Below are 113,520 nucleotides of genomic sequence, written 5' to 3'. Positions count from 1 at the left end.
CTTCGAGCCCTTCCTCGACGCGCTTCCTGAGGACATTGCCCACAAGGTGGCGCGGGATAACTTCCTGGCCATCCTGCCTAAAGCGCCTCGCGATTTGCCTCCTCGTTGATATCGCGTTTTGGTCTTACGCAATCGGGCGAGGACGCCGATAACGTTCAGGAGACCGGCTGCAGGTGGATGCAGCGCTTCTGGAAGGAACCTACGTAATGAATGTTCGCAGTTTGAATATCGCCCCGCGCGCCGGCTTGGGCTTTGGCGTATTGGCATTGATGGTGTTTGCCCTGGGCGGCTTTGCCCTGTTGCAGATGGCCAATATGCGCCAGCAATCGGATCAGGTGGAGAACAACTGGCTGCCCAGCGTGATGGCGGTGGGGGAGATGAGCCAGGACCTGCTGCGGGTGCGCGCGCTGACCTTGCGCTTGCTGCTTAACCGCGAGCCCGAGGCGTTGGCGCAGAACGAGCGCAAGCTCAATGACCTCAAGAGTGGCTTGCATCACGCGCAGACCCTGTACGAAGCGCTGATCGTGCTGCCCGAGGAGCGCACGCTGTTTGACCGCTTCAAGGTCCAGGAACAGCAATACCTGCAACGCCAGGAACAGGTGATGGGGTTTTCCAGGGCCAATCAGCTGGAGGACGCCGTCAAGGTGGTCAACGGCGAGATGAATCAACTCGCCGATGAAATGGCTGCGACCCTGCGCGACCTGGTCAATCTGAATAAGACCAACGCCAACCTGGCGGCAAGCCTGGCGCAGAGTGTGTTCAGCCAGTCGCGCAGTTGGGTGATCGGCATGATCGTGCTCACGGCGTTGATTACCATCGGGCTGGCGGTATGGCTGACGCGCAGCATTGTGTTGCCACTGGCGCAGTCGTTGAAGGTCGCCCAGGGCGTCGCCAGTGGCGATCTGACCGGCGACATAAGCGTTACCGGAAACGACGAGCCGGCGCGCCTGCAGCAGGCGCTCAAGGGCATGCAGGAGAACCTGCGCGACACCATCCGGCGTATTTCCGAGTCGTCGAACCAGCTGGCGTCGGCTTCCGAGGAACTCAGTTGTGTCACCGAGGACGCCACGCGCGGCCTGCATCAGCAAAACCAGGAAATCGAACAGGCGGCCACGGCGGTCAACCAAATGACGGCAGCGGTGGAGGAAGTGGCGAGCAACGCAGTGGCCACCTCCCAGGCCTCGCGCGAGTCCGACCGCATTGCCCAGCAAGGGCGTGAGCAAGTGCACCAGACAGTGGTGTCCATCGAGGCGCTGGCCACTGACGTAACCGACAACGTGACGCAGGTCGAGGACCTGGCGCAAAAGGTCTATGGCATCAGCAAGGTGCTGGACGTGATCCGCTCGATTGCCGAGCAGACCAACCTGCTCGCACTGAATGCGGCCATCGAGGCGGCGCGGGCCGGGGATGCCGGGCGCGGGTTTGCGGTGGTGGCCGATGAAGTGCGCGCCCTGGCCCACCGTACCCAGCAATCGACCCAGGAAATCGAGCAGATGATCAGCGGCATTCAGCAGGGCACCGATCAGGCGGTCAGTTCGATGCAACAGAGCAACAGTCGCGCGCGTTCCACCCTGGATATCGCCAAGTCGGCGGGGATGGCACTGGAGGAAATTGCCTCGGCGTTTACCTTGATCAACGAGCGCAACCTGGTGATCGCCAGTGCGTCCGAGCAACAGGCGGCCGTGGCGCGGGAGGTGGATCGCAATTTGATGAACATTCGCGACTTGGCGCACCAGACATCGACCGGGGCGAACCAGACCAGCGCGGCGAGCCAGGAGTTGTCGCGGCTGGCGGTGGACCTGAATTCGATGGTGGCGCGGTTTTCGGTGTAGGGCAGCAGCTCGAGCTGGCGCCATCGCAGGCAAGCCAGCTCCTACATTTGGCTGTATTCACACTTCAAAATGCGGGAGCTGGCTTGCCTGCGATAGAGGCGCCGCGGTCTCACCTGTAATCACCCACAAAAAAGCCCCGAACCAGTCGGGGCTTTTTATTGGGTCGAGCTACAGGTCTTACTTACCCTGCCAGCGTTTCAGTACCAGGGTGGCGTTGGTGCCACCGAAGCCGAAGCTGTTGCTCATCACGGTGTCGATCTTGGCGTTTTCGACGGTCTTGGTCAGGATCGGCATATCGGCGACGACCGGGTCGATCTCGTCGATGTTGGCCGAACCGGCCATGAAGTTGCCTTCCATCATCAGCAGGCAGTAGATCGCTTCGTGAACGCCGGCGGCGCCCAGGGAGTGACCGGACAGGCTCTTGGTGGAGCTGATGGCTGGCGCCTTGTCGCCGAATACCGCACGCACACCTTCCATTTCCTTGGCGTCACCGACCGGAGTCGACGTGCCGTGGGTGTTCAGGTAGTCGATTGGGGTATCCACGGTGGACATGGCCATCTGCATGCAACGGATGGCGCCTTCACCGCTTGGCGCAACCATGTCGTAGCCGTCGGAGGTCGCGCCGTAGCCGACGATTTCCGCGTAGATCTTGGCGCCACGGGCGAGGGCGTGTTCCAGCTCCTCGACCACCACCATGCCGCCACCGCCGGCGATGACGAAACCGTCACGCTTGGCGTCGTAGGCGCGGGAGGCCTTCTCCGGAGTTTCGTTGTACTGGGTGGACAGTGCGCCCATGGCGTCGAACAGGAACGACTGGCTCCAATGTTCTTCTTCACCGCCGCCGGCGAACACGATGTCCTGCTTGCCCAGCTGGATCTGCTCAACGGCAGTCCCGATGCAGTGGGCGCTGGTGGCGCAGGCGGAGGAAATCGAGTAGTTCACGCCCTTGATCTGGAATGGCGTGGCCAGGCAGGCGGAAACGGTGCTGCCCATGGTCCGCGTGACGCGGTAAGGGCCTACACGCTTGACGCCTTTTTCGCGCAGGATGTCCAGCGCTTCCATCTGGTTCAGGGTGGATGCGCCGCCCGAACCGGCAATCAGGCCGGTGCGTACGTTCGAAACCTGGTCTTCGCTCAGGCCGGAGTCGGCAATCGCGTCTTTCATGGCCAGGTAGGCATAGGCGGCAGCGTGGCCGACGAAGCGATAGATCTTGCGATCGATCAGTTCTTCGAGGGGCAGGTCGATGGAGCCGGAAACCTGGCTACGCAGACCCATTTCGGCATATTCCGGGTTGAAGCGGATGCCAGGGCGACTTGCACGCAGGTTAGCGGTGACGGTCTCTTTGTCATTGCCCAGGCAAGAAACGATGCCCAGACCAGTGATAACGACGCGGCGCATGCGGATAACCCTTAAAAGTTGTCAGTGGAAGTGAATACGCCGACCCGAAGGCCTTCGGCAGTATAGATCTCGCGACCGTCGACGCTCACCGAACCATCGGCGATGGCGAGGTTCAGCTTGCCCTTGAGGACGCGCTTGATCTGAATGTTGTAGGTGACTTTCTTGGCGGTCGGCAGGACCTGGCCAAAGAACTTCACTTCGCCCGAACCCAGAGCACGGCCGCGGCCCGGCAGGCCCTGCCAGCCGAGGAAGAAACCGACCAGCTGCCACATGGCGTCGAGGCCCAGGCAGCCCGGCATCACAGGGTCGCCTTCGAAATGGCAGGCGAAGAACCACAGGTCCGGGGTGATATCCAGCTCGGCGACCAATTCACCTTTGCCGTACTTGCCACCCTCTTCGCTGATATGGGTGATGCGATCCACCATCAGCATGTTCGGGGCGGGCAGTTGCGCGTTACCTGGGCCGAACAGCTCACCGCGACTGCAGCGCAGCAGGTCTTCCCGAGTAAAGGCGTTTTGTTTGGTCATGCGAGCTCCTCAATAATCCCATGCGGCAGGGTAGGGCAAATCTTCCCGAACCGAATGAAGCGTTCATGCCTCATGTCGGCAGCCTACACATAGACTATTGCGTTGTAGTGAAAGTCACAGCGGCAAGGTACTGAATGTACACTTGTTCACTGAAATTTTAAACCGGGCCTGTTTATCGGCCCGTTTGGGTGCCTAAGACTGCCGCACTTTCGTCTTTCACGCCAGTCGGAAGTGGCTGATGGCGCGGCGCTATTGCACCCAACGCTGCAGTATTTGCTGCAAATCCGTGCGTTTGAACGGCTTGGCCAGGTAATCGTTCATTCCCGCTGCGAGACACGCCTCACGGTCGCCCTGCAGGGCGTTCGCGGTGAGGGCGATAATCGGCAGGTCGGCGCAGCCCGGCAACTGGCGAATCTGGCGGGTCGCTTCATAGCCGTCGATCAGCGGCAGCCGGCAATCCATCAGGATCGCAGTGAAAATCAGGCTCTCGGCGCTGCGGATCGCCTCGGCGCCGTCGGTGGCCAGACTGACCTGGAAGCCCAGGCTGCGCAGCATGGCTTCGACCACCGTGCGGTTCACCGGATTGTCCTCCACCAGCAACACATGGCGACCCTCTCCGGCGCTGGTCTTGCCTTCGGCGTTGGCGGCAATCGCCGGCACGCTGTGCTGGTCGGTAGCCAGCGGGATTTCCAGGGTAAACACCGAGCCACGGCCTTCTTCGCTCTGGGCGCGCAAGGTGCCACCCATGCGTTCGGCCAGGGTACGGGCGATGGGCAGGCCGAGGCCGGTGCCGCCGTAACGTCTTGAAATGGAACTGTCAGCCTGCTGGAACGCATCGAACATCAATTCCAGGCGTTCGGCGGAAATCCCGATGCCGCTGTCGCGCACGGTGCAGGTGAACCACACCAGCTCATGGTCCAGGGTCTGCCAATGGGGCTCGACGCTGACGGTGCCGTGCTCGGTGAACTTCAGCGCATTGCCGATCAGGTTCACCAGGATCTGGCGGATACGCGTCGGATCGCCCTGCACCCGCAGGGTGTCCATGCCGGGCGGGATCGGCAGCTGCAGCGCCAACCCGCGCTGCTGGGCGCTGTGCTGGAAGGCCTGGGCGCAGCTGTTGATCAGGTCCGCCAGGTTGAACGGAATGTGCTCCAGCTCGAGGGCGGCGCGCTCGATGCGCGAGAAGTCGAGGATGTCATTGATGACCTTGAGCAGGTGCTCGGTGGACTCGGAGGCCAGCGCCGCGTATTCGGTCTGCTCCTCGGTCATCTCGGTGGTTTCCAGCAACTGCAGCATGCCCAGCACGCCGTTCATCGGCGTGCGCAGCTCATGGCTCATCATCGCCAGGAAGTCTGACTTGGCGTTGTTGGCGCGCTCAGCCTCCTCGCGGGTCTGGATCAACTGCGCCATGGCCTGTTGCTGTTCGCGACTGGCCTGGTTGAGGCCTTCGGCGAGGTTGTTGATATGCCGCGACAGGTCGCCCAGTTCCGAGTCATCGACAATCGGCAGCGGCGTCTTGTAGTCGCCTTGCTGGATGGCTTTCACGGCGTGGCCCATGGCGCTGATCGGCTGCGACAGGCTGGCGGCCAGGCGCCGTGCGAGCAGGAAGGTAAACAGCAGGGCGAACAGCGCGAGGATCCCGGCCTTGAACAGGATTTCCTGCTGGCGCTGGCTGAACGCGTCGTTGGACATGCCGACAATCACCCGGCCCAGGTAGTCCGCGCGGGGTGCCTTGGGTTCGTTGAGATTGTCCTGGAAAAAGTCGTTGCCCAGCTGGATATGCTGCAGGCGGATCGGCGCCTGGAAGACTTTCACCGACAGCGAGCGGTCATGTTTTTCCGAGGGCTGCTCGACGTAGACGAGGATGTTCTCGCTGCTGTCCTGGATCTCCAGGAAGCGCACGTGGGGCGTGGCCAGCGTGGCGCGCAGCAAGCTGTCGAGCACGTCGTTGTTGCCGGAAATCACCCCGTATTCAGTGGCCGGCGCCAGTTGGTTGGCGATCAGTTGGCCGGTGTGGTCGAGTTCCTGGCGCAGGTCCTGGATACGCACGAAGGTGAAGAAGCTGATCAACAGCAACGTCAGCAACAGCGCCGGGCCCAGGGTGATGAGCTGGGTGCGGGTGTTGATGTCCCAACGACGACGCAAGGTCATGGGTGTTTTTCTCCTTCGGCCAATCGGGCGGCGACGCTGGCGTCGTCCACCTGTTCGATGCCCAGTGAGCGCGCAACTTGCGGGTTGCCGACGACTTTGAAGTGTCTTGGGTACAGCGCACGCGGCCAGGTGGCGGGCGGTTGCTCAAGCAAATGGTCGAGCACGGTCAGCCAGTCGGCCTGGTCGCTGTAGGTGCTGGCCAGGCTGCCGGCCCGCACGAACCCGGCGTTCGGCCCCACCAACGGCAATTGTTGGGCGTAGCTGCTGAGCAACAGGTTCTTCGCGGTTTTCGGGTTGTAGAGTTGTGGATCGTCGAGGCCGAGCAGCACGTCGCTGTTTCTGAACAGCGATTGCAGCGGGCGGCTGTCGTTAATGTTGTCCCAGCGCTGTGGCACGATTTCCAGGCCCAGCAGCGTGGCCTGCTGGCGTAACTCGGGCAGCAGGAATTCACTGTCGGCGCTGTAGAGCACGCCAATGCGCTGCGCTTGCGGCAGGATATTGTTGATCAGGCGCAGCTGGCGCTCCAGCGGCGGGTCGCTCCACAGCAGGGTAATGCGTGGATGCTGGGTGCTGCCCGGCCGTTCATGGGCTTGCAGGCGGCTGATGCGCAGCACCAGGGTCGGCGGGCCCTGGGCGTCCTGCAGGCGCCAGTCGAGGCCGGGCAGGTCGAGCAGGATCAGGCGGGTCGTGGCCGGCAGGTGGCTGGGGGCCGGCAGGTCCTTGAGGGGCGTGAAGGTGACGTGGTCCTGCGGTCGTTGCTCGGCCAGGGCCTTGGTAAAGGCCTGCACGCCGGCACCGTCCTCGGCGGCGGTCAACAGGATCTCGGCACTCCAGGCCGGTGTGGCCAGCAACAGACAGGCCAGCAGCACGCTGCGCCGGCAGAGTGTGTAGAGGTCAATAAAGAAGAAGGTCATCCGTGACGAGTCGCCCATATCAGAACTCTAACTCCGCGCTGAAGTAGAGTACGTGACGGTGGTCGTAATTGTTATCGGCCCATGTCGTGGGCTGGTTATCGAGGCGTTGTTGCAGCATGCCGGCCAGCTCCACGTTGGCTTTGCCCAGGGCAATACGCTTGGCCACGCGCAGGTCGACCCGTTCGAAGCGATATTGGTTGAGTGCGTCGTCGCCATAGTAGAACAGCGCGCTGGACCAGCCGTGGCCCCATTCGCGCAACCAGCCGGCCGAGCCACTGTTACGCGCGGTCTGCGCTTTGTCCAGCGGATTGCTGGAGCTGGCATCCACATAAGCATAGGTGAGCCGCAGGCGGTCGGCGTTGCTCATGCGCCAGTCGAATTGCGATTCGGCACCGCTGAACCGTGCGCTGTTGGCGTTGCTGGCAATGTACTGGTTGTTGCGCAGCGGCGAGCTGATCATGTCGGTGATTTCGTCGTAGAACAGCTTGACGTCCATGTTCAGCCCGATATCGGCAAAGAAACCGTTGTAGCCCAGTTCCCGCGAGCGCATCAGTTCTTTGTCGAGGTTGCCCGGGCCGCGCGTCTTCACGAAGTACTGGCCGCTGGTCTGGCCATAGGCCGGGGAGCTGAGGTTGGTGACGCGATAGCTCCAGTTGACATTGTTTTCGAACATGTCCGGCGAGCGGATTGCCTCGGAGTACACCGCGCGCAGGCCGTGGCGCGGGTTGATCAGGTAGTTGACCGCCACCCGTGGCGTCAGCGAGTTGCCGCTCAGGTGCGTGTCTTCATACATCGCGCCGCCCTGCAGCAGCCAATGTTCGCTGGCGCGCCATTCCAGTTGGCCGAACAGGCGCCAGGTAGTGTCGTCCAGGGTGCCGTTGAAGTAGGTGTCGGAATCGGCCCGGTCGTAGCGATAATTCATACCACTGACCAGGCGCAGGCTGTCGGACAGGCTGAGGGTGTCCTGGACCTCGATGTCGTAGCGGCTTTCGCGGGTGCTCTGGTCGATATCGCCGCACACGCTCTGGTTGTTGCCGTCGCGCCACTGGTCCAGCACCCGGTTGGCCAGCGCTTGCTCGGCGGCGCTGCCGGGTGGTGCGCTGCCCTGGCTGTAGGTGTCCATGTGGCGGGCGAGCAGCTCGGCGTAGTTGGGGTTCATCTGCCACAACTGGGTCAGTTCCGGACTGAACGAGACCTTGGCGTCGCAGGCCTTCCAGACTTGCTGGCGGTCCCACTGTTGCGCAGAGCCCTGGATGTACAGGCTGTGGTCGGGGTTGAAGTCGAAATTCCAGCGCAGGGAGCCGGCATAGTCCTTGGACTTGACGTCGGAATTGTTACCGCCTTCGGTAATCCCGGCGAAGACCGGGGTGTAGGTATAAGGCCGTTGATTGGTGCCTTCCTTGGCATCCAGTTGCCAGTCGATACTCTGCTGCGCATTCAACGTCTGGCTCACCGCCAGGCTGAAGCGGTTGAGGCGGCGGCTGTCACGGCGATCGGCGCCGCTGGCGTCAGTGTCGAAACCGTCGTCCTGCTGGCCGGACAGCGACAAGCGCAGATCGCCGGTTTCCCAGCCCACGCCCTGGCTGGCATAGAAGTCATTGATGCCCCGTTCGCCGCGCACCACCTTGACCCTTGAGCCATGGCTGTTGGCCGGCGAGCGCGTGAGGATATTGACCACCGCCATCAATGCATTGGCGCCGTAACTGACGGTGTTGGGCCCGCGAAAAACCTCGATGCGCTCGATGTCTTCCATGGCCACCGGGATATCGCTCCAGTCCACCGTGGCCAGGCCGGCGCGGTACACCGAGCGGCCGTCGATCAGCACCTGCATGCGCCGCGCATCGCTGGCGCTGGTGCCGTGGTAGTTCACTGCCGCCTGGTTGCCGGTGGTGTAGCCAACCATCATCCCCGGTACCAGGCGCAGCAGTTCGCTGATGTCGCGTGCGCCGCTGGCCTTGATCAGTTCGCTGTCGATCACGGTCATGCTGCCGGGCACCGCGGCGGCCGATTGCTTCAGGCGCGTGGCGGTCAACACTTGCGGCAGCGGCTGGCTGTCGAGGAACAGGTCGTCGGCCAATACCGGTGCACTGCACAACAGCATCAGCCACAGAGATGAACGGGGAGGAGGGCCCAAATACACGGCACGGCCTTGATAATTACGGATAGCCGCCCATGTTAACTGAGGTAGGGTCTTTTGCCAGTCGTCGGACTTGCAATTACTTCACCCGCGCGCGGCATTTTCCGACAAGCGTACGAATTCATACGGGGGCTGGCCGCAAGCGGGTCGCTCCGTATAATGCCGCCATCGCCACTGGTATGGATTAACGGATTGCATATGACTGAACAGCGCCCTATTGCGGTCCTGGGAGGCGGAAGTTTTGGTACCGCCGTGGCTAACCTGCTGGCCGAGAACGGCCATCCGGTACGGCAGTGGATGCGTGATCCCGAGCAGGCCGAGGCCATTCGGGTGCACCGCGAAAATCCGCGTTACCTCAAGGGCATCAAGATTCTTCCCGGGGTCGAGCCGGTCACAGACCTGCTGGCCACCCTGAGCGAGTGCGACCTGTGCTTCGTCGCCCTGCCTTCCAGCGCCTTGCGCTCGGTGCTGGCGCCGCACGCCGACCGGTTGGCGGGCAAGCTCCTGGTCAGCCTGACCAAGGGCATCGAGGCGCAGACCTTCAAGCTGATGAGCGAGATCCTCGAAGAGATCGCCCCGCAGGCGCGCATCGGCGTGCTCTCCGGGCCGAACCTGGCGCGGGAAGTGGCCGAGCACGCGCTGACCGCCACCGTGATCGCCAGCGAAGATGAAGCGCTGTGCGAGCGCGTGCAGGCGGTGCTGCATGGCCGCACCTTCCGCGTCTACGCCAGCAGTGACCGCTTTGGCGTCGAGCTGGGCGGCGCGTTGAAGAACGTCTACGCGATCATCGCCGGCATGGCCGTGGCGCTGGGCATGGGCGAAAACACCAAGAGCATGCTGATCACCCGCGCCCTGGCAGAAATGACCCGCTTTGCGGTGAACCAGGGCGCCAACCCGATGACCTTCCTCGGGCTGGCGGGCGTGGGCGACTTGATCGTCACCTGCTCGTCGCCGAAAAGCCGCAACTACCAGGTAGGGTTCGCCCTCGGCCAGGGCCTGAGCCTGGACGACGCGGTGACGCGGCTCGGCGAAGTGGCCGAAGGGGTCAACACCCTCAAGGTGCTCAAGGCCAAGTCCCAGGAGGTCGGCGTGTACATGCCGCTGGTCGCCGGGCTGCACGCGATCCTGTTCGAAGGGCGCACCTTGAACCAGGTCATCGAGCTGTTGATGCGGGCCGAGCCTAAAACCGATGTCGATTTTATTTCCACCAGTGGTTTCAACTGAGGAACGCGTCATGAACGATCCCAAAGCAGCCCCCAAGTACGAGTCGATTGCCCTGCGCATCCTGTGGATGCTGGTGTTTGCCCTGGTGTGGCAAGTCGCGCAGTTCCTGCTCGGCGCGTTGGTGGTGGTGCAACTGATCTACCGCCTGGTCTACGGCGCCCCGAACCTGGGCCTGATGAACTTCGGCGACAGCCTCAGCCAGTTCCTCGCGCAGATCGGCCGTTTCGGCAGCTTCCATACCGAGCAGAAGCCCTGGCCTTTCGCCGATTGGCCAACCCCACGTGCACCAGAGGGCGAGGCCGCCCACAGCGTGCCGTCGGCACCGCACCCGGTACGCGATGAAGAGCCGAAACTGTGAAGCTCTGGGTCTTGCGCCACGGCGAGGCCGAAGGGCATGCACGGTCGGACGCCGAGCGTAACCTCACCGAGCATGGCCGCGCCGAAGTGTTGCGCAGTGCTGCGCACCTGATCGGGCAGCCGCTCAGCGCCATCCTCGCCAGCCCCTATGTGCGGGCGCAACAGACCGCGCACCTGGTGCGCGAGGCCTTGGGCTTCCAACCCGAGATTCGCACGGTGCCGTGGCTGACCCCCGACGGCAACCCGCAGCAGGTGCTGGAAAAACTCGATACCGATGACAACGTGCTGCTGGTCAGCCATCAGCCGCTGGTCGGCAGCCTGATCAGCTTTCTGCAGCATGGCCATCTGCGCCAGCCGCAGCCGATGTATACCGCCAGCCTGGCGGAACTGGAAGGCGACTTCCCGCTGGCGGGGCTGATGAGCCTGGTCAGCGTGAACAATCCGTAGGCGTTATCGCGGCTTTGTGTGTGCTATATAGTCAACCGAGCAAGTGCTTGGTTGGCTATCGTCGGACCACAAAGGAGCGCGTCCCATGCCCGTCGCTTTTCGTTTGCCGTTGCAGGTCTTCTTCGAACGTGAAGCGCGTCATCCGCGCAAGACTTTGCTGGTGCAGCCCATTGGCGGGGGAGTTGTACACTCCCTCACCTGGGGCGAAGTCGGCCACCAGGCCCGTTGCGCCGCGCACTGGCTGCGCGCGCGCGAGCTGCCTGCTGGTTCGCACATTGCCCTGATCTCGAAAAACTGTGCCCACTGGATCATCGCCGACCTGGCAATCTGGATGGCCGGGCATGTCTCGGTGCCGCTGTACCCCAACCTGACTGCCGACTCCGTCGCCCATGTGCTGACCCATTCCGAGGCGGCCCTGGTGTTTATCGGCAAACTCGACGACTGGCCCGCCATGGCTCCCGGGGTCCCCGCAGGCGTGCCGACGGTGAGCCTGCCGCTATGCCCGGCGGGCGCATTCGACTTCAGCTGGGACGACCTGCAAGCCTGTCCGCCGATCGAGGATGAGCCGCTGCCCGCCGCGTCGGACCTGGCCACCATCATCTACACCTCAGGAACCACCGGCCTGCCCAAAGGCGTGATGCACAGCTTTGGCGCCCTGGGTTTTGCGGCCACGCGCGGCACCGCGTTGTTCGGTTTGGGCGAGGACGACCGCCTGCTGTCCTACCTGCCGCTGTGCCACGTGGCCGAGCGGATGTTTGTGGAAATGGCGGCGATCTATACCGGGCAAACCGTGTTTTTCGCCGAAAGCCTCGACACCTTCCTGGCTGATCTGCGCAGGGCCAGGCCGACCGCGCTATTCGGGGTGCCGCGGATCTGGACCAAATTCCAGCTGGGCGTCTACGCCAAGATCCCGCAAAAACGCCTCGACACCTTGCTGCGCCTGCCGTTTATCGGCAAGCGCGTGGGCCACAAAGTGCTCGCAGGCTTGGGCCTGGATGCATTGCGCATTGCGCTGTCCGGCGCAGCGCCGGTGCCCGAGGCGTTGTTGCGCTGGTACCAGCGCCTGGGCCTGGATGTGCTTGAGGTGTATGGCATGACCGAAAGCTGTGGCTACTCCCACGTCTGCCGCCCCGGCCAGCAGACCCTCGGCTGGATCGGCCTGCCGTGCCCGGAGGTCGAGGTGCGTATCGACCCAACCGGCGAAGTGCAGGTGCGCAGCGGTGCGACCATGCTCGGCTATTTCAAGGACCCGGATAAGACCGCCGAAACCGTCACTGCCGACGGTTTCCTGCGCACCGGTGACAAGGGCGAGCAGGACGCCGACGGCCGCCTGCGCCTGACCGGGCGACTCAAGGAAATCTTCAAGACCAGCAAAGGCAAGTACGTGGCCCCGGCGCCGATTGAAAACCGCCTGGCCGAGCACGCGCGCATCGAGCAGGTGTGTGTGGTCGGCGATGGCCTGACGGCGCCGATGGGCTTGTGCGTGCTGTCGGCCCCGGGCCAGGACCGGCACGCGTTGCAGGCCAGCCTGGAGCGCTGGCTGGAACAGGTCAACGCGGTGCTGGACAAGCATGAGCGCTTGCGCCAGCTGGTGGTGGTCAAGGACAACTGGGCCGTGGAGAACGGCTTCCTGACCCCGACCTTGAAGATCAAGCGCAACGTGATCGAGTCGACTTACGGCGCACAGTTCCCCGACTGGAGCGCGCGCACCGAGGCGATTGTGTGGCAGGATTAGGGGCGTAATAAAACCAATAAGGACACTGTGTATGAGCTTGTGGCGCACCCAACCGAATATCGAGCAACTCAATGCGATTCAGAAAAACACCATCGGTGAACTGCTGGATATCCGCTTTGAACGTTTTGACGATGAGTCCCTGACCGCCAGCATGGTGGTCGATCACCGCACCCATCAGCCTTATGGCCTGCTGCATGGCGGTGCGTCGGTGGTGCTGGCCGAGAGCGTCGGCTCCATGGCTGCCTACCTGTGTATCGACCCGAGCAAGTTCTATTGCGTCGGCCTTGAGGTCAACGCCAACCACCTGCGCGGTGTGCGCAGCGGGCGCGTGACGGCGGTGGCCAGGGCCATCCATATCGGGCGCACCACCCAGGTGTGGGACATTCGCCTGACCAGCGACGACGGCAAGGCCAGTTGCGTATCGCGCCTGACCATGGCCGTGGTGCCGCTGGGCGAGAACCCGCCGACGCGATAGGCGTGGCGTGAGTGTCATCATTCCTGGCGGTTACAGTCATTGCTGTGGGGCGCCGGCGTGGTGACAATCAATCTCTGTATTTGTCGATGGGTCCGCTATGTCGCAGCACGTGTTTTTCGCCCATGCCAATGGGTTTCCTTCGGCCACCTACGGCAAGCTGTTCGCCGCCCTGGCCCCGGAATACGCGGTGGCTCACCTGCCGCAGCACGGTCACGACCCCCGGTTTCCGGTGGACGATAACTGGCAGAACCTGGTGGATGAGTTGATCCACCATCTTGAGCAGCAACCGGCACCGGTGTGGGGCGTGGGCCATTCCCTCGGTGGCGTGCTGCATTTGCACGCGGCCATGCGCTGCCCGCAGCTGTACCGCGGGGTGGTGATGCTGGATTCGCCGGTGCTGACCCGTGCCGACCGCTGGGTGATTCGCGCCGCCAAGCGCTTTGGCTTTATCGACCGCCTGACCCCGGCCGGACGCACCTTGGGTCGGCGTGAAGAGTTTTCCGACCTGGACGCCGCGCGCAGCTACTTTGCCGGCAAGACGCTGTTTCGCGGCTTCGACCCCGAATGCTTTGACGCTTACCTGCAACATGGCCTGCAGCAGGTCGGCGATCGCCTGCGCCTGCGCTTCGACCCGGCCACCGAAATCAGCATCTACCGAGGCGTGCCCCACACCAGCCCGGGCCAGGTGCGTCAATTGAAAGTGCCGTTGGCGGTGGTGCGCGGCCGGCAGAGCAGGGTGGTGATGCGTCACCATGCCAGCGGCGTCGGGCGCCTGCCCATGGGCGAAATGCTCACCATGCCCGGCGGCCACATGTTCCCCCTCGAGCGCCCACAGGACACCGCGGCCCTGATCAAGAATCTGTTTGCCCGCTGGCAAGCCCGTGAGCGCAGTTGCGCATGAGTACGCCCGTCGAAGAAGTGCGCCTGAGCCTGCCGCATATCGAGTTGGCCGCCCATCTGTTCGGCCCCGAGGACGGCGTGCCGGTGATCGCCCTGCATGGCTGGCTGGATAACGCCAACAGCTTCGCGCGCCTGGCGCCGAAGCTTGCCGGCTTGCGCATTATCGCCCTCGACATGGCCGGGCATGGACACTCGGCGCATCGTCCTGCAGGCGCCGGGTATGCCTTGTGGGATTACGTGTTTGACGTGCTGCAAGTGGCCGAACAGTTGGGCTGGAAACGTTTTGCATTACTTGGCCACTCCCTTGGCGCCATCGTCTCGCTGGTGCTGGCCGGAGCCTTGCCCGAGCGTATTACGCACCTGGGATTGATCGACGGCGTGGTCCCGCCCACCGCCAGCGGCGAGACTGCCGCCGAGCGGCTGGGCATGGCCTTGCAGGCGCAATTGAACCTGCAGGACAAGCGCAAGCCGGTCTACGGCACCCTGGATCGGGCGGTTGAAGCGCGCATGAAAGGCGTGGTGGCCGTCAGCCGGGAAGCTGCCGAACTGCTGGCCCAGCGCGGTTTGATGCCGGTGCCAGGGGGGTATACCTGGCGCACGGACAGCCGCCTGACGCTGGCATCGCCGATGCGTCTGACGGATGAGCAGGCGATGGCTTTCGTGCGGCGTGTGGCGTGCCCGACACAGTTGGTGGTCGCCGCCGACGGCATGCTGGCGAAACATTCCGAATTGCTTTCTCAGCTGCCTTTCTCGGTCACCACGCTGCCGGGCGGCCATCATTTACACTTGAATGATGAGCCCGGCGCAGCTCTTGTTGCAGACTGTTTCAATCGGTTCTTCTCCACGCCTTGACTTGGCGCGGTCAACTGCCGAGGCTGGGCGGATTGAAAGGGAGTCAACCATGTACGATCTCAACACCGCTGCGACCTCCAATGGCCAGGGCTCACCGATCCGATGAGCCTGGGTAAAGGATGTATCCGCTTCCTCGGGCTGTGTGCTTTCAGCCCTCTGGTATTCGCCGCCGACGTACCGGGCAGTCAGGACCTGCCCAGCGTAGCTCGCCAGGTCGACGCACAAATCGTGGATTACCGCCCCGCTGAAGAAAAGGAACGCATCTACCCCATGGGCGCGATCCGCAAGATCAGCGGCCAGTTGCGTTACGAGGGCCAGGCCACCGCCCGTGGGCAAGCCACGGCGATCACCTATGAACTGCCCGCCGAGCACACCTCCAGCGCCGCGTTCACCGCGACGCGCGAAGCGTTGCAGGCCAAGGGGGCGCAACTGTTGTTCTGGTGCCAGGCCCGCGATTGCGGCGAGAGCAGCCTGTGGGCCAACGAAGTGTTCGGCAATGCCAAGCTGATGGGCGCCGATGGCCAGCAGGAATACCTGCTCTTGCGTCTCGCAGCCCCGCAGGATAATTCGCTGGTGGCGCTGTACGGCATCACCCGCGGCAATCGCCGCGCCTATCTGCATGTGGAACAACTGGACGCCAACGCGCCACTGGGCGACCTGCTGCCCACCTCGGCGACCCTGTTGCGCGAGTTGAAAAGCACTGGCGAGCTGGATTTCCCCACGTTGGGTGGCGAGCCTGACGACACCTGGCTGACCCTGATCTCCCGCGGCTTGAACCTGGACGCCACGTTGCGCGTCAGCCTGACCGGCGCCAGTGCCGAAGCCTGGCGCCAGGCCCTGGTCGACAAAGGTGTGCGCGCCGCGCGCATGGAAACCGGCACCGCTGAAGCCAAAGGCCTGCACCTGCATCTGATACGCTGACCGTTACAAGGCGGACGGACCCGTGCCGTTCGCCTAAGCTCTCTTCCTACAGCCTTTTTCTAGAGATACCCCATGCTCAATAACGATCGCCTGCTGGTGCAAATCCTGCTGCTGGTGCTGTTCGGTGCCAGCTTCTGGGTCATGGCGCCGTTCTGGTCGGCGCTGTTCTGGGGCGCGGTGCTGGCGTTTGCCAGTTGGCCGGTGATGCGCTTGCTCACGCGCGCGCTGGGCGGCCGTGAATCCCTGGCGGCCGGGATCCTGACCCTGGTCTGGATGCTGCTGGTGGCGGTACCGCTGGTGTGGCTGGGCTTCAACCTGGCGGATCATGTGCGTGATGCGGTGGCGTTGATCAAGGATATTCAGGTCGACGGCTTGCCCGAAGCCCCCGCGTGGCTGGGCTCGATCCCGGTGGTTGGCGAGCGGCTGGTGGCGATGTGGGACAGCATCGACCAGCAGGGCGCGGCGCTGATGGTCAGCATCAAGCCGTACCTGGGGCAGGTCGGTAACTGGTTGCTGGCGCGCAGTGCACAGATCGGCGGCGGCATCCTCGAACTGACCCTGAGCCTGGTGTTCGTGTTCTTCTTCTACCGTGACGGGCCGCGCCTGGCCGTATTCGTACACCGTCTGCTGGAGCGGTTGATCGGCGAGCGTGCCGGTTACTACATCGAACTGGTGGCCGGCACGGTACAACGGGTGGTCAACGGTGTGATCGGTACGGCGGCTGCCCAGGCCTTGCTGGCGCTGATCGGCTTCCTGATCGCCGGTGTCCCGGGCGCGCTGGTGCTGGGCATCGTCACCTTCCTGCTCAGCCTGATCCCGATGGGCCCGCCGCTGGTGTGGATCCCGGCCACGGCCTGGCTGGCGTGGAAGGGCGACTACACCTACGCGGTGTTCCTGGGGGTGTGGGGCACGTTCATCATCAGCGGCGTGGACAACGTGCTCAAGCCTTACCTGATCAGCCGTGGCGGCAACCTGCCGCTGGTGATCGTGCTGCTCGGGGTGTTTGGCGGGTTGATTGCCTTTGGCTTTATCGGCCTGTTCATCGGCCCGACCTTGCTGGCGGTAGCGTACAGCCTGCTGATGGATTGGAGTGCAACCCAGGCGCAAGGGCGGCGCGAAGACACCCGTTCATAACCCGTAGGAGCCGGCTTGCCGGCGCCTGCGTTCAGGCGCGGGGCAGCCACATCACGGCGGTCAAGCCGCCGCCCGGGGTCTCCTCCAGGGTCAGGCTGCCGCCCAGGCGCTCGGCGGCTTCCTTGGAAATCGTCATGCCCAGGCCGACGCCGCCGGAATTGCGATTGCGTGAACCTTCCAGCCGATAGAACGGTTCGAACACGGCCTCACGCTTATCGGCGGCAATGCCCGGGCCATGGTCGATCACGCGGATGACCAGCGCATCGCGGCTATCCGACAACTCGACGCGCGCCGTGCCGGCATAGCGCAGGGCATTGTCGATCAGGTTGTTGAGGCACGAACGCAAGGCCATCGGTTGCACCTGCAAGGGCGCGCAGGTGCCGGCAAATTGCACATCGGAGCCCTGATCCTGGGCGTTCTCGCTCAACGACTCCACCAGCGCCTGCACATCCAGCCAATGCCGGGTTTCGCTGGTGCGTTGTTCGTGCAGGTAGCTCAACGTGGCGTCGAGCATGCCGATCATGTCATTCAGGTCCTGGCGCATCTGGCCTTGCAGCTTGACGTCGTCGATCTGCTCCAGGCGCAGCTTGAGCCGCGACAGCGGGGTGCGCAGGTCGTGGGAAACGGCACCGAGCATGCGTGCGCGTTGGCTGACCTGCTCGCGGATGCGCCGCTGCATCAGGTTGAAGGTCGATGCTGCCTGTTTGGCCTCTCGCGGCCCCAGTTCGTCGAGGGGCGGGCTGTCGAGGTCCAGGCTCAGGCGCTCGGCGGCTTCACTCAGGCGCTGGATCGGCCGGCTCAGCAACTTGGCGCCATACCAGGCGGCGATGATCAGCGAGATGAACTGGAACGTCAGTGGCACTGCCGGGCCGTTGAACCAGGAGCGCTTATGCTTGGGCAACAGCTTCATCGTGCCGTCCGGCTGCTCGACGAAAGTGCCCTGCGGCGGTGGCGGCGGTGGACCGTAATGGTGAAACCAGAAGAACCCCAGCAGGTGGGCCAGCACAATTGCCACCAGCAACACGCCGAACAGCCGCCCGAACAGCGTGTTGAAGGGGGCCCGCATCAGCCGATATCCCGGGCGTCGAACAGGTAGCCTTCGCCACGCACGGTCTTGATCAGTTGCGGGGCCTTCGGGTCATCCCCGAGTTTTTGCCGCAGGCGCGACACCAGCAGATCGATGCTGCGATCAAAGGCTTCGATCGAACGGCCACGGGCGGCATCCAGCAATTGCTCACGGCTCAATACCCGACGCGGGCGCTCGATAAACACCCACAGCAGGCGGAATTCGGCATTGGACAGCGGCACGACCAGGCCATCGTCGGCCACCAGTTGACGCAACACACTGTTGAGCCGCCAGTTATCGAAGCGAATATTCGCGCGCTGCTCGGTGCGGTCATCCCGCACTCGGCGCAGGATGGTCTGGATGCGCGCCACCAACTCGCGCGGCTCGAACGGCTTGGACATATAGTCGTCGGCCCCCAGTTCCAGGCCGATAATGCGGTCGGTGGGCTCGCAGCGGGCGGTGAGCATCAGGATCGGGATGTCCGATTCGGCGCGCAACCAGCGGCACAGCGACAGCCCATCCTCACCCGGCAGCATCAGGTCGAGCACCACCACATCAAAGGTTTCGGCTTGCATGGCCTGGCGCATCGCTGCGCCGTCGGTCACGCCGGTCGCGAGAATATTGAAGCGCGCGAGGTAGTCGATCAGCAGTTCGCGGATCGGCACATCGTCGTCAACGATCAGCGCGCGGGTGTTCCAGCGCTTGTCATCGGCGATCGCCGCGCCTTTTTGCTCGTCATTTACAGGGACGGAAGGGGTATGCATAGTGCGATCATCTGCCTGGTTGTTGCGGTCAGCATAGGCGCCCAGCCCCATGGCTGGAAGTGCTGGTCGGTGGGTCGTGCGGGCGAGGCTAGCCCTGGGGCGTGTTGGGCGCATGTCGTGAATGTATCAATTTTGAAATAATTCCCGGAAATGCCCGACTGACGGCGGTTGGTCAGTATTTACCGATCATCGGATCCCGCAACGGCGCCGCTTGCGCTACAATCCGCGCCGATTTCGACTTGCCTGAGAGCCCATTCCAATGTCCGCCTGCCAGACTCCTATCATCGTCGCCCTGGATTACCCCACTCGTGACGCCGCACTGAAGCTGGCTGACCAGTTGGACCCCACGCTTTGCCGGGTCAAGGTCGGCAAGGAACTGTTCACCAGTTGCGCCGCGGAAATCGTCGGCACCCTGCGTGACAAAGGTTTCGAGGTGTTCCTCGACCTGAAATTCCACGACATCCCCAACACCACCGCGATGGCGGTCAAGGCCGCCGCCGAGATGGGCGTGTGGATGGTCAATGTGCACTGCTCCGGCGGCCTGCGCATGATGAGTGCCTGCCGGGAAGTGCTGGAACAGCGCAGCGGCCCGAAGCCCTTGCTGATCGGCGTGACCGTGCTTACCAGCATGGAGCGCGAAGACCTGGCCGGCATCGGCCTGGATATCGAGCCTCAGGAGCAGGTCCTGCGCCTGGCCGCCCTGGCGCAGAAAGCCGGCCTCGATGGCCTGGTGTGCTCGGCACTGGAAGCCCAGGCCCTGAAAGCTGCGCATCCGTCGCTGCAACTGGTGACCCCAGGTATTCGCCCGGCCGGCAGCGCCCAGGATGACCAGCGCCGCATCCTCACGCCACGCCAGGCACTGGATGCAGGTTCCGACTACCTGGTGATCGGTCGCCCGATCAGCCAGGCGGCGGACCCGGCCAAGGCGCTGGCGGCGGTGGTTGCCGAGATCATGTAAGCACTGACCGCAGCGCCTCGGTGTCGCTCAAACACCGAGGCGCCTGCATCGCGGGCAAGCCCGGCTCCCATATAACAGTGGCGACCGGACTGCCTGTGGTATGTCAGCTGACCTTGAGCACCAACTTCCCAAAGTTCTCGCCGTTGAACAGCTTCATCAACGTTTCCGGGAACGTCTCCAGCCCTTCCACGATATCTTCCTTGCTCTTGAGCTTGCCCTGCGCCATCCAGCCGCCCATTTCCTGGCCGGCTGCGGCGAAGTTGGCGGCGTGGTCCATCACCACGAAACCTTCCATGCGCGCGCGATTGACCAGCAGTGACAGATAGTTGGCCGGACCCTTCACGGCTTCCTTGTTGTTGTATTGGCTGATGGCACCGCAGATCACCACGCGGGCCTTCAGTGCCAGGCGGCTGAGCACGGCGTCGAGAATGTCACCGCCGACGTTATCGAAATACACATCGACCCCTTTGGGGCACTCGCGCTTGAGGGCAGCAGGCACGTCTTCGCTTTTGTAGTCGATGGCGGCGTCGAAGCCCAGTTCATCGACGAGGAACTTGCACTTGTCGGCGCCGCCGGCAATGCCGACCACGCGGCAGCCTTTGATCTTGGCGATCTGCCCGGCAATGCTGCCCACCGCGCCGGCGGCACCGGAGATCACCACGGTCTCACCGGCCTTGGGCGCCCCGGTGTCGAGCAGGGCGAAGTAGGCGGTCATGCCCGTCATGCCCAAGGCCGACAGGTAGCGCGGCAGCGGGGCAAGCGTCGGGTCGACCTTGTAGAACCCGCGCGGCTCGCCGAGGAAGTAATCCTGCACCCCCAGCGCGCCATTCACGTAATCGCCTACGGCAAATTTCGGGTTGTTGGAGGCAATCACCTTGCCCACGCCCAGCGCGCGCATGACTTCACCAATGCCCACCGGCGGAATGTAGGACTTGCCTTCATTCATCCAGCCACGCATGGCCGGGTCGAGGGACAGGTATTCATTGCGTACCAGCACTTGCCCGTCCTGGGGCGTGCCAACCGGCACTTCCTGGTAGGTGAAGGTATCCCGGGTGGCTGCGCCGACCGGGCGCTTGGCGAGCAGGAATTGACGGTTGGTCTGGGCGGTCATGGCAGCGACTCTTCTGGAAATGAACCTCAAGTGATAGACCTTGAACGCGCGCGGGGCAAGGTTGACCGAAGGCGCGAATGCCCGCCGATAGGCCTTGCTGATAGTCATGCAGTGGGCCTTATCACTGCGATTCATGCAGCCCCAACCGGCCTTCTGATAGTGCTGACGCGCCCAGCGCGGCGTTGGCTAGACTCGACCCACGGCTATTTTTCCCACAGGACATCCCCCATGAGCATGACGTTTTCCGGCCAGGTCGCCCTGGTCACTGGCGCCGCCGCCGGTATTGGCCGCGCCACCGCGCTGGCCTTCGCTGGCGAAGGCTTGAAAGTGGTGGTCGCCGACCTGGATGTGGCCGGCGGTGAAGGCACCGTCGCTTTGATCCAACAGGCCGGAGGTGAGGCGCTGTTCGTGCGTTGCAATGTCACCCTTGAGGCGGACGTGCAACAACTGATGGCGCAGACCGTTGCTGCTTATGGCCGCCTGGATTACGCCTTCAATAATGCCGGGATCGAGATCGAGAAGGGCAAGTTGGCGGACGGCAGCCTGGATGAGTTCGACGCCATCATGGGTGTCAACGTCAAGGGGGTGTGGCTGTGCATGAAACACCAGCTACCGCTGCTGCTGGCCCAGGGCGGCGGGGCGATCGTCAACACGGCGTCTGTGGCGGGGTTGGGGGCCGCGCCGAAAATGAGCATTTACGCCGCCTCCAAGCATGCCGTGATCGGCCTGACCAAATCGGCGGCCATCGAGTATGCGAAGAAGAAAATCCGCGTCAATGCCGTCTGCCCGGCGGTGATCGACACCGATATGTTCCGGCGAGCCTATGAAGCCGACCCGCGCAAAGCCGAATTTGCCGCGGCCATGCACCCGGTCGGGCGCATCGGCAAGGTCGAGGAAATTGCCAGTGCGGTGCTCTACCTCTGTAGCGATGGCGCTGCATTCACCACTGGCCAGGCACTGGCGGTGGACGGTGGCGCAACGGCAATCTAGGACCTCGCGCGGCGCCCCAATCGAAAAGGGATTGGGGGGCTGTGGGGTATTTCCAAAGCTGGCAAAGTGCCGCGCCCGAATGTGTATCACCAGGTAAATAACCTAATAAAATCAATAATTTAATAAATCTTAGCAGCCGGTCATGACGGCCTTCTGTGCTTAACTCTTTGGGGTTGAATAACAGACAGTTGAAGTGAGTGGCTCATGGATTTAGGGATCGATCGACAAGCCCTTGTACCGGTGGTGCAGCAAATCGTCAGCGCCGTGGCGGAGTGGATTCGCAGGGACGGGGTAAGCCCCGGCACGCGCCTGCCGTCCGTGCGGCAGTTGGCCCTCGATAACCTGCTCAGCCAGTCCAGCGTGATCGAGGCATTCGAACGGATGGTCGCCCAGGGCGTGTTGGCTGCCAGGCCGGGCTCAGGCTTTGTGGTGGCCCCGCCGACCGCGCTGACCGAGGGGCACTGGTATGAAGGCGCGGAGCGGGAGTGGGGCGCCTTTGCCGATAATCCGCTGGGAGAGCTGAAGCTCGGCTGTGGCTGGTTGCCGGATGCCTGGCGCGAAAGCGATGACATCAGTTACGCGATTCGCGAAGTCACCCGTACCGACACGGGCGGCCTGTTCAACTACAGCACGCCCCTGGGACTGGCATCGCTGCGCGAGCAACTGCTCAAGCGCCTGTCCCGCATGCATATAGTCACCAGCCTCGACCGTATCCTTACCACTGGCGGCGCCAGCCACGCCCAGGACCTGCTTATTCGCACGTTGCTCAGGCCCGGTGACAGTGTGGTGGTTGAAACCCCCGGTTACGGCAACCTTTATCGGCAACTGGCGTTTCACGGAGTGCGGTTGCTGGAAGTGCCGCGTACCCGCGCAGGCCCGGACATCCCGGCGCTGGAAGCCCTGTTGCAGCGCCATCGGCCCAGGTGCCTGTTCATCCACAGCCTGTATCACAACCCCACCGGCACCAGCCTGAACCGCGCAGTGGCCGAGCGTCTGCTGGAGTTGGCGGGCAGCAAAGACTTCCTGATCATCGAAGAAGATGTCTACGGCGACTTGCAGCACGCCGGTTGCACGCGACTTTCGGCGTTGCCCCATGATGATCGGGTGATCTATGTGGCGAGTTTTTCCAAGTGCTTGAGCAGTGCCTTGAGAGTCGGCTACCTCAGTGCCAGTACGACGCTCATCGAGCAACTGGCCAGCCTCAAGACCCTGACCGGTTTCGGCACCTCGCGATTTGCCGAGGCGGTGGTGGCCACGCTGCTGGCCAATGGCACGTACCGCAAATGGGTGCAGCGCTTGCGCAAGCGGTTGAGTATTGAGATGGCCGCGACCCTGCAAGTCCTGGAGGATGAGGAGTGGGAGGTGTTCGCGGTGCCGGCCGGCGGCATGTTCGTGTGGGCGCGGCCAGGCGGCGGCGATCGTTCGCGGTTGCAGGCCTGTGCGCGGCGGCTCGGGGTGTTGCTGGCGCCTGGCGCGTTGTTCAATCCAGGCGGTGAACCCAGCGATTGGCTGCGCATCAACGTGGCCTACGCGGCTGACCAGCGTGCCCAGGCGTTTTTCCGGGCCTTGGGGCCTGCCAGATCGACCTCGACCATTCTGAAAACGACGAGCAAGTAGCTTTTTGCCATTATTCAGGCGCCAACGTCTTGTGCTCAGTGCCTTGGGGTTGCCAATCTCGCTTCTGGTCAACCGGGCTTGATGGCATCTGCCATTGCGAGAGGATGCAAGTGCAATGATTTCGGGCGTGCAACGACGTTTCGCCAACCTCGGTATGGCGAAAAAGCTGGGCTTGGGGTTCACCTTGGTACTGCTGCTGACGGCCGTGGTCGCGGCCATTGGCGTGTGGTCCCTGCAGACCGTTGGGCAACGCTTCGAAGGCCTCACGGCGATGTCATCGCTCAACAGCGGGTTGCTCAAGGTGCGCCTGATCGAACAGGACTACGCGCTGCACGCCGACCCCAAGGCGGTCGATGCCCTGCACGCCAGTGTCGACGCCTTGGCCGCCCAGGCGGCGAGCCTCAAGGCGCAGTCCGCCGCGAATGGGCCGGTGATGAGCGATGTCGAACAGGCCCTGGCCGCCTACCGCAAGGCCTTCGATGAATTCGTCGAACTGACCCAGACCAAGGACCTGGCGCTGGAAATGGCCAGTTGGTCGGTGTCCAGCGTGGCCAATAACCTCGACGTGTTGCAGGCCGGGCTGGCGGATGACGGCGCGTATGGCTTGAAGGAAAGCCAGGGCAAGGAGGGCGCCGAATTCATTGAGCAGGCCGGGCAGGTCAGCCAGGTCTCGCGCCTGATGCTGCAGGCGATGAACGAAGCCCATGTGCGCCTGGACCAGAGCCGCAAGGTGGATGCGGACGACGCCGAACAGGGCAAGATCGAGCAGGCGGACCAGGCCCTGGCCCAGGTCGAACAACTGAAAACCTCGGTCAAGGACCCCGGTTATCAAACGGTGCTCAACGAGGTCTCTGGGCACATTGCCGCGTTCAGCGAGAAACTCGCTGAATACACCGGCCTGCTGGCACAGGAAAAAGGCGTCTACAAGCAGCTGCGCGATCGCGCCGAGCAAGTGGTCAGCCGCGTCAACCAGGCGTATGACGCCGAAGACCAGTCGATGCAGGCGCAGCTGAAGAAAAGCGCGCTGCTGATCATTGGCTCGTCGGCCCTGGCCCTGCTGGTGGGCTTGATTGCGGCCTGGGTGATTACCCGCCTGATCGTCGCGCCGCTGCGCAGTGTGATTGCCGTGGCCCAGCAGATTGCCGCCGGCGATCTGAGCGGGCGCATGGAGGTCACTCGCCGTGATGAAATCGGCCAGCTGATGCAGGCGATGCAGCAGATGGGCAATGGCCTGAGCCAGATGGTCAGCGGCCTGCAGGCGGGTATCGAGCAACTCGCCAGCTCGGCGCATTCGCTCTCCAGCGTCACCGAGCAGACCAATGTCGAGGTCAGCAGCCAGAAGGAAGAAACCGAGCAGGTGGCCACGGCCATGAACCAGATGACAGCCACCGTGCATGACGTGGCGCGCAATGCCGAAGAGGCCGCGCAAGCCGCGCAGACCGCGGACGACAAAGTCGACTGCGGCCAGCAGGTGGTGCGCCAGAGTCTGCAGCGCATCGAGCTGCTCGCCACCTCAAGCACCCATGCCAGCGCCAGCATCGAGAGCCTGAGTGCCGAGATCCAGAACATCGGCACGGTGTTGGGTGTGATCAAGAGCGTCGCCGAGCAGACCAACTTGCTGGCCCTCAACGCGGCTATCGAAGCCGCCCGCGCGGGTGAGCAGGGGCGTGGGTTCGCCGTGGTGGCCGATGAGGTGCGGGCGTTGGCCAAGCGCACTCAGCAATCCACCGAAGAAATCGAACGGCTGGTCAGCACCTTGCGCAACGCGGCGCAGTCTTCGGTGCAGCAGATCCAGCAAAGCGGCGAGCTGGTGAAACTGGCCGTCAGCGACGCGCTGGAAACCGAAAGTGCGCTGGGCAGCATCGCGGTGGCGGTGTCACTGATCCAGCAGATGAACCAGCAGATTGCTGCCGCCGCCGAGGAGCAAAGCTCGGTGGCCGAAGAGATCAACCGCAGTGTCACCAGCATTCGTGCCAGTGCCGATCAATCGGCGTTGAGCATGCAGGGCAACGCTGCGTCGAGTATCCAACTGGCGCAGCTGGGTGCGGAGCTGAAGGGGATGGTCGGGCATTTCCGGCTTTGATCGGCGTCTGGTTACCGCGATCAAAACGCCGGAATCAGGTGTGGCTGGCCAGGAAAGTCAGCAACGCGCCATTCACGAACTCCGGATTTTCGCGGCTGGAAATATGCCCGGCACCTGGAATCAGCACCAGTGGGCAGCCAATCGACTCGGCCATCTCCCGAGCCTCGGCCGGAGGTCGCGGCTGGTCATCTTCCCCACACATCACCAGCGTTGTAGCGGGGCTGAGCTTGTGCAACTGATCGAGGATATCGCTGCGACCGAAGGTGACGCGGCCCAGTGGCACGATGCTGTCACGCAGCTGCTCTGCGGAGAAGCCTGTCAGAGTGTGGCGGAAACCCTTGTACAAGGTCGATTCACGATCGATTCCCGGCCGAAAGAAAATCGGCGCGACGATATCCAGCAAATGCTCCGGGAAGTGGCCTGCGTCTTCGATCATCTTCAATAGCGAGAAGTAGTAGTCGCGGGTTGCCTGAGGTTCTGCGCCCAGATACGTGTCCATCAGCACCAGGCTATTGATCCGGCCGGGCTCCTTCAACGCCAGGCGTGCCCCCCACATGCCGCCGACCGAAAGGCCGACCAGATTGACCTTGTCGATCTGCAGGTGATCCAGTAGACGCAGTGCCTGGTCGGCCAGGTCGTCCAGGGACTCAGTGGTCTCGGGCATCTGGCCCGATTGGCCATGGCCCCATAACTCAGGGGCGATCACTCGATAATATTTCGCCAGGGCGTTGATCTGCGGCGCCCACATGTCGCTGTTCCACAGGTAACTGGAACCCAGCAGTACGACCGGGCCGGTGCCTTGGTCGACGTAGTGCAGCGGTTGTCCATCGATAACGGCGACAGGCATAGCGGGCCTCTGACTTTACGGAGTTAGGGGCACGTTTTTACCCTAGTCGGGGGCGGCTGGATAGATGCACATTGATGGCATTTTGTGGCAAGCCGCGTGTTGTGGGGGAGGGTTTGATGGGGTGGGTGGGGGGGTGTTGTGGATGAGGGGTTATTGGGGGAGTGGGTTGTTGTGTAAGAGGGTTTGTTGGGATGAATGGGGTTGTTGTGGATGAGGGTTGTTGAGGTGAATGGAAGTGTTGTGGATGAGGGGCTGTTGTGGCGAGCGGGCTTGCCCCGCGTTGGGCTGCGAAGCGGCCCCAAGATCAGGCAGAGAGGGGGGAACTGAAACACCGCGTTTTGCTGTGATGGGGCTGCTTCGCAGCCCAACGCGGGGCAAGCCCGCTCGCCACAACAAGCCCGCTCTTCACAACAAGCTCGTTCGCCACAACAAGCGGGCTCGCCTCAACGCGCGGGCCCGCAGGACGGCCACTCAGTCGTAGATGACTTTCTTTTTCCACTCGGCGTCGGCGTCGACCACTTTGAGGCCTTCGGTCAGCTCGTTGACTTCGTCTTCGGCCGGCTTGCTGTTGGTCAGCACTGTCGAGTTGGCCTTGGCCAGTTGCGCTTCCAGCTGTTGCAGCTGCGCGCTGTAGATCACCGGTTCCGGCTGTTTGCGCAAGTACTGCACGCCACGCTCGAACGCCAGGCGGGCCTGGCCCGGTTGGCCTTGTTGCAGGGCATGCTGGCCAAGGTTGTTGAAGAACTCGATGTGCAGCAGCACCAGAATATGGCGAATTTCCTTGATCCAGTGCTTGGCTTCGTTGGTCGGCAGGAAGCCGTCCTGGGCGGCGCGGGTGACTTGGCCGTGCAGGGCTTCGAGCAGGAAACGCACGTCCTTGGCCTTGGCTTCGGTCTGGATCGGGGCGGGCGGGTTGGCCACCGGGATCGACTCGCCCTGGGCCACCAATGCATTCAACTCGGTGATCCGGGCCTTGATCGGTGCGCTGGTCTTGTTGAGATTCAACAGGCGCTGGTTGACGTTGAGTTCCAGGCGGGTCAGCAACAATTTGAGCGCCGGCGTCATCAACTGGCCGGGGAAGGTCTCGGTGATTTCACCGCAACGGCGCAGGCGATCATTGAGCTCGATCTCGGTGCGCTTCTTTTCCAGCTTGTTGTTTTCCACCACGTGGTTCATGTAGCCAATGGCGATCAGTATTACGATCCCGGCTATTACCAGCAGGGTGATCATGAGTGGTGTCACCGGTGTGACCTCTTTATAGGGTTTGCTGTGGAGTGTAGAGACTGAGGCATCCGCCGGATAGGACTGAGCGACCAGTTGCCCGGGTAGTTTCTTCTATATAGGTAAGGCGTTCCCTGCATGGATGCACATTGCCATCATTTGCTGGAGCGAACTATAGCGCCTTGTGGTGCGCCAGAATATAGGCGTCAAAGCCCTAACGGGCAGAATGCCCGCCGGGGCCCGCAAAGCAGGGCGAAGTCATTGATTTAAATAAATTTATCCTTGGGGGTTGACGACCTTTCAATCCATCCATAGAATGCGCGCCACTTACAGCGTAAAGCACACAGCGAAACGCGGTAGGGAGTGAATGTTGTACGTGTGTCCCCTTCGTCTAGTGGCCTAGGACACCGCCCTTTCACGGCGGTAACAGGGGTTCGAGTCCCCTAGGGGACGCCAATATGCGGGAATAGCTCAGTTGGTAGAGCACGACCTTGCCAAGGTCGGGGTCGCGAGTTCGAGTCTCGTTTCCCGCTCCAAATTTAAGCAGTGTTGCTCTCGGGCGGCACTGAGTGAAACCAGGGCATAATCTTCGGATTTAATCTCTGGACACTGAAATACACACCATGTGTTTCAGTTGTGTGTCCCCTTCGTCTAGTGGCCTAGGACACCGCCCTTTCACGGCGGTAACAGGGGTTCGAGTCCCCTAGGGGACGCCATTTGCGGGAATAGCTCAGTTGGTAGAGCACGACCTTGCCAAGGTCGGGGTCGCGAGTTCGAGTCTCGTTTCCCGCTCCATATTCAATGAAAACGCCGATCAGCAATGATCGGCGTTTTTGTTTGTGCGCGTTTTATCGCAAGTTCGCCGCGTGGGCCAAACGCACTGTAGCCTCGCGGATTTCTGCCTGATTGAGTGCTGCAAAGCCCAGGCGCAGTGCATTTTCCGGCTGGTCCAGCGGCGAAAACTGCCGGCCACTGCGTACGACCAGCCCGTGATCCAGCGCCGCGCTGACCATCTGTTCGACGTTGATTTCATCGTCGAAGCGTACCCACAGCGCCAGGCCACCTTCCGGCTCCCGTACCTTGATTCGATCCCCGAACGCCTCATGCAGGCAGCTCTGCAAGGTTTCGCGGCGGACGCGGTATTCCTTCGACACCCGGCGCAAATGCTTCTTCAGCTCCCCATCATTGATCAGATCGGCGAGCATTTTCTGCGCGACCGCATCGGCATCCCCCATCATCAGCGCGGCATTGCTATGCAGGGCTTGGATCACATCCGTGGGTGCCACCACATAACTGCAGCGAAACGTCGAGCCAAGGGCTTTGGATAACGAACCGACATAGATTACATGGCGCTGCGAGCGGTCGCTGGCGAGGGGCAGGTAGGGCCGCCCGTTGAAGTGGTATTCGTGGTCGTAGTCTTCTTCGATGATGCAGAAATCGTGCAGTGCCGCCAACGCCAACAGCTGCTGGCGTCGCGCCGCGTGCAGGCTCACGGTGGTGGGGAACTGGTGGTGTGGGGTGAGATAGATCATCCGCACCTTGTGTTCGCGGCAGAGGCGGTCGATCTGGTCCGTGCGACAGCCTTCTTCGTCCATCTCCACGGTGACCAGTTGCGCGCCGAGTTTGCGGAAAATCTCCCACGCGGGTGGGTAACTCAGGCGTTCCACCAGCACCACGTCTCCGGGTTTGAGCAGCAGGCTCGCGGTCAGGTACAGCGACACCTGGGTGCCTTGGGTGAGGCAGATATTCTCGGCGCTGACCGTCAACCCGCGGTTGTTGCGCAACATCTCGGCCAGGGCGCAGCGCAAATGGTAGCCCGTGCCCTCGCTGCCGTAGCGCACGGTGTTGGAGCTGAAGCTGTTGCGCAATGCATTGCGGTAGTACCGATGCAGGACGGCCTGGGGCAGCAAGCGGTGATCGCTGGTGCCGTTATCGAAAAACAGCGCGCCATGCCGATGCTGCAGTGCCGTCACCTGGGCGTTCTGGGCGAAATACGGGGCGACCGCCTGCGCGAGGATGGGCGGAGCGAAGGACTGTTGCGCGCGACTCGGCAACTGCTTGGGCGTCAGTTGCGCGTTGACGAAGGTCCCACGGCGTGGCTCGCTGACGAGCCAGCCTTTGGTCAACGCTTCTTCGTAGGCGAGGATCACGGTCTTGCGGTTGACGTCGAGCAACTGCGCCATTTCCCGCGTGCCCGGCAGCAATGTGCCGGGCGGCAATCGCCCTTCAACGATCGCGGTCACCAGGCCTTCGGCGATTTTGCGGTAGGACGCCTGGCCGTCACCCTCGTCCAGCTTGAGCAGCGGACGCCATTTACGCATCTGGACCATCTGAAGTATCCAAAACTGGAGGTTTTAATGGGCCTAGTCTAGCGCAACAATCAAGCCTCACTTACCCCGAGGTTGTTATGAATACACGTCATGTCATTGAACTGTCCCCCTCGGGGAAAACCTTTGAGGCCGGTGATGAGCTGTTGTTGGATGCGATGCTCGCCCACGGCCTGTCCGTGCCATTTTCCTGCCGCCGCGGTGCTTGTGGGTCGTGCAAGGTGGTGGTCGCAGAAGGTCAGTACCGGGCCAAACAGCTCGCGCCGGATGCACCGGCGCCGTGCTATCCGCTGGCAGCCAATGAGATGTTGTTGTGCCAGAGCCACGCCTGCGGCGACATGCGCCTGGAAATTCCCGGCTGGTCGCTGGACTCGCCCGCGTTGGTCGTCGAGGCAACCATGCTGAGCAAACGCGCACTCAGCCCCGACATCATCGAGTTGGTGGTGATGCCGGATACGCCCTTGGCGGTGCGGGCGGGCCAGTACCTCAAGATCCAACTGGTCGACGGCGACTCGCGCTGTTTCTCGATCGCCAACCTGCCGGCCGAAGACGAGGGGCGGCTGGTCTTCCAGATTCGCCAGGTCAGCGGCGGGCTGTTTTCCGAAACCCTGCTGGGGGGCCTGGAAGCCGGCGACCTGTTGCAACTGGAAGGGCCGTTTGGTGCCTGTACCTGGCAGGACCATGACGATACGCCCGTAGTCTTATTCGCCACGGGCACCGGCTACGCCGGCATCAAGCCGATCCTGCTGAGCGCCTTGAAGCGCGATGTCGAGGTGACGTTGTACTGGGGCGGTGCGCAGCCGGCCGATTTTTATGACCGCGTGTTCCTGGACGCAGCGGTGATCGAGCACCCGCGTTTTCACTGGCACCCGGTGCTGGCCTCGCAGGGCCGGGTGGAGGAAGTGGCGCTCAGCCATGGGCATCACTGGGAAGTGGCCCACGTGTACGCGTGCGGTAGCGGCGCAATGATCACCCAGGTGCGTACCGAGTGCCTGGAAGCGGGCCTGCCGGGCCATCGGTTTGTCGCGGAAGCCTTTGTGCCCAGCGGCCGGTCGAGTGCGGGCACGGCATCGAAGCCGCTGCATCCTGTGTGGGAAAAAGTTGGTCCGCGCTACTCCCTGGACGGCATGCTGGCGGCGCGCGACCAGTCCATACGCGCCCTGGCGGCAATTGCCAGCCGCCTGCAGGTGGGCATGACCACCGGCGAAGCCCTTGATATGGCCGCCGAACAACTGCAGGCCATGGGCGCGTCCCACACCTGGCATCCGACTTATATTCGTTTTGGCGACGATACCGTTCGCCCACCCCGCGAAGGTATTGATCGTCAACGCAGGCTACGCGCCACCGATATCGTCGTGGTCGACCTGGGCCCGGTGTGGGATGGCTACGAGGGCGATTATGGCGATACCTTTGTATTCGGTGAATCGCCGTTGCACCTGGCATGCAGGACGGCCCTGCACGAAGTGTTCGATGCGACCCGCGACGCTTGGCTAGGGGGCCTCACCGGTCGCGAACTGTATGACTTTGCCGAGCAGAGTGCGGTGTCAAAAGGCTGGAGGTTGGCGCGCAATCTCGCGGGGCATCGCCTCGCGGATTTCCCCCACGCGTTGTTCGAGTGCAAGGACCTGGCGGACCTGGAAATCCCGCCGAGTGAAATGGCCTGGGTGCTGGAGATCCAGCTGTGCCATCCCACGGAGCCGGTCGGTGGTTTTTTCGAGGATATGTTGATGCTGCAAGCCTGAAGAGCCCGCCATTGCGGCGGGCTCCTTTGGATCAGAGCTTCGGCAGCTGGCCGATACGGCTCATCATTTCGGTGACGATCTGCAGGTCCAGCAGGAACTGGTCGACGGTCTTGAACTCGTTGTCGGTGTGCCCGGTGTACTTCACTTCCGGGCGCGCCAGGCCGAATTGCACGCCATTGGGCAGTTCGTGTACCGATGTCGCGCCGGCCGAGGTGCCGAACTTGTGCTCCATGCCCAGGTTTTCGCTGGCGACGGCCAACAAAGCCTTGACCCATTCACCTTCCGGGTTGCGGTACATCGGTTCGGCGACCGAGTAGGTGAAGTCCACCTTGACCTTGGATTGCTTGTCCCAGGCATTCAGCTTGTCGGCAATCTCGGCCTTGAGTTTCTCCGGCGACTTGCCCTTCGGCACGCGCAGGTTCACCGCCAGCTTGAAGGCTTTGTCATCCAGGCCGACAAAGGTCAGCGAGGTGGTCAACGGGCCCATGAAATCATCGGAGAAGCCCACGCCCAATTTGCCGCCGAGGTAATCCAGGCCCCAGTTGTCGGACGCATAACGCGCCGCGTCGGTGATGTGGTTGTGCTTGAGGGCAATCTTGCCGTCGACGCTGTGGATCAGCTCCAGCATGCGCGCGACCGGGTTGACCCCGGACTCGGGTTCGGAGGAGTGAGCGGACACGCCGGTGACGGTCAGCTTGACGTTTTTGCCGTCGACCTTGGCGGCCACTGCAAAATCACCGCCGTTGCGCTTGGCGTATTCAGTCCCGGCCTTTTGCAGGCTGGCGGCCAGCTCGGCCGGTTTGTCGCTGACGAAGGTCGCGACCGAGGCCGAAGGGATCTGGTTGGTCGCCATGCCGCCGGTCATCGAGATGATTTCCGCGCCTTTGCCTTCACCCTTGCGACGCGGGAAGGTGGCCATGACCGTGCCGTAGCCTTTCTCGGCAATCACCACCGGGTAGCCGCCGTCCAGCGCCAGGTTGTACTGCGGCGTCGGGTTGTGCTCGAAGTAATAGGGGATCGCGTCGCCGGAGGTTTCTTCGGTGGTGTCCACCAGCAGCTTGAAATTGCGCGCCAGCGGCAGCTTTTCTTCCTTGATGACCTTCATGGCGTACAGGGCCACCACGATGCCGTTCTTGTCATCCTCGGTGCCACGGCCGTACATGCGATCGCCGATCAGCGTGACCTTGAACGGATCTAGCTTGGTGCCATCCTTGAGCACCCAGTTCTCTGGCGTCACCGGCACCACATCGGCGTGGGCGTGGATACCGACCACTTCATCACCGCTGCCTTCGAGGGAAATCTCGTAGACGCGATTGTCGATGTTGCGGAAGTTCAGGTTGAAGTCTTTCGCCAGGGCCTGGATCTTGCCGGCGATCTTGATGAATTCCGGGTTCTTGTACTGCGGCACACCGTCGACGTTGAAGGTCGGGATTTCCACCAGCTCACGCAGGGTTTCGGTGGCGGCCTTGCCGTACTTCACGCGAGTGTAGATACCGAGCAGGCGATTGATTTCGTTCTGCTGGTCGGCGCTCAGGGTTTTGTTATCCAGGAAGGCACTGATTGCCGGGCCGACGTCGCTGGTTTTACCCAACTCGCCCTTGGCCAGTGCGCCGAGGAAACCACGGAAATCGGTGACGGACGTTTCGTTGAAACTCTTGAGAATCGCCGTGCTTTGGTCGGGTGTGATGTTGGCGAAGGCAGGTGTGGCGATGGCCGAAAGGCTGGCCGCGAACACGGTGGCAGCCGCTAGTTGCTTGAGTGGAAAGTGCATTGAGAGACGCATTCCTTTGCAGGTAGTGAGTAGGAAGTTTCTGATCGATATGTCAGAAACATTTCCACACACTACCACCTCTTTTTTCCACGGGCGAGGGTCTACGCAAAGGGTCCCGCAGGAGCCGGCTTGCCGACGATGAAGCGCATTGCCAGGCGGATCACAGTGCCGGGACTATTTTCGTCGGCAAGCCAGCGCCTGCAGGTGGCCTGAGTCACGGCTGGCCAGGGTGGGGCTCGGGGTACGTCTCGGTTACGTTCAACGCCTTGGCGTAGGGCCCATCCCACAATTGCTCATGGAGTTGCCCGACACGCTTGGCCATCGCTTCGCTGCGCATCACTACTTCCAGGTTGCGCGAATTATCCAGATACCCACCCAGCCAGTTGCTGGTGCCGATCCAGGCGACCTCGCCGTCGATCTCCATGGTCTTGCTGTGGATCACCCGCGCATAAGGGATAAACCCTTGCCTGGCTTGCGGCAGGGTGACGATCTTGACCTGGACGTTGGGCAGGACCGCCAGGCTTTTCAGGTAGGGCAGTTCCAGTTTGTCGGTGTTCCAGTTGGACACCATCAGCTTGATTGACACCCCACGCGCCGCCGCTGCGCGCACGGCATTGTCGATCACCGCGTAGTAAGGGCGGGTTTTATCCGGCCCGTAGGACAGCGGCGCATAGTCGAGCAGTTGCACGCGCACCTCTTTTTTGGCTTCACCGAGCAGGCGCGGCAACTCCAGTTGTGAATCGCCGACACCCGGCGGGTTGTAGCGCTGCGGGCTGGCGACCAGATAGTTGCCAGTGCGCGCAGGGGGTTCGCTGGCTGCGGGCAGGGGCACCGGGGTGTGCTCGGTCAGCGCTGCCTGGGCGCGCCAATCCTGTTCGAAGATCGCCTGGACCTGGCTCACCACGGTGGCGTCGCTGATGCGCAGGCCGGTTTCGTGGATATGTTCCAGAGAGCGCCAGTCGAAGTTCTGGCTGCCGACAAATGCCTGCTTGCCATCCACCACCATGTATTTGGCGTGGATGATCCCGCCGCTCAGTTGCCCATAGGGCAGCACACGGAAGGTCAGGTTGGGGATCGCACGCAAACGTTCCAGCGTGGAAGCTTCTGACAACTTGATGCCTTTTTCTTCCAGCAAGAAGCGAATCTTCACACCGCGTTTGCCGGCGGCCTCAAGGTGTTCGATCACCGTGTCCATCACCGAGCCAGGATGGTCGGCGGCATAGAACTGGCCGATATCGATGCGGCTTTTGGCGCCATCGAACAACGCGATCCACACCGGCCCCGGCTGGCGCAAATCGTCGGTGTCCAGCGTGGTATCCACCGGCACGGTGTGCACCAGTTCAAACCCCGGAATCGAAAAGTCCGCCTGAACCAGCGGACTCATGAGCAAGCCGGCCAGGCCTGCGATACGCAATTTCAAGGAGGCAGACATAGGGACCTCTATCAACGAAGAAAGCGGGCGCATTGCGCGCCCGCTGTAACCATCACGCCGTGCGGCTGTGCAACGGCGTCGGCACCAGGTGCGGCACTTCACTCTGTACCCGGGCGCCGGTGGCGGCGCGGATCAGCAGGATTTTCAACTGGTCGTTGATGCGCTCCAGGCTGTCCTGGAAGAAGTTGTGGAACACCACGCAGAACAGCGCGATGGCGATCCCCAGGCCAGTGGCGAACAGCGCCGTGCCGATGCCACCGGAAATCTGCCCTGGGTCGGACACCCCGGCACTCGCCAGCGCCTTGAAGGTGTCGATGATGCCGAGGATGGTACCCAGCAAGCCCAACAGCGGCGCGGCCGTGGTGATGGTCTCGATGATCCACAGGCTGCGGGCCAGTGGCGCGCGAGTGGTCAGGTACTGGGTTTCGATCACGTCATCCAGGTCCTTGCGTGAACCGTGCGAGGCTTTCTGTGCCAGCACCGGCAACACCATGCTCAAGGGCAGGCTGTCACGTTGGGTCAAGCCCTGCGGCAAGTCGCGTTCGCTGTGTACGTTGGCGTCCAGCACCGCCGTGAGCGCGCGAGCCTGGCGACGCACGTAGGCGAAGTAGATACCGCGCTCGATGGTGATGAAGATGGCGATGGCCATCGCGGCATACATCACATAGAAGGTGATGTCGTGGAGCAGGTTCATGTCCATGTTCGCTTACCTCGCAATTAGAAATTGGCTTCCAGGGAAACCGTCACAGTGCGTTCCAGGCCGACGATGTACGCCGGGTCGCCGTCGCGGAAACCGCCGTAGGTCGCGGCGTTGGTCTTGGTGGTGTACACGCCGTCCAGGTATTTCTTGTCGAACAGGTTGTCGACGTTCAGGCGCAGGGTGGCGTCCTTGACCACTTTCTTGTCCACCGGCAGGTAGATACCCGCGCCGGCGTTGAACACGGTGCGCCCGGAAATGGCTTCATCGTTGGTCAGGTCGCCGTAGAGCTTGCTCGTGTACTTGCCGCCGAAGGTGCCGTAGAAGCGACCGTCGTCATAACCGATGTTGGCGGCCAGCATGTTCTTCGGCACGTTGGCAAATTGCTTGCCGCTGGTGGGCAGCACGATGGCTTTGCCGGCGTTGTACACGGTCAGGTCGTCTTGCTGCTCGGCCTTGGTGTAGGTGTAGGAGGTGTAGTAGTTGAAGTGGTTGGGCAGCAGGCCGCTCCACTCCAGCTCCAGGCCGCTGTTGTTGACCGCGCCCGCGTTGATGTCGGCGAAGTCGCCGTTGATGTCTTTGGACGAGACCTGGCGATCCTTGAACTGCATGTAGAACAAGGTCGCCGCCACGGTCATGTCGTCACCGGTGAAGCGCCAGCCCAACTCGTGGTTCCAGCTGGTTTCGGGCTTGGAGTTGATCGAGTCCAGGCCCTTGTCGTACAGCACATAGTTCTGCGGGATCCGCATGTTGCGCGACAGGCTGTAGAACAACTGGTCGCGCTCATCCAGCTGGTACTTGAGGCCGACGTTGGGCAGCAGTTTGTTGTAGGTCTGGTTACGTTTTTCCGCCTGTTCGGTGAGGCTGCCGTGGTTGGTGCCGTCACGCTTGACGTTCATGTAGGCGAGGCCTGCCACCAGCGTCCAGTCCGGGTCGATGTACCAGGTGTCCTGGGCCCAGACCTTCTGGGCGGGGGTGATGGTGAAGCGGTCGCGACCCTGGATGGTGTTGCCATTGGCATCGACCACGGCGTCGTTGGAGTCGGGCCAGGTGTCGACCGGTTTGCCGCTGGACTTGAGCGGAATGAACGGTTGGGTCTGGCTCTGGCGCGCGCGTTCGTACCAGTAGCCAAATTGCACGCTGTGATCACCCAGGTCCCAGTTCAGTTTGGTGGTGATCCCCGGACGCCAGGTCTGCGTGCGTGAAGGGCGGTAGTACACGCCGCTGTTCGGCGTGCCATCGGCGTTGTACTGCGCGCCGGTAGGCAGGTTGCCCAGGTCGAACACACCGCCCTGGTTCGAGCCGCTGTTCAGCGCATAGCTGGATGAGCCGACGCCACTGCCGTTGCCCCAGTAGTAGTACGGAATCACCGACAGCGCGAGGTTGTCAGCCAGTTTGAGCTGGGTGTTGAGCACGGCGGTGAAGGTCTGGAACGGGTTCTGCGCCAGCGCGTAATAGCTGTTGTACTTGCCATTGGCACCCACGGTCGGCGTTGCCGGGTAGGGGTCGTACTTGCGGCCGTTCTGTTGGAACTGCGCCTTGGTCAGCTGGCTGTAACTGTTGTTGTCCTGCTCGTGGTACTTGAGGATCAGGTTGGCGGTGTTGCCGTCGCCCGCATCGAAGAAGCTGTTCCACTCGACCTTGTCCGCCCGCACTGCACCCGAGCCGCGCCACATCTGGCCTTCGGTGTGGGACGCCGACAGCCAGTTGCTGAGGCCGTTGACTTCACCGGTGTTCAGCCGCGCGAAGGTCTTGCGGGTGGCGTTGCTGCCCATCACCTGTTTGACGAACGCGCCGGTTTCCTTGGTCGGGCGAATCGTCACGATGCCGATGTTGCCGCCGCTGGAGCCGATGTGCGGGCCGTCGGCTTCCGAGGAGCCCTGGGTGACGAAGATCTGGTCGATGTTTTCCGGGTCGCCCAGCAGGTTGGAATACAGCGCGTAGTTGCCCGAGTCGTTGATCGGCATGCCGTCCACCGACATCCCCACCTGGTCGGAGTTGAGCCCGCGCATGGTGAAGCGAAAGCCCGACAGGCCGGTGTTGTCTTCGCTGGAAATGTTCAGGCCCGGGGTGTACTTGAGCTTGTCGATGGCGTTGCCGGTGGCGGTCTGTTTATCCAGCGCCTCCTTGGTCACCGTGGAGCGGCCCTTGATGCTTTCTTCCTGCACCATGTAGCCGCCACCCGCAGTGGCCTTGCCCTGGACGCCGATGGTGCCGACGTCGCTGTTGCCGGTGTCGGCCATGGCCATGCCCTGGCCCATGCTTGCGGCAACAAGTGCCAGATGAATACGTGTGAACCTCATCACTGTCGTCCTGGTGTCGGGTGCTTATTGCACGCTGTAGTTGAAGGTGGCGGTGAAGCGCTGCTCATTGCGCCCCCCGAAGGCTTGCTCGGGGAACGGCTTGACTTGCTTGATGCGACGCAAGCTGTTGGTGGCGGCCCGGTTGAGCAACATGCTCGAGGCCTGGGTTTGCAGGCCGGAGTCCAGAACGCGACCCTGGCGGTCTACCAGCAGCCAGACCACGACTTCGCCGGTCGGGCGTTCGAGGGAGGCCTGGCGTCCGGTGGGGTACTGTTTGTAGGTGTCCAACTCGTTGCGCAAACCCTTGAGATAGCCGCCCTCCAGTGCCTGGCCGTCGACTTTCGGCGGGGCCGGTGGTGCCGGCGTTGGCGCGGCCTGGGCCGCCACGGCGGGGGCCGGTTTGGCGGCCACCGGCGGCGGTGTCGGCACGGGCGATGGCTTGGCCACCACGGGCTTTGGCTGAGGTTTCGGCTTGGGCTTGGGCTCAGGTTTTGGCAACGGCTTGGGCGGCGGTGGCGGCGGGGCCGGCTCGGCCTCTTCATCCTCGATCACCGGCGGCGGTGGCTCTTGTTCCACCACCGGCTCCGGGGTCACTGGCGGCTCGGGCTCGACCAACGCCAGCTCGACCGCCGACTCGTCGTACACCGGTTCGACCTTCAACGTCTGGGACTGGATTCCCAGTGCAATCAGCACCAGGGCGATCAGGGCCGGGACACTGCCCAGCAGCTGTCGCGCACGAAACAGGACGTACATGATCAAGACTTGCGCGTGGCGATGGACACGGAGGTAAAGCCACCCAGACGCAGGGTGTCCATCACCTCCACCAGGCGCGAAACTTCCACGCCCTTGTCGCTGTTGACGATGATCGTCGACTTGGTGTCAGGCTTTTCGGCCGCCTTCAAAGCCGGCACCAGCGCATCGACGGTGAGGTCCTTGCCATCCAGTTGCAGCTGGCCTTCCAGGCCCAGGGTCAGGATGAATTTGTTCTGCGGCTTGAGCTGCTGCGAACTGCTGGCGCTGGGCAGTTGGGTCTTCATGCCGAGGGCCGGAATCACGTTCAGGCTCACGAGTACGAAAAACACCAACAGGAACATCATCACGTCGATCATCGGGATCAGCTCGATGTGCGCCTTGCGTTTTTTCGGTTCGTCCCAGGTTCTCATTCCGCTACCCCGTCATTGAATTAGGGGCGACACGCTAACAACCAAAAATGACCGAATGGTTAACTTTAATTGACGTTTTGAGGGCTCTAGGACGCGTCTTACAGGGCATTCACAAGTCATTTTTGTGACGTAACAGAATTGAAACGAAGCGCGGCCATTCTCAAAAACTTTACATCGAGGCCCCCCGGAAATGAGCAGCGACTTGCCCCATCTGTCCACCCCGCGACTGCTGTTGCGCGCCCTGGAAAAAAACCAGGCCGAGACGTTGTTCGTCCTCGCCAACGGTCCGAAGATCGCCGATAACACCGCCAGCATTCCATCGCCCTACACCCTGGAAATCGCGCTGGATTTCATTGACGGCATGCAGGCGAAATATCGCTCGACGGGGTTGCTGAGCCTGGGGATGCACCGGCGTGACAATGGCGAGCTGATCGGTATCGTCAGCCTGCGCATCAATGCTGCTCATCGCTACGGACACCTGGGCGGCTGGGTTGCGGCGGATGCGCGCAACCAGGGGTACGCGGCCGAGGCGGCGACAGCATTGATGGACTACGGCTTTGTCGAACTTGGCCTGCATCGCGTGGGCAGCCAGTGCTTCAGTCGCAACAAGGAATCGGCGCGGGTCATGGAGAAAATCGGCCTGCAATATGAAGGCTGCATGCGCGGCGCGTTCCTCAAGAACGGCGTGCATGAAGACCTGCTGGTGTTCGCCACGGTGCGTGAGGTGTGGGAGTACCGGGTGTGAGCGGCGGCGTTGACCACGGCCGGCGCCGGGTACTCGCCGGGCTGGCGGTGGCCACCACGTTTTCGATCCTCAGTCCGTTCGCGCGCAGTGCCGGGGTCGACTATCCGTTTACCCTGGGCGTGGCGTCGGGCGACCCGTTGCCGGATGGCTTTGTGATCTGGACGCGCCTGGCGCCGCTGTTCAATGCAGTGGATGGCCGGGGTGGGTTGAACCGTGCGGTGGCGGTGCGTTGGCGGGTCGCCAGCGATGCGGCGATGACCCGCATCGTGCAACAGGGCGAGGTCATGGCCAGCGAGCGGTTGGCCCATTCGGTGCACGTGGAAGTCGCCGGGCTGGAGGCGGGCCGGCCGTATTGGTATCAGTTCGAAGGCCTCGGCGCGCAGAGCCCAGTGGGGCAGTCACGTACGGCACCCGCCGTGCAAGCGCTGGCGTCGGCGCGGTTGGGATTTGTCTCGTGCTCGCACTGGGAGCGCGGCTATTTCAGCGCCTACCGTCACCTCGCGGCAGAGCAGCCTGACCTGGTGTTTTTTCTCGGTGACTATATCTACGACAGCTCTTACGCGGCGGACTCGGGCAAAATCATTCGCGCCCACGGCAGCGGCAATGCGGTGAGCCTGGGCGATTACCGCAACCGTTATGCCTTGTACAAAACCGATCCGGACCTGCAGGCCTTGCATGCCGCCGCACCCAGCGTGGCGACCTGGGACGACCACGAAGTGCAGAACGACTACGCCAATCGCTGGTCCCAGGATCCCAAGATCCCGGTGGCGCAATTTCTCCAGCAGCGCGCGGCGGCTTACCAGGCGTTCTATGAACATATGCCGCTGCGTGCGAGCAGCGTGCCCAAAGGCCCGGATATGCGCATCTATCGGCGCCTGGACTACGGCCGACTGGCGCGTTTCCACGTGCTCGACGGCCGTCAGTATCGCTCCGAACAACCGTGCATTCCGGCCAACGGCAGCCACCAGGGGCATATCGCCGCCAACACCTGCGCCGACCTGCGCAACCCCGCGCGGACTATGCTCGGCTGGCAGCAGGAGGCCTGGCTGGACCAGGGTTTTGCGCAGTCGCGGGCGCAGTGGAATGTGATCGCCCAGGACTTGCTGGTGGCGCCGCTGACCCAGCGCGACCCGACCAGCCAGGCACTCGGGCGCTGGACCGATGGCTGGGATGGCTACATGGCCAACCGTTCGCGGATGCTCGCATCGATCCAGCGCCACCGCGTCAACAACCCGGTGTTCTGGGGCGGTGATATCCATTCGTTCTGGGCCACGGACTTGCACGTCGATGGCAATGATCTGGACTCACCGATCGTGGCCACCGAATTCGTCGGCTCATCGGTGACGTCCGATGGCCCGCCCTATAATGCGTTTTCCCAGTTGTTGCCACTCAACCCGCACGTGAAGTTTTTCGACAGTCGCCAGCGCGGGTACGTGTCGGTGCAGTTGGAGGCGCGGCAGATGCTGACGAGGTTTCGCGCGATCAGCGACCCGCGCGATCCACAGGCTGGCGTGTCGACTCTCAAGTCGTTTGTGACGGGGCCGGGCAGGGCGGGTGTGATGACAGCTTGAGGCATCGCCTGGAGACGGGCGATAGGGTTTGTTGTGGCAAGCATGATGCTGTGGCAATCAGGTTTGTCATGTTGAGCAGGCTGTTGTGGTGAGCAGGCTTGTGTGGTTGAGCAGGCTTATTGTGGTGTACAGGCTTATTGTGGTGTACAGGATTGTTGTGGTGAGCAGGCTTGTCCTGCGTTGGGCTGCGCAGCAGCCCCCAAACCTGACTGGAGTTTTTTCCAGACAAACTGCGGCAGCCTTATTGGGGCTGCTGCGCAGCCCAACGCAGGGCAAGCCTGCTCACCACACGGGAGGAGGCTGCCAGGTGGAGTACACCTGTCACGGTGGGTGAACCTGACACTGTGGGCTTGCCTATCACAGCGAGTGCACCTGACGCAGTGACTTATCTGTCGCAGCGGGTAATTGGGGGGGTGACAAGCACGGTGTTATGGCAATCAAGTTTGTGATGTTGAGCAGGCTTGTTGTGGTGAACAGGTTCGTTGTGGTGAGCAGGCTTGCCCTGCGTTGGGCTGCGCAGCAGCCCCCAAACCTGACTGGAGTTTTTCCCAGACAAACTGTGGGGGCCTTATTAGGGCTGCTTCGCAGCCCAACGCAGGGCAAGCCTGCTCACCACAGGGGGAAACCTGCCAGAGTGGGGGCACCTGCCACTGCGGGTGAACCTGACACTGTGGGCTTGCCTATCACAGCGAGTGCACCTGACACAGCGACTTATCTGTCGCAGCGGGTAGTTGGGGGGGTGACAAGCACGGTGTTATGGCAATCAAGTTTGTGATGTTGAGCAGGCTTGTTGTGGTGAGCAGGTTCGTTGTGGTGAGCAGGCTTGCCCTGCGTTGGGCTGCGCAGCAGCCCCCAAACCTGACTGGAGTTTTTCCAGACAAACCGCGGCGGCCTTATTGGGGCTGCTGCGCAGCCCAACGCAGGGCAAGCCTGCTCACCACGGGGGTGAGGCTGCCAGAGTGGGTGCACCTGTCACTGGGGGTGGATCTGCCAGATGGAGCACCCCTGCCAGGGTAGGCAAATCTCACCCAGCAAGCCGCGCGTAGCGCTTCAGTCGAGGGTGTAACGCACCGACAGTGCGCCCTTTTTCTCCGACAGGGCCAGGATGGTCACTTGGCCCAGTTCGCTCAGCGCCTGTACATGCGTGCCGCCGCAGGCGTAGGCCGGCAGTTCGCCGAAGCCGACTTCGCGGGTGCCGTCTTGCAGGGTCATATGGCGCGGATAGTCGGCGGCAATCCACTGGTTGACTTGCTGTTGAATCGTCTCGGCCTCGAGGACTTGGGCGGCGTCGACGCGGATAAACGTGATCTTGCCTTCGCCCGGCCAGTGATGCGCCTTGATCGGCATCCAGCCCAGGGTCTCGCCAACGTTGCCGATCAAGTGCCCGGCGGAATGCAGGCGTGTGTGCAGGGCGCGGCGCTGCTCGTCGACCCGTGCGGTAATCAAGCCAAGCGCCACGGGGCGGTCGGTGTAGTGCACCACGCGATCGGCTTCCTGGGTGACGCGCAGGACGTTGGCCTCGCCGAGCCAGCCGGTGTCGAAAGGTTGCCCGCCGCCTTGCGGGTGGAAGAGGGTTGACTGCAGGGTGACGGCAAAGAGGTCTTCGTGCGGCGTGCAGTCCAGCACTTCAAGCTCGGCAGTCAGGTGATCGTGGGTGAAAAACAGGCGCTCGGTCATTATCTACATCCGCATCAAGGTTCTGCGAGCAGTATAAATAGTGCGTAGATGGGTGATAATCCGCTCAACTCTCAATGGACCTGTGCGCTATGAGCATCAATCTTCCCTTGCCGCTGCTGGGTGAAATGGCGATTTTCGTCAAGGTAGTGGAAGCCGGCAGCTTTTCCGAGGCGGCCCGGCAGATGGGGGCTTCGCCGTCTTCGGTGAGTCGCAGCATCTCGCACCTGGAAAAGGCCCTGGCCACCCGTTTGCTGCAACGCACTACGCGCAAACTGCGCCTGAGCGAGGGCGGGGAAGAGGTGTTCAAGCGTTGCCAGGAGATGGTCAACGCGGCGCGTTCGGTCATGGAGGTCAGCGGCCAGTTCACCCATGAGGCCGAAGGTCAGGTGCGGGTCAGTGTGCCCAAGGCGGTGGGGCGGTTTGTGGTGCACCCGCATATGCCGGAGTTTCTGCGGCGCTATCCCAAGGTCGATGTGCAACTGATCCTCGAGGACCGGCACGTGGACCTGATCGATGACAACGTGGACCTGAGCATCCGCATCACCGACAGCCCGCCGCCGGGGCTGGTCGGACGGCAGCTGTTGCCCATCGAGCACTTGTTGTGCGCGACCCCACAGTACCTGGCCGAGCACGGCACGCCGGGTCACCCCCAGGATTTGCTCGCACACAGCTGCATCTATCTGGGTGAAACGCCGGCGGACTCACGCTGGAAATTTCGCCAGGCGGGCAAGACGGTAACGGTAGGTGTGCACGGGCGTTATGCGGCGAACCACACCGGGGTACGCCTGGATGCGGTGTTGCAGCATGTGGGGATTGGCAGCCTGCCGTATTTCACCGCGCGGCATGCCTTGGAGGAGGGGCGCTTGGTGCATGTGTTGCCGGCATGGGACTTTATTGCGTCCTACCATGGCGAGGCGTGGTTGCTGCATTCGCCGACGCGGTACCTGTCGCCGAAGTTGCGGGTGTTTATCGACTATCTGGTGGAATGCATGGCGAAGGAGCCGACATTGCGCCGCCAACACCTGGTAGGAGCCGGGGCGCCGGCGATGAGCCCTTGAAGCCACCGCTGGACTCAAGGCCGCCATCACCGGCAAGGGAAATAGTGGGGGTTGATCAGTGCTTGCTCTGGTCCTGCGGCATGGCCAGCAGCTGCTTTTCCTGGTTCCAGTCGAACGGTTCGTCGTTCTGTTCGGCTTCGAAGCGACGCTCTTCCAGGGCCTGGTACAGGTCCAGTTCTTCGTCAGGCATGAAGTGCAGGCAGTCACCACCGAAGAACCACAGCAGGTCGCGCGGTACCAGGTGGGCAATCTGTGGGTAGCGCAGGATGACCTGGCTCATCAGGTCCTGGCCCAGGTACTGGCTTTCGATCGGGTCGATCGGCAGCAGGGCGCGCAATTCGTCGAAGCGCTCCAGGAACAGGGTGTGGCTTTCCTCGGGTACCTGTTCGGCTTCGCCGACGGCAACCAGGATGCTGCGCAAGTGGTCGAGCAAGACGAGATGATCGGCAACGACGTTGGACACGAGATAAGTCCTCTAAAGCAAAAACGGGCGCGAGAGTATATAGCCCTCGCGCCCGTATTTATATGACCGCTGGACTCAGCGGACTTTACCCTCGGTGTGTTCCAGCTCTTCCTTGCTGAAATCATCCACGTCGATCACCTTGCGCCGCGCCGCCTCGGCGTCACGCAAGGTCTGTGCTTCAGCCGGTTGCAGCACGCCGGCGTGCAATGCAGCGTCGATCGCATGTTCGCCGGCAGTCGGCTTGACCTGGCCGCTTTTGAGCGCGCTGTGCAGCTTTTTCTGCAGTGGGTGGCTGGCACCCAGCAGGTCGTAAGCATGTTGCAGGGCGCCCACCGGATCTTCCGCCGATTGTGGGCGGTAGCAGCCGGCCAGCAGTTCTTCCAGGGTCGGGTCGCCTTTGGCACGGCCAATCACCGCGGCCACTTCGGCATCCAGCGCGTCGGACGGCCCGGTATGGCGACGCCCGAACGGGAACACGATGACCCGCAGCAGGCAGCCCAGTACCTTGTTCGGGAAGTTGCTGAGCAGTTCATCCAGTGCGCGCTCCGACTCGCCGAGGCTTTCTTCCATGGCCCAGGCGAACAGCGGTTCCAGGTGATCCGGCGAATCCAGGTCGTGATAACGCTTGAGTGCTGCCGAGGCCAGGTACATGTGGCTCAGCACATCGCCCAGGCGCGCGGACAGGCGTTCGCGGCGCTTCAACTCGCCGCCGAGCAGCATCATGCTCAGGTCGGCGAGCAGGGCGAAGGCGGCAGCCTGGCGATTCAGGGCGCGGAAGTAACCTTGGCTGAGGCGGTTGCCCGGAGCTTTTTCGAAGTGGCCCACGCCCAGGTTCAGCACCAGGGTGCTGGCGGCGTTGCTCACGGCGAAACCGATATGCTGCATCAGCAGGCCGTCGAACTCCTTGAGTGCCTGGTCATGGTCTTCGCGACCGGCCAGGGCCATTTCCTTGAGCACGAACGGATGGCAGCGGATGGCGCCCTGGCCGAAGATCATCAGGTTGCGCGAGAGGATGTTCGCGCCTTCTACCGTGATGAAGATCGGCGCACCCTGCCAGCTGCGGCCCAGGTAGTTGTTGGGGCCCATGATGATGCCCTTGCCACCGTGCACATCCATGGCGTGGCTGATGCATTCACGACCGCGCTCGGTCAGGTGGTACTTGAGGATCGCCGACAGCACCGAGGGTTTTTCGCCCAGGTCGACGGCGTTGGCGGTGAGCATGCGCGCGCTGTCCATCAGCCAGGCGTTGCCGCCGATGCGCGCCAGGGCTTCCTGGATACCTTCGAAGGCCGACAGCGGCACGTTGAATTGCTCACGCACCTGGGCGTACTGGCCGGTGACCAGGCTGGTGAACTTGGCGGCGCCGGTGCCGACAGCGGGCAGGGAGATCGAACGGCCGACCGACAGGCAGTTCATCAACATCATCCAGCCCTTGCCGAGCATTTCCTGGCCACCAATGAGGAATTCCAGGGGGATGAACACGTCCTTGCCGGAGTTGGGGCCGTTCATGAAGGCAGCGCCCAGGGGCAGGTGGCGACGGCCGATTTCCACGCCGGGGGTGTCGGTGGGGATCAGCGCCAGGCTGATGCCCAGGTCTTCTTCCTCGCCCAGCAGGTGGTCCGGGTCATGTGCCTTGAAGGCCAGGCCGAGCAGGGTCGCGACCGGCCCCAGGGTGATGTAGCGTTTTTCCCAGTTGAGGCGCAGGCCGAGGGTTTCCTTGCCTTCCCATTCGCCTTTGCAGATCACGCCGGTGTCGGGCATGGCGCCGGCGTCGGAGCCGGCCAGCGGGCCGGTCAGGGCGAAGCAGGGGATGTCATCGCCGCGCGCCAGGCGCGGCAGGTAGTGGTTGCGTTGCTCATCGGTGCCGTAGTGCAGCAGCAATTCGGCCGGGCCGAGTGAGTTGGGCACCATCACGGTGGACGCCAGGTCGCCGCTGCGGGTGGCGAGTTTCATCGCGACTTGTGAGTGCGCATACGCGGAGAAGCCCTTGCCGCCGTATTCCTTGGGAATGATCAGGGCGAAGAAACCGTGGGTCTTGATGTGCTCCCAGGCAGCGGGCGGCAGGTCCATGGCCTGGCCGATTTCCCAGTCGCTGACCATGGCGCAGAGTTCTTCGGTCGGGCCGTCGATGAACGCTTGTTCTTCTTCGGTCAGTTGCGCCTTGGGATAGGCCAGCAACTTGTCCCAGTCCGGGCGACCGCTGAACAGTTCGCCGTCCCACCACACGGTGCCGGCGTCGATGGCATCGCGCTCGGTCTCGGACATCGGCGGCAGGACTTTCTGGAACCAGCTGAACAGCGGCTTGGTGAAGTATTGGCGGCGCAGGTCCGGTAGCAACAACGGCGCCGCGACGGCGGCCAGCAGCACCCAGAAGATCAGCAGCAACCAGCCGGGAGCGTGACTCCAGGCGCCCATCGCCAACAGGTAGACGGCGACCACGCCCAGGGCGGGCAGGGGCGCGGTGCGCCGGTGTGCCAGGTAGGCAATGCCGACCACCAGAACCAGTATCCACAACAACAGCATATTCAATCCTCCGTGAAACCAGGGGCGAAACCACCAACGAGCTTAGTCGGCATCCGAGCAAGCGGGGTGATCAGGGTGTAACGAGTTGTGCTGGAAGCACCCATCTTCAGGCGCCGACATTTGGCCGAATCGTCGTTATCTCTGTGGCGGACCTGTCGTTAAACTCAAGGCTTCCTTCGGAGATCAAGCTCATGGATACGTACCTGAGTCCCAGCCGCTTCATCGATAGTGACCACCCTGCGGTGGTGGAGTTCGCCGAAAAACATCGTGGTCCCAGCGCGGATTTAAGTGACCAGGCGGTCAGTCTTTATTACGCCGTACGTGAGGCGATTCGCTACAACCCCTACACCTTCAGTCGCGACCCAGGCACCCTGAGCGCCAGCCATGCCCTGGCCGCCGGCGAAAGCTACTGCGTGCCCAAGGCCACCTTGCTCGCTGCCTGTGCCCGCCACTGCGGGATCCCGGCACGCATCGGCCTGGCCGACGTGCGCAATCACCTGTCGACGCCACGCCTGATCGCGTTGCTCAAAAGCGATGTGTTCGCCATGCACGGCTACACCGAACTGTACCTGCGCGGTCGCTGGGTCAAGGCGACGCCGGCGTTCAACAGCCAGTTGTGCGAGTTGTTCGATGTGCCGCCGCTGGAGTTCGATGGCCTCCACGACAGTGTTTTCCATGCGTTCAATCGCCAGGGCCAGCGCTCGATGGAGTACGTGGTGGACCACGGGCAATTTCCCGACGTGCCCGAGGCATTTTTCTTCGCCCATATACAGCAGTGTTACCCGCACTTGTTTGCCGAGGACATGCCGACGTTGCTGGGCGATATGCAGAGTGATTTGAGCCGCGCGTGAACCGGCGTATGCTGCTGCGTTCATCTAGCCATGTTCATCAACAATAAGGCGCGGTCATGCTGAAAATCTGGGGTCGTAAAAATTCATCAAACGTCAGGAAGGCACTCTGGTGCGCCGAGGAACTCGGCCTGGACTATGAGGCAATTGATGCGGGCGGGGCTTTTGGTGTGGTCGACACGCCGCAATACCGGGCGTTGAACCCCAACGGCCGGGTGCCGATGATCGAAGACGGTGACTTCGTGTTGTGGGAATCCAACACCATCGTGCGTTATCTGTGTGCCCAGCAGGCATCCAGCTTGTATCCCACCGACCTGAAGGCGCGGGCCAACGCTGAAAAGTGGATGGACTGGACCACGTCGACCTTCGCCGACCCGTTCAGGACCGTGTTCTGGGGCGTGCTGCGCACCCCCGCGGACAAACAGAACTGGGACACCATCCACGCCGGGCGCAAGACCTGTATCGATGTGCTCAAGACCGTCGACCAGGCGCTCGCAGTGCAGCCGTATCTGTCGGGCAATGAAATCGGCATCGGCGATATTCCCCTGGGCAGCTTCATCTACGCCTGGTTTGAAATGCCCATCGAACGGCCTTCGATGCCCCACCTGGAGGCCTGGTACCAGCGCCTGCAGCAGCGTCCGGCCTACCGCAAGGCGGTCATGACTGCGTTGACTTAATACCCACTATTAATACGGGTGACTGTACTTGTGCGGCGCGGGCAAGCACCATGCTTGTCATGCGCCGCCGTTGAACTACGTGGGCTGCGCCCTCATCTATTGTTTCTATTCCCTTCTTTGGTGCGTAATCCGATATGAGTTCCGCTCTGTCCATCCGGCAGCTAACCAAAACCTACGGCAACGGTTTCCAGGCCCTGAGTGGTATCGATCTGGACGTTGCCGAGGGTGATTTCTTCGCCTTGCTCGGCCCCAACGGTGCCGGCAAATCCACCACCATCGGTATCCTCTCGACACTGGTCAACAAGACCAGCGGCACGGTGAATATCTTCGGGCATGACCTGGACAAATCCCCGGCGGCGCTCAAGCGTTCGATCGGCGTGGTGCCCCAGGAATTCAACTTCAACCAGTTTGAAAAGACCTTCGACATCGTCGTGACCCAGGCGGGTTACTACGGCATTCCGGCGAAAGTCGCCAAGGAACGTGCCGAGCAGTATCTGACCCAGTTGGGCCTGTGGGACAAGCGCGACGTGCCTTCGCGCTCGCTGTCCGGCGGCATGAAGCGGCGCCTGATGATCGCACGTGCGCTGGTGCATGAACCGCGCCTGCTGATCCTCGACGAGCCCACCGCTGGCGTGGACATCGAGCTGCGCCGTTCGATGTGGACCTTCCTCACCGAGCTGAACCAGAAGGGCATCACCATCATCCTCACCACCCACTACCTGGAAGAGGCTGAGCAGCTGTGCCGCAACATCGGCATCATCGACCACGGCACCATCGTCGAGAACACCAGCATGCGTAACCTGCTGGGCCAGTTGCATGTGGAGACTTTCCTGCTCGACCTGAAGAACAACCTGTCGGTCTCGCCGCAACTGCTCGGCTACCCGAGCCGCCTGGTGGACAGCCATACCCTGGAAGTCCAGGTGGACAAGGCCATGGGCATCACCGCGCTGTTCACCCAGTTGGCGGCCCAGAACATTGAAGTGCTGAGCCTGCGCAATAAAACCAATCGCCTCGAGGAGTTGTTCGTGTCCCTGGTGGAGAAAAATCTGGCGAAGGTGGCGGTATGAGTTCCGAACTGCAACCCAACATTGTCGCGCTGCAAACCATCGTCTACCGCGAAGTGAAGCGCTTTACCCGGATCTGGCCGCAGACCCTGCTGCCGCCGGCGATCACCATGGTCCTGTACTTCGTGATCTTCGGTAACCTGATCGGCCGGCAGATTGGCGACATGGGTGGCTTCACCTACATGGAGTACATCGTGCCGGGCCTGATCATGATGTCGGTGATCACCAACTCCTACGGTAACGTGGTCTCCAGCTTCTTCGGCAGCAAGTTCCAGCGCTCCATCGAGGAATTGATGGTCTCGCCGGTCTCGCCGCACACCATCCTGATCGGCTACACCCTGGGCGGCGTGCTGCGTGGCCTGATGGTCGGGGTGATTGTGACGCTGCTGTCGCTGTTTTTCACCCACCTGCAGGTACACCACCTCGGGGTCACCTTGCTGGTGGTGGTGCTGACCGCGACGATCTTCTCGCTGCTTGGCTTCATCAACGCGGTGTTTGCGCGCAACTTCGATGACATCTCGATCATCCCGACTTTCGTGCTGACACCGCTGACGTACTTGGGCGGGGTGTTCTACTCCATCACCTTGCTGCCGCCGTTCTGGCAGACCGTGTCGCTGGCCAACCCGGTGCTGCATATGGTCAACGCCTTCCGCTACGGCATCCTGGGCGTGTCGGACATCAAGATCAGCGTGGCGATCACCTTCATGCTCGTGGCGACCGTGGTGCTGTACATCGGTTGTGCGCGGTTGCTGGTGAGCGGGCGTGGGATGCGTACGTAACCTCGACGCGGTCAAAAATGTGGGAGCGGGCTTGCTCGCGAATGCAGTTTGTCAGTCGATCCATCTCTGACTGATCCACCGCATTCGCAAGCAAGCCCGCTCCCACATTGGTTTTTGCAGTGTGCCTTCAGGGTTTGAGTGCCAGCTCGATCAGGCCGTGCAGCTCTTGCACCGACAGCGGCGCGGATGAGAAGAGAATCCGAAACACCGTCGGCGCCGCCAGCAGATTGATCAAGTGGTCCACGCTCGGTGGCGATTGATCCGGATAGCGGTCGACAATCGCCTGCAACTGCCCACTCAAGATACTCACGCAGTAACCCGGCGTGATCATGCATTGCAGGTCGCGCATCATGTTGCGACCGGGCTCTGAACTCATTTCATCCAGGTATTGCTCGGCCCAGGCTTGCAGGTCGCCGCGCAGGCTGCCGGTGTCGGCGGGCGCGCTGTCGGGGCGCATGCGGGCCAGGGCCACGTCTGCGAGCAGCACCGACAAATCGCCCCAACGCCGGTAGATGGTCGAGGGCGTGACGCCCGCGCGCGCAGCAATCATCGGTACGGTGACGCTGGAGCGCTCATGGGTTTCCAGCAATTCACGCACTGCCGAATGGACCGATTCTTGTACCCGGGCACTGCGGCCCCCCGGGCGGAGGCCTTCTTTTATCGCCATGCTTGTGACCTTAACACAAAGAATTTGCTTTAAGCGCTGGCGAGTAGCACACTCCGCAAAAGCAAAATATTAGCTTTAGCGGAGCGTGCCCATGTCCAGCCCTATTTCCCATCGTTCCAGCCTGGTGTTCCTCGCGATCACCTTGCTGACGTTTCTCGCGGCCTCCAGTGCGCCGACGCCGTTGTACCACCTGTATCAGGAGGGCCTGCATTTTTCGGCGGGCATGCTCACGCTGATCTTCGGGGTCTACGCCTTGAGCCTCCTGGCGGCGCTGTTGACCGTCGGCTCGCTGTCAGATTACCTGGGGCGCAAACCGGTGATTTTTGCCGCGCTGATCCTGGATATGCTGGCGATGGTGCTGTTTATCAATGAAGACAGCGTCGCCTGGCTGATCGCCGCGCGCACCTTGCAGGGTTTCGCCACGGGCATGGCCACCGCAGTGTTGGGCGCCGCCTTGTTGGATACCGATCGCCAGCAAGGCCCGCTGGTCAACAGTGTGGCGCCTTTGCTGGGCATGGCCTGCGGCGCGATGGGCAGCAGTCTGTTGGTGGAGTTCGCGCCATTGCCGACCCAACTGATTTACTGGACATTGCTGGAATTGATGCTGTTGCAGGCCGTGTATGTCTGGCGCTTGCCGGAAAGCGTCAGTCGTATCCCCGGCGCGCTGGCGTCGCTGCGCCCCACCTTGCATGTACCGCCCCAGGCGCGCCGCGCTTTGTGGCTGTCGTTGCCGGTGGATGTGGCAGTGTGGGCGATGGGCGGCTTCTATCTCTCCCTGGCGCCTTCGCTGGTGCGCGCCGCTACCGGCTCGACTTCCAACCTGATCGGTGGCGGCCTGGTCGCCGTGCTGACCCTGAGCGGCGCGCTGATGATCTTCACCCTGCGCAATCGCCCGGCCGACAAGGTGCTGCGCCTCGGGGCCGGCTTGCTCGCCATCGGTGTGACGCTGATCCTCACCGCCGTGCACAGCGCCAGCCTGCCGCTGTTCTTCATCGCTACGCTGATCGCCGGCAGCGGTTTTGGCGCGGGCTTTCTCGGCGCCTTGCGCAGCGTGGTACCGCTGGCCTTGCCCCATGAGCGTGCGGGCCTGATGTCGGCATTCTATGTGTTGAGTTACCTGGCGTTCTGCTTGCCCTCGCTGCTGGCGGGCAACCTGATCCGCAGTTTCGGCCTGATTGCCACCACCGATGGCTACGGCGCGATCCTCATTCTGCTGGCGCTGGGCGCGTTGTTAGGGCTGCTGCTGCAGGACTCGGCGCGAGCCAGGGCCACGGCGGGCGAGTGAGTCCTGCTTTTATATTGGTAAAATAGATAACAGTTAGAGATATTACCCGTTATATAGATATTCGATCAGGTTCTATGATGGTCTCAACCTCATGCGAGGAAGAGGATTGCCATCATGACCTGCTCGACATCCATCAGTTACAAACCCTTCAGTCACCTGACCCGTCCCCGGGAAGTGATTCGCCAGTTCACCCCCAACTGGTTTGCCGCGACCATGGGCACCGGCGTGCTCGCGCTGGCCCTGGCGCAGCTGCCGGTCAACCTGCCTGGCCTGCATGCCATCGCCGAAGGGCTGTGGCTGGTGACCACCGGCCTGTTTGTGCTGTTCAGCCTGTTGTATGCGGCGCGCTGGGTGATGTTTTTCCACGAGGCGCGGCGTATTTTCGGGCACTCCACCGTCTCGATGTTCTTCGGCACCATTCCCATGGGCCTGGCCACGATTCTCAACGGGCTGCTGCTGTTCGGCCTGCCACGCTGGGGCAACGAGGTGATCTCGCTGGCTGAAGCGGTGTGGTGGCTGGATGTGGCGATGGCCCTGGCCTGCGGTGTGCTGATCCCGTTCATGATGTTCACCCGCCAGGAACACAGCATCGACCAGATGACAGCCGTGTGGCTGTTGCCGGTGGTGGCCGCCGAAGTCGCCGCCGCCAGCGGTGGCCTGCTCGCGCCGCACCTGGCCGACGCCCATTCGCAACTGGTGATGCTGGTGACCAGCTATGTGTTGTGGGCGTTCTCCCTGCCGGTCGCATTCAGCATCCTGACCATCCTGATGTTGCGCATGGCCCTGCACAAATTGCCCCACGCCAATATGGCTGCCTCGAGCTGGCTGGCCCTCGGCCCTATCGGCACCGGCGCCCTTGGCATGTTGCTGCTGGGGGGCGATGCGCCGGCGATCTTCGCGGCCAACGGCTTGCCGGGTGTGGGCGAGATGGCCAACGGCCTGGGCCTGGTGGCCGGCATTACCCTGTGGGGCTTCGGCCTGTGGTGGATGCTGATTGCGGTACTGATCACCCTGCGTTACCTGCGCGCCGGCATTCCGTTCAACCTGGGTTGGTGGGGGTTTACCTTTCCGCTGGGGGTGTATGCCTTGGCCACGCTGAAGTTGGCGAGCCTGTTGAACCTGGGGTTCTTCAGTGTGTTTGGTTGCGTGCTGGTGGTGGCATTGGCGCTGATGTGGCTGATCGTTGCTACGCGCACCGTGCAGGGCGCCTATAAAGGCGAGCTTTTTGTATCGCCGTGCATTGCAGGACTAGCGAATAAGTAAGCGGAGTTAGGTAAAGTCGTGGCCTGAATCTATAACAGGCCACGCAGGAACACGGACGATGAGCCACCCCTCGCAATTCACCTTGCTGCGCACACGGCGCTTCCTGCCGTTCTTCATCACCCAGTTGTTGGGCGCGTTCAACGACAACATCTTCAAGCAATCGCTGATCCTGGCCATTCTGTACAAGCTCACCATCGACGGCGATCGGGCCATCTGGGTCAACCTGTGTGCGCTGTTGTTCATCCTGCCGTTCTTTCTGTTCTCGGCGCTGGCCGGGCAGTTTGGCGAAAAATTCAACAAGGATGCGTTGATCCGCGCGATCAAGATCGGCGAGATCGTGATCATGGCCGTCGGCGCCACGGGTTTCCTGTTCAATCACCTGGAACTGATGCTGCTGGCGCTGTTTGCCATGGGCACGCACTCGGCGCTGTTCGGGCCGGTGAAGTACTCGATCATGCCCCAGGCGCTGCATGACGATGAGCTGGTGGGCGGCAACGGCCTGGTGGAAATGGGCACGTTCCTGGCGATTCTGGCCGGTACCATTGGTGCCGGGATCATGATGTCGTCCACCCATTACGCGCCGGTGGTGTCGGTGGCGATTGTCGGTGTGGCGGTACTCGGTTACCTCGCCAGCCGCAGCATCCCGCGCGCGGCGGCTTCGACCCCGCAGTTGCGGTTGAACTGGAATATCTTCAGCGAATCCTGGGCAACTTTGCGCCTCGGCCTGGGCCAGACCCCGGCAGTGTCGCGCTCGATCGTGGGCAACTCGTGGTTCTGGTTCGTCGGTGCGATTTACCTGACGCAGATTCCGGCCTACGCCAAGGAGTGGCTGTACGGCGACGAAACCGTGGTCACGCTGATCCTGACCGTGTTCTCGGTGGGCATCGCCCTCGGTTCGATGCTCTGTGAAAAACTCTCGGGCCGTAAGGTGGAAATTGGCCTGGTACCGTTCGGCTCGTTTGGCCTGACCGTGTTCGGCCTGTTGCTGTGGTGGCACTCCGGCGGCTTCCCACAGAATGTGCAGGCCAATGACTGGCTGGCGGTGTTGAGCTATGGGCAGGCCTGGTGGGTGTTGTTCGATATCCTCGGCCTGGGTGTGTTCGGCGGCTTTTACATCGTGCCGCTGTACGCGCTGATCCAGTCGCGTACCGCCGAGAATGAGCGGGCGCGGGTGATCGCCGCCAACAACATTCTCAACGCGCTGTTCATGGTGGTCTCGGCGATCGTGTCGATCCTGCTGCTGAGCGTGGCCAAGCTGTCGATCCCCGAACTGTTCCTGGTGGTGTCGCTGCTCAACATCGCGGTCAACACCTACATCTTCAGGATCGTCCCCGAGTTCACCATGCGGTTCATGATCTGGCTGCTCAGCCATTCCATGTACCGCGTGGAGCATCGCAACCTTGATCTGATTCCGGACGAGGGCGCGGCGTTGCTGGTGTGCAACCACGTCTCGTTTGTCGATGCACTGTTGATCGGCGGCGCGGTACGTCGGCCGATTCGCTTTGTCATGTACTACAAGATCTACCGCTTGCCGGTGCTGAACTTTATCTTTCGCACGGCCGGGGCGATTCCGATCGCCGGGCGCAACGAAGATATCCAGATCTACGAAAAGGCCTTCACGCGGTTTGCGCAGTACCTGCAGGACGGGGAGTTGGTGTGCATTTTCCCGGAAGGCAAATTGACCAGCGACGGTGAGATGAATGAGTTCCGTGGTGGCGTGACGCGCATTCTGGAAGAGACGCCAGTGCCGGTGATTCCGATGGCGCTGCAGGGGTTGTGGGGGAGTTTCTTCAGCCGCGATCCGAACAAGGGCTGGTTCCATCGCATCTGGTCGCGGGTGGTGTTGGTGGCAGGTGAGCCGGTATCGGTCGAGTCGGCGACGCCGGCGCAGTTGCAGGAGAAGGTCACGCAACTGCGCGGCACGGTCCTGTAGGAACACGGCTTGCCGGCGATGGCGCCCGTTCAGGCGCTATCGCCGCAAGGGGTCATGTGCTGATCTTGAGACCAATCAGTCCGCAGATGATCAACGCCACGCTGGCCAGTCGGAACAGCGCCATGGATTCCCCGAACAGGATAATCCCGGCGATCACCGTGCCCACCGCACCCACGCCGGTCCAGATGGCGTAGGCGGTGCCCAATGGCAGTTCCTTCATGGCCAGGCCCAGCAGGCCGAGGCTGATGGCCATGGCGGCAATGGTCAGGGCGGTCGGCAGTGGCTTGCTGAAACCGTCGGTGTACTTCAAGCCGACGGCCCAGCCGACTTCAAACAAACCGGCAAAAAACAGAATGATCCAGGACATGATGACCTCGCTTTTATAGGCGGGGTCGTCCCCGGAGTATGCGCCTCGATAGCGTCGCGGGGTCGTCCCCGCGAAGCTCGGTAGAGTGCCGAAAATTGATCAGGCGATCAAGTTTGCGGCGTGTTCTCCAGCGCGCGGCGGTCTTCCTTCTCGCTCATGCGGCGGAAATACGTCGAGAGCAATGCCCCGGAAATATTGTGCCAGACGCTGAACAGCGCGCTCGGTACCGCCGCCAACGGCGAAAAGTGTGCGCTGGCCAATGCAGCGCCCAGCCCGGAATTCTGCATGCCGACTTCCAGCGCCAACGACTTGCGTTGCGCCAATGGCAGTTTGAACAGGCGACCGGTGAAGTAGCCCAGCAGGTAACCGAAGCTGTTGTGCAGCATCACTACTGCCATGATCAGCAGGCCCGACTCGGCGATCTTCGCCTGGCTGGCCGCCACCACTGCCGCGACGATGATCACGATGCTCACCACCGACACCAGCGGCAGCACCTCTACGGCGTGGCGCACCCGCTCGCCGAGCAGGCGTTGCGCGACCACACCGAGTACGATCGGCAGCAGCACCACTTGCAGGATCGACCAGAACAACTCCATGAACGACACCGGCAGCCAGGCCGACGCCAACAGCCAGATCAGCGCCGGCGTGAGCAGCGGGGCGAGGAGGGTGGTGACGGCGGCGATGGCCACCGACAGCGCCAGGTCGCCACGAGCCAGCCAGGTCATCACGTTGGACGAAGTGCCGCTCGGGCAGCAGCCGACCAGGATCACGCCGACGGCAATTTCCGGTGGCAGGTGGAAAGCCTGGCACAGCAGCCAGGCCACGCCCGGCATGATTACAAAGTGCGCGACCACGCCCAGTGCCACGCGCCATGGGTGTCGTGCGACCTCGGCGAAGTCTTCGAGTTTGAGGGTCAGCCCCATGCCGAACATCACCAGGCCCAGCAGCGGGACGATGGCGCTTTTCAGGCCAATGAACCAGCTGGGTTCGAGGAAGGCCACGACGGCGAAAATCAACACCCAGTAGGCGAAGGTGTTGCCGACGAAGCGGCTCAAGGCAGCGAGTGCGCGCATGGGGATGTCCTTGTTATTAGAAGTCGGAAGTACAAATGCGATCAGACGTGGGAGCGGGCTTGCTCGCGAAGGCGGTGTGCCAGTCAATCCATCTGCTGACTGATCCACCGCCTTCGCGAGCAAGCCCGCTCCCACATTTTGATCTTCACATGGCTTTAGATGCCTTGTGGAGTCTCTTCGCCGCCGAGTGCTTCCACCAGCGCCGGCAGGAAGTCGCCAAACGTCAGCATCATCAGGGTAAAGCTTGCATCCAGTTGGCCCAGGGCTTCTTCACCGCCGTCCTGTTCCGCCTGGTCTTGCAGCAGGTCTTCGAACTTCAGGCGCTTGACGGTCATCTTGTCGTCGAGCATGAAGGACAGCTTGTCCTGCCAGGCCAGCGACAGTTGGGTCACGACTTTGCCGGTGGTGAGGTGCAGCTGGATTTCCTCGCCGGTCAGGTCCTGGCGCTTGCAGCGCACGATGCCGCCGTCTTCGTGGGTATCGCGCAGTTCGCATTCGTCGAGGACGAAGAAATCATCGGCCGGTTTCTGGGTAGTGACCCAGTCGGTCATGATTGCGGTCGGTGCGGTCTTCACGGTGAGTGGACGTACCGGCAGGGTGCCGATGACTTCACGCAGGGTCGAGAGCAGGTCTTCGGCACGTTTCGGGCTGGCCGAGTTGACCAGGATCAGGCCCTGTTTCGGCGCGATGGCGGCGAAGGTCGACGAGCGACGGATAAAGGCGCGGGGCAGGAAGGCCTGGATGATTTCATCCTTGATCTGGTCGCGTTCCTTTTTATAGACCTTGCGCATTTGCTCGGCCTCGATCTCTTCGACTTTCTCTTTCAGCGCGTCACGCACCACGCTGCCCGGCAGGATGCGTTCTTCCTTGCGCGCGGCAATCAGCAGGAAGTCACCGCTGACGTGAACCAGAGGAGCGTCTTCGCCTTTACCGAAAGGCGCGACGAAACCGTAAGTGGTCAACTCCTGGCTTGCACAAGGGCGCGCCAGCTTGGTGGCCATTGCCGCTTCCAACGCCTCGGCATCAACAGGCAGATCTTGGGTCAGGCGATAGATAAGCAGGTTCTTGAACCACATGGGGTGAGTCTCTCCTTTATACAAAGGGGGGCATTATTCTCTTGATATCGCCTGAGGCCAACCCTGCCTAAGCCATTGGAAGGCCTCAAAAAAAAGATTTAAGAAAGTGCTTGCCAGACCCAGGGTCGCTCCGTAGAATGCGCGCCACACCGAAACGAAGGGTGATTAGCTCAGCTGGGAGAGCATCTGCCTTACAAGCAGAGGGTCGGCGGTTCGATCCCGTCATCACCCACCATTCGCTTCAAGTGTTACGCGCAGCGGTAGTTCAGTCGGTTAGAATACCGGCCTGTCACGCCGGGGGTCGCGGGTTCGAGTCCCGTCCGCTGCGCCATATTCGGTAACCTGGAACGCTGAACGCCAGGTCGCCACAGAAAGCCCGCTCATTGAGCGGGCTTTTTTCTGCCCGAAATATGGCAAAAAAGCGTGATTTAAACTTTTTTTAAATAAATTGCATTTAAATCAAGACATTACGATTTTTTGGTGTATGATGCGCCCACACCGAAACGAAGGGTGATTAGCTCAGCTGGGAGAGCATCTGCCTTACAAGCAGAGGGTCGGCGGTTCGATCCCGTCATCACCCACCATTCGCTTCAAGTGTTACGCGCAGCGGTAGTTCAGTCGGTTAGAATACCGGCCTGTCACGCCGGGGGTCGCGGGTTCGAGTCCCGTCCGCTGCGCCATATTCGGCAATCTGGAACACTGAACGCCAGGTCGCCACAAGAAGCCCGCTCATTGAGCGGGCTTTTTTTTGCCTGCGATTTGACCTCCCATCACCTTGCCATGTGCACTGCAGGGTCATCCTGAACGGTGGGTACGCCATGACGTGGCGGAATACCCCCATGCCCATTGGTCGATTGCGCCTCCTGCCGCTTAAACGGTTATCTATAGCCACGCGAAGACTTCCAGGCGAGCTACCGCAGCAGGACGCTGTGGTGCCCGCTCTCTAACAATGGCCTGTCAAGGCGATAAAAATAGTCTGCAAGGGGAATGGCACTTGATGAAATATCCACTGCGTCCGTTGGTGTTCTGGCCAACGTTCCTGATCCTGCTGGCGGCAGTGATCGCCAGCTACATTGACCTGAATGCGTTCCTGACGGTCAGCAAACAGCTCAACAGCCTGATCCTGAACAACTTCTCCTGGTTGTTCAGCGCCGGCTCGTTCGCCATGGTGGTGTTGACTGCGATTGTCTACCTGTCGCCGCTGGGCAGGGTGCGTATCGGCGGCGAAGATGCCCAGCCCCTGCTGAGCAAGTGGCGCTGGTTCATGGTGGCGCTGTGCACCACCCTGGCGGTCGGTGTGTTGTTCTGGACCACCGCTGAACCGCTCTATCACCTCTACGGCCCCCCCACCAGCCTGCCCATCGAAGCAGGCAGCGGCGCGGCCAAAAGCTTTGCCATGTCGACGATGTTCCTGCACTGGACCATCACCCCCTACGCCATCTACCTGGTGCCCTCGCTGGTGTTCGCGCTGGTGTTCTACAACCGCCGCGGCAACTTCTCGATTGGTGCCATGCTCGAGCCGCTGCTGGGCGAGGCGCGGGTCAAGCGATATGCCGGGTTGATCGACACCCTGGCGATGTTTGCCCTGGTGGCCGGCATGGCTTCGTCCCTGGGCACTGGCGCGCTGACCTTGTCGGGTGGCCTGAGCCAGTACATCGGCGGCGAAACCACACCCCTGCGCCTGGCGATCATCATCGCGATCATTGTCATCACCTTTGTCGCCTCGGCCGCCAGCGGCCTGCAGCGCGGCATTGTGATGCTGTCGTCGTTCAACACCTGGATCATGCTGGCCCTGGGGCTGTTCGTGCTGTTGTGCGGACCGACCCTGTACATGTTCAGCCTGGGCGTCGAGTCCCTGGGCATCTACCTCGACACCTTCTTCAGCCGCAGCCTGTTCACCGGCGCCGCCAGCGGCGATACCTGGCCGCAGAGCTGGACCGTGTTCTACTGGTCGGTGTGGTTTGCCTGGGCACCGGTGAGTGCGCTGTTCCTCGGCAAGATCGGCCGCGGCTACACCGTGCGCGAATTCATTCATATCAACATGCTGTACCCGGCGTTGTTCACCGCGGTGTGGATCTGCATTTTCTCCGGCACCAGCCTGTACTTCGACGCCCTGGGCGACGGCAGCCTCAACCGCGTGCTGAACGAGCAGGGCGTGGAGCATGTGCTGTACCAGATGTTCCAGCAATTGCCGGCCAGCGCCTTGATGGTCGCGTTTCTGCTGTTCGTGGCGTTCATCTCCTTCGTCACCGCCGCAGACTCCAGCACCGATGTGATCGCCAACCTGTGCAGCAAAGGCGTGACGGCCGATTCCGACCTGGACGGCAACCCGACATTGAAGATTGTGTGGGGGGTGATTATCGGCACGGTGTCGTGGGTGATGGTCGCCTTCATCGGCATCGACGGCGTGAAGATGCTCTCCAACCTCGGCGGTCTACCGGGGATGATCCTGGTGCTGCTGGCCAGTACCTCGCTGATCTTCTGGCTGAAGAACCCCGCGTTACTCGAGGTGAAACGCCAGCAGCCCGTCAGCGAACCCGACGTGCGTGACGCCGACCCCGTCGCGGCATACGCCCGCTAACTCATGAAACTGTGTGCCTCCCCACGCGCTCCCTGGCGGGCGCGGGGGAGTCGTTTGTTTGCAATAAACGCGTTTGGAGCTACCGATGGAAATCGTTACCGAGTTTGCCTACAAGGTCCGTGAAATCGAGCATTGCCTGATCCCCTTGAAGGACGGCACCCAACTGGCCGCGCGCATCTGGCTGCCGGAAGTCGCCGGTTTGCAGACCTTTCCGGCGATCCTGGAATACCTGCCGTACCGCAAGCGCGACGGCACTGCCGTGCGCGATGCGCTGACCCACCCGTGGATGGCGGGCCAGGGTTATGTGTGTGTGCGCGTGGACATGCGTGGCAACGGCGAATCCGAAGGCCTGATGGCCGACGAATACCTGCTGCAGGAGCAGGACGACGCCCTCGAAGTGATCGACTGGTTGTGCCGGCAACCCTGGTGCGACGGCAGCGTCGGCATGATGGGCATCTCGTGGGGCGGCTTCAACGGCCTGCAGGTCGCAGCGCGCCAGCCAGAGGCGTTGAAGGCGATCATCACCTTGTGCTCCACCGATGACCGCTTTGCCGACGACATCCACTACAAGGGCGGCAACCTGCTGATGGAGAACTTCGGCTGGGCCGCGACCATGCTCAACTTCAGCGCCGCGGTGCCCGATCCCCTGCTGGTGGGCGACGCCTGGAAAACCCTCTGGCACCAGCGCCTGGAGGGCATGCCGCTGCTCGCCGAAACCTGGCTGAAACATCAGACCCGCGATGACTATTGGCGCCACGGTTCGGTGTGCGAGGACTATTCGAAGATCAAGGCGGCGGTGTACGCCGTCGGTGGCTGGGGCGACGCTTACCGCAACACGGTCTCGCGCCTGATGGAGCACCTGCCGGGCCCCAGGAAGGCCATGATTGGCCCGTGGATTCACAAGTATCCGCATTTTGCCGTGCCGAATCCGGCCATCGGCTTCCTGCAAGAAGCCCTGCGCTGGTGGGATTACTGGCTTAAAGGTATCGAAAATGGCGTGATGGACACTGCCGCCTGCACCTTTTACCTACAGGATATTCTGTCACCCAAAGGCAGTTACGCCGAGCGTCCCGGCATTTGGGTGCAAACCTCGGGCTGGCCGGACCCGCAAGTGCAGTGGCGCGATTTCAGTCTCGACGAGCGTGGCCTCACGCCCGGCAATCACGCATTGGCCGCGCCCCGCAGCGTGTGTTCGCCGTTGACCACTGGCTTGCACCAGGGTGAATACTGCGCCATCTGGTTTGGCCCCGACGGGCCGACGGACCAGCGTCGCGATGATGCCCATTCGCTGTGCTTCGACTCCCAGCCGCTGACCGAACCCTTGGCGCTGTTGGGCGATGTACGCCTCACGTTGCGCCTGGCCAGCGATACGACCTGTGGGCAATTGGTCGCGCGCCTGAATGCGGTGGCGCCGGATGGGCAGGTCACGCAGATCAGTTATGCCGTACTTAATCTCACTCTTCGCGAAGACTTTTCCCACGTCACACCGGTAGTTCCGGGTGAAGCGATGGACGTGCAGCTGAGCCTCGATCATATCGGCATGCGTTTGCCGGCCGGCTATCGCTTGCGCCTGGCCCTGAGCACCGCGAGTTTCCCGTTGCTGTGGCCGAGTCGCGAGCTGACCACGCTGACCTTGCTGCCGGGTGTGCAAAGCCTGCAACTGCCGGTATTCGTCGGCGAAGCGGTGGACTGCCCGTTCGAGGCGCCACAATCGGCACCCCCGGCGGCCCTGGAAGTCTTGCGTGCCGCCGCGCCGAAACGCACCTTGATCGAAGACGTGGGCAGTGGCGAAGTCTGCGTGAAGATCGAAGACGACCTGGGGGCCGTGCGCTTTACCGATCACGGCCTGTCCGTGGACCAGCGCTGCACCGAGCAATATCGCACCTTGCCCTGGGACCCGCTGTCCACCCGTGCCGATATCCAGTGGCACTATCGGGTGGGCCGCGATGCCTGGGAGGTGGAGGTGGAAAGCCGCCTGAGCGTGCACGCCGATGCCGAGTGGTTCTACGTCGAGGCGGAGCAGACGGCCTGGGAGAACGGCCAGTTGGAACACCGTCGGCAATGGAGCAAGCGCGTGGCCAGGGTCGCGCTGTGAGTCAGCAACTGGCAGGATGCCTGGCCACGTGATCTCTGCGGGCCCGGCCAAACCCGGGCCCGTTCTGCCATTGGAACCGCTTATGTCACGCCGAAACGTCGACCTTCCGCCCCTCAACTGCCTGCAGACGTTCGAAGCGGCGGCCCGTCATTTGAGTTTTACCCAGGCTGCCCATGAACTGAACCTGACCCAGAGCGCGGTCAGCCGCCAGATCAAGCGTCTGGAAGAAGACCTGGCGCGCCCGTTGTTCTACCGACTGGCGCTGGGATTGAGCCTGACGCCCGCCGGGGTTCGCTACTTTCGGACCGTCCAGCGGCTGTTGCGCGAACTTGACCGCGAGTCCGCCGAGTTGCGCCGGCGCGGCGCCGATCGCCAATTGACCCTGGCCAGCACGCCGACTATCAGTTCGATCTGGCTCGCCGGCCTGCTGCCGGAGTTCCAGCGCGAACACCCGGACCTGGATATCCGCATCCTGTGCAGCGAAAGCCCTGATCATCTGGATGTGAGCGAGTATGACCTGGGCCTGTTCTATCACCTCGATGAGCTGCCGCCACCCCACGACCTGGAACTGTCGCCGGTGTTCGCGCGCGAGCAGGTCATCGCGGTGTGCAGTCCCGGTTATATCGAGCGTCACGGCCCGATCAGCGACGTGCAACAGTTGCTGCATGCCCATACGTTGCTGATCGTCGAGGACCACTCCCATGACTGGCTGACCTGGACCGACTGGTTCGCCGATGTCGGCGCCCATTACCACACCCCGCGTCATGCATTGCGCACCAACAGCTATCAACTGTTGATGCAATCGGCGGTCATGGGCCACGGCGTGGCCCTGGGCTGGAAGAGTTTGCTGATGGGTGAACTGGCTGCCGGTCGCCTGCAGATGGCCTTGCCCCAAACCATGCACAGCCGGGGTCGCCTGCACCTGATGCAACCGCACCACCGCAACCTGCCCTCGGCTGCGCGCAGCTTTCGCCAATGGTTGCTGGCCCAGGCCAGCCATATGAACGACACCCTCTAACCTTCGACTTGCCACCATGAACCTGACTTTCCTGACCTTCCCCGCGCTGTACAGCGCGACCATCCTGATGCTCACCGGCAACGGGCTGTTTTTCAGTTTTATCGGCCTGCGCTTGAGCAGTCAGGGCATCAACGAGCTGTGGATCGGCGCGCTGACGGCGGCGTACTACGGTGGCATGGTCTGCGGGGCCAAGTTCGGCCACCGCATGATCGCGGGCGTCGGGCATGTGCGCTCGTATGTGGCGTGTGCAGGCGTCGCTACCATCATCGTGCTGCTGCATGTGCTGTTCGAGCAGTTGGCGTTCTGGCTGGTGCTGCGATTCGTGATGGGCCTGGTCATGATGAACCAGTACATGGTCATTGAAAGCTGGCTGAACGAGCAGGCGGAAAACAACCAGCGCGGCGCGGTGTTTGCCGGCTACATGGTGGCGGTGTCCCTGGGCTTGATGTTGGGGCAGGGCGTATTGATCTGGCGCCCGGAGCTGGATTTCAAGCCGCTGGTAATCGTGGCGATCTGCTTTGCCGCGTGCCTGCTGCCGGTGACCATGACCAAGCGTCTGCACCCGGCCAAGCTGGTGGCGGCGCCGCTGGAAGTGGGTTTTTTCTGGCGGCGGGTGCCGCAGGCGCTGACCACCGTGTTCGTCACCGGCCTGATGATCGGCGCTTTTTACGCGCTGGCTCCGGTATTCGCCACGCGCAATGGCCTGAGCACGGCCCAGGCCAGTACCTTCGTCGCGGTGTCGATCTTTGCCGGGCTGTGCGGGCAGTGGCCGATCGGCTGGCTGTCGGATCGCATTGATCGGTCCCGGTTGATCCGTAGCTGCGCCCTGGCCCTGGGGCTTGTGGTGATTCCGCTGTGGGGGCTGGTGCAACTGCCGTATGCCTTGTTGCTGGTGTTCGGCTTCCTCAGCGGTTTGCTGCTGTTCACGCTGTACCCGCTGGCGGTAGCGCTGGCCAATGACAACGTCGAACAGCCGCGGCGCGTGCCTTTGAGCGCGATGATGCTGGCGACCCACGGGATTGGCGCCTGTCTGGGGCCGATGCTCAGCGGCGCACTGATGAACAGCTACGGCCACGGAGCGTTCTACATGCTGTTTTCGGCCTGCGCGCTGCTGCTGATCTGGCGTGTACAGCCCAAGCAGGTCACCGGCGAGTATCGGGTCGAAGGCGCGCCGTTGCACCACGTGGCCATGCCGGAACATCCGATGGGGGCCATGGCTGCAGTGCTCGACCCACGGGTGGACGAGATCCCCGAGGAACTGGTGATCAACGATCCGGTACCCGATACCCGAGCCTGACGCCTACTTGGCTTTTTTCTTGCGCGTCTGGCGCGTGGCCAAGTGCTCGAAGCAAAATGAGGCGGTGCCGAACACGGCGATTATGGTCAGGACGAGCATGCCGAGGGTTGAGCTTTCCATGGAAAATGCCTACGTGATGGAGTAGGCATCCACGGTAGTTTCGCGCCGAAAATGGCTCAATAGACCCGACGCAATCCTTACGGCGCCGGGCCCGTTATTACGCACTCTTTACGGGTTGTTGCGGCTGTGACGGTAATCGCTGACCGCTTCGTACACCGCCTTGCGCAAGCGGTTGATACCGCCGATGGGGCGATGCTCGGCCACACCGAACCAGGGGTTGAACGACTGGTTGTCACACGCCAGGTTCTGCTCGGGGGTATCGAAATCCTGGGCCGGGATGCGCACTTTGGCCACGCTCTCATAGGGCGCATCACTCTCCTGCCATTCGATACTGGTGTCTTCGATCGGCATGAATTTCTGCGGGTTCTGCCGCTGGATCTGCAGCACGAAACACGCCGGCACGCGGTCGGTGGACAACTGTTGGCTCAAGGCGCTGCGCAGGAAGTTGGGCAGATCCTGGTTCTGTTTGGGCAGCACGTATTCCGGGCAATCCTGCGGATCGGGTGCCACGCGGAACTTGGCGTTGGCCGCACCGAACTTGTAGGGCGATACCGAAAAGTAGGTGGTCTGCGTCGGGCTGGCAGGGGCGGGTGCCAGGGTCGCCAGGGCGATGAACAGATGCCGTACCTGCCAACTGCGCGGGTCGACCTTGGGGAAGAACGCGAGGACTTTCTTGCCATCCGCTTGTGCGCCGATGTTCTGCGCGTATTCCGCCACATCGCTGACAAAGAAATTCGGGTGGCTGAACATCACGAAGTCCTGCTCTGTGCGGTTTTGCTGATCCGCCAGCAGTTGTTTGCCCGGCACATCCAGCAACTTCAGCGCCATGCCGCGGGCATCGCGGATGCTGTCGAACTGCGGGTAGGCGTTGCCGTTGGACAGCCGAATCAGCGCCTGCCAGGTCTTGCCCGGCTCGGCGAATACGCCCTGGCGCAAGGCCGGGTCCAGGTCCGCCAGCACACTGACTTCGGCCTTCACACAGCCATGCGCCTTGGCGTGGGCATCGCGCAGGTAGCGCGTGCCTTCGCGGTGCTGGTCAACGATGCGCACCGCTGTCTGGATAATGCCCTGGGTCATCGCCGCTTCATCTGGCGGGACCTGCTCGTTCGGTGAGACCGGGCCACTGTGCTGCCAGGCGTACCAGGCGGTCGCGGCGAGCCAGCCGAGCAGGCCCAGGCCCACCAGCCACAGCAGGGTCTTGCCAAGCCACGCGCCGAGGCGCAGCCAGAGACGGGAGAGCAGGGAAGGTCGGTCGTATTGAGATCGGATAATCATGGCAGTTGTTGCTCCAGCGGGCCGCCCAGCACTTTCAGGTATTCCAGCAGCGCCCAGCGTTCCTGCGGCAGCAAGCCGCGGCCGATAACGCCGTTGCCACGTTGGCCGGCACGGAATTCGTGACCGCTGTTGTGGTTGCCGGTGAGTTTTGTATCGAACAGGAAGGCGTTCTTGAACACGGCGGTCTGGAAGCCCAGGTGACGCGGGTCATAGTCGAACGTGCCTTTATAGAAGGTGGTGCTGCGCTCGTCCTGGGGCGAGAGCAATTGGTAGATTGTCGGCACCGAGCCGTTGTGCAGGAACGGCGGGGTGGCCCACACGCCGGCGAGCGGACGGGCCTTGTAGGCGCGCAGCTCACGCACGCCGATGGGCAGCCCATAGCCATCCAGCTGCGGGCGCTCGGCGGGGGTGACGCCGGCGGCGCGATAGGCGTGCTCTTCAACGAACGCCGTGACGTAGGCCAGGCCTTTGGCCACGGACATTTTTTTCAGGTCCAGTGGCTCGGTCGGCGTGGGGTGCAGCTCGACATTCAACTTGGCCAGCTCCGCCGGGTCCCACTGCAGGGCGCTGAGGTCATAGCGCTGGTCGGCAATGTTGCTGGCGGTGCCGGGGTCGGTGCCGATGTACTCCACCGGGAGCATTTTCAGTTGCTGGACCGGGCGGCCGTTTTCCTGGGTGACGGTTGGCACATGGCAACCGGCGCAGTTTTCCGCGAACAGTGCGCGGCCCTGGGCCGCGAGAGGCTTGTCGATGGCGCCGAACAGGTCTTCCGGCCAGGTCGGCGGTTTGAGCCGTTGCAGGGTTTCTTCGATCAGGTTGAGGTCGCGTACGCGCACGCTCGATGGGTAACGCGCGTCACCCTGGAGCGGTTGGCCGGCGCTGTCGAAGAAGGTCAGGGTGGCGCCTACACCGAGGGCTTCGCCGATATTGCGCGCCATCGGCTGCTGCGCCGAGCCGTTCCATTGCACCCAGTCGAAGGTCCAGATATCCCACAGGTGCGGGTAGTCCACCGGCGCATTGGCGACGCGATAGTTGTCCGGCGAAATCGCGTCGCCGAAGCTGGCATTGGCGATGCGACCAAACGCGTCGGTACGGCCCGGGCCTTCTTCGGTGGGGTAGAGGCCGCGGTGGGTGTCGTTCCAGGCAACTTTCAGGAACTGGTTCAGCGACTGCTTGAAGTCCTGGCGCAGTTGGCTGTGCTGGGCATCGTACTGATCGCCGAGCACCTTGCGCGCGAAGCGCTCGAACTTCCACGGGTTGTAATACGTTGCCGCGAGGCTGGCGACGAGGGCCTGGCCGAAACTGCCGCCGCGCAACGTTGGCACACTGGACGGCAGCACATGCTGGGCCGAGCCGCCATCGATGCGCAGGGCCTGGCCCTTGAAGTGCAGCTCGCCGGTGTGGCAGGCGGCGCAGGTGATGTCCAGGTATTCAACGCTGCTGCCGGCGTTGGTGTGCCGGGCAAACCCCACCGGCAGGTTGCCGGGGTTTTGCGCGGTGGGCACCTGTTTGGGATCGACCAGGAAGCCGAAGCGCGCCAGGTACTCCGGCGTGGCGAAGCGTTGTTCGGAAAACGGCAGTTCCAGGGCAGTGAACCAGTTGTAATGCAGGCCCTTGACCTGGGTGCCCTGGGGCGTGAAGTAGTAGGTCTGGCGGTCGGCGGCACTCCATTGATCCTGGTAGTGCACCTTCTCCACGGGCACGTATTCCGGCAGCCTGGGGTTGAGGGTGTAATAGATCACCACGGCCAGGGCGAGCCCCAGCACAATGAATATCAACAGTAAAACACGGGAAAAAATGCGCAAGATAACTATCCTTGTCGAGTTGTCGCGTTGTTATGCCACTACGCCATAAGTGCGGCAAGTGGCCATGAGCCTGGTAGTAGGCGGTCCCACGATCCTTCGCGGGTCCCCATAATGAATGAAAATGCTTTTAAACACGTGAACTTATCGGAAGTTTCCTGCTCACATGCCGGTAGCCATTGGTCGTGGCCGCCTGATAAGCTCGCGACTTTATTCGAATGCCCTTTTGGCGCATGAACAAGGAAATAGCATGAAACAGCATCGGTTGGCGGCGGCGGTGGCCCTGGTTAGCCTGGTACTTGCGGGTTGTGATTCGCAGACCAGCGTAGAGCTGAAAACCCCGGCGCAGAAAGCTTCCTACGGTATCGGCCTGAACATGGGCAAAAGCCTTGCCCAGGAAGGCATGGATGACCTGGATTCCAAAGCGGTAGCCCAGGGCATCGAAGATGCCGTCGGCAAGAAAGAGCAGAAGCTCAAAGACGACGAGCTGGTTGAAGCGTTTGCCGCACTGCAGAAGCGTGCTGAAGAACGCATGACCAAGATGAGCGAAGAGTCGGCAGCCGCCGGCAAGAAATTCCTCGAAGACAATGCCAAGAAAGACGGCGTAGTCACCACCGCTTCCGGTCTGCAGTACAAGATCACCAAGAAAGCCGACGGCCCTCAGCCTAAGCCGACTGACGTGGTGACTGTGCACTACACCGGCAAGCTCACCAACGGCACCACCTTTGACAGCTCCGTGGATCGCGGTAGCCCGATTGACCTGCCGGTCAGCGGCGTGATCCCGGGTTGGGTCGAAGGCCTGCAACTGATGCACGTAGGCGAGAAGGTCGAGCTGTACATCCCGTCCGACCTGGCCTACGGCGCCCAGAGCCCGAGCCCAGCGATTCCAGCCAACTCGGTGCTGGTATTCGACCTGGAGCTGCTGGCCATCAAGGACCCAGCCAAGGCTGAAGCCCCTGCAGCACCTGCCGCCAAGAAGTAAACGGCACCCGAACACTCAACGCCCCGTCTCGACGGGGCGTTGTTGTTTCTGGCCCTCGGAAAACGCGTGCTTCCCTGTAGGAGTCGGCTTGTCGGCGAAAAGCGCTGAGCCACTGCATTTTCTCCAGAATACTGGCGTAATCGTTGACACTCATGGCTGGCAAGCCAGTACCTGCAGAAATCTGATCGAACCCATGATGGGGCGTGGAGTCTGATATAAGACTCGAGTACGGGTAGCCGCACATCTACGCCAAGTCAATGAAATCTTGGGTTTTTTTAATGTGCGCAAAAAACGCCCGATCTGACTGCAAGCCTTGTACTGCGTGGCTTTCAGCCGGAAAAATAGGCTCTGTTCACAAGGTTATCCACAATTTGTGTGGATAACCTTTTAAGTCGCCTGGAACTGGAGTGACGAATGAAACCACCCTTCAATTTCACCCGCTTCTTGCCCATGGCCGCCCGCTTGCTTGGTCGTGGGCGTTTGCCGACCCTGCTGTTCGCCGTCGCCGCCAAGGGCTCGAGCCAGGGTAATCGCCTGGGCAAGCTCAAGGATGATCTGAAGTTGCTCCAGGCCCTGTGCCTGGCCTACTGGCGCGGCGAGTACCGTGCGATCAGCCCCAAGGCACTGATCTCGGTGGTAGCGGGGTTGATGTACTTCCTCAGCCCAATCGATGCGATCCCGGACTTCATTCCGGTGTTCGGCATGCTCGATGACATCGCCGTGCTGGCGTGGGTCATGAAGACCCTCGACGGTGAGTTGAGCGCCTTTCGCGCCTGGCGCGACGCGCAGCGTCCGGAAAAACTCGCGGTGGTCGAGCGACTGCCAGCCACGCCTGCCTTGCTCGCCAAGGAAAACCCGCAAAAAAACTGATCATACGGATATCCCCCTGCGACCTTTGTGGCTGTTAGGATTACACTCCTAAGGAAAGAACTTACGCTGTAAGTGTTGTGATCCTACGGGGCAGTCATGGATATTCAGATAATTTCACGCAATGGCGAGCCCGAATACGCGGTTTTGCCATGGGACCAGTACCAGGCGCTGCTAAAAGCTGCCGGTCAGCCACATCCCGCACCGCCTCCTGCTGTTACTGCCCACGCCGCCCCCGCTGAGGATTTGCGCCCGCTCGCAGACCTGCGCGGCTTGCGCGAGGCCAAGGGCCTGGCCATCGAGACCCTGGCCCGCACCGTGGGTATCAGCCCCTCGTATCTTGGATTGATCGAAAGTGGTGAACGCCAGCCGGATGCCGCGATTCGCCGCAGCCTGGCCTGGGAATTGGGCGTTGCAGGTTGGAGGGATGAATCTTGAGCTTACGTATCAGCCGTCAACACTGGGATGGGTTACTCAACGAACTGGACCAGGCGCGCCGCCAGCGCCATCTGCTGACCTACCGCGCGCTGCTGGAGCGCCTGCAATTCCCGACGCCGGCCATGCAAACCCTGGCCGCGGCCCTGGAACACCTGGCGGCGCTGGATGCCAAGGCCGAGCAGCCGTTGCGCAGCTCACTGGTGATCAGCCAGGGCGCCAGCCGCCTGCCGCGTACCGGCTTTTTTGAATGCGTGGAGCGCCTGGGTCGGTTCAGCGGGCCGTCCGATGGGGTGGCCGCGGCCTCCTGGCACGCCTCGGAGGTGGTGCGGGTGTTTGAATACGAGTACCCGGAATCCGCCGAGGCTTAAAGCGCCTGGGGCTGCATGTCCATGCTGTCGATCACATGAATGCTGTAGCCGGCCACATCCTTGGCATGGTGTTTGGCTTGCGATGCCATCTCGGCCAACTGGCTGGCATCGAGTTGTCCACAGGCCTGTGGATATAAGTGCACCACGCCGATCGACAGTGACAGCAACGCGAACTCCTGACGCACGCCCTGGCGATTCAACGCCACGAAGCAGCCAGCGTCGAGGTGCTCGGCGCGATAGAAACGCCGGCATTGGGTATGGAAATCATCCAGCAACTGGTTGAGACGCTTGCGCCAATCCTGCGGCCCCAGCACCAGCAAAAAATCATCCCCGCCAATGTGTCCGACAAAGTCGCGGCTCGGGTCGACCCGGTCGTTCAGGCACTGCGCCAGGCACAGCAACACCTCATCCCCACGCCCATAACCGTAGATATCGTTGAAGGGCTTGAAGCTGTCGATGTCCACGTAGCAGATCACCGACTCGCGCTGCTGCTGCAACAACCGTGTGAGGCATTGCTGGATCGGCACGTTGCCTGGCAGCAGGGTCAGCGGGTTGGCGTAGCGCGCTTGCTGGATTTTCAGCTCGGTGATCAGCTTGAGCACATCGATCACCCGGCCCAGCCCCAGATAGTCGCCATTGAGGGTGATGATGAAGTCTTCCTCGATGCGCTGCCGCGCGCGGCTGGTCAACAGGCGGCTGACCTGTTGCAGCGACTGGCTCAACTCCACCGCCAGAAAATCATCGCTCATCAAGCGGCTGATCGGTTTGCGCGCAAACAGGTCGGTGGCGAACGGCTTGAGCAGTGCATCCGACAGCGAATGCCGATGCACGATGCCGACCGGGTGGCCGCGCCCGTCCAGCACTGCCAGCGAGTTGAGGTTGGCCTGGCGGCGGAATGACTCCAGTACCTGGGCGGTGGCGGTGTCCTGGTCCACCGCCGGCTGTTCGTTGAGCAGCGCGCTGAGGTCGCTGCCTTCTTCGCTGAGGGCGATGTTGGCGTTGTCCGGCTTGGGCAGCATCAGGCGCGCCTCTTGCGGCGGCTGTTCCTGCGGGCGGCAGAGCAGGTAGCCCTGGACCAGGTCAACGCCCATCTCCGTCAGCACAGCCAGCTCTTCCGCCAGTTCGATGCCCTCGGCAATCACCTGGGCGCGGGAGGCCCTGGCGATCTGCAGGATGGAGCCGACAAACTCGCGCTTGAGCGCATCCTGGTGAATGCCGTCGATAAAGTGCCGGTCGATCTTTACGTAGTCCGGGCGCAGCTCCGACCACAGCCGCAGGCTGGAATAGCCGGCGCCCAAATCATCCAGTGCGATGGCGAAACCCATGTTGCGGTAATGGTGCAGGGCGGTCTGCAGCAGGTCGAAGTCGTCGGTGGGCGTCTGCTCGGTGAGTTCGATCACCACCTGGCTCGGCGGGATGCCAAAGTCGCGCAGCAGTTGCAGGGTGCGCCCTGGTTGGTGCGCGGTTTCCATCAGGGATTCCGGCGAGATATTGAGAAACAGCTTGCCCGGCAGCTTCTGTTCACTGAAGCGTCGGCACGCGCTTTCGCGGCATGCGATTTCCAGTTCACTGAGGCGTCCCGCGTGGCTGGCCACCGAAAACAGGGCGACAGGGGAGTGCAGGGGGCTGTTCGAGGGGCCACGACTGAGGGCTTCGTAGCCGAGAATGCGCCGTTCAGACAGGCAGATGATCGGTTGGAACAGGCTGTGCAAACTGCCTTGAGCCAGGATAGAGCCCAATGCATTCAGCTGTTCGGTCATGGTCATGGCGATCTCGATCGAAAAAAAAGGACCGCAGGCATGACGCCTGCGGTCCTTCATTTCACGACAGAATGATGTCTATATGATGACACTCCAAGGAGCGATCACATTAAATCGCCATCATTTACTGCTTGGCTACCTGCTTGGTGATCTTCAGGTAGTCCAGCAGGATCCGGCCTGTCTCGGCCAGGTAAGCGTCGTCTTCCGGCTTGGTTTTCTCGGCTTCGGCCGGCAGCGCATCTTCATCTTCTTTTTTCAGCTCCTTGAGTGGATCTTCACCCTTGGCCTTGCGGCGGATGTTTTCCAGTACCAGTTGCTGGTTTTCGATGTCGGTGTGCTGCTTGCGACGATCCACTTCGTTGAGGCTGACGGTTTTTTCTTCCATCAGCTTCTTGGCCAGGGCCAGCTTGTCGCGGATGAACACGAACTCGGCATCCTTGGCGGAGCGGGTGTCGTGGTCAGCCTTGAGCTGTGCCAGGAACGGCTTGAACGGATCGGACGCCGGCTTGATCGCAGGACGGATGGTGTCCCACGGCATGGCTTCCGGCAGGGCGCTTTCGCCGATTTCCTTGGTGTCGATGATCGACGGGAAATCAATGTCCGGCAGCACGCCCTGATGCTGGGTGCTCTGCCCGGAAACCCGGTAGAACTTGGCCAGGGTCAGTTTCAGTTCGCCGTGGTTCAGCGGCTGAATGGTCTGCACGGTGCCTTTGCCGAAGGTCTGGCCGCCGATGATCAGTGCACGGTGGTAGTCCTGCATGGCGCCGGCGAAAATCTCCGAGGCCGAGGCCGAGAGACGGTTGACCAGCAGCGCCATCGGCCCTTTGTAGAAGGCCCCCGGGTTTTCATCTTCGAGCACGTCGACACGGCCGTCAGCGTTGCGTACCAACACGGTCGGACCCTTGTCGATAAACAGGCTGGTCAGCTCGGTGGCTTCCTGCAGGGAACCGCCACCGTTGTTGCGCAGGTCGATGACCACGCCGTCGACTTTGTCTTTCTGCAGTTCCGTGAGGATTTTCTTCACGTCGCGCGTGGTGGACTTGTAGTCCGGATCGCCAGCACGGAAGGCCTTGAAGTCCAGGTAGAAGGCCGGGATTTCAATCACGCCCAGCTTGTAATCCTTGCCATCCTGCTTGAGGTTGAGGATTTTCTTCTGCACGGCTTGGTCTTCGAGCTTCACCGCTTCACGGGTGATGGACACGATCTTGCTGGTCTGGTCGTTCGGTGCATTGGTGTGCGGAATCACTTCCAGGCGCACCACGCTGCCTTTCGGCCCACGGATCAGCTTGACCACTTCGTCCAGGCGCCAGCCGACCACATCGACCATCTCTTTGTCGGCCTGGGCCACACCGATGATCTTGTCGGCCGGGGCCACTTGCTTGGTCTTGTCCGCCGGACCTGCCGGCACCAGGCGCACGATCTTGACCTGGTCATTGTCGCTTTGCAGGACGGCACCGATGCCTTCCAGCGACAGACTCATATTGATATCGAAATTTTCCGCGTTATCTGGCGACAGATAATTGGTGTGCGGATCGTAGGACATCGCGAAGGTGTTGATGTAGGCCTGGAAGATATCTTCGGCACGGGTCTGGTCCAGACGTGCCAGCTGATTCTTGTAGCGCTTGGTCAACAGCTCCTGGATCGCCTTGGGCTCTTTGCCGGCGATCTTCAGGCGCAGCACTTCGTCCTTGACGCGTTTGCGCCACAGGTCGTCGAGCGCGGCGGTGCTGGTCAGCCAAGGCGCGTCCTTGCGATCCACCAGAAGGGTTTCCTTCTGGGTGAAGTCGAGCTTGTCGACACCTTTGTCCAACTCACCCAGGGCGAAGTCCAGACGCGCTTTGACGCGGTCCAGGTAACGCTTGTAGATGGTGAAGCCGGGCTGCAGGTCGCCGCTCTTGAGGAAGTCGTCGAACTGGGTCTTCCACTTGTCGAACTCAGCGATATCGCTGGCCAGGAAGTAGCTGCGCGACGGATCCAGCAGCTTGAGGTAGCTGTCGTAGATGATCACCGAGCGCGCATCGTCAAGCGGCGGCTTGCTGTAGTGATGACGCTTGAGCAACTCGACGACGTTGAGGCTGGCAATCACCTCATCGCGATCAGGCTGAAGGTTGTCCCAGCTGTTGGCTGCGAACGTATTGGTCGACATCGACGCGAAGCCGAGACCAATGAAAAAAGCGAGGGCGGTGCTGGGGAACAAATGCTTCATGCTGATTCGACGCGGGGGCAATTGATAACGCATATTAGGCCGTCTTTGAAGTCGCCGGTTCCATATGGTCCGGTCGCATAATGCAAAAAGCCCGGCGCTACTGCTACGGGCTCAGTCCAGGTTCACTATGGAGGCACTGTGAAAGCATTGCAAGGCGTTGAAGGTCATGTGGAGTGGTTGGAAGAACCAAGTCCTACCTGCGATGTAGGCCAAGTTCGCATTCGCGTGGCGGCTGCGGGCCTCAATCGCGCAGATTTATTACAGCGTGCCGGGCTTTATCCACCACCCCCCGGCGCCAGCCATGTGCTGGGCCTGGAGTGTTCCGGCGTGATCAGCGAAGTCGGTGCGGGCTCGTCCTGGCAAGTGGGCGATCGCGTCTGCGCATTGCTGGCCGGTGGCGGCATGGCCGAAGAAGTGGTGGTGGACGCACGGCATGTGCTGCCGGCGCCGGAAGGGCTGTCGCTGGTCGAAGCGGCCGCATTGCCTGAGGTGTACAGCACGGCGTGGCTCAATCTGTTCCAACTGGCGGGCCTCAAGCCGGGTGAAAAAGTCTTGCTGCATGCCGGTGCCAGTGGCGTGGGCTCGGCGGCGATCCAGCTGTGCAAGGCGTTTGGCAGCCCGTGCTGGGTCAGTGTCGGTTCGGCGGAACGCCTGGCGTATTGCGAAGAATTGGGCGCCCAGGGCGGCGTGGTACGTACCGACGGCATCGAAGGGCTGCGGGACTTCGGGCCGTTCGATGTCATCCTCGATCCGGTCGGCGGCAGCTACGCCGCGCTGGACCTCAAGCTGCTGGCCCTGGACGGTCGCTGGGTGCTGATCGGCCTGATGGGTGGCCGCGAGGCGCAACTGGACCTGGCCCAGGTGCTGGGCAAGCGTGTGCAGTTGTTGGGCTCGACCCTGCGCAGCCGCAGTGATCAGTTCAAGGCGGACCTGTTCAGTGATTTGAGCCAGCACGTGTGGCCACTGTTCACTGAAGGTCGCTTGAGCCCGCAATTGGCCAAGACGTTCCCGATCAAGGATGCCGAGGCGGCGTTTGAAGCCTTGGCGAGCAACCAGATCTCCGGGAAATTAGTGTTGGTGATTGACGAGACATTGGTCTGACACCGGTCTCCGGCTGAAATGAGATCAAACGGTGGGAGCGGGCTTGCTGGCGAAAGCGGAGTGTCAGATGAAAAATTCTTCACTGACAAACCGCTTTCGCGAGCAAGCCCGCTCCCACAGTGGATTGGATTTCAATTCAAGGAGCGCAGTGTCACACCCAGTGATGGATCGGCCAGCCGGCCTTTTCCGCGTGCTCGCGTAGCACCGGGTCCGGGTTCACCACGTTTGGGTGATCCACCTTCAGCAGCAACGGCAGGTCATTGCGCGAATCCGAGTAGAAATACGCCCCTTCCAGCGTCTCGCCTTCCTGCTCCAGCCATTCCAGCAAGCGTGTGATCTTGCCTTCGCGGTAGGTCAGTACACCGACGGTACGGCCGCTGTACACGCCATGGCTCACTTCCAGATCAATCCCCAGCACTTCATCGATGCCGATCCGCGCCGCAATCGGCGTGACCAGGTGGGTGCCCGAGGCGGAAATCACCAGGATGCGGTCGCCATTGGCGCGGTGGCGGGCGATGGTCTTGGTGGCGTCACTGTAGATCAGTGGTTCGATCACGTCCTCGACCCAGGGCTCCACCAGGTGGTCGATTTCCTCCGGGGTGCGGCCGATCATCGGCTCGAGGCTGAAGTCCATGAAGTCTTCCATGGCCAGCTTGCCCTGGCTGTAGGCGTCCATCAGCTCGTTGTTCCTGCGCATGAACGACTCGGGGTCGACCCAGCCCAGGCGGCCCATCTGCTCGCTCCACAGGGTGGCGCAGTCGCCGTGGATCAGGGTGTCGTCCAAATCAAAAATTACCAATGCCATCCGTTACGCTCTCTCAATCAGTCGTGCTGCTCAGGCTACTTCACACAGTGCACTGGGGTCGATGGAAAGTGCCAGGCGCTGGCCGTCGGGGTGCAGATCGTCCGCCGAGCGGTTCAGTACGTCCACCACCAATTCGACGCCACGGGCTTCGATGCGGTAGCGGATCACGTTGCCCAGCAGACTGTGGCTGCGCACCAGGGCATCGAGTTCGCCGCTGCGGCTGAGCTCGATGGCCTCGGGGCGAATCGCGATGCGCCCGCTGATCGGCCGCTGCAGCAACTGGCTGGCCTTGTCGGCGTCCAGCAGGTTGTAGTTGCCGATAAATCCGGCGGCAAAGACATCCACCGGCGCGGTGTAGAGGGTTTCGGCGTCGCCGCTTTGCACGATCTTGCCCTGGTTCATCAGGAAGATCCGGTCCGACATGGTCAGGGCTTCTTCCTGGTCATGGGTCACGAAGATCGTGGTCAGGCCCAGTTCGCGCTGGATCTGGCGGATCTGTTCGCGCAGGTGTTTGCGAATCCGTGCATCCAGCGCCGACAGCGGCTCATCGAGCAGCAACAGGCGCGGGCGGGTGACCAGCGAGCGGGCGAGCGCCACGCGCTGGCACTGGCCGCCCGACATCTGGTGCGGGTAGCGGCCGGCGAGGTCCTTGAGTTCGACCAGTTGCAGCACTTCCTGTACCCGCTTGTGGCTGTCATCGGCATTGACCTTTTGCATACGCAGGCCGAAGGCGACGTTCTGTTCCACGGTCATGTTGGGGAACAGTGCATAGCTCTGGAACACCATGCCGATGTGACGTTTTTGCGGGCTCAGCGGGACGATGTCCTGGCCATCCAGCAGGATTTTCCCACTGTCCACCGAGGTCAGGCCGGCGATGCAGCGCAGCAGGGTGGACTTGCCGCACCCTGACGGGCCGAGCAGGGTGACGAATTCGCCCTTGGCGATTTCGCAGTTGATATCACTGAACACCGGGGTGCCGGCGTAGCCTTTTTGCAGGTGTTGGACGCTGACGAAGCTCATTGGCTTTTGTCCTTGTTCAAGATATTGGCGGCCCAGGTCAGCACCAGCACAAAGAAGAAATAGGAAATCACGACGGCACTGGTGAAGTGGCCGCTGCTGTTGCGCATGTTGTTCAGGTACACCTGCAGGGTTTCGTAGCGGGTACCGACGAGGATGTTGGCGAACACGAATTCACCGAACAGGAACGAGAACGACAGCAGCAGCGCGACCATCAGGCCTTTGCGCAGGTTCGGCAGCACCACCAGGATCGCCGCCTGCCAGGTGCTGGCGCCGAGCAGTTGCGAGGCATCCATCAGGTCTCGCAGGTTGATCGCCTGCAGGTTATTGGTGATCGCGCGGTACATGAACGGCAGCGCCACGGTGAAGTAGCAACCGATCAGGATCCACGGTGTGCCCACCATCGCCAGCGGCCCGGAACCGTAGAGTTGCAGCAGGCCCACCGACGACACCACCGGCGGCACCGCGAAGGGCAGCAGGATCAGGATGTTCATCAGTGCGTCGAGCCTTGGGAAGTGGTAATGCACCACGAACAGCAGCGGCAGGATCAACACCACCGACAGCAGCAGTGCGCCCACGCACACCAGCAACGACTGCCCGAAGGCCATCAGGAAGCGCGGGTCGCTCCACAGCTGGACGTACCATTTCACGGTAAAGCCAGCGGGCAGGATGGTTGCCGACCAACTGCTGGCAATCGAATAGACGAAGGTGCCGATCAGCGGCAGCACCAGGATCGCAAACAACAGGTACACCACCACGCGGTGGTAGAGGGAGGCCGGGCCGGCTTCAGCGCGAGACATGGTAGCTCCTCTTGAGCAACAGTTGATGGACCACGGTGACCACGGTCATCAGCGCCACCAGCACCACGGCCAGGGCGCTGGCCATGTTCGGATCCAGCGAGACATCCCCCGACACCAGGCCGGCGATGCGAATCGGCAGCACGTTGAAGTTGCCGGTGGTCAGCGCGTAGACCGTGGCATAGGCGCCCAGCGCGTTGGCCAGCAGGATCACGAACGTGCCCAGCAACGCCGGCGTGAGCACCGGCAAGCCGATATGCCGCCAGAACTGCCAGCCATTGGCACCCAGCAACGCCGCCGACTCGCGCCAGTCTTCGCGCAGCGCGTCGAACGCCGGGTAGAGCAGCAGCACGCCGAGGGGAATCTGGAAGTAGGTGTAGAGAATGATCAAGCCGGTCTTGGAGTACAGGTTGAAGTCCTGAATGATCCCGGCCTGCTTGAGCATGATGGTGATGCTGCCGTTGAAACCCAGCAGGATGATGAAGGCGAACGCCAGGGGGACGCCGGCAAAGTTGCTGGTCATGTTGGCGAAAGCGGTGACGAAATTGCGCAGCGGCGAATCGACCCGGCGCAGGGAGTAACTGCCCAGGGTGGCGATAATGATGCCGAAGATGCTCGAGTAGAAGCTGATCTCCAGGCTGAACTGGATGGCTTGCAGGTAGAACTTCGAGCTGAAGATCCGCGTGAAGTTGTCCAGGCCCCAGCCGGTTTCTTCCGTTTGCAGGCTGTTGATCAACACCCAGACGAGCGGGGCGATTTCGAACACGATAAAGAACAGCGTGAAAGGCACCAGGCACAGCAGCGCCAGCCATTTGCCGCGAGTCATGGAATTCACTTCAACAGCTCCCGGCAGACAGGTTTGTCGTGTGGTACGCCCAACAGCTCGCAGACGGTGCCGCACAGGTCGGTCTGGTTCGGCGCGGCGTGGATGTCGAGGCTGAAGGCCTCGCCGAGTACAAACAACGGCACTTCGCGCTCTTCCGGCAACAGGCCGTTGTGGGAGCGATCGTTGTTCATGCCGTGGTCGGCGGTGACCAGTACCTGGTAGCCGGCATCGAGCCAGCCTTGCAGGTAGTCAGCCAGGATGATGTCGGCCGAGCGGGCGCTGTTGCGGTATTGCGCGGTGTCGAGACCGTGCTTGTGGCCGGCGTCGTCGATGTTCATCGGGTGCACGACCAGGAAGTTTGGCGCGTGTTTGACGCGCAGGCTTTCGGCGTCGGCAAACAGGTGTGAATCCGGGTAATGGTCATTCCAGTAGAAATGCCCGTGCTGGATCGCCAGCGCCTTGTCGTCGGTATGACGATCACGCGCGGCAATAAAGGGTGTGCGGTTATACAACTCGCTGACCCAATGGTAAGCCGCCGCCGCAGTGGTCAGGCCGGCGTCGGTGGCGTAATGGAAAATGCTGCGTTGGTTTGACAGGCGCGAGACCTGGTTGTGGACGATGCCGCTCTGGATCGGTGGCACGCCGGTGAGGATGCACTCATACAACGGGCGGGACAGGGCGGGCAGTTCACATTCCAGTTTGTAGAGGGCTGCGCGTCCTGCGCCGACATAGGCCTGCAAGTGCCCCATGGCGTGTCGGGCAACCTCGAAGTTCAGGCCGTCGAGCACGACAAGGATGACATTGTGCTTCATGGGGGCTGGGGCTCCGCAACAGGGGATGTGGATCTTTTGTTCGGTTGGAACCGGATCAATTGTGGGCGCTGGCTTGCCTGCGATGGCGATGTATCAGCCGACATCAGTGTCGAATGTTCGACCGTCATCGCCGGCAAGCCGGCTCCTACAGGTTTTGCGTCGCTTACTTCATTTCTACGATGACTTGCTCGTTCCACTGTTGTGGCAACTTCTTGGAGGTCGCTTCCCAGGCATCGGCATCCTTGATCGGTTGCGGATTGGCCTTGGTGTACTGCTCGCCCGGGATCAGGTTCTTGGCGATATCAGCCGGCAGTTTCAGGTCGGTTTCAGCACGGATCGGACGCGCATTGCCACGCGCCAGGTTGAGTTGGCCGGCATCGCTGAAGATGTATTCGCGGGTCAGCTTGGCGGCGTTCGGGTGCTTGGCGTATTTGTTGATGATGGTGGTGTAGCCGGATTTTACCGAGCCGTCAGAAGGAATCAGCACCACGTAGTCATCCGGGTTGGCCATCTTGGCCTTGTAGCTCAGGCCGTTGAAGTCCCAGACGATGCCCACTTCGACTTCGCCTTTTTCCATGGTGGCGATGGTCGGGTTGGACAGCGAGAGACGACCTTGCTGGGCGATCTTGGTGAAAAACTGCAGGCCCGGCGCGATGTTTTTCTCGTCGCCTTTATTGGCGATGGCTGCCGCCAGTACGCCGTTGGCCGCTTGGGCCGCGGTGCTCACGTCACCGATGGAGACTTTGTATTTGCCTTTCTGCAGGTCAGCCCAGCTGGTTGGTACTTCGGAACCGTGCAGCAGCTTCTTGTTGACGATGAAGGCGATGGTGCCGGTGTAGGCCAGGGCCCAGTGACCGTCCTTGTCTTTCGCCCAATCCGGGACCTGGGCCCAGGTCGACGGTTTGTACGGCTGGGTGACTTCCTGCTTCACCGCGATCGGACCGAAGGCCGCGCCCACGTCGCCGATGTCGGCGCTGGCGTTGTCTTTTTCAGCCTTGAACTTGGCGATTTCCTGGGCCGAGCTCATGTCGGTGTCGATGTGCTTGAGGCCGTAGGTCTTGGCCAGGTCTTCCCAGGTGCCTTTCCAGTTGGCCCAGTCATCGGGCATGCCGACGCTGTTGATGGCGCCTTCTGTCTTGGCGGCAGCTTCAAGGGTTTTTAGATCGGTATCAGCAGCCATGGCGGCGGTGCACATGGCAATGGTCGAGCCTAACAGTGATGCCAGGAAAAGCTGTTTCATCCGAAGCTCCTTTGGGCGTTTTCAACGCTGCGTTTTTGTCGACGTTTGCGGTGGTGTTGGTCTAGGTCAGCAATACCTGAGCCAATCTAGGCTGGATGGATGACAGTTTCATGTCGATGTCGTTTTTAAATCGCTTGTGTCGCTCAGCACAGACTTAGCGTAGACCATGCTCAAGTGCCCGCAGAGCCTGGACTTGGCCGATGTATTGCAGGGTGTGCAGGAGGGACCCGACATGGACTGTCATCTGTCGGTCATCTGTAATGCCTAGGCTGGCACGCAATGGCAGGAGCCCGAATACAGCGCGTTTTGTGCACCTGAACGGTGCTGGTCTAGTCCAGATAGGTAACGTTGATGCGTGATGAGGCAATCAAGGCGGTGACATCCATCGGCCTGGCGCTGCAAGAGCAGATCGACCACGGCCTGTTGCCGCCTGCAAGCAAACTGCCCGCCGAGCGCAAGCTCAGCGAGTTGTTTGGTACCACTCGAATTACCGTGCGGGAAGCCTTGTTACAACTGGAGGCCCAGGGCCAGATCTATCGTGAGGAGCGCCGGGGCTGGTTTGTCTCGCCACCACGGCTGGCCTACAACCTGATGCAGCGCAGCCACTTTCACGCGATGGTCAACGACCAGGGGCGGGTGGCGTCTACCGAAGTGATCTCTGCGCGGCTGCAACCGGCCTCGGCGGCGGTGTGTGCGTGGTTGCAGTTGCCGGCGTTGTCCAGCGTGATCCAGATCTGCCGGGGCCGGCGGATTGACGGGCGGCTGGTGTTGTACGTGGAGCACTACCTGAACCCGCAGTATTTCCCGGGGATTCTTGAGTGCGACCTGAATCAGTCAATGACTGAGTTGTATGCGCGCAAATACGACTTGCACTACGGGCGGGTGCGTTTCGAAATCGTCCCGACCTCACTGCCGGTGGAAGCCGCCGCCGCGTTGCGCGTGTCGGTGGGCAGCCCGGGCCTGCGGATTGCCCGGGTCAATTATGACCAGCACCAGCGACTGATCGACTGCGACCTGGAATTTTGGCGGCATGATGCAATTCATGTCGGAGTGGATGTGGTTTAACCCGTGTGGCAAGCAGGCTTGTTGTGAAATGCGGGCAGGCTTGTTGTGGAATGCAGGCACGCTTGTTGTGGAATACAGGCACGCTTGTTGTGGTGAGCAGGCTTGCCCTGCGTTGGGCTGCGCAGCAGACCCGAAACCTGTATGGGGATTTTTCTGGCAGGTTAGGGTGGCCTTAGTAGGGGGCTGCTGCGCAGCCCAACGCAGGGCAAGCCTGCTCGCCACAGAGTTCTGTTCACCACATAAGCCTGTTCACCCATAAGCCTATTCACCACAGTGGCCTGCTCACTACGGAAGGTTGATCTTCAGATGTCAGGGCGTGAGTGTCTTGATCACCTGATCCACATTGGTTTCCGGTTCTGCACCGTCGATGTTCAGCATCTGCCGCCACCGGCAAGCAGTCTTGTTATGGAATGCAGGCACGCTTGTTATGGATTACAGGCACGCTTGTTGTGGTGAGCAGGCTTGCCCTGCGTTGGGCTGCGCAGCAGACCCAAAGCCTGTATGGGGTTTTTTCTGGCAGGGTAGGGTGGCCTTAGTAGGGGGCTGCTGCGCAGCCCAACTCAGGGCAAGCCTGCTCGCCACAGAGTTCTGTTCAGCACAGAGGCCTGCCCACCACCGAAGGCTGATCTTCAGATGTCAGCGCGCGAGTGTCTTGATCACCTGATCCACATTGGTTTCCAGCTCTGCACCGTCGATGTTCAGCATCTGCCGCCACCGGCAAGCAGTCTTGTTATGGAATGCAGGCACGCTTGTTGTGGTGAGCAGGCTTGCCCTGCGTTGGGCTGCGCAGCAGACCCAAAACCTGTATGAGGATTTTTCTGGCAGGTTAGGGGGGCTTTGATAGGGGCTGCTGCGCAGCCCAACGCAGGGCAAGCCTGCTCGCCACAGAGTTTCGTTCACCACCTAAGCCTGTTCACCCATAAGCCTGCTCACTACAGAGGCCTGCCCACCACAGAAGGCTGACCTTCAGATGTCAGGGCGCGAGTGTCTTGATCACCTGATCCACATTGGTCTCCAGTTCGGTCACCGGCTCTGCGCCGTCGACGTTCAGCACCAACAGTTGCGCACCGCCCGCCGTCACGGCGGCTTTTACCGCTTCGCTTGGCTGACGATGGTGCAGCACCACGGCCACGTCGTTGTCCTTCAGCGCGGCGCTGAATGTTTGCAAGGCCTCGGGTGTCCAGTCGGCGTCGGGGCGGGCGTCGGTGCTGACCACTTCCAGGTTCAGGCTGCTGATCAGATAAGCGAAGTGATCGCTCAAGCTGACCACGCTGAGGTTGTCCGCCTTGGCCAGCCGCGCTTCGCTGTCTGCGCTGAGTTTGAGCAGGCGCTGCTTGAGGGCGGCGAGGTTGGCGTCGATGGTCGGCTTGGCGTGAGGCGCCAGGCGGCTCAGGTCGGCGGCCATTACATCGGCCATGCGCCCCATGTTGTTGCTCGATTGCCACGGCTGGCTGTTCAGCCCGTCGGCACTGCCCGGCTGCACGGCGATCCCCGGCAAGCCGCCATCCACCGGGCGTGCCGCGTCGATTTCGACGATGCGGATGTTGCTGCGGCGTGCCACTGGGTAGAGCGGGTCATCCGCCCACAGCGAGCGCAGGCCGATGGCTGCATCGGCGTCCACCGCCAGCTTGCCCAGCGCCGGCGCGCCACGGCCGGTGAAATAGGACACCTGGCGCGACCCGGGCAGGTTGGCGGGAGCTGCGCGCTCCAACTGCACATCGGTGCCCTTGAGCAGCACTTCGGCCAGCCCGTAGGTGATGGGTAACGAGGCGAGCACTTTGACGGTCTTGACCGATTTTGCCTTGCTCAGTGCAGCATGGCCGAGGCCATTGTTGGCGACGAAGTCCCGGGTTTGGAACCCGTCAACGGCGGCCAGCGCCGAGGTGCTGAGCAAGCAAGCGATGGCCAGGGCCAGTGGGCGAAAGACAGGGCGCATTATCCAAGATTCCCTTTGAGGCTGGGCACCGTGCCACGCGCAATGGCGGCAATGGCGAAGGCGATACCGGCCACCAGAATGATCGCGGCGCCGGACGGAACAGGCAGGTCGAAGATGATCGGCAGCAGGATGCCGCACAGGGTGCTGACGGTGGCGATTACCACCGAGACCCAGAAAAACCCCTTGAGCGACTGGCTGAGCAGACGTGCCGCCGCCGCCGGGATCACCAGCAGCGCGCCGACCAGGATCGCGCCGATGACCTTGACGGCCGCCACGGTGATCAGCGTAACCAGGATCACGAACAGGTAATCCAGGGTCTTCACGGCCACGCCGCGCACCGCCGCCAGTTGCGGGTTGAAGCTGGCGAGCATGATGCGGTTGTACAGCGGCAACGCCAGGGCCATCACCAGTGCGCCGACAATCGCCAGCACCAGCAGGTCATTGCCGTTGACGGTCAGCACCGAGCCGAACAGCACGTTTTCAAGGATATGCACGTTGATCTTGCCTGCCAGGATCAGCAGCAGGCTCGCGCCCAAGGCCAGCGATACCGACAGGAACACGCCGATCAAGGTGTCTGGCGCCAGGCCGGTGCGGTTGCGCAGGTAATTGAGCAGGATGCCGAACAACAGGCAGTAGCCGAACAGGCTGCCATACGGCCCGGTGTAGGGTTCGCCGAGCAGAATGCCCACGGCCACGCCGGTCAGCGCGGCATGGCCGACCGCTTCGGAGAAAAACGCAAAGCGCTTGACCACCACCAGCGTGCCCAACCCGCCCAGCACCGGGCCGATCAGCAAGCCGGCGAGCAGCGCGTTGACCACAAAACCATAGGCCAGTGCCTCCGGCAGATAGCCGGAAGACGCCCAGACCTGGACCATCAAGCGAAACGCTTCATAACTCATTGCGCCGGGCTCCGAGGGTGGGTAGAGAACAGGGTCAGCAGGCGGTCCGGGGTCAGCGCCTCTTTCGGCGTGGCGTCGAACAGCACGCGGCGGTTCAACCCGGTGACGCGGTCGGCCAGGCGGCCCACGGCTTCCAGGTCATGCTCGATCCACAACACGGTGATCCCGGCGAGGCGCCAGTCATTCAGCAAGCGTTCGAACACCTGGATACCGGCCTCATCGAGTGCCGACATCGGTTCATCCAACACCAGCAATTGCGGCGCCGGGATCAACCCCTGGGCCAACAGCACGCGCTGGCGCTCGCCACCCGACAATGCGCCCATGCGCCGCTTGCGTTTGTCCTGCATGCCGACCCGTTCCAGTGCCTCGCCGATTGCACCGGCGTAATGCCTGGACAGCCCGAGAAACGCCGGGCGCCGTTGGCACATGGCAGCCATGAAGTCATCGACGGTCATCGGTAAGCCACGGTCGAATTCCAGCGCCTGGGGCACATAGCCGATGGTGCCGGGCGTGCTTGGCCACTGCAGGCTCAACTGCCCCTGATGCGGCGTCTGGCCCAGCAAGGTCTTGATCAGCGAGCTTTTGCCGCCGCCGTTGGGGCCGACCAGCGCATGGATGCTGCCCGGTTGGACCTGGAAGGTCACGCCGTCGAGGATCGTGGTGCGACCGAGGGTCAATGAGATGTTGTCGAAGTCGAGGGTCGGGCCAATGCTGGCCACCTCCAGTCGTTGCGCTGCGGTCATGCCCCCGACTCCTGGATCGCCCGGACCACGGTGTTGAGGTTGCCGGTCATTTCCACTTCGTATTTCTCCGCGCTGTAGGCGCCGTAGGAAATATGCGACAGCGGATACAGCTTGACCCCGGATTCACGCTGGATGGTCTCGACGTAAGTGGACGGGAAATCCATCTCCGAGAAGATCACCTTCACGTCCAGGGCTCGCAGCTCATCGATGGTTTTCTTCAGTTGGCTGGGGCTTGGCTCGATACCGTGGGCCGGTTCGACCACGGCGGTGACTTCCAGGCCAAACTCGCGCAGCAAGTAGTCGTAGGCCGCGTGCACGGTGGCGACGCGCAGGTCGGGGTTGGGTGCGCTGGTCAACTTGGCCAGGGCATCGGCGCGCATCTGGCGCAGGCGCTTGCCATAGGCGCGAGCGTTCTGGGTGTAGGTCTTGGCGTTGTCAGGGTCGAGCTTGCCCAGCTCGCGGGCGATGTTGTTGACCTGGGCAATCGACGCGCTGATCGACAGGAAGGTGTGCGGGTTGACCACCTTGCCTGCACCGCGCGCGGCATTGCCGGTGGCGGCCAGCAATGGCACGTTGGCGTTGGCTTCGATCACCGGGATGTCCGGGCGCTCGCTGGTGGCGATCATGCGGTCGGCGAAGTCGTCATGGCCGACGCCGTTGAGCACGATGACATCGAGGGTGCCGATGCGCTTGATGTCTTCGGCGCGCGGTTCGTAGGCGTGAGGGTTGAAACCGGCAGGAATCAGCGGCACGACCTCGGCCTTGTCGCCGACGATGTTCGCCACGTAGCTGTAATAAGGGTGCAGGGTGATACCGATCCGCAGGCGCTTGGCCGCCTCGGCATTGGCCAGCGGGGCCAGCATCAGGCTGAACAGGCCAACCAGTAATACGCGCAACAGGGGAGATGAAATAGACATGGGCAATCGGTCTTCTCGTTCAGTGACGGTGCTGGCGGGTGACGCCGGCATCGAATTGCGCGACCACTTGCTGCCAGCCGGCTGCGATCAGCGCCTGGTCAGAGAGGTCGGAGGGGGCGGCCAGGTCGGTGCTGCGATTGAGCCAGATATCCGGCTCGGCACCGTGCACGCGCATCAGCAGCGAGCCACTGGTGGCAGGTGCCTGGCTCAGCCCCAGGTAGGACGAAGGCGCCAGCAGCTGCCAGCGATGATCGCCACGGCTGACCGAGCTGGCGTCCTGGGCGAACGGCGCAAAGCCTTCTTCGGCCAGTTGCTCGGGCGTGGGCAGGGCGCTTTGCTCTTGTGCCAGCAGCTGGATTTCATCCAGGGTCACGCGCAAGTCGGCATAGATGCCCTGTTCGGCAGCACTGAGGTCACGGCGCGCGTCCAACTGGTGGCTGGGCACCGCGACGACCTCCTGGGATTCGCCGTGCAAGGCCACCACCGTGCCGGCCACCGCGAGGATGATCAGGCACAGCAGCAGGACGTAGAGGGTCTCGTGCCCGGCACCGGCGGGGCGCACAACCTGTGTCGTGCTCATTGCGGCTGGATGTCCGCTTGGTCGATTTCCACGACGTGACCGGGACCCGCATCAAACAGCACATAGAACTCGGCCGAGGGTTTCTTGAAGGTCAAGGTCGAGTCCTGGCCCAGCTTGCCGGGCACCAGGATCGTTTCGTCGTAGCCGATCACATCCAGCGTCACTCCGGGGGCGCCGCTGCCGTCGGAGAAGCCGCCTTTGCACTCGATCTGCTCGCCAGGGATTTCCTTGCATTCGCACATCGGGTTGTGGGCCAGGGCTACGGTACTGAAACCGGCACCGAGCACTAGCACGGCGCAGGCGCGGGTCAGGCGCTTCAAAGTCATGGTTTAACTCCTTGCTTGTTCAGCCAGGCAATGGTGGCAGGCGAGGCCTGGCTCAGCGGGATGGAACCCTGGTGCATCGTGCCGTCCCAGCCTTCCATGGTGACCCACAGTTCGGCGTCGACCGGCGTGCGCTCTGGCACCGGCAGGGCGGCGCCCATGCGGTACGGGGTGCCGAAGAAGATCACTCCGGCGGCGCGCAGGCTGCGCGGCTTGCCGATGCGCAGGTAGGTGGCCTTGACCTGGTCGGCGCAGGTGTCGCACAAGGCGGCGTTGAAGAATTTCATCGGGCCGGCCGGGTCCGGGCGCGGGCCTTCGTTGCGAAACTCGGCGAGTTTCAGGCTCCAGGGCCCGACCTGCACATCACCGGCCAGGCGTTCGCCGATGCCGGTGTCACCCCGAAACAGCGCGGCGTCGGCGAAGTACTTGGGCATGAAGCCCAGCGGCACCAGCAACAGCAGGACATTGATATGGAAACGCCATTTAAGCCAGAAGGCCCGCAGCGGCGAAGGCGGTGTAGCGGTAGCGACCTTGCTCATGGGTTGGCCTCCGAAGTTTCAGCCTGCAGGGCCGGGATGGGCGCGGGCGCACGTTGCGCCTTGGCCTCGCGCTTGAGCGCATTGAGGGTCGCGAGGGCGGTGCGCTTGGTCCAGATCAACAGGCCGCTCAACACCATCATGCTCAGCACCAGGCCGAAGAACGCCCAGATCAGCTTGATCCAGATACCGCCGAAGTCGCCGGTGTGCAACGGACGCATGGACTCGGTGACGAACTCCAGTTTGGTGCGGTCGGAGAGCAGGTGCGACGAGGCGATTTCACCGTCATACGGGTTGATTTGCGCGGTCTGGTACATCAGCGGGTACCAGCCCCGGCCACCGATCTGCAAGTGGCTGTAGGCGTTGAGCGGCAGGCTGACGAAACTCGCTTCCAGCCCCGGGATGCGCTGGGTGGCGATTTCGATGGCTGCATCCACGGGAATCATCGGTGCCGGCACGCCAGGTTCCGAAGTCGGGACTTTCTCGCGTGCGATCACCGGGACGATGGGCTCGCTGGAAATCGAAATCTGGTTATCCCCCAGGATCGCCTGGATCAGGAACCAGGTGCCGGTGATGGAGATCACCGCGATGAACCAGATCGACCAGATACCGCTCAGGCGGTGGAAATCCCCCCAGAAAATCCGCGCGCCGTGGCGGATTCGCAGGGTCGGCTTGAGAAAACCCTTCCAGAAGCGCTTGTACACCACCAGCCCGGTCACCAGCGAGGCCAGCAGCGGCAAGCCGAGCAGCGACACCAGGTACCAGCCCCAGCTGTAGCCATTGGTGAACGGCACCAGCCACCAGCCGTGCAAGGCGCGGGTGAACTGGCGGAAGTCGAACGACGGGCTGACGCCCTGGATCGCCCCGGTGTACGGGTTGACGTAGACCTCTACCGAACGGCCGTCGGGGTAGCTGAGGTCGACACTCAGGGCAAAGTGCGATTCGTCCGGACGGCTGAGCGACTGCACGATCACCTGGGGTTCGGCGCGCTTGATGGCGCTGATCACCTGGTCATAGCTCAGCGGCTCGGCATCGTCCGACGGTTTGCTCGCGCGGATGTCCGGGTTGGCCAGCCACACGATCTCCTGGCTCACCACCGCCAGGGTGCCGGTGACGCAGACGATCAGTACGAAGAACCAGATGGGCAATGCCAGCCAGCTATGAACGAGAAACCAGAGTTTGGAGCGTGACTTCTTCGACATGTGAATGAGGGTCTTGATCGGAGGGGGGCGATGGAGGCCCGAAAAAGGCCAGTCGTAGCTTTTGCTGACGCGACGGGCTGTATCTAAGTTAAGACGGATGAGAATGGGAAAACCCTAATCCGAACATGCAAGTAAATGTTTCAGATTCAAATTCACACGGATTAACGACGCGATCGAACACGAAACATGTTCCAAGCCATCACCGAGGTGGCATTGATGAGGGCAGGGGGCTGCGTAGGATGGAGCCATACCGTTGAGCGAGCCTTTAGAACAATGACTGCCAGAACTCTCTACGACAAACACATCGATTCCCACACGGTGTGCGCCCTCGATGACCAGGGCCACGTGCTGCTGTATATCGACCGCCAGGTGATCAACGAATACACCAGCCCCCAGGCTTTCAGTGGCCTGCGTGAGGCCGGGCGTGGCGTGTGGCGTCCGGGTACGGCGCTGGCCGTGGTCGACCATGTGAACCCCACCACGCCCCAGCGCATCGCGGCGATGCCCGATGCGGGCGGGGCACGGCAAGTGTCTTACCTGGCGGAGAATTGCCGGGATTTCGGCATCGAGCTGCTGGATATCCTCGACAAGCGCCAGGGCATCGAACATGTGATCGCGCCGGAACAGGGGTTTATCCTGCCGGGCATGGTGATCGCCGCCGGTGACAGCCACACCACCACATACGGCGCCCTGGGCGCCTTTGGCTTCGGCATCGGCACTTCGGAAATCGAACACCTGCTGGCCTCCCAGACCTTGGTCTACAAGCGGCTGAAAAGCCTGCGCGTCACCGTCGAGGGGGCGTTGGCCAAGGGCTTGACCTCCAAGGACGTGATCATGGCGCTGATTGGCAAGATCGGCGCGTCCGGTGCGACCGGCTATGCGATCGAGTTTCGAGGTTCGACCATCGACGCCTTGAGCGTCGAGGCGCGCATGACCATCTGCAATATGGCGGTGGAGGCGGGTGCTCGTGGTGCATTCATGGCGCCGGACGACAAAGTCTTCGCTTACCTCAAGGGCAAGCCGCGCGCGCCCACAGGCGAGTTGTGGGAGCAGGCGCTGGTGGGCTGGCGCCAACTGAATTCCGACGCCGACGCGGTGTTCGACCAGGAAGTGCACCTCGACGCGAGCACCCTGGAACCCATGGTCACTTGGGGCACCAGCCCCGACCAGGCCGCGCCGATCGGCGCCCGGGTGCCGGATCCGCAGGATGTCAGCGACCTGATCCTGCGCCAGGACATGCGCCGCGCCCTCAACTATATGGGCCTGGAGGCCGGCATGCCGCTGAGCGAGATCGTCATCAGCCATGCCTTTATCGGTTCCTGCACCAACGCGCGGATCGAAGACCTGCGTGACGCCGCCAGTGTGGTGCGCGGCAAGCAGGTGGCCGAGCACGTGCGGGCGATGATCGTGCCCGGTTCCACCGAAGTGCGCGACCAGGCCGAAGCCGAAGGGCTGGCGGCGATCTTTATCGACGCCGGTTTCGAATGGCGCCAGTCGGGCTGCTCGATGTGCCTGGCGATGAACGATGATGTGCTGGCCCCCGGCGACCGCTGCGCGTCTAGCACCAACCGCAACTTCGAAGGCCGCCAGGGCGCCGGCGCGCGTACCCACCTGATGAGCCCGGCAATGGTCGCCGCGGCCGCGATCACCGGCCGCCTCACCGATATCCGCCACTTTGGAGACCGCCCATGAGCCTGCAACCCTTTACCCTGGTCACCGGCAAGGCCGCGCCGATGCTGGCGGCGAATATCGACACCGACGTGATCATGCCCAAGCAGTTTCTCAAGGGCATCGACCGCAGCGGCCTGGACCGGGGGCTGTTCTTTGATCTGCGCTTTTTGCCCAATGGCGCGCCCAACCCCGAGTTCGTGCTGAACCAGCCCGCCTGGCAGGGCGCGAGTTTTATGGTAGTGGGGCCGAACTTCGGCTGTGGTTCCAGCCGTGAGCACGCGGTATGGGGCCTGAAGCAGATGGGCATCCGCGCACTGATCGGCAGCAGCTTTGCCGGGATTTTCTACGACAACTGCCAGCGTAACGGCGTGCTGCTGATCACCCTGGAAGAGGCGGTCCTGCAGCGCCTTGGCCAGACCGTCAGCCAGCCCGACCAGGCGCAGATCAGTGTTGACCTGCAAGAACAGCAGATTCGCCTGGCGGACGGCCAGGTCATTGCATTCCAGATCGACACCCTGCGCAAGACCGCGCTCCTGCTCGGCCTGGATGCAATCGGCAGCACCCTGCAGCGCAGCGAAGAAATCAAAGCCTTCGAACGCCGCCACCTCGCCGCCAATCCCTGGCTCAACTGACCTACTCGAACCGCAATCGCCGGCAAGCCAGCTCCTACGGGTGAGCGGGTTTGCACGGCGGGAGAGCGGCCATCCCCAGGCAATTACCCCTTGCTTGGCCCACCCCAAAACTGTAGGAGCCGGGCTGGCGTTGCTCGGCAATATGGCTTTAGATCGACAGCCCTTTGAAGTGCTCCTGCAAGAACTCCACACACGCGCGCAACTTCCCGGAATACGCTAGCCGCGTCGGGTACACCGCCCACACGTTGGCACTCTGGGTGTAGGCGTGCAGCACCTGCACCAGCTTGCCCTGTTCCAGCAGTGGCTTCACATCCCACATCGAGCGCAGCAGTACGCCGCGCCCATCCAGCGCCCATTGCAGTACGATCTCGCCATTGTTCGAGGACAACGGCCCGTGCACGCGCACGCTCTCCTGGGCGCCGTCGTGCTCGAGGTTCCAGATGCCGAAGGCGTTGTCGCGCTCCTTGAGCACCAGGCAATCGTGCTGCTCCAGGTCGCTCAAGTGTTGCGGCGTGCCCCGGCGTTGCAGGTACGCGGGCGCGGCGCACAGCACCCGGCGATTGCTCACCAGGCGCCGGCCGATGTGCTGGCCGGGGATGTCGTCGCCTACGCGGATCTCCAGGTCGAAGCCTTCGCTGACGATGTCCACCACGCGGTCGAACAGGTCCAGGCGGATTTCCAGGTCCGGGTACTGCTCTGCCAACAACGACAGGGCCGGTGCCACATGATTGCGGCCAAAGCCGAAGCTGCTGCACAGGTGCAGGCGGCCACGCGGGCTGTCATGGGCATCGCTGAGTTCATCGGACAGTTGCTGGAAGTCTTCGAGAATACGCACGGCCCAGCGCTGCACCCGTTCACCGTCTTCGGTGAGGGCGATACGGCGGCTGGTGCGGTGCAGCAGGCGGGTGGCCAGGGTGGTTTCCAGAATCTGGATACGCTTGCTGACATACGCCGGCGACAACCCCAGCTCATCGGCGGCGGCAGCGAAGCCGGCCTTGCGGATCACGGTCAGGAACACCCGCAGGTCTTCGGGTAGGGGCACGGTATCTTTCTTATGAGTCATCAGAAACAAGCGTGGCGGCATGAGCCGCCAGAATAGCACCGGTGTGACGAGGCAGCGTGCTGCCGCTGGAATGTGCAGCGCTCCGATCTTTTTCGGGGCCGCCGCGCAGCCCGGCGGGCGCAAGCTCCCTCGCCACCGTCAGGATTTACTCGGCAGCGATTTTCGCCTGTGCCGCCTGGGCAGCGCGCGCATGGCGGCCGCGCTTGAGGGCGATCGGCGCCATCTTCTCGCGATCCAGTTCGCCCTCCCAGGCGGCCACCACCAGGGCGGCCACGGCGTTGCCGATGATATTGGTCAGCGAGCGGCATTCGGCCATGAACCGGTCGACGCCGAGAATCAGCACCATCGCCGCCACCGGCACAGTCGGCACCACCGCCAGGCTCGCCGCCAATGCCACAAACCCGGCACCGACCACCGCACCGGCGCCTTTGGAGGTGAGCATGGCCACCGCCAGCAGGGTCAGTTGTTGCTCAAGGGGCAGGTGGATATTGGTGGCCTGGGCCAGAAACAGCACCGCCAGCGTCATATAGATGTTGGTGCCGTCCAGGTTGAACGTGTAGCCGGTCGGCACCACGATGCCCACCACGCCCTTGGATGCGCCGAGGCTTTCAAGTTTCTGGATCAGTTGCGGCAGCGCCGACTCCGACGAGCTGGTGCCGAGCACGATCAGCAGTTCCGACTTGATGTAGCCCATCAACTTGAAAATGCTGAAGCCGGCATAGCGCGCGATGCTGCCCAGCACCACGGCGATAAAGAAGAACGCGGTGATATAAAAGGTACCCACCAGTTTCAGCAGCGGCAGCAACGAGCCCACGCCGTATTTGCCGATGGTGAAGGCAATCGCACCAAACGCACCGATCGGCGCGACGCGGCTGATGATGCCGACAATGCGGAAGAACACCTCGCTGGCCTGGTTGATCACGCCCACCAGCGGCCGACCTTTTTCACCGACCATCACCAGTCCGACGCCAAACAGCACGGAGACGAACAGCACCGGCAGGATCTCGCCCTTGGAAAACGCATCGAAAAACGTCGTGGGAATCACGTGCAGCAGGAACCCGGTGATGCCTTCGCCATGCTCGGCCTGGCCGACAAAGCCGGCAATCGCCGAACTGTCGAGGGTCTTCACATCGATGTTGAAACCGACGCCCGGGTGCAGCAGGTGCGCGGCGAGAATGCCGATCAGCAGGGCGATGGTGGACACCACTTCGAAGTACAGCAGCGCCTTGCCGCCGACCCGGCCCACCTGCTTCACGTCGTGCATGCTGGTGATACCGGAGACCACCGTGCAGAAGATGATCGGGCCGATGATCATTTTGATCAGCTTGATAAAGCCATCGCCCAGGGGTTTGAGGTCAATGCCGATCTGTGGCCATTGGTGGCCGATCAACACGCCCAGCGCGATCGCGATGAGCACCTGGATATACAGGGTTCCCAGCAGTTTTCTGATTGTCATTGTTATTATCTCGAGACGTTGTTTTGGGCAAAGCGAACCCGTCGCAGGCCGTTGGCAGCCTGCGAGGCGGGTGTTTCAGGTCACGGGGTGATGTGGCTCAGCGAAGGAAGGCCAGGACTTCGCCAAGCAACAACTCGGGGGCTTCTTCAGCGATGTAATGGCCGGCCGGCAGGGCCTTGCCGCGAACATCGGTGGCGACTTTCTGCCACTCCTTGAGCGGCTCGAAGCAGCGGCCGACGGTGCCTTCGGCGCCCCACATGACCAGCAGGGGCAGGTTCAGGTGGTTGCCGGCGTCGATATCCGCCTGGTCGTGCTCAAGGTCGATACCGGCGGCAGCACGGTAGTCCTCGCAAATGCCGGTGGCGCTGCCCGGCAACTTCAAGCAACGCAGGTAGTCGGCGAAGGCTTCATCGGTGAACGGCTTGAGCCCGGCACTGCGACTGCCCATCACGCTGCGCAGGTACAGCTCGGGGTTGCTCTCGATCAAGGCTTCCGGCAAGGGCGCCGGGCGAATCAGGAAGAACCAGTGCCAGTAAGCGCGGGCGAAAGCCTCGTCGGTTTGTGCATACATCGACAGGGTTGGCGCGATATCCAGCAACACCATGCGCTGCACGGCCTCGGGATGATCCAGGGCCAGGCGATGGGCCACACGGGCGCCACGGTCGTGGGCCAGCAGCGAAAACTGCGCAAAGCCCAGGGCCTGCATCAGCTCGACGCCGTCGCGGGCCATTTCGCGTTTTGAATAATTAGTGTGATGGTCATTGGCCGGCGGCCTGCTGCTGTCGCCATAACCGCGCAGGTCGGCGGCGACCACGGTGAAGTGCTCGGCCAGCTGCTCGGCGACTTTATGCCAGATGACATGGGTCTGCGGATGCCCGTGCAGCAGGAGCAGGCCGGGACCCGTACCGCCTTTGCGGTAGCTGATGTCCACGCCGTTGACGTGGCACTGGTCTTTCTGGAATCCGGCGAACATGGAATGACTCCTTGTGATGATTGCCTGCATCCTGGAATCACGCGGCGTTCGCGGCAAGGGGGAAAGCGTGGAGGGGTTGTTCATGAAGTGTGTAGGAGCTGGCTTGCCCGCAATGAAATCGACTCGGTATGCCGGATAGAACGAGTGGTCTGCATCGCAGGCAAGCGCCCACATTTGATCGCCATGGCCTCAGGTATTTCAGCCTTGCTTGAACATCTCCATGGCACGCTGGCGGATCTGCTCCTCGGTCAGGTTCTCCTTGCGCGTCGCGAGGAACCACAGGTGGCCGAACGGATCCTTCACGCTCGCGGAGCGGTCGCCGTAGAACTGGTCCTTCGGCTCCGACACCACCGTGGCGCCGGCGGCCACGGCTTGTTTGAATTGCGCGTCGACGTCGTTCACATACAGGTGCAAGCCGACACTGGTGTGTGCGTCGGGATTGCGCAGGGCCATCTCCGCGCAGGGTGTGCCGAGCATGATCGCCGAATCACCGATACGCAGCTCGGCATGCCCGACTTTGCCGTCGGGCATGTCCAGGCGCATGACCTGCGTGGCGCCGAAGGCTTTCTTGTAGAACTCGATGGCTTGCGCGGCGTTGTCGATGCCCATATAAGGCGTGACGCTGTGATAGCCCTCGGGAATGGGTTTAACGCTCATATCGTTCTCCTCAGGTGGTGGTTATGGAGGCACGGCCTCTTCACTATAGGCCACGTATCGCGGGGCCTGCGGGCAGCCGACGAGGTGTTCGCCAGGCAACAGTGAACGGGCAGATTGCTGCGCCATAAGCGCCGTCGCGACGCTTTTACAGGGCCAGGCCGTGTGTTTGCGGGCACGGCACAGAAGCTGCAATGCCTCAGGCAAACCATTCGCCCGAGAGCGTTGTATGTCTGTACTGCCTGTATCTGCCGATTACCCGATCCACAGCCCCCACGCCGAGTTGATTCGCGACGAAGCCCAGGCCATTGCCGTCGCCCACCGTGTCGCCGCGGTGTTGCTGGAGCAGGACGCCGAACGCGACCGCACGCGGCAGGTGCCCGCCGAGGTCGTCGACCTGTATTCCAACAGCGGCCTCTGGGGCATCAGCGTGCCGCGCGAGTTCGGTGGGGCGCAGGTGTCCTACGCGGTGCTGGCCCAGGTGATCGCGATTATTTCGGCGGCCGACCCGTCCCTGGGGCAGATCCCGCAGAACCATTACTGCCTGCTCGAAGATATCCGCTTGCAGGGCACGCCCGAGCAGCAGGCGCATTTCTTCGGCCTGGCACTGCAAGGCCATCGGTTTGCCAATGCGCTGTCGGAAACCGGCGGCAAGAATGTGCAGGACATCCAGGCGACGATCCGCCGCGAAGGCGACGGCTATGTGATCAACGGGCGCAAGGGTTATTGCACCGGTTCGCTGTATGCCCATTGGCTGGCGGTGCTGGCGCTCGACGAGCAGCAAAATGCCCAGTTGGCCTTTGTGCCGCGGGGGACCGAGGGGCTGGTTGTGGTGGATGACTGGGACAGCATGGGCCAGCGCACCACTTCCAGCGGCACGGTGCTGGCGCAGGACCTGCGGGTGCCGGCGTTCAATCTGTTTCCTACTCACAAGTCCTACGATTCACCGACTTTGGCCGGCCCGTTCGCACAGCTGACCACTGCCGCCATCGACGCCGGTATTGCCCGCGCCGCGCTGCGTGACACGGTCGCGTTCGTGCAGCAATTCGCGCGGCCGTGGATCGACGCCGGGGTGGAAAAAGCCAGCGAAGACCCGTTGACCATCATCCAGGTCGGCGCGCTGGATATTCGCCTGGAAGCCGCTGAGGCGCTGCTCGAACGTGCCGGTCGGGCCCTTGATGCCGCTCGCCCGGCACCGGATGAAGACTCTGTCGCCCACGCCTCCCTGGCCGTGGCCCGCGCCAAGGTCCTGACCACCGAAATCGCCATCGAAGCCAGTAACAAACTGTTCGAGCTCGGTGGCACGCGCTCCACCCTGAAAAAGCACAACTTCGACCGTCACTGGCGCAACGCGCGGGTCCACACGCTGCATGACCCGGTGCGCTGGAAATACCACGTGGTGGGCAACTGGCTGCTCAACGGCGCCAAGCCACCCCGCCACGATTGGTCGTGATGCATGGCTGAATTATTCAAGAACATCTACTGGGCCGATATCGGCCAGGCCTGCCTGGAAACCCTCAGCATGCTCACTGCGGCGCTGGGTTTTACCGTGCTGCTGGGCTTGCCACTGGGCGTGCTGCTGTTTCTCACCGGCAAGCGCCAGTTGCATGAAGCACTGGTCGTGTACCGGCTGCTGTCGGTGGTGGTCAACGTGCTGCGTTCGCTGCCGTTCATCATTTTGCTGATTGTGCTGATCCCGCTGACCACCTTGCTGGTCGGTACCTCCCTCGGCGTACCGGGCACCATCCCGCCGCTGGTGGTGGGTTGCACGCCGTTCTTTGCACGGCTGGTGGAAACCGCGCTGCGCGAAGTCGATCGCGGCGTGGTGGAGGCTACCCAATCGATGGGCGCCAGTACCTGGCAGGTGATTCGCCACACGCTGTTGCCGGAAGCCCGCGGTGGGCTGCTGGCGGCGGTGACCGTCACCGCGATTGTGCTGGTGGACTACACCGCCATGGCCGGGGTGATCGGTGGCGGAGGCCTGGGTGACCTGGCGATTCGCTATGGCTACCAGCGGTTCCAGACCGACGTGATGGTGGTCACCGTGGTGCTGTTGCTGGTGCTGGTCCAGGCACTGCAGATGACCGGTGATCGTTTGGTGGCGCGATACAGCCGCCGTTAATGCCTCTTACAAACTGCCTTTGGAGCACCCATGAAAAAGTCCCTGGCCATCTTGGCCGCTGTCCTGTCGATGAATGCCTTTGCCAATGAAAAGTTGATCGTGGGCGCCACACCCGTGCCTCACGCGGAGATCCTCGAGTTCGTCAAACCGGTGCTGGCCAAGGAGGGCGTGGACTTGCAGATCAAAGTCTTTACCGACTTCATCCAGCCCAACCAGCAGCTGGCGCTGAAGAACATCGACGCCAACTACTATCAGTACCGACCGTTTCTCGATGACTACAACAAGACCCGCCACACCGACCTGGTGCCGGTGGTCGGTGTGCATATCGAGCCGTTTGGCGCGTACTCGACGCGCATCAAGAACATCTCGGAACTGAAGGACGGCGCCACCGTGTCGATCCCCAACGACCCGGTCAACACCGGCCGCGCCCTGGTGCTGCTGGATGAGGCCGGGCTGATCAAGCTCAAGGACCCGAGCAACACCCTGAGCACCCCGCGTGATATCGCCGAGAACCCCAAGCACCTGAAGATTCGTGAGCTGGAAGGCGCCTTGCTGGCCCGCTCGGTCAGCCAGGTGGACCTGGCCTTCGTGTTCGCCAACTACGCGCTGGAAGCGGGGATTGATACCAACAGTGCGTTGATCGTCGAGAAGGGTAAATCTTTGTACGTCGAGTACCTGGTGGCGCGGCCGGACAACATCAACGATCCGCGCATCCAGAAGCTCGCCAAGGCGTTGAATTCCGATGAAGTGCGCCAGTTCATCCTGACGCGCTACAAAGGCCAGATCGCCCCGGGCTTCTAAGGATCAACACCGATCAAATGTGGGGGCTGGCCTGTGCGATAGCATCACCGCGGTGTGACTGGTTTACCGAGGTGCCTGCATCGCCGGCAAGCCGTGCTCCTGCAGGGTATGGGTGTGCAGGTCAGGATGCAGGGCTGGGTTCCAACAGTTGCGCCCCCGGCCCGTGCTCACCGAGCTGATCATCCTGATTGCGCAGCGGGCACGCCTCCAGCGACAGACACCCGCAACCAATACAACCACTGAGTTTGTCGCGCAGCAGCATCAGCTTGTTGATGCGCTCGTCCAGGTCTTGGCGCCACAGCGCCGACAAACGCTCCCAATCCTGTGCGTTGGGCGTGCGTCCATCCGGCAAGGTCTGCAAGGCTTCGCCAATGGTCGCCAGCGGAATCCCCAGGCGCTGGGCGATTTTGATCACCACCACGCGGCGCAATACATCGCGAGGGTAGCGCCGCTGGTTGCCGGCATTGCGATTGCTTTTGATCAGCCCCTTGGCCTCGTAGAAGTGCAGGGCCGTCACCGCCACGCCACTGCGCGCCGCCAGTTGACCGACGGTGAGTTGTTTGTTGAGCATGAAAAACTCCGAGACAACGCTTGACCTTGACTTAACTAGAGGTTTTACCCTGCGTGGCATCGAATCGCAAGATTCTGCCTACAGAGAAAGGGGAGTGTTCATGCAGGTATCAGAGAAAAATCGCAGCTTCACTCAAATGATCGAGTTTCACATCGAGCCCCGGCAGCAAGTTGCCCTGGTGGCCGCCTTGTCTACCCAAAGCGAGCGCCTGGCCCAAGGCCATGGCGGCTTTATCAATGCGAGTGTGCAGGTCAGCGACGATGGCCGGCGGGTGCTCAGCTATCTGCAATGGCGTTCGCGCGAAGACGGCGAGGCGGCGTTCAAATGCTTTGAGCACGGCGAGGAAGATTTCTGGACGCTGATCCGCGCCCACCAGGCCACGGCCGTGACCTTCGGTTCGTTCCAGGTGCTGCGCAGTTTCGAGCGCAGCCATGACAATGCCTTGCACTGCCGCCTAAATGGATAGGTGCAGCATTCGCTCGCCCTGGACGTTCTCCCCGGGGCGGCGCTTGTTCACCGCCAGTTCGCCGATCTTGATCAGGCGGGTGCGGGTGACGTTGCGGCTCAGGCCCAGCAGGTTGGCGGTGTGCACCTGGTTGTAATGGCTGAAGCGGTAGGCGGCGCGTAACAGCGCGTCTTCGACCTTTTCATGCAGAGCACCGGCCTGTTCTTCAAAGAGCTTTTGAAACGCCCGCTCCAGCAGGGCTTCGGCGCTGTTGTCGGTGCTGTGCTGGCTGTCGTCCTGGCGTTCGATGCGCATGTTCGACAGGCGCAGGTCGTCGCGCTCGATCACGCCGTTGCGGCAGATCAGCAGGGTGTGGTGAATCACGTTTTCCAGCTCGCGGATATTGCCTGGCCAGCTATAACTCTTGAGTTTGTGTTCGGCCTCGCGGCTGATGGTGATCGGGCCGTAGCCCAGGCGCTGGCTGTAGGCTTCGATAAAATGCCGGGTCAGCGGCAGGATGTCGCCCGGCCTTTCGCGCAATGGGCTGAGTTCGAGGCTGACCACGTCGAGACGGTAGTAGAGGTCTTCGCGGAAATGCCCGGCGTTGATGGCTTTTTCCAGCTGCACGTTGGTGGCCGCCAATACGCGTACATCAATCGGAATGCTCTTGCGCGAGCCCAGGCGCACCACTTCGCGCTCCTGCAGCACCCGCAGCAATTTGACCTGGATGGCCATCGGCAAGTCGCCGATTTCGTCCAGGAACAAGGTGCCGCCATCCGCCTCTTCGAACCAGCCGGCCTTGGCACTGAGGGCACCGGTGAAGGCGCCTTTTTCATGCCCGAACAACTCGGCTTCCACCAACGATTCAGAGAAGGCGCCGCAGTTCACCGCCACAAACGGCCGGTTACGCCGCGCGCTGAGGTTATGGATATGCCGCGCCACCAGCTCTTTACCGGTCCCGGTCTCGCCGATGATCAGCACACTGGCTTCGCTGGGCGCCACTTGCTGGATATGGTCGAGCAGCGCCTGGGATTTCGGGTCTTCGAAAACCTGGGCCGTGGCGCGGATCGAGGTCGCGAGGGCGGGCGAGGGCGGTAGGGTTAAAAGCTGCATGGGCACCTCTCTTAGGAATAGAACGTGGGAATCGGCAGGGACTGGTTCAACGCCCAGTCCCCCAGTTCGTGGAGTTTGTAGTCCACCGGATCGTGCAGGGTCTGCGTGCGCAGGTTGCGCCAATGGCGGTCCAGGCGCAGCGACGCGTGGGTGGAGCGCGCCCCGGTGACTTCAAACAGGCGGCTGCACAGGTCCAGGCCCTGGCGGGTGGCGGCGACTTTGGCGGTGGCGATGGCAATGGCCAGTTGGCCACGTTCGTTTTCCGTCAGGTTGGGGCCTTTGGCCCAGGCCTGGTCGAGCAACTCGGCGGCACGCTCCACCAGCAGGCGCACCCCCTCCAGGGCGACCCAGAACTCACCGTAGTGATGCAGCACGTAAGGGTCCTGGCGCACGTCCTCGGCTGAGGATTTGTGCCAGGAGCGGGTCTCGGTCAGTGTGTAGTTACGCGCTTCTTCGAAGGCGCCTTCGGCAATCCCGAGAAACATATGCGTGAAAGTCAGCTGCGCGATCAACGGGCGCAGGCAGGCGAAGGGCGTGCTCAACGGGCCCGGGTCGAGCAGCAACTCCGATTCCTCGACGCGTACGCGTTCGAAGCTGGCGCTGCCGCTGTCGGTCTGGCGCTGGCCGATATTGTTCCAGTCGTTGTGCAGGGTGATACCACTGCGGCCGCTGGGAATTGCGGCGATCAGCAGTTTGCCGCCGGCGCTTTCATCCACAGCCGAGGCGATCAGCATTTCCGAGTCGCTGGCGCCGGAGCAGAAACTCTTTTTGCCGGAGAACTCGCGCCAGCCGCCGAAATCCTTGACCACGGTGCGGGTGTCCAGCGGGTTGAGGGCGTTGCCCCAGAACCAGTTCTTGCGCGCGGTCTGTTCGAACCACGGCTGCCATTGGTCCGGTCGCGAAAACAGGCGCACGGTGGCGAGCATCAGGTGGTGGAAGCCGAAGACATGGGCGATGGAGCTGTCGACCTTGGCGAATTCGCGCACGATGCCCAGGGTGTCGCTCCAGCGAGCGCCGAGGCCGCCGTACTGCGTGGGAATGCTCAGGGCCAGCAGGCCGCTGTGGCGCAGGGCGTCGCGTTCGGCCTTGGGCGTACCGCCGCGTTCGTCGCGCTCGACGGCGGTGAGGGCGAATTCGGCGGCCAGCAGTCTGGCGGTCTGCAGCGGTGATGGCAGGACGCTGTGGGGTTTGGCTGTCACGCGGGGTTCCTCAATGTCTATTTCGCAATGAAGGCTAAATGTGGGAGCGGGCTTGCTGTGGCGAGGGAACGGGTTCCCGTTCGACTGCCTAGCAGTCGCCAGCTTTTGGTGGCGCTTCGCACCCCGGCGGGAGCAAACTCCCTCGCCACATAAGCTCCGTTCCTACATAAAGCCGATCTCACTGCACTCAGGCCTTGGTGGTGGGCAGTACATCGTTGGCAATCATTTCGCCGAACGGGCCAGTGAGGTTGGTGACGCCACGTCCGGCAAGGCTGGCGTAGGGCTCCGGCAGCAGCGGGAACACCAGCTCGGCAAACCGGTAGGCTTCTTCCAGGTGCGGGTAGCCAGAGAAGATGAAGCTCTCGATGCCCAGGTCCGCGTATTCCTTGATGCGTTCGGCCACTTGCTGCGGGTTGCCAACCAGCGCGGTGCCGGCGCCGCCACGCACCAGGCCGACGCCCGCCCACAGGTTGGGGGCGATTTCCAGGTTGTCGCGGCGCCCGTCATGCAAGGCGGCCATGCGGCGCTGGCCTTCGGAATCAAAGCGCGAGAAGGATTTTTGCGCGGCGGCGATGGTGTCGTCGCTGATGTGCTCGATCAGTTTGTCGGCGGCTTTCCAGGCGTCTTCTTCGGTCTCGCGCACGATCACGTGCAGGCGGATGCCGAACTTCACGGTACGCCCGTGACGGGCGGCGCGTTCGCGTACATCCGCGAGTTTTTCGGCGACGGCGGCGGGCGGTTCGCCCCAGGTCAGGTACACGTCCACCTGTTCGGCAGCGAGGTCGTGGGCCGCGTCCGAAGAACCGCCGAAGTAAAGCGGCGGATAAGGCTTCTGCACCGGTGGGTAAAGTGCCTTGGCATTCTGCACACGCAAGTGCTTGCCTTCGAAATCTACCGATTCGCCCTGCAACACGCGTCGCCAGATCTGTAGGAACTCGTCAGAGACTTCGTAGCGTTCGCTATGGTCGAGGAAGCTGCCGTCGCCGCGGTTTTCGTCGGGGTCGCCGCCGGTCACCACGTTGATCAGCAAGCGACCATTGGAAAGGCGATCCAGGGTGGCAGCCATGCGCGCGGAGACCGTGGGCGAGATGATGCCCGGACGAATGGCCACCAGATACCGCAGGCGTTCGGTCAGCGGCACCAGCGCCGAGGCGATCACCCAGGAGTCTTCGCACGAGCGGCCGGTAGGAATCAGCACGCCGTGGTAACCCAGGCTGTCAGCGGCCTGGGCGACCTGCTTGAGGTAATTGAGGGTGACTGGCCGTGCACCTTGGGTGGTGCCCAGGTAATGGCCATCGCCGTGAGTGGGCAGAAACCAGAAAACATCCATGACAAATCCTTACGCGATTTTCAGCAGAGAAGGGGAATGCGCCGCGAACAATGGCGCTGCTCGTTCTGCCGCCAGTTGAATACGGGCTTTCAGGAGCTCACTGGTTATTTGGTAGTCGGTGAAGTCAGCTTCGGTGGCGTACACGCCGATTGGCAGGGTCAATGCCTGGAAGAAGCTGAACAGCGGGCGCAACTGATGATCGAGCACCAGCGCATGGCGTTCGCTGCCGCCGGTGGCGGCGAGCAACACCGGGGTGTTGATCAGCGCGTTGAGGTCGACCAGGTCGAACAGGTGCTTGAGCAGGCCAGGGTAGGAGCCGCGATAGACCGGCGCCGCGACGATCAGCAGATCTGCCTGTTCAATCGCCAACAGTTGCGTTTCGACCTCGGCCGGCAACTCATCGCGCGACAGTGCACCGCCGAGTGGCCGGGCAATGTCGCCCAGTTCGATCAGGTGGGTCTGGATCGGCAGCAAGGTGGCCAGTTCGGCCAGTACCGCCTGGGTCAACACGAGGGTACGGGACGGGCGCCAGGTTCCGCCGGAGACGGCAACGACATTCAGGGGACGGGTCATGAACAGTTCCTTTATCAACAGTGGTTCATAGCAGGTGTGTGCAACGTGTTGAGCAAGAGCTGTACCAACGGGTGCAAGCCTTGATTGGCGCGGGCTGCGGCCTTGCGGGTGAAAACGGCTGCTGTTGTCTGATTGGTGATTTGTTGAATGACTGTTGCCGGGGCAACAGTTGCGTGGCGAACAGTGTCGGGCAGCTGAGAGCCATTTATAGAGGGTTACATTTATTCCGTAAATGAACGTATTTCCATATTTATAGATTTTTGTGGAATATGAGGGGGCCGCTATCGCAAGTGCCTTGGCGGTTGATAGCGACTATCACGGACGATGATTTTTCACCGGCAAAGGGCGGGAGTAGCCTGTGTTCATTGACTCGAAACTACCTTTGCAGGGCCGCCGCCATGAACCGATTCCTCGCTGTTTGCTTACTCGTCGTTGCCTCAGTCCTCGCCGGATGTGCGACCCATGCTTCGCCCGAATTACGGCCTTACACCGCAGAAGAAACCAAACAGTTGGCCCTGGAGGCGCTGAGTCGTCGTGGCTTGTCGTTTGATGAATACCAACAGCAGCGCGCCGCACTGACCGGCCAGCCACAGAAATCCTTTGGCTTCGATCACCAGGGCGAAATGAATGCCGAACGCAGCGTGACATTGCATGGTCGTCCCAGTTGAGCCCGCGCTTAGCAGCAAAAAGCCCGAGGATTCCCTTAAGGAACCTCGGGCTTTTTGTTTGCCATGCGGGGACTTCAGCCTGTTAAGCTGAATTTCAGGAGCGTTCCTACGCACATTTAAATAAAGTGGCCCTTCTTCAATGGCATTTGATCCGGTAAACCTGACGACCTCTGTTCCGGCTGATGCCCCTGAGACGCTGTTCTCGGGAACCTGTTTTGCGAGTCTTAATTGTCATGAATAAACGTCCGCTGTATTTCGACTATGCCGCCACCACCCCGGTGGATGAGCGGGTCATCCAGGTGATGGTCGAGTGTCTGGGCTTCAACGCCAATTTCGGTAACCCCGCGTCCAGCTCCCACGCGTTCGGCCAGGCGGCCCGGCAAACGGTCGAGCAGGCGCGCCGCCAGGTGGCGGAACTGGTCGGTGCCCAACCTGAGCAAATCGTCTGGACCTCCGGCGCCACCGAATCCAACAACCTCGCCATCAAGGGCGTGGCCCAGGCGCGGGGCGTGGCAGGCGGGCATATCATCACCAGCCAGATCGAACACAAGGCCACCCTGGACACCGCCCGGCAATTGCAGGAAGCCGGCGTGGCCGTGACCTACCTGGTGCCGGACGCGCAGGGCCTGATCAGTGCCGATGCAGTGAGCCAGGCGCTGCGCGAGGACACCTTCCTGGTGTCGCTGATGCTGGTCAACAACGAACTGGGCACCGTCAACGACATCCCGGCCATCGGCGCCCGCGTGCGTGAACATGGGGCGTTGTTGCACGTGGACGCAGCGCAGGGCGCAGGCAAGGTAGCGATCGACCTGGCCGAGTGGCCGGTGGATTTGATGTCGTTTTCCGCACACAAGCTGTATGGCCCCAAGGGTATCGGCGCGCTGTATGTGGGGCCGCGCGCGCAGCAGAAGGTGCTGGCGCAGATCCACGGCGGTGGTCACGAAGGCGGATTGCGTTCCGGCACGCTGGCCACGCACCAGATCGCAGGCATGGGCACGGCGTTCGCCCTGGCGGCGGCATCGTTTACCGAAGAACAGGCGCTGATTGTGGCGTTGCGCCAGCGGCTGCTGGATCAGCTGGCGTCAATCGCCGGCGTGCGCCTCAACGGCAGTCCGACCCAACGTATTCCGCACACCCTCAGCCTCACGTTTGGCGAAGGTGAATTCAATGCGGCGGCGCTGAGCGCGGGCATCGCGTTTTCTGCCACCTCGGCCTGTAACTCGGCGAGCAACGCGCCCTCCCATGTGCTGCTGGCGCTGGGCCATGACGCGCGCAGCGCCGGCCGAACGATTCGCTTGAGCCTGGGCCGGTTTACCACCGAGCAGGACATCGATCAGGCCGTGCAGTTGATCAAGGCCGCACTCGCCAGCGCACCGGCGTTCTGGGCGGTCTGAATTTATCCATTCGCAACACATAACAATTATTCGTGGTTAGCAGGAGACACAATGAGCACGCAGCCTTTGACCCATGGAACGGTTCCCCAGCGCCTGGCGCATACCCGTGAACTGATGAGCCGCGAGGGCATTCACGCCCTGCTGGTGCCGTCGGCGGATCCGCATCTGTCTGAATACTTGCCGGGTTACTGGCAGGGACGCCAATGGTTGTCGGGGTTCCATGGCTCGGTGGGAACGCTGATTGTGACCGCGGACTTTGCCGGCGTCTGGGCGGACAGCCGCTATTGGGAACAGGCCACCAAGGAACTCAAGGGCAGCGGCATCGAATTGGTGAAGCTGCAACCGGGCCAGCCTGGTCCATTGGAGTGGCTGGCGGAGCAAACCCCGGAAGGTGGTGTGGTGGCGGTGGACGGCGCGGTGATGGCGGTGGCGTCAGCACGGACCCTGGGCGGCAAGCTGGCCGAGCGCGGCGCAACGCTGCGTACCGACATCGACCTGCTCGATGAAGTCTGGCAAGATCGCCCGGCGCTGCCGAACCAGCCGATCTATCAACACCTGCCGCCGCAGGCCACGGTGAGCCGCGGTGAGAAACTCGCCGCGCTGCGTGCCAGCTTGAAGGAGAAGGGCGCCGACTGGCACTTCATCGCCACCCTGGATGATATTGCCTGGCTGTTCAACTTGCGCGGCGGTGACGTTTCGTTCAACCCGGTGTTTGTATCCTTTGCGTTGATCAATCAACAACAGGCCACCTTGTTCGTGGCGCTGAGCAAGGTCGATGCCGAACTGCGAGCGGTGCTGGAGCAGGACGGCGTGACCCTGCGTGACTACAGCGAAGTGGCTGATGCACTGCGCGCCGTGCCGTCGGGTGCCAGTGTGCAGGTCGATCCCGCGCGTGTAACCGCAGGCTTGCTGGAAAACCTGGACGCTGGCGTCAAGCTGGTCGAAGGGCTCAACCCGACCACGCTGGCCAAGTCGCGCAAGAGCCTGGCCGACGCGGAACACATCCGCCAGGCCATGGAGCAGGACGGCGCAGCGCTGTGCGAGTTTTTCGCCTGGCTGGACAGCGCGCTGGGGCGCGAACGCATCACTGAACTGACCATTGACGAACACCTGACCGCCGCGCGTAGCCGTCGCCCGGGTTATGTGTCGCTGAGTTTCAATACTATCGCCGCGTATAACGCCAATGGTGCGATGCCGCATTACCACGCGACTGAAGAAGAGCACGCGCTGATCGAAGGCGATGGTTTGCTGTTGATCGATTCGGGTGGCCAGTACCTGGGTGGCACCACCGATATCACGCGGATGGTGCCTATCGGTACACCCAGCGAAGAACAAAAGCGCGATTGCACCCGCGTGTTGAAAGGGGTGATTGCCCTGTCCCGTGCGCATTTTCCCAAGGGCATTCTGTCGCCGCTGCTGGATTCGATTGCGCGTGCGCCGATCTGGGCTGAAGGCGTGGACTACGGCCACGGTACCGGGCACGGCGTGGGTTATTTCCTCAACGTGCACGAAGGTCCGCAAGTGATCGCCTACCAGGCGGCCACGGCGCCGCAAACCGCGATGCAACCGGGCATGATCACCTCGATTGAGCCGGGTACTTATCGTCCGGGACGTTGGGGCGTGCGGATCGAGAACCTGGTGTTGAACCGTGAAGCGGGCAAGACCGAGTTCGGTGAGTTCCTCAAGTTCGAAACCCTGACCTTGTGCCCGATCGATACTCGTTGCCTGGAGCCGTCGCTGCTGACGGCGGATGAGCGTGAGTGGTTCAACGGCTACCACAGCGAGGTGCGCGAGCGCCTGAGCCCGTTGCTCAATGGCGCGGCACTCGAGTGGTTACAGGTGCATACCGCGGCTATTTGATCGGTTGCAGTCCAGGCGCCCGGCCAAGGCGTCGGCTATGTAGTCGACTAACGCCTTGATCCGGGCGAATGGCGCCGATTGGGCGGGGGCGCTTGGCGATCGAGATTCAACTCAAGGCTTCGCGCACAAACTCCAGACGGTCCTGGCCGAAAAATAGCTGGTTGCCTACAAACAGGCTGGGCGCACCGAACACGCCGCGTTGAACGGCTTGCTCGGTTTTGGCCTTGAGGGCGGCTTTCACGCTTTCGTCATTGGCCAAGGCCAGTATCTCCTGCGGCTCAAAGCCGTGTTCGCTGAGCACCGTCACCACGACGGCGGGATCTCCCAAGTGGCGACCCTCTGCCCACAGCGCGCGAAACAGGCAACCCACCAAATCGTCGAAGCGTTCGGGCTGGTGCAGTTGCACGCCGGTGACAGCGCGCATCAGCACCAGGGTATTGATGGGAAAGTGCGGGTTGAACTTGAGCGTGACGTTGTAGCGTTGGGCGTAACGAGCCAGGTCGTCGAACATATAGCGTCCCTTGGCGGGGACGGTGATCGGCGAGGCGTTACCGGTGGCCTTGAACACGCCGCCCAATAACATCGGTTGATACACCAACTCTGCGCCGGTTGCTGCGCACAGGGCCGGGAGCTGGGTGTAGGCTAGGTAGGTGGCAGGGCTGCCGAGATCAAAGAAGAACTCCAGGGTTTTACTCATGGTCGCTGCTCGCTGATTATTGTTGTGGGGGCGTGCTTACCAGGGTTCATTCCAGGGGCGCAGGTCCAGCTCGAACGTCCAGGCGTCGCGCGGTTGGCTGTGCAGGAACCAATAGTTGTCGGCGATGTGCTCGGGGTTGAGAATGCCGTCCTGATCCTTGAGCGCGTATTTCTGCGGGAAATTGTCGCGAATGAAGTCTGTGTCGATGGCGCCATCAACCACGATATGAGCGACATGGATATTCATCGGCCCCAGCTCCCGCGCCATGCTTTGCGCAAGTGCGCGGATCCCGTGCTTTGCTCCTGCAAATGCGGCAAAGCCGGCGGCCCCGCGCAGGCCGGCAGTCGCGCCGGTGAACAGGATGGTGCCGCGATGGCGGGTGACCATGCGCTTGGCCACCTCACGTGCATTGAGGAACCCGGAGAAACAGGCCATTTCCCAGATCTTGAAATACTTGCGCGCGGTTTCTTCAAGGATGCTGCAGGGCACATTGGCGCCGATGTTGAAAACGAAGGCCTCAATCGGGCCCAGTTGCGTTTCAATCTGTTCGATCAGCGCGATCACGTCTTCTTCTTTTCGTGCATCGCACGCAAAGCCATGCGCTTCGCCACCGGCTGCCTGGATGCTATCGACCAGAGGCTGCAATTTGTCGGCGGTGCGGCGGGTGACACAGGCGACGTAGCCTTCGCGGGCAAAGCGCTTGGCAATGGCACCACCGGTTGCGTCTCCGGCGCCGACTACCAATACGATTTTCTTGTTATGCGTCATGGGAACTCCGTTGGCTCGAATGTCGAACAGGAGTCTAGCCGCAGTGTCGCAAAAGGTCGGGTGGGTAGTGGGTGTTTGATATGAGCAGTCGGAGGGAGACTGCTCGGTCAATCACTTGCAAATGACGATCATGCTCCGGCTGGTGTAGCCCGCAGGGTTGAGGCCGAAGGGGTAATCCCCAGGTTCCTCTGAATTGTCACCGGACTTGGCGATCACCCGGTAGCCCTTGGCTCCGCACGAGTTGGTTGCGCTGGTGTAGCACTGGTCCCAGGAGGAAGACAGTCCGGAACAGTTGATATGCAGCCCTTTTTTGCCCCGCTTCACTTCTGTCTTGGTGGTCGCGGCACAGCCACCGATGGCCACGACCATTAACAGTATCAAAATTCGCTTCATTCCTATCCTTAATAGCCGCTTCCGCAATGCTTGAAGCCGGCTCTACTCGCTCTCGAGTCTAGCGTTCGTGCTGTCCCTGTCGACGTTCTCCATGAATGACATTCGTTTACGGCTTAAACATGGCTTAAATGAGCGGTAAATGCCAGAGCTACATTCAAAGAAGCGTCAATCCGCTGGAACCAGCGGCTTTGACTCCTTGCGCATCGTCACGGTGGCACCCACGGAGGCCAGGATGATGCAGGTGATGGCCAGCCATTGCGCCAAGGTCAGGTGCTCGTGCAGGAAGAGCAGGCCGGAAAGCGCGCCGAATGCGGGTTCGATGCTCATGAGCGTGCCGAAGGTGCGGGCGGGGAGGCGGGTGAGCGCGACCATCTCCAGGGTGTAAGGCAGGGCGGTGGACAGAATGGCGACGCCGATGGCGACAGGGATCAGGGCCGGGGTCAGCAATGCAGCACCCGCGTGCACAATGCCGATAGGTGCCACAAACAAGGCGGCGATCATCACGCCGAGGGCGGCGGTCTGTACGCCATTGTCATTGCCTGCCTTCTGGCCGAACAGAATATAGAGGGCCCAGCAGACACCCGCCCCCAGAGCGTAGGCTGCGCCGAGCAAGTCGATGCCGCTGCTGGCGTCCCCCACGGGAATCAACAAGAGCAGGCCGATGACCGCGAGGGCAATCCAGAGGAAATCCACCGCTCTGCGCGATGCGTAAATCGCTACTGCCAGCGGTCCGGTGAATTCCAGGGCAACGGCAATCCCCAGGGGTACGCTGCGCAATGACATATAGAAGAGGAAGTTCATGCCACCCAGGGCCATCCCGTAGACGATCACCGTGCGCAGGGACTTGGCGGTCAGCTTGGCGCGCCACGGGCGTAAGAGAAGCAGCATGATCACGCTGGCGAAAATCAGGCGCAGGGTGGTCGTGCCCTGGGCGCCAACAATTGGAAACATGCTCTTGGCCAGCGAGGCGCCGGACTGGATGGAAGCCATGGCGATCAACAGCAGGCCGACAGGAAACAATGCCGAGGCCAGGCTGCGGGGAGAGGTGGTCATTGGGGATGTTCGTCCGAGGTCGTATTAAGAGAAGCGCAAGCAGCTATGATGCTTAAGTGTTGAGGGTTGAGCAATATATTGCTCAATTATTCCGCTGAGGACCTCTATATAGCCTCAAACCGGAGGTTTCCCGGCTTGTTGATAGAAAATTCAAATTAAGGGTTGACGGCAGATTCTGGAAGTCTATAATTCGCCCCACTTCCGGCGCAGTCGAAACGGAAAACTCCTTGGTAAACAAAGAGTTACGCGAGATTCGACAGCGACTTGCTTCAGTTCATCGAAGCCCAGAAGGAGTTGGTAGAGCAGTGTTGTTTGGCTCTATTAACGTTTCGATCTTCTCGGTCGAAAGCGGAGAAAAAGAGGTGTTGACAGCAGCGTGTAACGCTGTAGAATTCGCCTCCCGCTAACGAGAGATCGGAAGCGCAAGTGGTTGAAGTGGTTGAAGTTGTTGAAGAAATCTTCGAAAACTTCTGAAAATAATCACTTGACAGCAAATGAGGCTGCTGTAGAATGCGCGCCTCGGTTGAGACGAAAGATCTTAACCAACCGCTCTTTAACAACTGAATCAAGCAATTCGTGTGGGTGCTTGTGGAGTCAGACTGATAGTCAACAAGATTATCAGCATCACAAGTTACTCCGCGAGAAATCAAAGATGTAACCAACGATTGCTGAGCCAAGTTTAGGGTTTCTTAAAAACCCAAAGATGTTTGAACTGAAGAGTTTGATCATGGCTCAGATTGAACGCTGGCGGCAGGCCTAACACATGCAAGTCGAGCGGTAGAGAGAAGCTTGCTTCTCTTGAGAGCGGCGGACGGGTGAGTAATGCCTAGGAATCTGCCTGGTAGTGGGGGATAACGTTCGGAAACGGACGCTAATACCGCATACGTCCTACGGGAGAAAGCAGGGGACCTTCGGGCCTTGCGCTATCAGATGAGCCTAGGTCGGATTAGCTAGTTGGTGGGGTAATGGCTCACCAAGGCGACGATCCGTAACTGGTCTGAGAGGATGATCAGTCACACTGGAACTGAGACACGGTCCAGACTCCTACGGGAGGCAGCAGTGGGGAATATTGGACAATGGGCGAAAGCCTGATCCAGCCATGCCGCGTGTGTGAAGAAGGTCTTCGGATTGTAAAGCACTTTAAGTTGGGAGGAAGGGCAGTTGCCTAATACGTAACTGTTTTGACGTTACCGACAGAATAAGCACCGGCTAACTCTGTGCCAGCAGCCGCGGTAATACAGAGGGTGCAAGCGTTAATCGGAATTACTGGGCGTAAAGCGCGCGTAGGTGGTTTGTTAAGTTGGATGTGAAATCCCCGGGCTCAACCTGGGAACTGCATTCAAAACTGACTGACTAGAGTATGGTAGAGGGTGGTGGAATTTCCTGTGTAGCGGTGAAATGCGTAGATATAGGAAGGAACACCAGTGGCGAAGGCGACCACCTGGACTGATACTGACACTGAGGTGCGAAAGCGTGGGGAGCAAACAGGATTAGATACCCTGGTAGTCCACGCCGTAAACGATGTCAACTAGCCGTTGGGAGCCTTGAGCTCTTAGTGGCGCAGCTAACGCATTAAGTTGACCGCCTGGGGAGTACGGCCGCAAGGTTAAAACTCAAATGAATTGACGGGGGCCCGCACAAGCGGTGGAGCATGTGGTTTAATTCGAAGCAACGCGAAGAACCTTACCAGGCCTTGACATCCAATGAACTTTCTAGAGATAGATTGGTGCCTTCGGGAACATTGAGACAGGTGCTGCATGGCTGTCGTCAGCTCGTGTCGTGAGATGTTGGGTTAAGTCCCGTAACGAGCGCAACCCTTGTCCTTAGTTACCAGCACGTAATGGTGGGCACTCTAAGGAGACTGCCGGTGACAAACCGGAGGAAGGTGGGGATGACGTCAAGTCATCATGGCCCTTACGGCCTGGGCTACACACGTGCTACAATGGTCGGTACAGAGGGTTGCCAAGCCGCGAGGTGGAGCTAATCCCATAAAACCGATCGTAGTCCGGATCGCAGTCTGCAACTCGACTGCGTGAAGTCGGAATCGCTAGTAATCGCGAATCAGAATGTCGCGGTGAATACGTTCCCGGGCCTTGTACACACCGCCCGTCACACCATGGGAGTGGGTTGCACCAGAAGTAGCTAGTCTAACCTTCGGGAGGACGGTTACCACGGTGTGATTCATGACTGGGGTGAAGTCGTAACAAGGTAGCCGTAGGGGAACCTGCGGCTGGATCACCTCCTTAATCGACGACATCAGCTGCTCCATAAGTTCCCACACGAATTGCTTGATTCATTGAAGAAGACGATA

At 61.9% G+C, this 113,520-nt stretch carries 100 protein-coding genes, 8 tRNA genes, 1 rRNA gene and 2 pseudogenes (1 of these 111 only partly in view); 56 read left to right on the top strand and 55 right to left on the bottom strand.

Features of this window, described 5'->3' with window-relative positions; translation table 11 throughout:
* The 3 genes and pseudogenes from BBG20_RS06665 to BBG20_RS33475 all read left to right on the top strand — a co-directional run.
* Positions 1-109 carry the end of an amidohydrolase family protein gene (locus tag BBG20_RS06665; protein ID WP_065901528.1) on the top strand. The gene continues 914 nt to the left of window position 1, outside the view, so 109 of the gene's 1,023 nt are visible here — the last part of the coding sequence; its start codon lies off the left edge, out of view; its stop codon occupies positions 107-109.
* Between the two features lie 97 nt (positions 110-206).
* Positions 207-977, top strand: a pseudogene (locus tag BBG20_RS33480) (MCP four helix bundle domain-containing protein); the annotation flags it as partial.
* The gene (locus BBG20_RS33475; protein ID WP_404940335.1) at positions 969-1,832 is read left to right on the top strand and encodes a methyl-accepting chemotaxis protein; all 864 of its coding nucleotides are present in this window, start codon (positions 969-971) and stop codon (positions 1,830-1,832) included. The pseudogene BBG20_RS33480 and the gene BBG20_RS33475, both read left to right, overlap by 9 nt.
* A 177-nt stretch (positions 1,833-2,009) precedes the next feature.
* On the opposite strand, the gene fabB is transcribed toward BBG20_RS33475, so the two are convergent.
* The 5 genes from fabB to BBG20_RS06635 all read right to left on the bottom strand — a co-directional run bounded on the left by fabB (position 2,010) and on the right by BBG20_RS06635 (position 8,962).
* Positions 2,010-3,230 carry a beta-ketoacyl-ACP synthase I gene (gene fabB / locus BBG20_RS06655; protein WP_017134470.1) on the bottom strand — a complete coding sequence of 407 codons (1,221 nt, stop codon included), beginning with the start codon at positions 3,228-3,230 and terminating at the stop codon, positions 2,010-2,012.
* An 11-nt stretch (positions 3,231-3,241) separates the two neighbouring features.
* Positions 3,242-3,757, bottom strand: coding sequence for a 3-hydroxyacyl-[acyl-carrier-protein] dehydratase FabA (fabA, locus tag BBG20_RS06650; protein WP_010211704.1), 516 nt, complete (start codon positions 3,755-3,757; stop codon positions 3,242-3,244).
* Positions 3,758-4,006: 249 nt separating this feature from the next.
* A complete protein-coding gene (locus BBG20_RS06645) occupies positions 4,007-5,908 on the bottom strand; it encodes an ATP-binding protein (protein ID WP_065901522.1) in 1,902 nt (633 codons plus the stop codon).
* Positions 5,905-6,840, bottom strand: coding sequence for an ABC transporter substrate-binding protein (locus tag BBG20_RS06640; RefSeq protein WP_065901519.1), 936 nt, complete (start codon positions 6,838-6,840; stop codon positions 5,905-5,907). Before BBG20_RS06640 ends, BBG20_RS06645 begins: the two co-directional genes overlap by 4 nt.
* A 1-nt stretch (position 6,841) precedes the next feature.
* The gene (locus BBG20_RS06635; RefSeq protein ID WP_315974939.1) at positions 6,842-8,962 is read right to left on the bottom strand and encodes a TonB-dependent receptor plug domain-containing protein; all 2,121 of its coding nucleotides are present in this window, start codon (positions 8,960-8,962) and stop codon (positions 6,842-6,844) included.
* Between the two features lie 195 nt (positions 8,963-9,157).
* On the opposite strand from BBG20_RS06635, the gene BBG20_RS06630 reads away from it, so the two are divergent.
* The 9 genes from BBG20_RS06630 to BBG20_RS06590 all read left to right on the top strand — a co-directional run bounded on the left by BBG20_RS06630 (position 9,158) and on the right by BBG20_RS06590 (position 17,004).
* Positions 9,158-10,183 carry an NAD(P)H-dependent glycerol-3-phosphate dehydrogenase gene (locus BBG20_RS06630; RefSeq protein ID WP_065901512.1) on the top strand — a complete coding sequence of 342 codons (1,026 nt, stop codon included), beginning with the start codon at positions 9,158-9,160 and terminating at the stop codon, positions 10,181-10,183.
* Between the two features lie 10 nt (positions 10,184-10,193).
* Entirely contained in the window at positions 10,194-10,541 is a 348-nt protein-coding gene (locus BBG20_RS06625) for a DUF4389 domain-containing protein (protein WP_065901509.1), read from the top strand.
* Positions 10,538-10,987 carry a phosphohistidine phosphatase SixA gene (gene sixA / locus BBG20_RS06620; RefSeq protein WP_065901506.1) on the top strand — a complete coding sequence of 150 codons (450 nt, stop codon included), beginning with the start codon at positions 10,538-10,540 and terminating at the stop codon, positions 10,985-10,987. Before BBG20_RS06625 ends, sixA begins: the two co-directional genes overlap by 4 nt.
* An 85-nt stretch (positions 10,988-11,072) precedes the next feature.
* Positions 11,073-12,722: an AMP-binding protein gene (locus BBG20_RS06615; RefSeq protein ID WP_065901503.1), complete on the top strand. Its 1,650-nt coding sequence runs from the start codon at positions 11,073-11,075 to the stop codon at positions 12,720-12,722.
* A 31-nt stretch (positions 12,723-12,753) separates the two neighbouring features.
* Positions 12,754-13,197, top strand: a complete 444-nt coding sequence (locus BBG20_RS06610; RefSeq protein ID WP_065901500.1) for a hotdog fold thioesterase — start codon at positions 12,754-12,756, stop codon at positions 13,195-13,197.
* A gap of 97 nt (positions 13,198-13,294) precedes the next feature.
* Positions 13,295-14,098, top strand: coding sequence for an alpha/beta fold hydrolase (locus BBG20_RS06605; RefSeq protein WP_065901497.1), 804 nt, complete (start codon positions 13,295-13,297; stop codon positions 14,096-14,098).
* The gene (locus BBG20_RS06600; RefSeq protein WP_065901494.1) at positions 14,095-14,949 is read left to right on the top strand and encodes an alpha/beta hydrolase; all 855 of its coding nucleotides are present in this window, start codon (positions 14,095-14,097) and stop codon (positions 14,947-14,949) included. The genes BBG20_RS06605 and BBG20_RS06600 overlap by 4 nt, the downstream gene beginning before the upstream one ends.
* A 102-nt stretch (positions 14,950-15,051) precedes the next feature.
* Positions 15,052-15,870 carry a DUF4892 domain-containing protein gene (locus tag BBG20_RS06595; RefSeq protein WP_065901489.1) on the top strand — a complete coding sequence of 273 codons (819 nt, stop codon included), beginning with the start codon at positions 15,052-15,054 and terminating at the stop codon, positions 15,868-15,870.
* A gap of 72 nt (positions 15,871-15,942) precedes the next feature.
* Positions 15,943-17,004: an AI-2E family transporter gene (locus BBG20_RS06590; RefSeq protein ID WP_065901486.1), complete on the top strand. Its 1,062-nt coding sequence runs from the start codon at positions 15,943-15,945 to the stop codon at positions 17,002-17,004.
* 31 nt (positions 17,005-17,035) lie between these two features.
* Here the strand turns inward: BBG20_RS06590 and BBG20_RS06585 are convergent, their stop codons facing one another.
* Together BBG20_RS06585 and BBG20_RS06580 are read right to left on the bottom strand one after the other, a co-directional pair.
* The gene (locus tag BBG20_RS06585; RefSeq protein ID WP_065901483.1) at positions 17,036-18,070 is read right to left on the bottom strand and encodes a sensor histidine kinase; all 1,035 of its coding nucleotides are present in this window, start codon (positions 18,068-18,070) and stop codon (positions 17,036-17,038) included.
* Positions 18,070-18,834 (bottom strand): response regulator, encoded by a 765-nt coding sequence (locus tag BBG20_RS06580; protein ID WP_065901925.1) that lies wholly within the window; start codon positions 18,832-18,834, stop codon positions 18,070-18,072. The genes BBG20_RS06585 and BBG20_RS06580 overlap by 1 nt, the downstream gene beginning before the upstream one ends.
* Positions 18,835-19,093: 259 nt before the next feature.
* On the opposite strand from BBG20_RS06580, the gene pyrF reads away from it, so the two are divergent.
* Positions 19,094-19,792, top strand: coding sequence for an orotidine-5'-phosphate decarboxylase (gene pyrF, locus BBG20_RS06575; protein WP_065901481.1), 699 nt, complete (start codon positions 19,094-19,096; stop codon positions 19,790-19,792).
* Positions 19,793-19,895: 103 nt separating this feature from the next.
* Here the strand turns inward: pyrF and BBG20_RS06570 are convergent, their stop codons facing one another.
* Positions 19,896-20,903: an NADP-dependent oxidoreductase gene (locus BBG20_RS06570; protein WP_065901479.1), complete on the bottom strand. Its 1,008-nt coding sequence runs from the start codon at positions 20,901-20,903 to the stop codon at positions 19,896-19,898.
* A 228-nt stretch (positions 20,904-21,131) separates the two neighbouring features.
* On the opposite strand from BBG20_RS06570, the gene BBG20_RS06565 reads away from it, so the two are divergent.
* The 4 genes and pseudogenes from BBG20_RS06565 (at position 21,132) to BBG20_RS33465 (ending at position 25,593) form a co-directional block, all read left to right on the top strand.
* Entirely contained in the window at positions 21,132-21,893 is a 762-nt protein-coding gene (locus BBG20_RS06565; RefSeq protein WP_065901475.1) for an SDR family oxidoreductase, read from the top strand.
* Between the two features lie 204 nt (positions 21,894-22,097).
* Positions 22,098-23,510, top strand: coding sequence for an aminotransferase-like domain-containing protein (locus BBG20_RS06560; RefSeq protein WP_065901470.1), 1,413 nt, complete (start codon positions 22,098-22,100; stop codon positions 23,508-23,510).
* 115 nt (positions 23,511-23,625) lie between these two features.
* Positions 23,626-24,687: pseudogene (locus BBG20_RS33470) on the top strand (HAMP domain-containing protein); the annotation flags it as partial.
* Entirely contained in the window at positions 24,676-25,593 is a 918-nt protein-coding gene (locus tag BBG20_RS33465; protein WP_404940334.1) for a methyl-accepting chemotaxis protein, read from the top strand. The pseudogene BBG20_RS33470 and the gene BBG20_RS33465, both read left to right, overlap by 12 nt.
* A gap of 34 nt (positions 25,594-25,627) precedes the next feature.
* Here the strand turns inward: BBG20_RS33465 and BBG20_RS06550 are convergent, their stop codons facing one another.
* Together BBG20_RS06550 and BBG20_RS06545 are read right to left on the bottom strand one after the other, a co-directional pair.
* Positions 25,628-26,440 (bottom strand): alpha/beta fold hydrolase, encoded by an 813-nt coding sequence (locus BBG20_RS06550; protein ID WP_065901464.1) that lies wholly within the window; start codon positions 26,438-26,440, stop codon positions 25,628-25,630.
* A 471-nt stretch (positions 26,441-26,911) separates the two neighbouring features.
* Positions 26,912-27,682, bottom strand: coding sequence for a hypothetical protein (locus tag BBG20_RS06545; protein ID WP_065901461.1), 771 nt, complete (start codon positions 27,680-27,682; stop codon positions 26,912-26,914).
* 359 nt (positions 27,683-28,041) lie between these two features.
* Between BBG20_RS06545 and BBG20_RS06540 the strand changes: the two genes are divergently transcribed.
* The 4 genes from BBG20_RS06540 (at position 28,042) to BBG20_RS06525 (ending at position 28,456) form a co-directional block, all read left to right on the top strand.
* Positions 28,042-28,117 (top strand) — tRNA-Glu (locus tag BBG20_RS06540).
* Positions 28,118-28,121: 4 nt separating this feature from the next.
* Positions 28,122-28,197, top strand: a tRNA-Gly gene (locus tag BBG20_RS06535).
* A 104-nt stretch (positions 28,198-28,301) separates the two neighbouring features.
* A tRNA-Glu gene (locus tag BBG20_RS06530) sits at positions 28,302-28,377 on the top strand.
* A gap of 3 nt (positions 28,378-28,380) precedes the next feature.
* Positions 28,381-28,456: transfer RNA gene (locus BBG20_RS06525), tRNA-Gly, on the top strand.
* 53 nt (positions 28,457-28,509) lie between these two features.
* On the opposite strand, the gene pdxR is transcribed toward BBG20_RS06525, so the two are convergent.
* Positions 28,510-29,991: a MocR-like pyridoxine biosynthesis transcription factor PdxR gene (gene pdxR / locus BBG20_RS06520; protein WP_065901458.1), complete on the bottom strand. Its 1,482-nt coding sequence runs from the start codon at positions 29,989-29,991 to the stop codon at positions 28,510-28,512.
* 77 nt (positions 29,992-30,068) lie between these two features.
* On the opposite strand from pdxR, the gene BBG20_RS06515 reads away from it, so the two are divergent.
* Complete coding sequence (locus BBG20_RS06515) at positions 30,069-31,730, top strand: M24 family metallopeptidase (protein WP_065901455.1); 1,662 nt, start codon at positions 30,069-30,071, stop codon at positions 31,728-31,730.
* Positions 31,731-31,761: 31 nt separating this feature from the next.
* Here the strand turns inward: BBG20_RS06515 and BBG20_RS06510 are convergent, their stop codons facing one another.
* The 6 genes from BBG20_RS06510 to BBG20_RS06485 all read right to left on the bottom strand — a co-directional run bounded on the left by BBG20_RS06510 (position 31,762) and on the right by BBG20_RS06485 (position 39,096).
* Positions 31,762-33,501: a dipeptidase gene (locus BBG20_RS06510; protein ID WP_065901452.1), complete on the bottom strand. Its 1,740-nt coding sequence runs from the start codon at positions 33,499-33,501 to the stop codon at positions 31,762-31,764.
* A 214-nt stretch (positions 33,502-33,715) separates the two neighbouring features.
* Positions 33,716-34,933 (bottom strand): phospholipase D-like domain-containing protein, encoded by a 1,218-nt coding sequence (locus BBG20_RS06505; protein WP_065901448.1) that lies wholly within the window; start codon positions 34,931-34,933, stop codon positions 33,716-33,718.
* A 52-nt stretch (positions 34,934-34,985) separates the two neighbouring features.
* Positions 34,986-35,633: a MotA/TolQ/ExbB proton channel family protein gene (locus tag BBG20_RS06500; RefSeq protein WP_065901446.1), complete on the bottom strand. Its 648-nt coding sequence runs from the start codon at positions 35,631-35,633 to the stop codon at positions 34,986-34,988.
* 17 nt (positions 35,634-35,650) lie between these two features.
* Positions 35,651-37,933, bottom strand: a complete 2,283-nt coding sequence (locus BBG20_RS06495) for a TonB-dependent receptor (RefSeq protein ID WP_065901443.1) — start codon at positions 37,931-37,933, stop codon at positions 35,651-35,653.
* 24 nt (positions 37,934-37,957) lie between these two features.
* The gene (locus BBG20_RS06490) at positions 37,958-38,686 is read right to left on the bottom strand and encodes an energy transducer TonB family protein (RefSeq protein ID WP_065901440.1); all 729 of its coding nucleotides are present in this window, start codon (positions 38,684-38,686) and stop codon (positions 37,958-37,960) included.
* A 2-nt stretch (positions 38,687-38,688) separates the two neighbouring features.
* Positions 38,689-39,096 carry an ExbD/TolR family protein gene (locus BBG20_RS06485; RefSeq protein WP_005786670.1) on the bottom strand — a complete coding sequence of 136 codons (408 nt, stop codon included), beginning with the start codon at positions 39,094-39,096 and terminating at the stop codon, positions 38,689-38,691.
* A gap of 190 nt (positions 39,097-39,286) precedes the next feature.
* On the opposite strand from BBG20_RS06485, the gene BBG20_RS06480 reads away from it, so the two are divergent.
* Together BBG20_RS06480 and BBG20_RS06475 are read left to right on the top strand one after the other, a co-directional pair.
* On the top strand, positions 39,287-39,841 hold the full coding sequence (locus tag BBG20_RS06480) for a GNAT family N-acetyltransferase (protein ID WP_065901436.1): 555 nt from the start codon (positions 39,287-39,289) through the stop codon (positions 39,839-39,841).
* A complete protein-coding gene (locus BBG20_RS06475) occupies positions 39,838-41,412 on the top strand; it encodes an alkaline phosphatase D family protein (RefSeq protein WP_065901434.1) in 1,575 nt (524 codons plus the stop codon). Before BBG20_RS06480 ends, BBG20_RS06475 begins: the two co-directional genes overlap by 4 nt.
* A gap of 1,050 nt (positions 41,413-42,462) precedes the next feature.
* On the opposite strand, the gene BBG20_RS06470 is transcribed toward BBG20_RS06475, so the two are convergent.
* Positions 42,463-43,089, bottom strand: a complete 627-nt coding sequence (locus BBG20_RS06470) for an alanyl-tRNA editing protein (RefSeq protein WP_065901433.1) — start codon at positions 43,087-43,089, stop codon at positions 42,463-42,465.
* Between the two features lie 89 nt (positions 43,090-43,178).
* On the opposite strand from BBG20_RS06470, the gene BBG20_RS06465 reads away from it, so the two are divergent.
* On the top strand, positions 43,179-44,147 hold the full coding sequence (locus tag BBG20_RS06465; protein ID WP_065901431.1) for a LysR family transcriptional regulator: 969 nt from the start codon (positions 43,179-43,181) through the stop codon (positions 44,145-44,147).
* Positions 44,148-44,202: 55 nt separating this feature from the next.
* Here the strand turns inward: BBG20_RS06465 and BBG20_RS06460 are convergent, their stop codons facing one another.
* Complete coding sequence (locus BBG20_RS06460; protein WP_010567536.1) at positions 44,203-44,610, bottom strand: PA2817 family protein; 408 nt, start codon at positions 44,608-44,610, stop codon at positions 44,203-44,205.
* A 75-nt stretch (positions 44,611-44,685) separates the two neighbouring features.
* Positions 44,686-47,133 carry an acyl-CoA dehydrogenase gene (locus BBG20_RS06455; protein ID WP_065901428.1) on the bottom strand — a complete coding sequence of 816 codons (2,448 nt, stop codon included), beginning with the start codon at positions 47,131-47,133 and terminating at the stop codon, positions 44,686-44,688.
* Between the two features lie 191 nt (positions 47,134-47,324).
* Here BBG20_RS06455 and BBG20_RS06450 point away from each other — a divergent pair, with 191 nt between their 5' ends.
* From BBG20_RS06450 to BBG20_RS06435, 4 genes are all read left to right on the top strand, one after another.
* Positions 47,325-47,984: a transglutaminase-like domain-containing protein gene (locus BBG20_RS06450; protein WP_065901427.1), complete on the top strand. Its 660-nt coding sequence runs from the start codon at positions 47,325-47,327 to the stop codon at positions 47,982-47,984.
* Between the two features lie 56 nt (positions 47,985-48,040).
* Entirely contained in the window at positions 48,041-48,658 is a 618-nt protein-coding gene (locus tag BBG20_RS06445) for a glutathione S-transferase family protein (RefSeq protein WP_065901424.1), read from the top strand.
* Positions 48,659-48,792: 134 nt separating this feature from the next.
* A complete protein-coding gene (locus BBG20_RS06440; RefSeq protein WP_065901421.1) occupies positions 48,793-49,725 on the top strand; it encodes an ABC transporter ATP-binding protein in 933 nt (310 codons plus the stop codon).
* The gene (locus BBG20_RS06435) at positions 49,722-50,501 is read left to right on the top strand and encodes an ABC transporter permease (protein ID WP_065901419.1); all 780 of its coding nucleotides are present in this window, start codon (positions 49,722-49,724) and stop codon (positions 50,499-50,501) included. Before BBG20_RS06440 ends, BBG20_RS06435 begins: the two co-directional genes overlap by 4 nt.
* 127 nt (positions 50,502-50,628) lie before the next feature.
* On the opposite strand, the gene BBG20_RS06430 is transcribed toward BBG20_RS06435, so the two are convergent.
* Positions 50,629-51,168, bottom strand: coding sequence for a TetR/AcrR family transcriptional regulator (locus tag BBG20_RS06430; protein ID WP_065901416.1), 540 nt, complete (start codon positions 51,166-51,168; stop codon positions 50,629-50,631).
* Positions 51,169-51,259: 91 nt separating this feature from the next.
* Between BBG20_RS06430 and BBG20_RS06425 the strand changes: the two genes are divergently transcribed.
* The 3 genes from BBG20_RS06425 (at position 51,260) to BBG20_RS06415 (ending at position 55,649) form a co-directional block, all read left to right on the top strand.
* Positions 51,260-52,453, top strand: a complete 1,194-nt coding sequence (locus BBG20_RS06425; RefSeq protein ID WP_065901413.1) for an MFS transporter — start codon at positions 51,260-51,262, stop codon at positions 52,451-52,453.
* A gap of 114 nt (positions 52,454-52,567) precedes the next feature.
* Positions 52,568-53,716: a TDT family transporter gene (locus tag BBG20_RS06420; protein ID WP_065901408.1), complete on the top strand. Its 1,149-nt coding sequence runs from the start codon at positions 52,568-52,570 to the stop codon at positions 53,714-53,716.
* A 58-nt stretch (positions 53,717-53,774) separates the two neighbouring features.
* A complete protein-coding gene (locus BBG20_RS06415) occupies positions 53,775-55,649 on the top strand; it encodes an MFS transporter (RefSeq protein WP_065901399.1) in 1,875 nt (624 codons plus the stop codon).
* A 52-nt stretch (positions 55,650-55,701) separates the two neighbouring features.
* Here the strand turns inward: BBG20_RS06415 and sugE are convergent, their stop codons facing one another.
* The 3 genes from sugE to rdgC form a co-directional block, all read right to left on the bottom strand.
* Entirely contained in the window at positions 55,702-56,016 is a 315-nt protein-coding gene (gene sugE / locus BBG20_RS06410) for a quaternary ammonium compound efflux SMR transporter SugE (RefSeq protein ID WP_003237114.1), read from the bottom strand.
* 107 nt (positions 56,017-56,123) lie between these two features.
* Positions 56,124-57,089 carry a bile acid:sodium symporter family protein gene (locus BBG20_RS06405; RefSeq protein ID WP_065901396.1) on the bottom strand — a complete coding sequence of 322 codons (966 nt, stop codon included), beginning with the start codon at positions 57,087-57,089 and terminating at the stop codon, positions 56,124-56,126.
* 155 nt (positions 57,090-57,244) lie between these two features.
* The gene (gene rdgC / locus BBG20_RS06400; RefSeq protein ID WP_065901389.1) at positions 57,245-58,165 is read right to left on the bottom strand and encodes a recombination-associated protein RdgC; all 921 of its coding nucleotides are present in this window, start codon (positions 58,163-58,165) and stop codon (positions 57,245-57,247) included.
* Positions 58,166-58,324: 159 nt separating this feature from the next.
* On the opposite strand from rdgC, the gene BBG20_RS06395 reads away from it, so the two are divergent.
* From BBG20_RS06395 to BBG20_RS06360, 8 genes are all read left to right on the top strand, one after another.
* A tRNA-Val gene (locus BBG20_RS06395) sits at positions 58,325-58,400 on the top strand.
* Between the two features lie 19 nt (positions 58,401-58,419).
* Positions 58,420-58,496 (top strand) — tRNA-Asp (locus BBG20_RS06390).
* Between the two features lie 177 nt (positions 58,497-58,673).
* Positions 58,674-58,749 (top strand) — tRNA-Val (locus tag BBG20_RS06385).
* A gap of 19 nt (positions 58,750-58,768) precedes the next feature.
* Positions 58,769-58,845, top strand: a tRNA-Asp gene (locus tag BBG20_RS06380).
* A 317-nt stretch (positions 58,846-59,162) separates the two neighbouring features.
* Positions 59,163-60,746, top strand: coding sequence for a BCCT family transporter (locus BBG20_RS06375; protein ID WP_065901386.1), 1,584 nt, complete (start codon positions 59,163-59,165; stop codon positions 60,744-60,746).
* An 85-nt stretch (positions 60,747-60,831) separates the two neighbouring features.
* On the top strand, positions 60,832-62,841 hold the full coding sequence (locus BBG20_RS06370) for a CocE/NonD family hydrolase (RefSeq protein ID WP_065901382.1): 2,010 nt from the start codon (positions 60,832-60,834) through the stop codon (positions 62,839-62,841).
* An 82-nt stretch (positions 62,842-62,923) separates the two neighbouring features.
* Positions 62,924-63,859: a LysR substrate-binding domain-containing protein gene (locus tag BBG20_RS06365; protein WP_065901379.1), complete on the top strand. Its 936-nt coding sequence runs from the start codon at positions 62,924-62,926 to the stop codon at positions 63,857-63,859.
* A gap of 16 nt (positions 63,860-63,875) precedes the next feature.
* The gene (locus tag BBG20_RS06360) at positions 63,876-65,156 is read left to right on the top strand and encodes an MFS transporter (protein ID WP_065901376.1); all 1,281 of its coding nucleotides are present in this window, start codon (positions 63,876-63,878) and stop codon (positions 65,154-65,156) included.
* 228 nt (positions 65,157-65,384) lie between these two features.
* Here the strand turns inward: BBG20_RS06360 and BBG20_RS06355 are convergent, their stop codons facing one another.
* On the bottom strand, positions 65,385-66,551 hold the full coding sequence (locus tag BBG20_RS06355; protein WP_065901371.1) for a catalase family protein: 1,167 nt from the start codon (positions 66,549-66,551) through the stop codon (positions 65,385-65,387).
* Positions 66,548-68,356, bottom strand: a complete 1,809-nt coding sequence (locus BBG20_RS06350) for a di-heme-cytochrome C peroxidase (RefSeq protein ID WP_065901364.1) — start codon at positions 68,354-68,356, stop codon at positions 66,548-66,550. The genes BBG20_RS06355 and BBG20_RS06350 overlap by 4 nt, the downstream gene beginning before the upstream one ends.
* 247 nt (positions 68,357-68,603) lie before the next feature.
* Here BBG20_RS06350 and BBG20_RS06345 point away from each other — a divergent pair, with 247 nt between their 5' ends.
* The 4 genes from BBG20_RS06345 (at position 68,604) to BBG20_RS06330 (ending at position 71,008) form a co-directional block, all read left to right on the top strand.
* Positions 68,604-69,335, top strand: a complete 732-nt coding sequence (locus tag BBG20_RS06345) for an FKBP-type peptidyl-prolyl cis-trans isomerase (RefSeq protein WP_012723274.1) — start codon at positions 68,604-68,606, stop codon at positions 69,333-69,335.
* 414 nt (positions 69,336-69,749) lie between these two features.
* On the top strand, positions 69,750-70,205 hold the full coding sequence (locus BBG20_RS06340; RefSeq protein ID WP_065901361.1) for a YkvA family protein: 456 nt from the start codon (positions 69,750-69,752) through the stop codon (positions 70,203-70,205).
* Between the two features lie 96 nt (positions 70,206-70,301).
* Positions 70,302-70,640, top strand: coding sequence for a helix-turn-helix domain-containing protein (locus BBG20_RS06335; RefSeq protein ID WP_065901358.1), 339 nt, complete (start codon positions 70,302-70,304; stop codon positions 70,638-70,640).
* Complete coding sequence (locus BBG20_RS06330; RefSeq protein ID WP_005786715.1) at positions 70,637-71,008, top strand: hypothetical protein; 372 nt, start codon at positions 70,637-70,639, stop codon at positions 71,006-71,008. Before BBG20_RS06335 ends, BBG20_RS06330 begins: the two co-directional genes overlap by 4 nt.
* Here BBG20_RS06330 and BBG20_RS06325 read toward each other — a convergent pair.
* Both BBG20_RS06325 and BBG20_RS06320 read right to left on the bottom strand, forming a co-directional pair.
* On the bottom strand, positions 71,005-72,774 hold the full coding sequence (locus tag BBG20_RS06325) for a bifunctional diguanylate cyclase/phosphodiesterase (protein WP_065901923.1): 1,770 nt from the start codon (positions 72,772-72,774) through the stop codon (positions 71,005-71,007). The genes BBG20_RS06330 and BBG20_RS06325 overlap by 4 nt on opposite strands.
* 118 nt (positions 72,775-72,892) lie before the next feature.
* Entirely contained in the window at positions 72,893-74,974 is a 2,082-nt protein-coding gene (locus tag BBG20_RS06320) for a carboxy terminal-processing peptidase (protein ID WP_226939950.1), read from the bottom strand.
* Positions 74,975-75,112: 138 nt separating this feature from the next.
* Between BBG20_RS06320 and BBG20_RS06315 the strand changes: the two genes are divergently transcribed.
* A complete protein-coding gene (locus tag BBG20_RS06315; protein WP_065901353.1) occupies positions 75,113-76,075 on the top strand; it encodes a zinc-binding dehydrogenase in 963 nt (320 codons plus the stop codon).
* A 151-nt stretch (positions 76,076-76,226) separates the two neighbouring features.
* Here the strand turns inward: BBG20_RS06315 and BBG20_RS06310 are convergent, their stop codons facing one another.
* The 6 genes from BBG20_RS06310 to BBG20_RS06285 form a co-directional block, all read right to left on the bottom strand.
* Positions 76,227-76,880, bottom strand: coding sequence for an HAD family hydrolase (locus BBG20_RS06310; RefSeq protein ID WP_065901351.1), 654 nt, complete (start codon positions 76,878-76,880; stop codon positions 76,227-76,229).
* Between the two features lie 30 nt (positions 76,881-76,910).
* Positions 76,911-77,900: an ABC transporter ATP-binding protein gene (locus BBG20_RS06305; protein ID WP_065901349.1), complete on the bottom strand. Its 990-nt coding sequence runs from the start codon at positions 77,898-77,900 to the stop codon at positions 76,911-76,913.
* Complete coding sequence (locus BBG20_RS06300) at positions 77,897-78,697, bottom strand: ABC transporter permease (protein WP_065901347.1); 801 nt, start codon at positions 78,695-78,697, stop codon at positions 77,897-77,899. The genes BBG20_RS06305 and BBG20_RS06300 overlap by 4 nt, the downstream gene beginning before the upstream one ends.
* Positions 78,684-79,520: an ABC transporter permease gene (locus tag BBG20_RS06295; RefSeq protein WP_168167059.1), complete on the bottom strand. Its 837-nt coding sequence runs from the start codon at positions 79,518-79,520 to the stop codon at positions 78,684-78,686. Before BBG20_RS06295 ends, BBG20_RS06300 begins: the two co-directional genes overlap by 14 nt.
* Positions 79,521-79,525: 5 nt before the next feature.
* Positions 79,526-80,332, bottom strand: a complete 807-nt coding sequence (locus BBG20_RS06290) for an alkaline phosphatase family protein (protein ID WP_065901342.1) — start codon at positions 80,330-80,332, stop codon at positions 79,526-79,528.
* A gap of 163 nt (positions 80,333-80,495) precedes the next feature.
* On the bottom strand, positions 80,496-81,572 hold the full coding sequence (locus BBG20_RS06285; RefSeq protein WP_065901340.1) for an ABC transporter substrate-binding protein: 1,077 nt from the start codon (positions 81,570-81,572) through the stop codon (positions 80,496-80,498).
* Between the two features lie 351 nt (positions 81,573-81,923).
* Here BBG20_RS06285 and BBG20_RS06280 point away from each other — a divergent pair, with 351 nt between their 5' ends.
* On the top strand, positions 81,924-82,637 hold the full coding sequence (locus tag BBG20_RS06280) for a UTRA domain-containing protein (RefSeq protein ID WP_053128712.1): 714 nt from the start codon (positions 81,924-81,926) through the stop codon (positions 82,635-82,637).
* A gap of 973 nt (positions 82,638-83,610) precedes the next feature.
* Here BBG20_RS06280 and BBG20_RS06275 read toward each other — a convergent pair.
* Genes BBG20_RS06275 through BBG20_RS06240 form a run of 8 tightly spaced genes read right to left on the bottom strand, consistent with a single transcriptional unit; the run spans position 83,611 to position 89,773 of the window.
* On the bottom strand, positions 83,611-84,573 hold the full coding sequence (locus tag BBG20_RS06275; protein WP_065901337.1) for a metal ABC transporter solute-binding protein, Zn/Mn family: 963 nt from the start codon (positions 84,571-84,573) through the stop codon (positions 83,611-83,613).
* A complete protein-coding gene (locus tag BBG20_RS06270) occupies positions 84,573-85,472 on the bottom strand; it encodes a metal ABC transporter permease (protein WP_065901333.1) in 900 nt (299 codons plus the stop codon). Before BBG20_RS06270 ends, BBG20_RS06275 begins: the two co-directional genes overlap by 1 nt.
* Positions 85,469-86,215 (bottom strand): metal ABC transporter ATP-binding protein, encoded by a 747-nt coding sequence (locus BBG20_RS06265; protein WP_065901329.1) that lies wholly within the window; start codon positions 86,213-86,215, stop codon positions 85,469-85,471. Before BBG20_RS06265 ends, BBG20_RS06270 begins: the two co-directional genes overlap by 4 nt.
* Entirely contained in the window at positions 86,212-87,132 is a 921-nt protein-coding gene (locus BBG20_RS06260) for a metal ABC transporter substrate-binding protein (protein ID WP_065901323.1), read from the bottom strand. The genes BBG20_RS06265 and BBG20_RS06260 overlap by 4 nt, the downstream gene beginning before the upstream one ends.
* A gap of 19 nt (positions 87,133-87,151) precedes the next feature.
* Positions 87,152-87,712 (bottom strand): DUF6162 family protein, encoded by a 561-nt coding sequence (locus BBG20_RS06255; protein ID WP_065901321.1) that lies wholly within the window; start codon positions 87,710-87,712, stop codon positions 87,152-87,154.
* Positions 87,709-88,038, bottom strand: a complete 330-nt coding sequence (locus BBG20_RS06250; RefSeq protein WP_065901320.1) for a hypothetical protein — start codon at positions 88,036-88,038, stop codon at positions 87,709-87,711. The genes BBG20_RS06255 and BBG20_RS06250 overlap by 4 nt, the downstream gene beginning before the upstream one ends.
* Positions 88,035-88,574 carry a thiamine pyrophosphate-binding protein gene (locus BBG20_RS06245; protein WP_065901318.1) on the bottom strand — a complete coding sequence of 180 codons (540 nt, stop codon included), beginning with the start codon at positions 88,572-88,574 and terminating at the stop codon, positions 88,035-88,037. Before BBG20_RS06245 ends, BBG20_RS06250 begins: the two co-directional genes overlap by 4 nt.
* Positions 88,571-89,773, bottom strand: coding sequence for a PepSY-associated TM helix domain-containing protein (locus tag BBG20_RS06240; RefSeq protein ID WP_065901315.1), 1,203 nt, complete (start codon positions 89,771-89,773; stop codon positions 88,571-88,573). The genes BBG20_RS06245 and BBG20_RS06240 overlap by 4 nt, the downstream gene beginning before the upstream one ends.
* Positions 89,774-90,046: 273 nt before the next feature.
* Here BBG20_RS06240 and leuC point away from each other — a divergent pair, with 273 nt between their 5' ends.
* Both leuC and leuD read left to right on the top strand, forming a co-directional pair.
* Positions 90,047-91,465, top strand: a complete 1,419-nt coding sequence (leuC, locus tag BBG20_RS06235; RefSeq protein ID WP_065901312.1) for a 3-isopropylmalate dehydratase large subunit — start codon at positions 90,047-90,049, stop codon at positions 91,463-91,465.
* On the top strand, positions 91,462-92,076 hold the full coding sequence (gene leuD / locus BBG20_RS06230; RefSeq protein ID WP_065901309.1) for a 3-isopropylmalate dehydratase small subunit: 615 nt from the start codon (positions 91,462-91,464) through the stop codon (positions 92,074-92,076). Before leuC ends, leuD begins: the two co-directional genes overlap by 4 nt.
* 148 nt (positions 92,077-92,224) lie before the next feature.
* On the opposite strand, the gene BBG20_RS06225 is transcribed toward leuD, so the two are convergent.
* From BBG20_RS06225 to BBG20_RS06210, 4 genes are all read right to left on the bottom strand, one after another.
* Positions 92,225-93,139, bottom strand: coding sequence for a LysR substrate-binding domain-containing protein (locus BBG20_RS06225; protein ID WP_218187745.1), 915 nt, complete (start codon positions 93,137-93,139; stop codon positions 92,225-92,227).
* A gap of 145 nt (positions 93,140-93,284) precedes the next feature.
* Positions 93,285-94,595, bottom strand: coding sequence for a dicarboxylate/amino acid:cation symporter (locus BBG20_RS06220; RefSeq protein ID WP_065901303.1), 1,311 nt, complete (start codon positions 94,593-94,595; stop codon positions 93,285-93,287).
* Positions 94,596-94,692: 97 nt separating this feature from the next.
* On the bottom strand, positions 94,693-95,568 hold the full coding sequence (locus BBG20_RS06215) for an alpha/beta fold hydrolase (protein WP_065901300.1): 876 nt from the start codon (positions 95,566-95,568) through the stop codon (positions 94,693-94,695).
* A gap of 198 nt (positions 95,569-95,766) precedes the next feature.
* The gene (locus BBG20_RS06210; protein ID WP_065901297.1) at positions 95,767-96,225 is read right to left on the bottom strand and encodes a VOC family protein; all 459 of its coding nucleotides are present in this window, start codon (positions 96,223-96,225) and stop codon (positions 95,767-95,769) included.
* A gap of 226 nt (positions 96,226-96,451) precedes the next feature.
* Between BBG20_RS06210 and BBG20_RS06205 the strand changes: the two genes are divergently transcribed.
* Genes BBG20_RS06205 through BBG20_RS06195 form a run of 3 tightly spaced genes read left to right on the top strand, consistent with a single transcriptional unit; the run spans position 96,452 to position 99,145 of the window.
* Positions 96,452-97,675 carry an SfnB family sulfur acquisition oxidoreductase gene (locus BBG20_RS06205; protein ID WP_065901295.1) on the top strand — a complete coding sequence of 408 codons (1,224 nt, stop codon included), beginning with the start codon at positions 96,452-96,454 and terminating at the stop codon, positions 97,673-97,675.
* A gap of 3 nt (positions 97,676-97,678) precedes the next feature.
* Positions 97,679-98,344, top strand: coding sequence for a methionine ABC transporter permease (locus tag BBG20_RS06200; protein WP_065901293.1), 666 nt, complete (start codon positions 97,679-97,681; stop codon positions 98,342-98,344).
* 30 nt (positions 98,345-98,374) lie between these two features.
* Positions 98,375-99,145 carry a MetQ/NlpA family ABC transporter substrate-binding protein gene (locus tag BBG20_RS06195; RefSeq protein ID WP_065901290.1) on the top strand — a complete coding sequence of 257 codons (771 nt, stop codon included), beginning with the start codon at positions 98,375-98,377 and terminating at the stop codon, positions 99,143-99,145.
* A gap of 121 nt (positions 99,146-99,266) precedes the next feature.
* On the opposite strand, the gene soxR is transcribed toward BBG20_RS06195, so the two are convergent.
* Complete coding sequence (soxR, locus tag BBG20_RS06190; protein WP_065901289.1) at positions 99,267-99,716, bottom strand: redox-sensitive transcriptional activator SoxR; 450 nt, start codon at positions 99,714-99,716, stop codon at positions 99,267-99,269.
* Positions 99,717-99,816: 100 nt separating this feature from the next.
* Between soxR and BBG20_RS06185 the strand changes: the two genes are divergently transcribed.
* Entirely contained in the window at positions 99,817-100,182 is a 366-nt protein-coding gene (locus BBG20_RS06185) for an antibiotic biosynthesis monooxygenase (protein ID WP_065901287.1), read from the top strand.
* Here the strand turns inward: BBG20_RS06185 and BBG20_RS06180 are convergent.
* From BBG20_RS06180 to msuE, 4 genes are all read right to left on the bottom strand, one after another.
* Positions 100,171-101,274 carry a sigma-54 interaction domain-containing protein gene (locus tag BBG20_RS06180; RefSeq protein ID WP_065901285.1) on the bottom strand — a complete coding sequence of 368 codons (1,104 nt, stop codon included), beginning with the start codon at positions 101,272-101,274 and terminating at the stop codon, positions 100,171-100,173. The genes BBG20_RS06185 and BBG20_RS06180 overlap by 12 nt on opposite strands.
* Positions 101,275-101,285: 11 nt before the next feature.
* On the bottom strand, positions 101,286-102,473 hold the full coding sequence (locus BBG20_RS06175; RefSeq protein ID WP_065901282.1) for an acyl-CoA dehydrogenase family protein: 1,188 nt from the start codon (positions 102,471-102,473) through the stop codon (positions 101,286-101,288).
* 187 nt (positions 102,474-102,660) lie between these two features.
* Complete coding sequence (gene ssuD / locus BBG20_RS06170) at positions 102,661-103,803, bottom strand: FMNH2-dependent alkanesulfonate monooxygenase (protein ID WP_065901280.1); 1,143 nt, start codon at positions 103,801-103,803, stop codon at positions 102,661-102,663.
* Between the two features lie 9 nt (positions 103,804-103,812).
* Positions 103,813-104,376, bottom strand: a complete 564-nt coding sequence (gene msuE, locus BBG20_RS06165; RefSeq protein WP_065901278.1) for an FMN reductase — start codon at positions 104,374-104,376, stop codon at positions 103,813-103,815.
* Positions 104,377-104,774: 398 nt separating this feature from the next.
* Here msuE and BBG20_RS06160 point away from each other — a divergent pair, with 398 nt between their 5' ends.
* From BBG20_RS06160 to BBG20_RS06150, 3 genes are all read left to right on the top strand, one after another.
* A complete protein-coding gene (locus BBG20_RS06160; RefSeq protein ID WP_065901276.1) occupies positions 104,775-105,044 on the top strand; it encodes a hypothetical protein in 270 nt (89 codons plus the stop codon).
* 233 nt (positions 105,045-105,277) lie between these two features.
* The gene (locus BBG20_RS06155) at positions 105,278-106,438 is read left to right on the top strand and encodes a cysteine desulfurase family protein (RefSeq protein WP_065901274.1); all 1,161 of its coding nucleotides are present in this window, start codon (positions 105,278-105,280) and stop codon (positions 106,436-106,438) included.
* Positions 106,439-106,489: 51 nt separating this feature from the next.
* A complete protein-coding gene (locus BBG20_RS06150; RefSeq protein WP_065901271.1) occupies positions 106,490-108,298 on the top strand; it encodes an aminopeptidase P family protein in 1,809 nt (602 codons plus the stop codon).
* A 106-nt stretch (positions 108,299-108,404) separates the two neighbouring features.
* Here BBG20_RS06150 and BBG20_RS06145 read toward each other — a convergent pair whose 3' ends face one another.
* The 4 genes from BBG20_RS06145 to rhtA form a co-directional block, all read right to left on the bottom strand.
* On the bottom strand, positions 108,405-108,995 hold the full coding sequence (locus BBG20_RS06145) for a 2-hydroxychromene-2-carboxylate isomerase (RefSeq protein WP_065901268.1): 591 nt from the start codon (positions 108,993-108,995) through the stop codon (positions 108,405-108,407).
* A 36-nt stretch (positions 108,996-109,031) separates the two neighbouring features.
* Positions 109,032-109,763 (bottom strand): SDR family oxidoreductase, encoded by a 732-nt coding sequence (locus BBG20_RS06140; RefSeq protein ID WP_065901265.1) that lies wholly within the window; start codon positions 109,761-109,763, stop codon positions 109,032-109,034.
* Positions 109,764-109,874: 111 nt separating this feature from the next.
* A complete protein-coding gene (locus tag BBG20_RS06135; protein WP_065901262.1) occupies positions 109,875-110,156 on the bottom strand; it encodes a hypothetical protein in 282 nt (93 codons plus the stop codon).
* A 165-nt stretch (positions 110,157-110,321) separates the two neighbouring features.
* Positions 110,322-111,209, bottom strand: a complete 888-nt coding sequence (gene rhtA, locus BBG20_RS06130) for a threonine/homoserine exporter RhtA (RefSeq protein ID WP_065901259.1) — start codon at positions 111,207-111,209, stop codon at positions 110,322-110,324.
* 709 nt (positions 111,210-111,918) lie between these two features.
* Here rhtA and BBG20_RS06125 point away from each other — a divergent pair.
* Positions 111,919-113,455 (top strand): 16S ribosomal RNA (locus tag BBG20_RS06125).
* The last annotated feature ends 65 nt before the right edge of the window (positions 113,456-113,520 follow it).

It is taken from the genome of Pseudomonas aylmerensis (assembly GCF_001702265.1).
GTDB classification, from domain to species: Bacteria; Pseudomonadota; Gammaproteobacteria; order Pseudomonadales; family Pseudomonadaceae; genus Aquipseudomonas; species Aquipseudomonas aylmerensis.
This window is presented reverse-complemented; position numbering and strand designations above follow the sequence as displayed.

Coding starts and splice junctions, on each gene's coding strand:
- soxR (WP_065901289.1), bottom strand. CDS start 99,716: ATGCTCAACAAACAACTCACCGTCGGTCAACTGGCGGCGCGCAGTGGC.
- BBG20_RS06135 (WP_065901262.1), bottom strand. CDS start 110,156: ATGAAGCGAATTTTGATACTGTTAATGGTCGTGGCCATCGGTGGCTGT.
- BBG20_RS06245 (WP_065901318.1), bottom strand. CDS start 88,574: ATGAGCAAGGTCGCTACCGCTACACCGCCTTCGCCGCTGCGGGCCTTC.
- BBG20_RS06560 (WP_065901470.1), top strand. CDS start 22,098: ATGGATTTAGGGATCGATCGACAAGCCCTTGTACCGGTGGTGCAGCAA.
- BBG20_RS06510 (WP_065901452.1), bottom strand. CDS start 33,501: ATGCACTTTCCACTCAAGCAACTAGCGGCTGCCACCGTGTTCGCGGCC.
- BBG20_RS06495 (WP_065901443.1), bottom strand. CDS start 37,933: ATGAGGTTCACACGTATTCATCTGGCACTTGTTGCCGCAAGCATGGGC.
- BBG20_RS06180 (WP_065901285.1), bottom strand. CDS start 101,274: ATGCAGCTTTTAACCCTACCGCCCTCGCCCGCCCTCGCGACCTCGATC.
- BBG20_RS06140 (WP_065901265.1), bottom strand. CDS start 109,763: ATGACGCATAACAAGAAAATCGTATTGGTAGTCGGCGCCGGAGACGCA.
- BBG20_RS33465 (WP_404940334.1), top strand. CDS start 24,676: ATGGAGGTCACTCGCCGTGATGAAATCGGCCAGCTGATGCAGGCGATG.
- BBG20_RS06375 (WP_065901386.1), top strand. CDS start 59,163: ATGAAATATCCACTGCGTCCGTTGGTGTTCTGGCCAACGTTCCTGATC.
- BBG20_RS06420 (WP_065901408.1), top strand. CDS start 52,568: ATGACCTGCTCGACATCCATCAGTTACAAACCCTTCAGTCACCTGACC.
- BBG20_RS06260 (WP_065901323.1), bottom strand. CDS start 87,132: ATGTCTATTTCATCTCCCCTGTTGCGCGTATTACTGGTTGGCCTGTTC.
- BBG20_RS06610 (WP_065901500.1), top strand. CDS start 12,754: ATGAGCTTGTGGCGCACCCAACCGAATATCGAGCAACTCAATGCGATT.
- BBG20_RS06565 (WP_065901475.1), top strand. CDS start 21,132: ATGAGCATGACGTTTTCCGGCCAGGTCGCCCTGGTCACTGGCGCCGCC.
- BBG20_RS06440 (WP_065901421.1), top strand. CDS start 48,793: ATGAGTTCCGCTCTGTCCATCCGGCAGCTAACCAAAACCTACGGCAAC.
- BBG20_RS06255 (WP_065901321.1), bottom strand. CDS start 87,712: ATGAGCACGACACAGGTTGTGCGCCCCGCCGGTGCCGGGCACGAGACC.
- rdgC (WP_065901389.1), bottom strand. CDS start 58,165: ATGTGGTTCAAGAACCTGCTTATCTATCGCCTGACCCAAGATCTGCCT.
- BBG20_RS06360 (WP_065901376.1), top strand. CDS start 63,876: ATGAACCTGACTTTCCTGACCTTCCCCGCGCTGTACAGCGCGACCATC.
- BBG20_RS06155 (WP_065901274.1), top strand. CDS start 105,278: ATGAATAAACGTCCGCTGTATTTCGACTATGCCGCCACCACCCCGGTG.
- BBG20_RS06625 (WP_065901509.1), top strand. CDS start 10,194: ATGAACGATCCCAAAGCAGCCCCCAAGTACGAGTCGATTGCCCTGCGC.
- BBG20_RS06320 (WP_226939950.1), bottom strand. CDS start 74,974: ATGAAGCATTTGTTCCCCAGCACCGCCCTCGCTTTTTTCATTGGTCTC.
- BBG20_RS06485 (WP_005786670.1), bottom strand. CDS start 39,096: ATGAGAACCTGGGACGAACCGAAAAAACGCAAGGCGCACATCGAGCTG.
- BBG20_RS06340 (WP_065901361.1), top strand. CDS start 69,750: ATGAAACCACCCTTCAATTTCACCCGCTTCTTGCCCATGGCCGCCCGC.
- BBG20_RS06405 (WP_065901396.1), bottom strand. CDS start 57,089: ATGCGCGCACTCGCTGCCTTGAGCCGCTTCGTCGGCAACACCTTCGCC.
- BBG20_RS06425 (WP_065901413.1), top strand. CDS start 51,260: ATGTCCAGCCCTATTTCCCATCGTTCCAGCCTGGTGTTCCTCGCGATC.
- BBG20_RS06455 (WP_065901428.1), bottom strand. CDS start 47,133: ATGCTGTTGTTGTGGATACTGGTTCTGGTGGTCGGCATTGCCTACCTG.
- BBG20_RS06450 (WP_065901427.1), top strand. CDS start 47,325: ATGGATACGTACCTGAGTCCCAGCCGCTTCATCGATAGTGACCACCCT.
- leuC (WP_065901312.1), top strand. CDS start 90,047: ATGACTGCCAGAACTCTCTACGACAAACACATCGATTCCCACACGGTG.
- BBG20_RS06445 (WP_065901424.1), top strand. CDS start 48,041: ATGCTGAAAATCTGGGGTCGTAAAAATTCATCAAACGTCAGGAAGGCA.
- BBG20_RS06335 (WP_065901358.1), top strand. CDS start 70,302: ATGGATATTCAGATAATTTCACGCAATGGCGAGCCCGAATACGCGGTT.
- BBG20_RS06500 (WP_065901446.1), bottom strand. CDS start 35,633: ATGGACATGAACCTGCTCCACGACATCACCTTCTATGTGATGTATGCC.
- BBG20_RS06325 (WP_065901923.1), bottom strand. CDS start 72,774: ATGACCATGACCGAACAGCTGAATGCATTGGGCTCTATCCTGGCTCAA.
- BBG20_RS06490 (WP_065901440.1), bottom strand. CDS start 38,686: ATGTACGTCCTGTTTCGTGCGCGACAGCTGCTGGGCAGTGTCCCGGCC.
- BBG20_RS06630 (WP_065901512.1), top strand. CDS start 9,158: ATGACTGAACAGCGCCCTATTGCGGTCCTGGGAGGCGGAAGTTTTGGT.
- BBG20_RS06640 (WP_065901519.1), bottom strand. CDS start 6,840: ATGGGCGACTCGTCACGGATGACCTTCTTCTTTATTGACCTCTACACA.
- BBG20_RS06570 (WP_065901479.1), bottom strand. CDS start 20,903: ATGACCGCCCAGACCAACCGTCAATTCCTGCTCGCCAAGCGCCCGGTC.
- BBG20_RS06290 (WP_065901342.1), bottom strand. CDS start 80,332: ATGAAGCACAATGTCATCCTTGTCGTGCTCGACGGCCTGAACTTCGAG.
- BBG20_RS33475 (WP_404940335.1), top strand. CDS start 969: ATGCAGGAGAACCTGCGCGACACCATCCGGCGTATTTCCGAGTCGTCG.
- BBG20_RS06280 (WP_053128712.1), top strand. CDS start 81,924: ATGCGTGATGAGGCAATCAAGGCGGTGACATCCATCGGCCTGGCGCTG.
- fabB (WP_017134470.1), bottom strand. CDS start 3,230: ATGCGCCGCGTCGTTATCACTGGTCTGGGCATCGTTTCTTGCCTGGGC.
- BBG20_RS06195 (WP_065901290.1), top strand. CDS start 98,375: ATGAAAAAGTCCCTGGCCATCTTGGCCGCTGTCCTGTCGATGAATGCC.
- BBG20_RS06200 (WP_065901293.1), top strand. CDS start 97,679: ATGGCTGAATTATTCAAGAACATCTACTGGGCCGATATCGGCCAGGCC.
- BBG20_RS06600 (WP_065901494.1), top strand. CDS start 14,095: ATGAGTACGCCCGTCGAAGAAGTGCGCCTGAGCCTGCCGCATATCGAG.
- BBG20_RS06205 (WP_065901295.1), top strand. CDS start 96,452: ATGTCTGTACTGCCTGTATCTGCCGATTACCCGATCCACAGCCCCCAC.
- BBG20_RS06365 (WP_065901379.1), top strand. CDS start 62,924: ATGTCACGCCGAAACGTCGACCTTCCGCCCCTCAACTGCCTGCAGACG.
- BBG20_RS06550 (WP_065901464.1), bottom strand. CDS start 26,440: ATGCCTGTCGCCGTTATCGATGGACAACCGCTGCACTACGTCGACCAA.
- pdxR (WP_065901458.1), bottom strand. CDS start 29,991: ATGGTCCAGATGCGTAAATGGCGTCCGCTGCTCAAGCTGGACGAGGGT.
- BBG20_RS06415 (WP_065901399.1), top strand. CDS start 53,775: ATGAGCCACCCCTCGCAATTCACCTTGCTGCGCACACGGCGCTTCCTG.
- BBG20_RS06185 (WP_065901287.1), top strand. CDS start 99,817: ATGCAGGTATCAGAGAAAAATCGCAGCTTCACTCAAATGATCGAGTTT.
- BBG20_RS06505 (WP_065901448.1), bottom strand. CDS start 34,933: ATGTCTGCCTCCTTGAAATTGCGTATCGCAGGCCTGGCCGGCTTGCTC.
- ssuD (WP_065901280.1), bottom strand. CDS start 103,803: ATGGATGTTTTCTGGTTTCTGCCCACTCACGGCGATGGCCATTACCTG.
- BBG20_RS06605 (WP_065901497.1), top strand. CDS start 13,295: ATGTCGCAGCACGTGTTTTTCGCCCATGCCAATGGGTTTCCTTCGGCC.
- BBG20_RS06265 (WP_065901329.1), bottom strand. CDS start 86,215: ATGACCGCAGCGCAACGACTGGAGGTGGCCAGCATTGGCCCGACCCTC.
- BBG20_RS06160 (WP_065901276.1), top strand. CDS start 104,775: ATGAACCGATTCCTCGCTGTTTGCTTACTCGTCGTTGCCTCAGTCCTC.
- BBG20_RS06580 (WP_065901925.1), bottom strand. CDS start 18,834: ATGCATACCCCTTCCGTCCCTGTAAATGACGAGCAAAAAGGCGCGGCG.
- BBG20_RS06345 (WP_012723274.1), top strand. CDS start 68,604: ATGAAACAGCATCGGTTGGCGGCGGCGGTGGCCCTGGTTAGCCTGGTA.
- BBG20_RS06590 (WP_065901486.1), top strand. CDS start 15,943: ATGCTCAATAACGATCGCCTGCTGGTGCAAATCCTGCTGCTGGTGCTG.
- sugE (WP_003237114.1), bottom strand. CDS start 56,016: ATGTCCTGGATCATTCTGTTTTTTGCCGGTTTGTTTGAAGTCGGCTGG.
- BBG20_RS06275 (WP_065901337.1), bottom strand. CDS start 84,573: ATGCGCCCTGTCTTTCGCCCACTGGCCCTGGCCATCGCTTGCTTGCTC.
- pyrF (WP_065901481.1), top strand. CDS start 19,094: ATGTCCGCCTGCCAGACTCCTATCATCGTCGCCCTGGATTACCCCACT.
- BBG20_RS06145 (WP_065901268.1), bottom strand. CDS start 108,995: ATGAGTAAAACCCTGGAGTTCTTCTTTGATCTCGGCAGCCCTGCCACC.
- BBG20_RS06210 (WP_065901297.1), bottom strand. CDS start 96,225: ATGAGCGTTAAACCCATTCCCGAGGGCTATCACAGCGTCACGCCTTAT.
- BBG20_RS06225 (WP_218187745.1), bottom strand. CDS start 93,139: ATGACTCATAAGAAAGATACCGTGCCCCTACCCGAAGACCTGCGGGTG.
- BBG20_RS06430 (WP_065901416.1), bottom strand. CDS start 51,168: ATGGCGATAAAAGAAGGCCTCCGCCCGGGGGGCCGCAGTGCCCGGGTA.
- BBG20_RS06285 (WP_065901340.1), bottom strand. CDS start 81,572: ATGAAACAGCTTTTCCTGGCATCACTGTTAGGCTCGACCATTGCCATG.
- BBG20_RS06615 (WP_065901503.1), top strand. CDS start 11,073: ATGCCCGTCGCTTTTCGTTTGCCGTTGCAGGTCTTCTTCGAACGTGAA.
- BBG20_RS06465 (WP_065901431.1), top strand. CDS start 43,179: ATGAGCATCAATCTTCCCTTGCCGCTGCTGGGTGAAATGGCGATTTTC.
- BBG20_RS06585 (WP_065901483.1), bottom strand. CDS start 18,070: ATGCGGGCCCCCTTCAACACGCTGTTCGGGCGGCTGTTCGGCGTGTTG.
- BBG20_RS06220 (WP_065901303.1), bottom strand. CDS start 94,595: ATGACAATCAGAAAACTGCTGGGAACCCTGTATATCCAGGTGCTCATC.
- BBG20_RS06305 (WP_065901349.1), bottom strand. CDS start 77,900: ATGAGCTTCGTCAGCGTCCAACACCTGCAAAAAGGCTACGCCGGCACC.
- BBG20_RS06515 (WP_065901455.1), top strand. CDS start 30,069: ATGAATACACGTCATGTCATTGAACTGTCCCCCTCGGGGAAAACCTTT.
- BBG20_RS06310 (WP_065901351.1), bottom strand. CDS start 76,880: ATGGCATTGGTAATTTTTGATTTGGACGACACCCTGATCCACGGCGAC.
- BBG20_RS06215 (WP_065901300.1), bottom strand. CDS start 95,568: ATGTTCGCCGGATTCCAGAAAGACCAGTGCCACGTCAACGGCGTGGAC.
- BBG20_RS06250 (WP_065901320.1), bottom strand. CDS start 88,038: ATGACTTTGAAGCGCCTGACCCGCGCCTGCGCCGTGCTAGTGCTCGGT.
- BBG20_RS06470 (WP_065901433.1), bottom strand. CDS start 43,089: ATGACCGAGCGCCTGTTTTTCACCCACGATCACCTGACTGCCGAGCTT.
- BBG20_RS06150 (WP_065901271.1), top strand. CDS start 106,490: ATGAGCACGCAGCCTTTGACCCATGGAACGGTTCCCCAGCGCCTGGCG.
- fabA (WP_010211704.1), bottom strand. CDS start 3,757: ATGACCAAACAAAACGCCTTTACTCGGGAAGACCTGCTGCGCTGCAGT.
- BBG20_RS06595 (WP_065901489.1), top strand. CDS start 15,052: ATGAGCCTGGGTAAAGGATGTATCCGCTTCCTCGGGCTGTGTGCTTTC.
- BBG20_RS06480 (WP_065901436.1), top strand. CDS start 39,287: ATGAGCAGCGACTTGCCCCATCTGTCCACCCCGCGACTGCTGTTGCGC.
- BBG20_RS06295 (WP_168167059.1), bottom strand. CDS start 79,520: ATGACTCGCGGCAAATGGCTGGCGCTGCTGTGCCTGGTGCCTTTCACG.
- BBG20_RS06435 (WP_065901419.1), top strand. CDS start 49,722: ATGAGTTCCGAACTGCAACCCAACATTGTCGCGCTGCAAACCATCGTC.
- leuD (WP_065901309.1), top strand. CDS start 91,462: ATGAGCCTGCAACCCTTTACCCTGGTCACCGGCAAGGCCGCGCCGATG.
- BBG20_RS06645 (WP_065901522.1), bottom strand. CDS start 5,908: ATGACCTTGCGTCGTCGTTGGGACATCAACACCCGCACCCAGCTCATC.
- rhtA (WP_065901259.1), bottom strand. CDS start 111,209: ATGACCACCTCTCCCCGCAGCCTGGCCTCGGCATTGTTTCCTGTCGGC.
- BBG20_RS06355 (WP_065901371.1), bottom strand. CDS start 66,551: ATGATTATCCGATCTCAATACGACCGACCTTCCCTGCTCTCCCGTCTC.
- BBG20_RS06300 (WP_065901347.1), bottom strand. CDS start 78,697: ATGTCTCGCGCTGAAGCCGGCCCGGCCTCCCTCTACCACCGCGTGGTG.
- BBG20_RS06370 (WP_065901382.1), top strand. CDS start 60,832: ATGGAAATCGTTACCGAGTTTGCCTACAAGGTCCGTGAAATCGAGCAT.
- BBG20_RS06270 (WP_065901333.1), bottom strand. CDS start 85,472: ATGAGTTATGAAGCGTTTCGCTTGATGGTCCAGGTCTGGGCGTCTTCC.
- msuE (WP_065901278.1), bottom strand. CDS start 104,376: ATGACCCGTCCCCTGAATGTCGTTGCCGTCTCCGGCGGAACCTGGCGC.
- BBG20_RS06240 (WP_065901315.1), bottom strand. CDS start 89,773: ATGTCGAAGAAGTCACGCTCCAAACTCTGGTTTCTCGTTCATAGCTGG.